This is a genomic window from Aeromonas salmonicida, from assembly GCF_028355655.1.
Taxonomy (GTDB): domain Bacteria; phylum Pseudomonadota; class Gammaproteobacteria; order Enterobacterales; family Aeromonadaceae; genus Aeromonas; species Aeromonas salmonicida.
Window position 1 is genome coordinate 3,350,098 of record NZ_CP110645.1, and the last position, 115,343, is coordinate 3,465,440.

The following is a 115,343-nucleotide window of genomic DNA, read 5'->3' on the forward strand; positions in this document are numbered from 1 at the left end:
TAAATGAGGCATCCCTTATGAGCAGTCGCGATCTGCCCTCTTTTTTGTTAATGCAAAATCCGATTCAAGGTTACGACTGGGGCAGCCATGACTCCCTCACTACACTGTTTGGCATCCCCAATCCAGCGGGCAAACCCCAGGCCGAACTGTGGATGGGCGCCCACTCCAACGGCTGCTCCGAGGTGACCCTGGCGGGCAGTGTCCAGAAGCTTTCGGCGGTGATCGACACAGCCCCGACCGCCGCACTGGGCGAGGCCACAGTCACCCGTTTCGGCAGCCTGCCATTCCTGTTCAAGGTGCTGTGCGCCGAGAAGGCCCTCTCCATCCAGGTGCACCCGAGCAAGGCCCAGGCCGAAGCTGGCTTTGCCAAAGAAGAAGCCGCTGGCATCCCCATCAAGGCGGGCAATCGCAACTACAAGGACCCCAATCACAAGCCGGAGCTGGTGTTTGCCCTCACCCCCTATCAGGCGATGAACGGCTTTCGCGCCATTCCCGCCATCCTGGTGCTGTTCGAGCGGGTCAAGCTGGCGGCCATCGCCGATCTGGTTGCGGCCTTTGCCGCCAGCCAGAACGAAGCGGGCCTGCAGCACTTCTTCCATCAGCTGCTGATTTTACAAGGGGCACGCAAGGAAGACGCCCTGGCGGGCCTGCTGACCTACGCCGCCGTACATCAGGATGAAGAAACCTTTGCGCTGATCACCAGCCTAGCCGCCCAGTACCCGGGGGATGTGGGACTCTTCTCACCGCTCTTGCTCAACGTGGTGACCCTGCAGCCGGGTCAGGCCATGTTCCTCGATGCCTGCACCCCCCACGCCTATGTGCGCGGTACCGGTCTCGAGATCATGGCCAACTCGGACAACGTGCTGCGCGCGGGTCTCACCCCCAAATACATAGACGTGGCAGAGCTGCTGGATTGCACTCGCTGCCTGCCCAAGCCAGATGACCAGATCCTGCTTGCCCCCCGCGTGGAAGGGGCAGTGCAGCACTTCGATGTACCGGTGCCGGACTTCACCTTCAGCGTCTATCCGGCGGGCGAGCATGGGCTCACCACCGCCAGCGCCGAGATCCTGTTTGCCATCGATGGTACTGTGACGCTCAAGCAGGGCGACAACACGCTGCGCCTCGAGAAGGGCCAGTCCGCCTTTGTCCCGGCCGCCACCGGCCACTACCAGCTGCTGGCCGAAGGCCGGGTCGCCCGCGCCGGCAACCGCTGCTAAGGCGTGAACCTGGCACGGGTTAAATGACTGAATAAACGCACAAGGGCCATCACTGATGGCCCTTGTTGTTTTTCTTTGGAAATCATCTTCACCCCTTGATGGCGCATACCACCTGGCGAATAAAAAACCCCACTGCCCTTGCGGGTGGCGGGGTTGTTCTTTTCTGCTTGATGACGATGACAACTGGCGTGGCTATTGGCCAGTGGCAGGATCAGGGGCTACTCTTCAACCTCTTCCTCTTCCGGTTGCCGTTCCCCTGCCCGTATCTGTTGCAGTTCATCGACTCTGACTTGCCACTTGTCGTGGGCCTGCTTGAGCTCCTGTTGCTTGAGCTCCTCACTCATGGCGTCGATCTTCTGGTCAAGTGTTTCCATCAGAATGTCTCCTTACATCATTGGGTTAGCATGACAAGGTTAAGACTGGCTGACGGCGCTATTGGCCAACCTGCTCACCTAGTCAGACACCCCGATCCCCATAACCGCCCAACGAAATAAACGATTGATTATCTATAAACCAATCTAAAAAATGGGTGATGGCTTCTTATGAAACCATGAAAACCATGCTCCCCAAGCCGGAAGCAAACCATTCTGCCCACTCAGATTGTGCTGCAATATCAAGGGGCTATGCATATACCCAAGGCGGCCAATCCCCTGCGACTGCTTATGCCTGGCCTCCTTTCCTTGCCCCGGCTTACCAGTACAGACATAGACAGCAAAAGAAGATCTCCCTCCCCGGCAGCACTTTTGCCAAACGGCTCACATTCAAGAGGCGGTTAAAGGTTTCAACACCCCGTCCCGACCTCCCCTTTTGCAAGAGAGCGGAGCCGCAACTCCTCTTGCCCATCATTCCAGATAAATAATCAAGCACTTGTTTTTAAACAGATTTAAATCCATTCAGCCCAGCGCTCACCTGACAATCAAAGTGCGAGCCTGCTCACAGGGCCGGGGCATTGACACAAAAATCCAGTAAAGGGCACATATATCCGATTTCGGTGACATGGCTTGGGCGAAACAATAGGCAGGTCAATCGTTTGCTCCATTCGTTACTCATATCACTAGGGCTCGCAGAGCCAGGAGACACCTATGCTCACCACCTTGATAGATGAAGGACTGATCTGCCTCGACATAGCGGCCAACGACAAGCAGGGATTGTTTGTCGAACTGGCCGCCCGGCTCAAAGCCTGCGGCAAGATAGGCAATCAGGATCAGTTCGTGCGCGACCTCTGGGCGCGGGAAAACCTCGACAACACGGGTTTTGAACAGGGAGTTGCCCTGCCCCACGCCAAGAGTGAGGCGGTATTGCAGCCTGCCATCGTCATCGGCATCAGCCGGCAGGGGATCGACTACGGCGCCGAAGATGGACTGCCCTCCAAACTGTTCTTCATGATTGCCTCCCCGGCGGGCGGCGCCAACCACCATATCGAGGTGCTGGCCGAGCTCTCCACCAAGCTGCTGGAGCCCGGCTTTATCCCCCGGATGCAGGCGGCCACCAGCAAGGCCGAGGTGCTGTCACTGCTGGCGGCCACGGCGCCTGTCGGCGTAGCCGGCAAGCAACCGGTGCGCGCCGAGGCAGCAGCTCAACCGAGAGCCAGTGCACCTGACCCCCAGGATCGCAGCATCAAGGCCCAGCTCAATACCCTCAAGCAGCATCTGCTGTTTGGCACCTCCCACATGATCCCCTTCATAGTGGCGGGGGGTGTGCTGCTGTCACTCTCGGTGATGATGAGCGGCAAGGGCGCCGTGCCCGAGGCGGGCGTGCTCAAGGACATGGCGGACATGGGGATAGCGGGGCTCACCCTCTTTACCGCCGTGCTCGGCGGCTACATCGCCTACTCAATGGCGGACAAGCCGGGTCTGGCGCCCGGCATGATCGGCTCCTGGATAGCGGTGCAGCAGTTCCACACCGGTTTTCTCGGCGCCATCCTGGTGGGCTTTATCGCCGGCCTCATCGTCAATCAGCTCAAACGCATAAAACTACCGGACTCCATGAGTTCGCTCGGCTCCATTTTCATCTACCCCCTCATCGGTACCTTCCTGGTGTGCGGCATAGTGATGTGGGTGATAGGGGCGCCCATCGCCGCCATGATGGAGGGGATGAACCACTGGCTCTCCAGCATGGCGGGCTCCGGCAAGGTGATGCTCGGTGCCATCTTGGGCGGCATGACCGCCTTTGACATGGGCGGCCCGGTCAACAAGGTAGCGACCCTGTTCGCCCAGACCCAGGTCAACACCCAGCCCTGGCTGATGGGCGGGGTCGGTATCGCCATCTGCGTGCCACCGCTCGGCATGGCGCTGGCGACCCTGCTCTCCCCCCGTCGCTACAAGAAAGAGGAGCGTGAAGCCGGTAAAGCCGCCGCCATCATGGGCATGATCGGCATCAGCGAGGGGGCCATTCCCTTTGCCGCCGCCGACCCGGTGCGCGTCATCCCGGCCATAGTCGCGGGCGGCATCGTCGGCAACATCACCGGCTTCATGATGCACAGCATCAACCACGCCCCCTGGGGCGGCTGGATAGTGCTGCCAGTGGTGGAAGGCAAGATGGGCTACATCCTGGGCACAGTGCTCGGCGCCCTGACCACGGCCCTTATCGTCAACCTGCTGAAAAAACCGGTGACCCAAGAAGAAGAGGCCACCACCCCGGATGGCGGCTATGAGGTCATCGAAGCGGAAGGTGAGGCAGACGTGCTCGCCATCACCGCCTGCCCCTCAGGCGTGGCCCACACCTTCCTCGCCGCCAAGAGCCTGCAGAAGGCGGCCGCCAAGGCAGGCATCAAGCTGAAAGTGGAGACACAAGGCGCCAACGGCATCATCAACCGCATCACGACAAAGGACGTGGCCAACGCCCGTTGCGTCATCCTGGCCCATGACGTGGCCATCAAGAACCGGGAGCGCTTCGCCAATATCGAGGTTATCGATGTGAAGACCAGGGAGGCCATCCACAACCCGGAAGGGCTGCTGGCCCGCACCCTAGCAAGCAGCAAGGTGGCCTGACGAGGGCGTTTAATCCGGTGTGCAACAGGAGGGGCCGAGGGCCCCTCCGTTTATTTCAACACCAGCTAAAGAGAACAGAGCCAACCTGCGAGCCGTACCGGCTACCCGGACGGGGATAGCACACTCAGCCCACGGAAGTATTAAAAACCCGCTACAAGCCTGAAAAGGCGGCCTCGAAATAACAACTGCCGCCCGAGGGCGGCGGGTCTCTATCCGGCAAGCAGCTCCTGCAGCGCCCCAATCAGGGCGTCGAGGCCTTTATCTACCTTAGATCGCGGGCAGCCGACGTTGAGGCGGATATAGCCTTTGCCTTCCGGGCCGTAGGTGTCGCCACGCATGATGGCGACCCGGTATTTCTCCACCAGCAAGGTTTGCAACTCATCCATCCGCTCGGTGGAGTCGATGCCGAGGCCGCTTAAGTCAATCCAGGCGAGATAGGTTCCCTCGGGCACCCGATAGTCGATGGCGGGGAAGGCGGCGTTGAGCCGAGCCGCCACATGGGTGAGGTTGCCGTGCAGATAGGCTCTCAGGGCATCGAGCCAGGCTCCGCCGTCCCGATAGGCGCTGATATGGGCCAGCACCCCGAGAATGGGCGGCGAAGACAGGCCATGGGCCGCCTTGAGTCGCTGCAGATAGGCGGCCCGCGCCTCGGCGTTGGCGATAAAGGCATAGGCGCCGCCAAGGGCAGGGATATTGAAGGATTTGGAGCCCGAGCTCACCAGCGCCCAGTGATCGTCCGCCGCCACCTCACTCCACGGCAGGTAGCGGGCAAAGCTCATATCCATATGGATGTCGTCCGAGATGACCTTCACCCCGTGGCGCTGGCAGATGTCGGCCATCCGACCCAATTCGTCCCGCGTCCAGACCCGGCCGGTGGGGTTGTGGGGGCTGCACAGCAGCAAAATCCGGCAATCGGTGCGGGCCGCCTGTTGCTCGAAACATTGCCAGTCTATCTGGTAACTCCCCTCTGCTTTTTTGAGTGGGCATGGCAGCAGCACCCTGTCGTTGGCGGCCAGCATATTACCGAAGGCGTCGTAGGCTGGGGTATGCACCAGCACCCCCTCCCCCGGCGCCGACCAGAGGCTCACCAGCTGGGCAATCACATAGATGACAGAGGGGCCATAAACCAGGGTTTCGGGGTCGAGCTCTGCCCCGTAGCGGCGGGCAAACCAGTCGCTCACCGCCCCCTTGAAGTCGCCGTGATTCCAGCGGCTGTAGCCAAATACCCCGTGTTCAAGCCGCGTTGCCAGGGTCTGGCGAATGCAGGGCGCTGTCGCGAAATCCATGTCGGAGATGGTAAAGGGGAGCAGGTCGGCATGGCCAAAGCGGTCGGCCACATAGTCCCACTGGGTGCAGTAGGTGCCGTGGCGGTCGATCTGGTGATCGAAATCATAAATATTGTGCATCTAGTTTCTCCCTCCATAAACAGGAGACATATTGGGAGAGGCAAAGAGGGGGGCTTGCGCCCCCCGTTCGGATCTTATTGGCCGGTTCAGGCCCCCATCAGGCTCTGCAGCTGGTTTTTCACCAGATGCACCTGCGGGCCGATCACCACCTGCAGGTTGTGCTCGTCGAGCTTGATCACCCCGATGGCGCCGTTCGCTTTCAATACCTTGTCATCGACCCGGCTCATGTCCTGCACCGACATCCGCAGGCGGGTGATGCAGTTATCCAGCGCGAGTATGTTATCGGCACCGCCCAAGGCGTTGAGGATGATTTCACCGTTGTAACCGCTGTTGCCTGCCTTCTTGCCCGCCGGTTGGGCGGTCTCGCTCGTCTCAATCTCCCGGCTCTCTTTTTCACGACCAGGCGTTTTCAGGTTGAAGCGCACTATGGCGAAGCGGAACACGCTGTAGTAGATGGCAAACCAGATGGCGGCCGCGACCGGCACCAGATACCACTTGGTGGCGGTGCCTTGCAGCACGCCGAACACCAGAAAATCGATGAGGTTGCCGTCGGTATTGCCTATGGTAACGCCGAGCAGCCCCATGGTCATAAAGCCGAGACCGGTCAGGATGGCGTGAATGACGTAGAGCACAGGTGCCACGAATAGGAACAGGAACTCGAGCGGCTCTGTGATACCGCCGATGACGCAGGCCACCACACCAGAGACCAGCAGCGCTTTGATCTTGCCGCGATTTTCCGGGCGAGCGCAGTGATACATGGCGAGCGCAGCACCCGGCAGGCCGCCGAGGAAGGCAGGCATCTTGCCCTGAGAGAGGAACGAAGTGGCAGAGACCGAGAAGCCGCTGGTATCGGCGCAAGAGAGCTCGGCGTAGAAGATATTGAGGGCGCCGCTCACCTCGTTGCCACACACAAGCGACGTGCCGCCCGCTTCGGTAAAGCGAATGAGCGCCACCAGAATGTGGTGCAGACCGAGCGGCAGCAGCAGACGCTCACCGGTACCGAACAGGAAGGGACCGAAGGGGCCGGCGTGGGAGATCAGCACACCGATACCGTTGATGCCGGCGGCAAACCAGGGCCAGGCGAAAGGCACGACCAGACCGACAACACCCAACACCAGCACTGAGATGATGGGCACGAAGCGGGCACCGCCGAAGAAGGCGAGCGCATCTGGCATCCGGTAGGTGTAAAAACGGGCGTGCAGTTTGGCGACGATCACCCCGACTATGATGGCCCCCAGAATGCCGGTGTCGATGGAGCTGATGCCGAGGATCGATTTCACCCCGTAGGCCTTCTCCGCTGCCGCGTCACCGATGACATTGGCCACGGTGAGGTAGAAGTTGATGGAGAGGTTCAGCGCCGCATAGCCGACGAAACCGGCAAAAGCGGCCACCCCTTTCTCTTCCCGCGCCAGCCCCAGCGGAATGGCGACCGCAAACATCACCGGCAGGTAGATAAAGGCCACCAGCCCCACCTTGGTCATCCAGAGGAACAGCAGTTGCAACACCATGTTGTCGAGGAAGGGCATGCTCTGCTTGACCGCATCGCTGGTAAGCGAACTGCCGACACCGAGCAGGATACCGGAGAAGGCCAGCAGGGCGACCGGCAGCATAAAGGTCTTGCCGAGGCTCTGCAGGAACTCCCATATGGTGGATTTGGCGGGGGACTTGGCCATGTGTCTGATCCTTGTGAAGTGAAGGTCACGTCTCGATGCCGATCTCCCGTACTGCACTCAGGGAGGGCTGGCAGGGAGAGAGACCGCATCAGGTTTTGTAGATGATAAAACGTTTTATCAACTCGCAAGTGCCGACAGGATCACAGAATGGCAGGCACAAATGGCGATTGGATCAAAATCTGTGAGCCAGATCGGCACAGCTGTAATGTAACGTTTCACTTGGGTATGCGAGGGGGTATGCTGTGGATCTCCGGTCTCTTTGCCCATGGCTGCAGCGCTCGCCCTATGTCGTCACAACCCATGCCATCCAAACCTATGTCGCCCAAACCGCTTGTATCGAAAAACGCCAAGATCACCGACGTGGCCCAGCTGGCGGGGGTCTCGGTCACTACCGTCTCCATGGTGCTCAACGGCAAGGGGCGTATCTCGCCGGCGACCGCCGAGCGGGTTCAGCAGGCCATCAAAGCGCTCGACTACGTGCCCAACAGCGCCGCCGCCAACCTGCGCAGCCAGCAATCCAACCTGGTGGGGCTGATCCTGCGCGACATCACGGATCCCTTCTATACCGAGGTCACGGCAGGGGTGAGCGAGGTACTGGAGCAGCAGGGCTATCTGCTGTTTCTGACCCAGTGCGGCCACAGCCCGGAGCGATTGCAGCAGAGCATCCAGTCCCTGTCACGCCAGGGGGTGGCGGGCATCATCTTCAATCCGGTGCGCGGCGCGGCGGCTAAAACCCTGGAGACCCTGCTGAGCTCACAGCTGCCGGTGGTGTGCGCCGCCCGCTCCTACTATCGGGATGACGTGGACTTTATCGGCCCCGACAACACCCATGCCGCCCAGCATGCCACCACTTATCTCATCGAGCAGGGCCACCGCCATATCGCCTACGTCGGCGGGCGGGCCGACTCCCTCACCCGCGCCGAGCGCATCGGCGGCTACTGCGCCAGCCTGCTGCAATACGGCCTCCCCTTCAAACCGGAGTGGGTACTGGAGTGCGAGCGCACCCAGCGCAGCGCCGCCGACACTATCGCCCAGCTGCTGCACCAGCACCCCAAGGTGACGGCTATTCTCTGCCACTACCCAGAGGTGGCGCTCGGCGGCATTTACGGGGTGGAGGCGAGCGGACGCACAGTGGGCAAGGACAACTACATAGGCCAACAGGTCGCCCTGCTCGGCTTTGACGACGTGGCAGAGGCCGAGCTCACTTATCCTGCCCTCACCTTCGTCAGCTCACCGGCACGGGAAATAGGCCGCCAGGCCGCCTTGCGGCTGCTGACCCGGATGCAGCAACCGGAGCTTGCCCCCAACCGCCATATCATCGCCCCCCATCTGCAGAAGCGGGCATCAGCCTGACCAGGCAGGCCTCGCCTTGTATTGTGAGTCGCCCCCCCTCCAGATGCCGGGTCGCTATCAACAAACAGGCCATTGGATGATCGGGAACCGATTATCACCACGCACTGCTGTCCCTTTCGGGTTTAGCCATTGACATGAGCAGTGAGCAATCAAGCCTCAAGGGGGTCGCATCCATGGCGCGGATGGATCACACTAGGCTGGCTAACAGGAATAAACTGACGGTGGTCAGGCTCTGTCTCTGCCTTGTGTTCACGCTGGCACATCCAGGACCTGCAGACGCAGAAAGCCGGGAAATGAGCAGCGCCACATTGTGTATCTTTACTGGAAAATGGAGTCTTCAGGATGAGAAATTGGATTCGTCTCGGTATTTTTACCCTGCTTTTGCACATAGGCGTGTCACCGGCGTTCGCTCAACAGAGCGAGCCGGTTCAGGTAACGTCAGGCATCCAATACCAGCTGATTGCACGCTGGGATCAGGATCAGCTGAACAAGATCCTGACCCGTGACACACCTGCCTTTGCCGGCATCACTGTCTCGTATACTCCCGCGCGCAATGCCGTGCGCCTCTACCGCATCAGCTACCACTCCGTCATCCCCGAGATGGGCAACAAGCCTACAGTGGCCTCTGGCCTGCTGGCTGTGCCTGACACCGGTGGCCAGGACTTTCCGACCGTCTCCTATCAGCACGGCACCGTCTATGGTCACAATGAGGTGCCCTCCTTTGCCGATCAGTCACCGGAAACCCAGTTGATGATCGCGCAGTTCGCGGGTCAGGGGTACCTGCTCATCGGTGCCGACTACTTTGGCCTCGGCACCTCGACCGAGCCGGAAGGCTATATGGTCAAGGGCAGCCATCAACAGGCCACATTTGATCTGCTGATGGCCAGCCGCGCCGTGCTCGCCCACATGCAGATCGTCAGCGACAAGCTGTTTCTGGCGGGCTGGTCACAGGGGGGCTTCGTGACCATGGCTTTCCTCGAGAAACTCGAAGCAGCCGGGGTCAAGGTCGATGGCGCCGCCACCGCCAGCGCACCGCTGGATGTCTACGCCTTGATGCAGGGCTTTCTGGTCTACCCGCGCAAGTTCGATGCCGTCTGGCTCAACAGCATCATGATCCTCTCATCCTTTGCCTACGAGCATTACTACGGCATACCCGGGCTCGCCCGCTCCTTGCTGACCGACGAGTATTACGACATTGCCAAGAAGGCCTATGACAGAGAGCCCTTCAATCCGTCCGACATCACCACGGATCTGCACAAGCTGATCCGTCCGGCCTATTTCGACCCTCACTATTTTGCCAACTCGGCGTTCGGCAAGCTGATCGGCTCAGCACACGCCTACCGCTGGGTCATACAGTCACCGGTTCGCAACTACTACGGGGAAACCGATGAGGCAATCACACCGGGAGTCGGTCGCATGGCGATGACATATGCCCAATCCATGGGATCGGGCAACCAGAACGTCGAGGCCATCTCGACCGGCCCGACCACCCATCGCGGCACCTTCGCCACCGCAGTCCCCCAGTGGAAAGCCTGGTTCGATAAGGTTGCAAAGCCAAAGTGACCTCGGCACCTGCCCCCCCGGCAAAACGCCGGGGAGTCAGGTGGCAAACACCCCCAGCCCCGGTATCTGCATGGGTATCGGGTTCTTGCTCTGCATCACAGACCTTGCTGCTCTCGTTGACCGCACCACCACAGCCCATCCCCCGATAACCGAAGCGGTTCACGTTTTTTTCATCTGAAAGGGAGTAGAGTAAGCAATCACCAAGTTGATGTTTTTATTGAAAAAGCCCCTACGGGTGATGGAATGGCCTGGTGCCCTTAACCCTCGGTGGAACGCCATGATGAAGAAAAATGCGATTGCCCTGACCCTGGCCAGCCTGTTGGCGCTGCCAGTGTTTATCCCCTCCGATGCCTGGGCGGCCCCTGTGCGCTCCCTGCAAAAGGAGCAAAATTACGATCAGTACATCAGCAAGCGCCAGGTGGTTGATCAACTGCTGGCGGATGCCTGGCAGGTCTTCAAGTCGCCGGCTCGTATCTCCACTGCCGGTTTCACCGCCAAGATGCCGAGCAACATGGAGCAGGTCACAGAGCTGCTGCTGCAGGCCTATCAGCTCGAACCCTACCGCACCGATCTGCTGATCTCGGCAGCCAACGCCCAGATTTACAACGGCAACGTGGACAAGGCCATCACGCTGTTCGAGCAGGGTCTCAGCACGGCACCAGACGATCTGGATTTGAACACCTATCTCGCCACCTGGCAGCGGTTCAAAGGCAATCAGGGCAAGGCTGATGACTATTTCAAGCGGGTGAGCGAGCTCAACAGCGGCCGCGCCGCCGACCTGAAAGGCATCTTCGATACCATAGACAGAGTCAATGCCACTCCACTCAAGGAGCGTCAGGGCCGGGAAAAGAAAAAGGGGCGGCAAGCCATCGTCACCCTGGGGTATGCCCTCAACCCGGATGGCAGCATGCACGAGATCCTGCTGGGCCGACTGGAGACCACCCGCTCCCTGGCACAGGCCAATCCGGCTGCGCTGATCATACTGACAGGTGGCGTGCCCCAGAACCGCCAGACCGAAGGCAAGCTGATGGCCGACTGGCTGGTAAAGAAAGGGGTAGATCGCTCGCGCATCATTGAGGAGAACTACGCCACCAGCACGGTGGAAAATGCCCTCTACAGCGGCTATGCCCTGGCCCGTCACCAGATCCAGTATGCGACCCTGGTGAGCTCCGCCAGCCACGTGCGCCGTGGCCAGACCCTGCTGGAGATCGCCTGCTGGCAGAGCGGTCCCACCGGGATCCAGATAGACAGCGTCAGCTACCCGGACAAGCCGCTCTCGGCACTGGCCAAGATGAGCGACAGCGAACTGCTCGGCATCTACCGCGATGCGCTGCGCACCTACGGCCTCTGGAGTTACCGCTCCGCTCCCCTGCTGGAGCGCTAATAGCCAGCACCCGGCCAGAAAATAAACATGCCCACTTCATGAGTGGGCGTTTTTATTTGGTCCGCTCTCGCCCAGGTGGCGACAGCTCACTATTATCTTATTTACCATCCACAGGAAGAGGCCGCCAGCGTGGCGAAAAGGCAACCAAAATACAGGAGCAACAGCCGCCAGCAGATAGCGGCCATCATCAAGTCGCCTATATTTAAAACTATATTGGCAACCTGGCAGACAAGGTAACGAAACCCACAAAAAACACCTAACTAATTGTTTAATTACATCTTTTAAATATCAGATGCAGGGATGAGTAAATTGAAAATAATGGCTCTGCACACAACAGTTACTATCTATCTTATTATTTAATGTCTTTCATTTATTTTTGATATAAACAACAGCAATATTTGCACACAATTAATCGCTGCGTTTCATCTTGTTCATTCGCTTACCATCCGTTTGTTCAGGCAATACGATGGAAACAAACGATGAAATACACACTGATGATTTCTCTACTGGCACCCACCCTGTTGGCGGGCTGCGAACTGGAAAAGAAAGAGGATCCCCCCTTCAAGGGACAACATATCACCGCCGCCTATGACACAGGTGTCGTCTGTCGCCAATTGCAGCAGGAGTGGCAGCAAGATGACATCGCCAGTCAGCTCAGTTGCCACTACCTGACGGTACCGCTGGATTACGACAAGGAGTGGGTCGACGTCAAACAGACCAAATGGGAGAAGCGCCCTGCACCCACCACAGCAACCTCCTTCCTCTCCGGCAACACGACTCGCTTCTCATCCCCTTCCTGGTCAGATAGCACAACCCGGTTCTCGACTCCCTCCTGGTCAAACGGCACCAACCTGGGTCAGGTCAAGCAGGAGACCCGCAAGGTCAAGGGTGACAGCATCGATCTCTTCTATGTGCACTATCGCGCCACCGGCGACTATCGCGGCACCCTCTTTTTCAACCCGGGCGGCCCCGATTCAGCAACCCCGAGGATGGGCCCCCTGCTCACCGCGCTGCGCAGTGCCGATCCTGACATTCTCAGACATTACGATATCGTCACCATGGACCCCAGAGGGGCTGGTTACAGTGCACTCGGACACGAGCTCAGAAGCTGCCTGCTAAAAGACAAAAACGGCGTCAAACCTGACATGACCCCAAGCGAGCTCGCCAGATTATTCATTGAACGGGACAAGGGCGCCCTGCCGGCGCTGAACAACAGCGGCGATCACGGCAAGGCTCTCAGCAAACTGATACAGGAGCGCTGCGACGAGCCATTTCGTCGTTATGCACCCCATCTGGGCTCCCAAGCCATAGTGCAGGACATGGATCGCCTGCGCCAACACCTGGGGCGTGACAAGATCACTCCCCTCACCTTCTCCTATGGCACCCGCCTCGCAGCTCTCTACGCCCAGCGCTACCCGAGCCACGTGGCCGATGTGATCGTCGACTCTTCCATGTCTCCGAGCGAGGATCGCTATCCAGCCATCTTCCAAGAGGATGCCGCTAATGCGGGCCGTGTCTTCAACTGGCGCTTTGGCGCCCAGGCGCTGCAACGCAGCGTGGAGGTGACCCGGCAGGTGCGCGACAAGGGCCTGTATGTCGATAACCAAGGCAATACTCTGGATCACAAGCAGTGGGAGGCGGTCATGGGAGATGCGCTCACCGGGCAAGAGGGCTACGACCAGCTGGCGTTCTGGCTGCAGGACGATGCCAGCGAACTGCTGGCTCGTCTCGCCAAAGAGCAAGAGGGGAACAATCCCTACGAGGAGATCATGGGCGGTCCCTTCTTCTCCGCCATTCACTGCACCGACAACGGCCAATCTTACCGCTGGCAGGATCTGGATCCGGAAGATGCCAGCTTCCAAGGTGCGGGGGCTTTTATGCTGGATAACAGCTTCCATGCCTGCGCAGATTGGCCCTATCCCCGCAAGCCAGTGCCCACTGTGGACGCCGGAGAGATTGCGCTCCCAGCTGGATCATTGGCACTGGTACTAGGGGCAGAGTATGACCCCATAACCCCTTTCAGCAATACGCGCCAGATGCAGGCCGCCTTTGGGCAGGCGGCCCGTCTGGTCAGAGTCGAGCAGAGCAACTTCCATGTTCAGCTGGGCAGTGTCCAATGTGCCAATCAGGCCCTCAGCACCCTGCTGCTGGGCGACAGGCAAACACTGATGCGGGAGCAAAGCTGCAAGGCTGATTGAGCACTTGCCCTGCCCCACAAAAAACCAAACAAGAAGCCCGCCGAATTGGCGGGCTTCTTTATCGATGGCACAAAGAGATCAGGCGGCGACCAACTGCTCCAGATCCTGGCGAGTGAGGCGCTTGGCATCGATTTTCACGTACACAGAGCGCTCTGCACTGGCCAGCATCACATCGCTCACCCCCTCGCAGGCGCGGATCTTCTGCTCCAGCGCCGGACTCGCCTCCACACCTTCCGGCAGCACGATGCGCAGGCTGCTCACATAGGGGGGCTCCTGCATGGTCAGGCTCACACCGAGCCAGATCAGGGCCAGCAGGGCGCAGCAACCAAACACCAGTGCACCGCCTCCCAGACTGTAAAAGAGCCCGCCCAGGCTGCCACCAAGAGCCACGCCAATAAACTGGCTGGTGGAGTAGACCCCCATGGCGGTGCCCTTGTAACCGGGGGGCGACTCCTTGCTGATGAGGGATGGCAGCAGGGCCTCCATTACGTTGAAACCGATAAAGAAGAGCTGCAACCCGGCGAGCAGGCCCCACAGCTGCAACCCGGCCTGCCACAGCACCACTTCGGCGATCAGCATCACCAGCACGCAAGCCTGGAATACCCGCTTCATCTGGCGGTGCTTCTCGGCATAGATGATGAACGGCACCACGCTCACAAAGGCGACCAGCATGGTGACCAGATAGGCCTGCCACTGACTGTCGCGGGGCAGACCGGCTTGTTCGAGCAGCGGCGGCAGCGCCACGAAGCTCGACATCAGCAGGGTATGGACGCACAAAATGCCGAGGTTGAGTTTGAGCAGGCGCGGGTTGGTAAGCACGGTGCGCATCCCTCCCCTGACCATGCTGGACTCGCGGTTGAGCAGATGACTGGTCGGGGTCGGCACCAGCCAGAGGGTGATGCCAATGCCCCCAAGGGCCAGCAAGGCTATCAGCCAGAACAGGCCGGAGAGCCCCAGCGCATGGGTAATCAGGGGGCCCGTCACCATGGCAATGGCGAAGGTGATGCCAAAGCTCACCCCGATAAAAGCCATCGCCTTGGTGCGGTTCTGCTCACGGGTGAGATCTGACAGCAGCGCCATGACGGCGGCCGAGATGGCACCGCTGCCCTGCAAGGCGCGGCCGAGGATGACGCCCCAAATGGAGTGAGTCAGTGCCGCGATCACGCTGCCCAACGCAAACATCAGCAGGCCGCCGACGATCAAGGGCTTTCTGCCGATGCGATCAGAGAGCAGGCCGAACGGGATCTGGAACAGCGCCTGGGTCATGCCATAGATGCCGATGGCCAGACCAATCAGGGCTTCGGAGGCGCCGGCCAGTGACATGCCATAGGTAGTCAGCACCGGCAGCACCATAAACATGCCGAGCATGCGCAAAGAAAAGACGGAGCCGAGCGCCCAGGTGGCGCGGCGCTCGCCCCTCGTCATGGTGAAATCATTCATGATGGCCTCGATAGGTCAAAGAGAGAGCAGAGAAAAGGGGCGGATGACAAAGCACGCCGCACCCGAAAAAGCCGACAATGCGCCCCAGAGGGCGGGCCTCATAATAACAGAGCCGGGAAGGTTCCCGGCTCTGGATTTCATGCATTTAGGGGTGCAGTTCACACTATCAGGGCAGCATGCTCACCAGCACGGGCGCGGCGTCCGGCTGGAAGTCCACCGACATCATCACGCTCAGGCAAGTGAAGATGACGACGACGATGGAGAACATGTCAGCGTCAGGATCACGGCAGCATGCTCACCAATACCGGCGTCGCGTCCGGCTGGAAGTCCACCGACATCATCACGCTCAGGCAAGTAATGGTGACGATGGAGAACATGAACAGCTTGCGGGCCCAGAGGGAGTCATCGACCGCCTGCTTGTAACCTGAAAGTGCCATGCCCAGCCACCAGACGCTGACCGCAGTGGCCACGATCAGATACTTGTAACCGGCGTAACCGCCGAGGAACAACATCAGGGTCGGCACCATGAAGGCCAGTATGTAGAGGGTGATGTGGTGTTTGGCCACGACAATCCCCTTCACCACCGGCAGTACCGGAATGTTGGCCGCCTGATAATCCTTGAAGCGGAAGATGGCAATCGCATAGGAGTGCGGCATCTGCCACAGGCTGAAGATCGCCAGCAGTATCAGGGCCCCCGAGTCGAACTGGCCGCTCACGGCGCAGTAGCCGATGACGGGTGGCGCGGCACCCGAAAGGCTGCCAACCAGGGTGCCATAGACAGAATGACGCTTCATGTAGAGGCTGTAGACCCCTACATAGACAATGAAGCCCAGCACCGCCAGCAAGGCGGCCAACGGATTGGCCGCCCAGTAGAGCAGTGCAATGCCCGCAACACCGAGCGCGCTCGCATACCAGAGCGAGACGCCGGGGGCGATAAGCCCCCTCACCAGAGCGCGGTTTTTGGTACGCTCCATGATGCAGTCGATGTCCCTGTCTATGTAGTTGTTGAACACACAACCGGAGGCCACCACCAGTGAGACACCGGCCATGGTCAGGATGAACAGGGGCACATCCAGGCTCCCCTTGGACGCCAGCAGGAATCCGCCGATAACCGAGATGAGGTTACCGAAGATGATGCCCGGCTTGGTCACTTGCAGGTATTGCTTCATCATCATTGCCAACCTGCTCAGTGAACCATCATGTTGATGTTGAGGTTGTACATGATCCACAGGGAACCCACGACCACGATGGCGATGATGAGCACGGTAAACACCAGTGCCACCAGGTTCCAGCGCTCCTCGGACGAGGTGTTCATGTGCAGGAAGTAGACCAGATGTACGAAGATCTGCACCACCGCCATGGCCACCACTGTGATCAGCATGGTCTGGTGGGTGAAGCCCCCGTCCATCACCATCCAGAACGGGATGGCGGTCAGTATGACTGACAGCACGAAGCCGATCAGATAGCTCTTGGCACTGCCGTGGCTGGCGCCATGATTGTCAACGCTATGAGTGCTCATTTACATTGCTCCCATCAGATAGACCACGGTAAACACGCAGATCCACACCACGTCCAGGAAGTGCCAGAACAGGCTCAGGCACATCAGACGGGAACGGGTGCGATCAGTCAGCCCCTTCTTGGCCACCAGCACCATCATGACGATCAGCCAGATGAGGCCGCTGGTCACGTGGATGCCGTGAGTGCCAACCAGGGTGAAGAAGGCGGAGAGGAAGGCGCTGCGATCCGGGCCATAACCCTCGGCAATCAGGTGATGGAATTCGTAGATTTCCATCGCGATGAAGCCTGCGCCCAGCACAAAGGTCACCAGCAGCCAGCCATTGACGGCAGCGGCACGGCCCTTGTTCATGGCCAGCATGGCAAAGCCGAAGGTGATGCTGCTAAACAGCAGCAGCATGGTTTCGGCAAACACGAACGGCAGTTCGAAAATATCCTTGCCGCTGGGGCCGCCGGCGGTGCCGTTGACCAGGACTGCATAGGTTGCAAACAGACATGCAAACAGGATGCAGTCACTCATCAGGTAGATCCAGAAACCGAATACCTTGTTGGCTCCGGCATCATGGTGCCCATGGTCATGGGCACCCTCGTGAGTGTGATGTAGAACGTCGGTCGCCATGGCGTCACGCCCCCTTGTTGATGTTGGCAAAATGCTGACCTTCGATGCGTTCGATCTCGTCAACCTGCACGTAGTAGTCCACATCATCGTTGAAGCTGTGGATGATCCAGGTGGCAATCATGGCGACGAAGGCGGCAATCGCCATCCACCAGATGTGCCAGATCATGGCAAAGCCGAACAGGGCACTGAAGCCTGCGATGATGACACCCGCCCCTGTGTTTTTGGGCATGTGGATCGGCGCATACTGCTTGGGCTGCTGATAGGCGGTGCCGTTTTGCTTGGCTTCCCAGAATGCATCCAGACCTGTGATGGTCGGCTCGATGGCGAAGTTGTAGAAGGGCGGTGGTGAAGAGGTCGCCCACTCCAGGGTACGGCCACCCCAGGGATCACCAGTCAGATCGCGATTCTTCTCGCGGTCACGGATACTGACCACCACCTGGATCACCTGGCACAAGACGCCAATGGCAATCAGGCCGGCGCCCACGGCGGCCACGACCAGCCAGGGGTGGAAGGCCGGATCCAGCTGCTGGCTGACCCGACGGGTCATGCCCATGAAGCCCAGTACGTAGAGCGGCATGAAGGCCACGAAGAAGCCGACAATCCAGAACCAGAAGGAGCGCTTGCCCCAGGTTTCATCCAGGGTGAAGCCGAACGCCTTGGGGAACCAGTAGGTGATACCGGCGAAGCAGCCAAACACCACGCCGCCGATGATGACGTTGTGGAAGTGGGCGATCAGGAACAGGCTGTTGTGCAGCACGAAGTTCGCAGCCGGTACCGACAGTAGTACCCCCGTCATGCCACCTATGGTGAAGGTGATGATGAACCCTATGGTCCACAGCATGGGCGAGGTGAACTCGATGCGACCACGGTACATGGTGAACAGCCAGTTGAAGATCTTCACCCCGGTCGGGATGGAGATGATCATGGTGGTGATGCCGAAGAAGGCATTCACGTTGGCGCCGGACCCCATGGTAAAGAAGTGGTGCAACCAGACCACGAAGGAGAGCACGGTAATGGCGATGGTCGCCCACACCAGCGAGGTGTAACCGAACAACTTCTTCTTGCAGAAGGTCGCCACCACTTCCGAGAAGATCCCGAACACCGGCAGTACCAGGATATACACCTCGGGATGGCCCCAGGCCCAGATGAGGTTGATGTACATCATCATGTTGCCACCCATGTCATTGGTAAAGAAATGGGTGCCGAGATAACGGTCAGCGGTGAGCAGTGCCACAGTGACGGTCAGGATCGGGAAGGAGGCAATGATCAAAATGTTGGCGCACAAGGCAGTCCAGGTGAACACCGGCAGCCGCATCATGGTCATGCCGGGGGCACGCATCTTGATGATGGTGGCAAAGAAGTTGACGCCGGTCAGCAAGGTACCCAGCCCCGAGATCTGCAGACTCCAGATCCAGTAATCCACCCCGACCCCCGGGCTGTATTCCAGACCCGAGAGTGGCGGATACGCCAGCCAGCCGGTCTGGGCAAACTCGCCGACCGCCAGGGAGACGTTGATCAACACAACGGCGGCGGCGGTGAACCAGAAGCTGATGTTGTTGAGGAAGGGGAAGGCCACATCACGGGCACCGATCTGCAGCGGCACCACTATGTTCATCAGACCTATTACCAGCGGCATGGCCACGAAGAAGATCATGATGACACCGTGAGCGGTGAAGATCTGGTCGTAGTGGTGGGGCGGCAAAATGCCATCGTCACCGGCCGAGGCCATCACCTGCTGGGTACGCATCATCACCGCATCGGCAAAGCCGCGCAGCAGCATGATCATGCCGAGGATCAGATACATGACCCCCAGACGCTTGTGGTCGACCGAGGTGAACCACTCTTTCCACAGATACTGCCACTTGCCGAAATAGGTGATCAGCCCGGCAATGCCGAGGCCACCCAGAATGATACCGGCCACAGTCACCATGATGATGGGTTCATGGTACGGAATGGCATCGAGCGTTAATTTTCCAAACATCAGTTATTCCTCGGATCCCGCTTTCACAGAGTTGTCATCCGTCGGCATCGTCATATGCCCGGCATGATCCATTTGTGCGTCATGCGCCATGGCGTCATGGTTCATTGTTTGCTGATCCATGGTGGTGTGATCCATGGTCTCGCCGTGCGCCATCCCTTTATGCTCACCGTGGCCCATGTCACCCATGAACTTGTTGATCAGGTTGACGAACAGTGCCGGATCGGCGCTGGAGAAATACTCCACCGGATGGTATTCGGTCGGCTTGGCCAGGGCATCGAACTCCGCCATTGTGGTGAGCTGCTTGGGCGACTGTTTCACCTTGGCGACCCAGGCGTCGAAACCTGCCTGATCCTGCGTGGCGATGGCCTTGAACTTCATCCCGGAGAAACCGGCACCGCTATAGCTGCTGGAGATGCCGTCATATTTCCCGGCTTCATTGGCGATGAGATGCAGCTTGGTCTGCATACCGGCCATGGCATAAATTTGCCCGCCCAGTTTGGGAATGAAGAAGGAGTTCATGACGGTGTCAGACGTCACCCGGAAATTCACCGGCGTGTTGATCGGGAAGGCCAATTCATTGACCGAGGCAATCCCCAACTCCGGGTAGACAAACAACCATTTCCAGTCGAGGGAAATAACATCAACCAGGATCGGTTTGACCTCGGAATCGAGCGGCTTGTAAGGGTCTAGCTCGTGGGATGTTTTCCAGGTGATGGTCGCCAGAATGACGACGATAATGACGGGAACGGTCCAGACAACCGCTTCAATCTTGTTGGAGTGAGACCAATCCGGGGTATATTTGGCGTCGGTATTGGATGCCCTGTATTTACGGGCAAATACCACTGCCATAATAATCACAGGGATCACCACAATTAACATCAGCCCCAAGGCGGTTAATATCAGTGATTTCTGCTCCAGACCAATCTGCCCTTTGGGGTTCATCAACGCCATGTCGCAGCCGGTCAGCAAGCTGGCCGATGCGATCAACAGCAAAGCACCCAAGCCCCTCTTTAATTCAAAAGGTCTCATGCAGTGTCCTCATCATTCGCAGGCGTAAAGGTATAAAAAAAGCGCATCATTATATTGCATTGAGAATGGATGTAAACAAGGTGGGAAATTAATCTGCAAGTTGTTTTCTGTTTGGAGGTGACCTGTGATGTATGTTAATGCCTTGACAGCCGCCATTTTCATAATGACTGTGCAATTATTCACCAGCAACATTGATTTCATTTCAATCAGAATTAGCTCGGCAAGTGAACAGTCAGTTTTAAACCCTTTATTTAATGCGGTTAAATGACTTTTCTTGTATTTACATCAGCTGCAAGCGGCCCTGTTTTCAACAATGGAAATAACCACATAAAAAGCAGATATAAAGACTCTTATAGACCCTTAATTAATCAAAATACGCTCAAGTTAATTCCATGCTCTTGGTGAGACTATCTCCTGAACATACCTGTCTCATGCATTTCATCGGGTCTGCTTCATCACAACCGTCATCATCTTGTTTAATAAGTTATTATCAAACCCATGGACTCCATCCGGATATGGCGTTAGGTTGCGCCCCTTCGTTGCCAAGCCAGTAACGAAACCGACCCTATCCCATTCCCCATTTGACTCTTCATACCACAGGGATTGCCATGAGTATCACACGCAGAGACTTTCTCAACGGCGTAGCCATCACCATAGCGGCAGGCATCGCCCCCATCAATCTGTTGCAGGCGGCAGAGGGCGGCAAGGCGCTGGCCGACAAGACGCTTGCCTATCCGCCCGCCCTCACAGGGTTGCGCGGCAACCACCCGGGCTCCTTTGAACCGGCCCACAGCATAGCCCGCGACGGCAAGCAGTATGACTTCGCCAATGTTCCCCTCGAGGGGGAGTACGATCTGGTGATCGTCGGTGCCGGGATCAGCGGTCTGGCCGCCGCCTGCTTCTATCAGCAGTTGCTCGGCGCGGATAAAAAGATCCTGCTGCTGGACAACCACGACGACTTCGGCGGCCACGCCAAGCGCAACGAGTTTACAACCCCCGATGGCCTGCGGCTGGGTTACGGCGGCAGCGAATCCCTGCAATCGCCGCGCTCCGTCTACAGCCCCATCGCACTCGGCCTACTCAAGACGCTCGAGGTGAACATCGACGAACTGGCCGCCGGCTTCCAGCAGACCTTCTATCCGGATCTGGGCCTGAGCCGCGGCGTCTACTTCGACGAGAAGCACTTTGGCGTCAACAAGGTGGTGAGCGGTGACCCTGGCCACAATGTGGCCGACGACATCCCCCGGGATCGCCTCAACGGCCGCCCCCTGGCCGAATTCATCGGTGACTTCCCGCTCGATGAGCGCGACCGTGCAGCCTTGCTGGCCCTGCACGAAGAGAAGATCGACTACCTCAGTGGCATGAGCCGGGAGGAGAAAGACCTCTGGATGACCCGCAACAGCTACACCAGCTTCCTGCGAGACAAGGTGGGCCTGAGCGAGCGTGCAATCACTTACTTCCAGCAGCGCACCAACGACTTCCAGGCAGTCGGTATCGATGCCACCGCCTGCGCCGATGCGCGCCTCTGTGCCCTGCCTGGCTTCGACGGGCTGGATCTCACTCCTCTCGATGCCGAGGAGCAGGCGGAGCTGGACGATCCCTACATCTTCCACTTCCCGGATGGCAACGCCGGCCTCACCCGCCTGATGGTACGCAAGCTGATCCCTCAGGTGGCGCCGGGCCACACCATGCAGGATGTGGTGCTGGCCAAGTTTGACTACGGCAAGCTCGATCTGCCGGAGCACAAGGTGCAACTGCGCCTTGGCAGCACGGCGCTGCAGGCGAAGAACATCCGCCGCACCGATGGCAGCACTGGGGTGGATGTCACCTACATCAAGGAGGGCAAGCTCCATAGGGTGCGGGCCAAACAGTCAGTCATGGCCGGCTACAACATGATGATCCCCTACATGGTGCCGGAGATGGCAGAGCCCCAGAAGGAGGCGCTGCGCCAGAACGCCAAGGCGCCGCTGGTCTACACCAAGGTGGTGATCAAGAACTGGCAATCCTTCGTCAAGCTGGGGGTACACGAGGTCTACTCCCCTGCGGCGCCCTACAGCCGGGTCAAGCTGGACTACCCAGTCAACCTCGGCGGCTACGAGCATCCCAAGAATCCGGATCAGCCCATGTGTCTGCACATGGTCTATGTGCCAACCCTGCCGGGCAGCGGCCTGTCGGCTCGCGAACAGTCCCGCAAGGGACGCGCCATGATCCTCGGCATGCCGTTCGAGCAACACGAACAGATGATCCGCGAACAACTGCAGGGAATGCTGGGCAGCGCCGGTTTCAACCATGAGCAGGACATCCTCGCCATCACGGTCAACCGCTGGTCCCACGGCTACTCCTACATCACCAATACCCTGTTTGATGACGAAGCGCAGTGCGAAAAATGGATTGAGCTGGGTCGTCAGCCCATCGGCAACATCACTATCGCCAACTCCGACTCAGACTGGAGCCCCTACGCCCACTCCGCCATCGATCAGGCCTGGCGCGCGGTCAACGAGCTGGTCGCCATGCAAAAAGGAGGTGCCCAATGATCCGCGCCCTGTCACTGACCGCCACCGCCCTGCTGGCAGCCATGGCGGCCCAACCTGCGCTGGCGGGCTCCGCCATGTCGGCAGGCGAGTATATTTCCAAGCTGGGGGATTGCGCCGCCTGCCACACCAGCGAGGCCAGTGCCCCGCTTGCCGGTGGCAAGGGCTTCCCGACCCCCATAGGCACAGTCTTCGCCACCAACATCACCCCTGACAAGACCCACGGCATCGGCAACTACAGCCTGCCGGAGTTCATCAAGGTGATGCGCGAAGGGGTGGCCAGGGATGGTCACCAGCTCTATCCGGCCATGCCCTACACCGCATACGCCAAGATGAGCGATAAGGATCTTGAAGATCTCTATCACTACCTGATGAAGGAGGTTCCCCCGCTGGCGGTGGCCAACAAGGAGAGCGACATCCCCTGGCCGCTCAATATGCGCTGGCCGCTGATGGGCTGGAACTGGCTCTATCACGATGACAGTCGCTTCACCCCGGTAGCGGGCAAGAGCGAGCAGTGGAATCGCGGCGCCTATCTGGTGCAGGGTGCCGGTCACTGTGGCAGCTGCCACACCCCGCGCGGGCTCGGCATGCAGGAAAAGGCCCTGACCGAGGCAGACCCCCTCTATCTGAGCGGTGCAACGCTCGATGGCTGGTATGCCCCCAACATCCGCGGTGCCCGGTACGACAAGCAGGCGATCATCGATTTGCTGAAAACCGGCCTCAGCCAGCATCAGGCCGTTTCTGGCCCCATGGCGGAAGTGATCACTCACAGCAGCCAGTACTTCAGCGACGCCGATCTGGCCAGCATCGCCACCTATCTCACCGAGCTCAGTGACGACACGCCGGTGAGCCAGGGCAACCGGGCTTACGCCAGCGCGGGCGGCGAGGCAGACTACGCCATGTACTGCTCGACCTGTCACGGGGTCAACGGTGAAGGCAATGACCACGTCATTCCTTCACTGGTGGGCAACCAGACTGTGCTGGCCGATGACCCCTCCAGCCTGCTCAACGTGCTGCTGCACGGCGCCGAGACCCCGATCACTCAGCGCCATCTCGGCTACCACATGCCAGGTTATGGATGGACCCTCAACGACGAGCAGATGGCCGCGCTGGCCAATACGCTGCGCGCCTCCTGGGGCAATGAAGGAGCCGCCATCAAACCGGCAGCCGTCAAGGCCCAGCGCGAGCTGCACGAGTAGCACGACTACTGACCTTCGCCATAAAAAACGGGCCTCCCATGGAGGCCCGTTTGCTGTGTGCCATCAGGGCGTCAGCCCTTGCGGGACTTGGGACCTTGGGTAGACACAGCTGACTGGTGGTAATCGGCGTAAGGGAAGATATTGCGAAAACGCTGGGCGACTGGCTCCGGGATCGAACGGGAGAAGACCAGCTTGACCCCGTGCCCGTCCCGCTGACCCAGGATGCGGCCCCGCACGGGATCGTGGTGCAGGATCTGCCTGGCCTGGGCCAAAAACGCGGGGGATACCTTGCCCCGCTTGACCACCACCTTGTCCGCTTGCAACCGGATTTCGAACAGGGCTCCCCGCCCCAGCGTCATCAACCACCCGATCAGGGCAATTGCCACCAACAAGGATAACCAGGCCATCTCTTCCCTCCTAACGACTCAATGTCAGCACGTCACTCCAGGCTATTTCCACCCCCGCTGACGTCTTGCTGTCAGACAGTATAAGCGGCCCCACTCGCGGAATGTTTGGCGCGGATCACAGCCGTCGACTCACCTTGCGTTCAGTCACCCTACGCAGGTCAGCAATCCTTGCCCCAGGCCACCAGGGTGTCGCGATAGAGCGCCAGCAGCGCCTGATCCCGCACCGCCACCCCCACATGCTGGGCACGATAGTCGGCCCAACCGTCATGAGGATGGGATTTGTCATCGAACTTTTGCAGGGTATGACCGATGGCGGGGCCACTGTTGATCACCCGCACAGGCCCCTTTCTCAGGGTGAACAGAGTCGGATCGATCACGTAGGCGATGGCGGAGGGATCGTGTACGTGACAACCATCCAGGCCGATGCGCTCCGAGTAGAAGCGCAGATAGAAACGGCTCACCTCCCACAGGAAGCGGCCCGGCTCGCCCGCCTCATCGCGCAGCGCATCCAGATAGCCACTGCTGAAGAAGCTCTGCTGGGTCACATCCAGCCCTATGATCACCACGGGCCAGTTGGCGGTAAACACCCGGTCGGCGGCATCGGGATCGTCGTGGATATTGGCCTCGGCATAGGGGGTCACGTTGCCGCGATGACCGTTGACGCCAAAGGCACCGCCCATCACCACCACCTGCTTTACCAACCCGGTGATCTCCGGCGCCTCCTGCAGCGCCAGCGCCAGGTTGGTGAGCGGCCCTATGGTGACCAGAGTGATCTCGCCGGGGGCGGCTTTCACCGCGTCGACTATGTATTGCCACGCCGGGCGGGCATCCGGGATGAGGCTCACCTCCCCGGCCTCGACATCGCCGAAACCACTCGGGCCGTGCACGACAGTGGTCGGCCCCACGGGATCGCGCAGCAACGGCGCGGCCGCGCCCTGGGCGACATCTGCCTTCATGCCGTACTTCTGCTTGAGCCAGAGTGCATTGCGGGTGCCATTATCGATGGTGGCGTTGCCAAAGACGGTAGTGATGGCGATGAGATCGATGGCGGGGTGCGCCTCGGCAAACAGAATTGCCATGGCGTCGTCGATACCCGGGTCGGTATCCAGAATGATTTTGTGGCTCATAGGGCCTCCAGACAACAACGGAGCTGCCAGTGTAACGACACCCTGCCCGTTTAACAGCGCTGTGATCACACCCTGACGATTGCCTTCCCCTAGACCGGGTCGAGTGGCGTCTTCTTGAGCAGAACGGGTGGCAGAGGCAGGCCGGTAACCTGACAGCCGGCCTGCGCAGCGAAAGAGTGCTGAAATAGTGGGCAACCAGACGGCCGCGGATACCTGCCGCCTTGTGAGCCGCCGTGCGGAATGGTATCACTTGGCCTCATTGACCACTTCTCTCATCCATCTGCCGAGGCGCCATTGTGATCACCCTGATTAAAGAGTCGGACCAGCTGAAGATGCCCTGGAAGAACAAGCAGGGCACCACAGCCCAGATCCTCATCTCTCCCAAGGGAGCGACTCTGGACAAACTCGACTTTGACTACCGGCTGAGCTCGGCCCCCATCAAGGAAGCCGGTGTATTCTCTCGTTTCCCCGGTTATCAGCGTATCCTGCTGCCCGTCAGCGGCGCCGGCTTCGTGCTCAACGGCCATCCTTACGCCACCCTTGAAGCGGCCCATTTCAGCGGGGATGACGAGACCCACTGCGCCTTGCTGAAAAAAGAGGTGACGGATCTGGGGCTCATCTACGATCCCTCGCGCATCAGCGCCAACGTACGGGTGCTCAATCTGCCGTTTCCCCTCACCCTGGCCCTGGAGGCCGACAAAACCTACCTCTGCCATCTGCTGAGCGGTCAGCTCACGGTTCAGGATCAGGCCTTGGCGGTCAACGACACCCTGGTGGTGACCGGTGAGGAGAGCATACGGCTGGAGTGCCAGAAGAAGACGGCAATCGCCTTCTTTACCTTACAATCAATTATTTAATAAATTTGATCTTTTGGGGCCATGCTCAAAAAACACTCCACCATATTGAATCTTATTAATGGTGGAGTAATATGGATCTCTCTATGTTTTTGTGATGAGAGATCCTATGCAATACACATTTGATGGGTTTGAAACACCACCTGAACTCACCACTGAAGAAGAAAAAAGCAATCAACAACTTCAGAAAAGAATGAGAGATATTCTAGAAGAATTTCAATACGTTGAAGATAATCATCTATCGAACCACAAAACATTCAAGTCTAGAGTGCCTTATGAAGATCTCTATGGACTTAAAGCCATAAGTGCTTTTGTAATTAACCACCCAGTTGATGGACTAACTCGAATAGAGCCTCATCAACAACAAGTTTCCGGCTCTGTTGATCGCAAATTTCCTTTCTTTTTACAAAGTGCGTATAAAGCCCCCGAACCTAATGTCATTATTTTAATCGAAGGCCAAGGCCATAAAAAAGCCGCCTTCGAATGGTTAAAATCTGAATCAGCCAAATACACCACCAAAAATATCAAATGCTACGACTTGGCAGAGTTTGCACTTTGGCTATGACCTCTTAGCTCAACGTTTGGGGGCGCGACCACCGCTGTCGAGACAGGCCTGCATGGTGTCGTAGGGAACATAGTGCTTGGTGCGACTGTAGTAGGTGCCGCCCTGAGGGTGGCAGATGCCGTTGCGGCTCTTCTTGACCGGGGGCTCAGCCGCCAGCGCCAGAGCGCACACCAGCATCAGGCAACAGCTGACAACCCATTTGACTGCTCTCATCACTCACATCCATTCAGTGTCCGGGCCAGCAGGCCTCGCTTGCGGCCTATTTTATCCCGTCCAAGGCGCGGCCACTCCTTGCCAGATCACGAAATGAATCTTTTATTCAATCGCTTGGCTCATCTACATCCGCGATCGACACAAGGTTTGCGCATCATAAAAAAAGCCGGGGCAGCCCGGCTTTTTTCTTCATGACGACCAGAACAAGCGGCTTAGCCGATCTTGAAGCTGCCCTTCATCATGGCGAAGTGGCCGGGGAAGGAGCAGAAGAAGGTAAGGTCTTTACCGGCAAGACCGTCGGTTTTGAAGGTCACGCTGGTGCTCTCGCCGCCGCCAATCATCTTGGTGTGGGCCAGCACCCGCGGATCATCCTTGGGCAAATAGTTGTTGTCGGCACCGGCGCTCATGCCGGCGGTGGCGACAGCCTGATAGTCGGCGGTGTTCGACAACGCCCAGTTGTGGCCCATGGCGGTCACCGGCATCTTGCCGGTGTGGTTGAGGGTCACTGTCACCTCTTTGCAGGTCGCCGGTACGCTCATCTCTTTGAGGTTGTACTGCATGGCATCATTGCCTTCGATGACCAACGCGCACTCATCGGCCAGGACCGGGGCCGCCAGGGTGCTCAGAAACAGCAGGGTGATCGCCTTTTTCATCATCTTCTCCTTTGATTGGCAATAGATGGCAACACAATTGCCTCAGGCTGTGATCCACAACGGGCAAAGATGCTGTCAAAATCGACCTTATTCTACTCAAGTGTTGTCAATCGGCTATGGCTTTAGTGCAAAGCTGCGGGTCAAGTCACCAGATTGAGCTTATTAACAACAGACCTTGAGCCTGAATGGATACGCATCGGCCTCGTCATAGGCCCACCTGTGTTTAATTTTGTCCGCGATTTTGTGTGCCAGACGCTCGCCACCTGAAAGCCTCTTGGCTAAGCTGGCGACCCTATGGCACAACGCCCTGTTTGAGATAGAGATATTGCTTATGTCGTTCACCTTTGTGTCGGCCCTGCGTGGCCTGCTGTTACCTATGGTGCTGATGTTGACGGCCTGCCAGCCAGCCCCTACCCAGACCCGCATTCAGGGTAAAACCATGGGCACCTACTATGTGGTGACGGTGAACGATCCCTATCCGGGCGGTGAGGCGGCGCTGCAGCGTGAACTTGATACCCTGCTGGCGCGGATGAACAAGGAGATCTCCACCTATGACAAGAGCTCCCTCATCTCCCGCTTCAACCAGGGGCCAGCCAACAAGCCCATGATGATTCCGGCCACCATGGCAACCATAGTGCAACAGGGCATTGATACGGGACACCTCACCCGGGGCAAGCTGGATGTCACAGTGGGCCCTCTAGTCAACCTCTGGGGATTCGGGCCGGACATGCGCCCGCTCAAGAAACCCAGTGACGCGCAGATCGCCAAGGCGCGTCAGAGAGTGGGCATCGACAAGCTGACCCTGACCCCGCAGGGAGACCACTTCCTGCTCAGCAAGGCAATCCCGGATCTCTACCTCGATCTCTCTACCCTGGGGGAAGGCGCCGCATCGGATGAAATAGCCGTGTTGCTAGAGAGCAAGGGCGTCCACAACTACCTCATCGAAGTGGCAGGCGCCGTGCGCAGCAAAGGCAACAACAGCAAGGGCAAGCCCTGGCGCGTCGCCATTGTCAAACCGGCGGATCAACCCGGCGCCTTCTCCGATGTTGTGACCCCCAATGGCATGGCCCTCAGCACCGCAGGCAGCTATCGCAACTACTACGAGCTTGATGGCCTGCGTTACTCCCACATTATCGACCCGGAAACAGGCGCCCCCGTGACCCACAAACTGGTCTCCGCCAGCGTGATTGCCAACACTGCGCTGGAGGCTGACGCCCTCGATACAGCGCTCATGGTGATGGGGCCCGATCAGGCAATGGCCTTCGCCAAAGAACACCAGCTGGCGGCCTATCTCATCATCAAGACGGAGCAAGGCTTTACCGCGAAATTCACTCCCCAGTTTGCCCCTTATCTGGTGCAAGAAAAGCCATAAGCCATATGGCCCCGCTGAAAAACAGCGGGGCCAGCCCATGTTCAATTGCCTGTCTGCGCGCTTTGGTGGCACACTTCTGTTATCCGCCCGTAGCGCCTTGACCCTGACAGATGCAGACACCGGAACCCGAAGCAGAGAAAAAAGCCCAGCCCAAGCCCAAACGCATCTTGCTGGTCAACGAACAGCGATCCTTTCAAGTGATGATGAAGGCCATGTTGATCAACTTGGGCATCAATCGCATCACCTATGTCAATTCGGCCGAGGAAGCCCGGCGTCGCTGTCAGAAAGAGACCTTTGACATCTATCTGCTCGACTACGAACTGGGGGGCGGCGAGAACGGGCGTCAACTGCTGGAAAGCCTGCGGGATCAGAATCTCATCCCCCCCCAGAGCGTGGTGATCATGGTGAGCGCTGACAGCTCCCGCGCCATGGTGCTGAGCGCGCTGGAGGCAGAGCCCGACGAATACCTGATGAAGCCTTTCTCCCAGGAACAGTTTTCCTTTCGCCTCAAGCGTGCCCTCGCCCGCCGTCAGGCGCTGGAGAGCGTCTTCACCGCCCTTGCCAAGGACGATCTGCCTGCTCTGCTGGCCATCTGCGCCGAGCGAGCCGATGCGGTGCCGCGCTTTGCCAACTTCTGCCGCTGCCTGCAAGCCGATACCCAGCTCAAGCTGGGGCAGGCCAAGGAGGCTCGCAGCCTGATGCGCCAACTGCTGGCCGGGCAAGAGAACAGCTGGGCCCGGCTGACGCTGGGCAAGGCGTGCCACACCCTGGGCCTGAACGAGGAGGCAGTGAGCCACCTGCAGGCAACCCTCAAGAATACCCCGCTGATGGTGGAGGCCCACCTCTGGCTGGCGGAATCCCAGCTGGCCCTTGGCAATGGCGAACTGGCCCAGCAGGAGCTCAGGCGAGCGGTGGATATCTCACCCCAGTCGGTGCAGCTCTCCCGTCGGCTGGCAGAGGTGTGTCTGCTGCGTCACGACTACGCCCAGGCCAAGGATGTATTGCTGTCCCTCATCGACCTGTCGCGCAACTCCATCCATCGCACCCCCCACTACCTGGGGGCCTATATTCAGACCCTGACCCTGTACGCCCTCAACAGCAACGACAGCTACCATATCGCCAATCTGCAAAAACAGGTGAATTCGGCCCTGTCTCGCATCCGCGATTCGTTGATGATGGCGGAGTTCAACTACCCGGTGTTCGAGCAGATCTGCCAGGCCAGGGTGCAGATCGCCCTGGGGGAGCTGCTCAAGGGCAAGAAGATGCTCTATCGCGCCAACCAGAACTGGCTCGATCAACCGGCCACCATGCCCCCCAGCCTGCTGGGCGAGACCATACTGGCGCTCTACCAGCTCGGCGAGTTCGAATACGCCGAGAGCCTGCAGGCACTGCTGGCGGAGGATGAAGACAGGCTGCTTACCACCTGCATCCAGGCCACCCGGGATGACAAGACGGTGCTGGAGCGACGCCAGCGTTACCAGCAGCTCAACGAACTGGGTATCAAGGCCTATCAGAGCGGTGAGCTGGAGCAGGCCCTCGGCCACTTTCGCGAGGCCCTGCGCCGCGCCCCTGCCAATACAGGCGCCGCCCTCAACAAGATCCAGGTGCTGCTGCAACTGATGCAGAAGAATCGCAAGAGCCCGGAGTTTGGTGCCGAGTGCAAGGAGACGCTGGAGGTGCTGGACGGCATACCGCTCAATCCCGCCCAGCAGGATCGTTTTCGCAAGCTGCGTCAGGAGTTTACCCAGCTCAGCTGACCCGGAAGCGGCTCCTCTCGCCTATGCTGATACAGACTCGGCGAGGGGAGGAGAACCGCAATGGCGATGTGTCGATATCTGGTGGCGGACGGGCGTCACTGCAGCGAGGAGGCAGGGGAGCATGAGCTGTGCCGCTGGCACGATCCCCACGCCGATCATCAGGATCCCCAGACGGCTCATGAGCTTGAGCACTACATTCATCAAGGCGGACTGTGCCACGGCCTGCAACTGGCCCGTGCCAACCTGGCCGGGCTCAATCTGGTGAAAAAGGGGGCACCGCAGGGCTTCTTGCTGGAGCAGTGCAACTTCTATCGGGCCAACCTGCAAGGTGCCCACCTCTATGGCATTCGCATCAAGGGCGGCAGCCTGATGAAGGCGGATCTCAGTGACGCCAACCTCCACTGCGCCGAACTCGACAACGTCAATCTGCTCGGCATCCGCTGGCACAACACCCGCCTCGACAACCTCAATACCGGCAAACGACTGATGCAGGAGCGGCGCGGACGCAGCGAGCGGGATCCGGCGCAAGCCCGCATCTGGTTCAAGGAGGCGGAAGAGACCTACCGGGATCTGCGCAAGGCCTCGGAGGCGCAAGGCATCTTCACCATGTCCGGCCGCTACATCCAGCGGGAGCTCACCATGCGCCGCCTGCAGTTGCCACTCTGGTCAATCCAGAGGTTCACCTCCTGGATCGTCGATCTCTTCTGCGGCTACGGCGAGGCGCCGATGCGAGTGGTGCTCTTCTCCCTGCTGCTCATCTTCATCTGCAGCATCTTCTACTTCTTCTTCGGCCTGAACTTCCAGGGGGAGTACCTCATCTACCAACCCGGCGCCCCCTTCGAACAAAACGCCATCTTCCTGCTCGAATGCCTCTACTACAGCGTGGTGACCTTCACCACCCTGGGTTATGGCGACTTCACTCCCGTCGGCCTGTCGCGGATCTTTGCCGCCTTCGAGGCCTTTACCGGCAGCTTCACGCTGGCGCTGTTTGTGGTGGTGTTCGTGAAAAAGATGACACGGTGAGTGGCGCCGCCCTCCCCGGCCAGCGTTGGCGCCGGGGCAAGCTCCCACGCAAGCGGGGCCAAGCCGGCTCCTGAACTTGCATCCGCAGCGGATTCCTAGTCCAATAGCGACTTATAAAAATGACATGAGCATCCCTGACATGAAGATCATCTCTTTTAATATCAATGGCCTGCGCGCCCGCCTTCATCAGCTGCAAGCCATCATCGACAAACACCAGCCGGATGTGATCGGCCTGCAGGAGATCAAGGTACACGACGAGGCCTTCCCGCTGGCAGACGTGGAAGCCATGGGCTATCACGTGGAATTCCACGGTCAGAAGGCCCATTACGGGGTGGCCATCATGAGCAAGCAGAAGCCGGTCGAGATACAAAAAGGCTTCCCTACCGATCCGGAAGATGCCCAGCGCCGCATGATCATGGCGACCTTCAAACGGGAGGATGGCTCCCTCATCAAGGTGATGAATGGCTATTTCCCGCAAGGGGAGAACCAGGATCACGAGACCAAGTTCCCGGCCAAGCAGAAGTTCTACGAGGACTTGCAGCACTATCTGGAAACTCACCACACCCCGAATGATCAACTCGTGCTGATCGGGGATGTGAATATCTCTCCCACGGATCTCGACATCGGCATCGGCGAGGCGAACCGCAAACGCTGGCTGCGAGAGGGCAAGTGCTCCTTCCTGCCCATCGAGCGCGAATGGATGGAACGCCTGAAAGGGTTTGGCCTGACCGACACCTTCCGCGCCGCCAACCCCACGGAGTGCGAGCGTTTCTCCTGGTTTGACTACCGTTCAAAGGGCTTTGACGAGAACCGCGGCCTGCGCATCGATCTCATCATGGCCTCCGACGCCCTCAAGGACACAGTGACCGAGACCGGCATCGACTACGAGCTGCGCGGTATCGAGAAACCCTCCGACCACGCTCCCATCTGGGCCACCTTCGCCTGATAAATTCACACAGTGGGGACGTTTGACTCCCCACTGTGACCCAGCCCCCACTTCCCCCTCCCCTTTCCTTCTTATAATTCCCGACAAACCTCCCGGATCATGAGCAATGCTCATAATGGAGTACGCCCGCACCACCGGGATAACCATTGTCGCTGGCCTGACGCTCATCTCCTCATTGGAGCTGACAATATTCAACACCGAGCAGCTTGGGTTCAATGTCTGTGCTCTATCATTTAAAAACTATTTGTAATCCAATAAGTTGAATTATTAATCATGCAGTTGATGACATCAGTTCAGAACAGGGGTGGGCACGACGATCGCTGTCCATTCAACAGGAGTGTGATGATGAAGGTGCAAAACGTCGGGGAAAGTATGTTCAAGCGTGGCTGCATTGCTCTGGCACTGGTCAGCGTGCTGGCTGGCTGTGGCGACAAACCAGCCAGTAGTGCCCAGGTACGCCCCCCTGTGCCCGTGGTAGTGGCCGAGGCCAAACTGACCGATGTGCCGCTGACAACCGAGATGGTGGGAGAGACGGCGGGTTATCGCGAAATCGAAGTTCGCTCCCGGGTAAACGGCATCCTGCTTGAACGTACTTATGTGGAAGGGCAACCCGTGACAGCAGGCCAGGAGCTGTTCCTCATCGATCCCGCCCCCTACAAGGTGGCACTGGAACAGGCCAAGGGGGCCCTGGCTCAGGAACAGGCCCGGTTCAACAAGGCTCGCGCAGATCGGGATCGCATCATACCGCTGTTCAAGCGCCAGGTCGTGAGCCGCAAGGACTATGACGACACCATCGCCAACTACGAAGCGGCCATTGCCAGCCGCCAGGCCGCACAGGCAAAAGTCAAAGAAGCAGAACTCAACCTCAGTTATACCCAGGTGACGGCACCGATTGATGGCATGGCGAGCAAGAGCTCCCAATCCGAGGGGAGCCTTATCTCAACCAATGCCAACAGCAGCCTGCTCACCACCATCACCCAGTACAACCCGCTCTACGTCAATTTCTCCTACTCGGAACAGGACCGTCTCAATTTTGAAACCTCGGTGCGAAAAGGATTGATTGAGGCCAAAGACACCACCAACTGGCGTACCCATATCCGTCTCGCTGATGGCTCCGTTTATCCCCAAGCGGGCAAGCTCAACTTCTCCGATAACCGGGTCGACCCACAGACGGGAACAATTCGGGCCCGCGCCATCTTTGACAACAAAGAGGGGGTCCTGCTGCCGGGTCAATTTGTCCGACTCACCATCGACCTGGGTATTCGTAAAAACGCCATAGTGGTGCCAGCCAGAGCGATTGTGCAATCCCAGGCCGATCGCATGGTGATGGTGGTAGACGGCGATGACAAGGTGGTGCCACGCCCAGTCAGACTCGGTCCGGCCATTGCAGAAGGTGTGCTGATCGAGAGCGGCATTGATGCAGGCGAGCGTTACATCGTAGAGGGGCTGATGAAAGCCAGACCCGGCAGCATAGTCAAACCTGTCTCGGCCCAAGAGATGCAGGCGATCAGCGACAAGATGGCCAGCAAGCCAGCGGCCAGGTAAGGAGCTCGTATGTTTTCCAAGTTCTTCATTGAGCGCCCCATCTTTTCCTGTGTGATATCGATCATTATCGTACTGGCAGGATTGGCCGCTATGCGTTCCCTGCCCGTCGAGCAGTATCCGCAGATCACGCCCCCCGTGGTATCGGTCACGGCCTTTTACCCGGGGGCAACCCCCGAAGCCATCTCCCAAACCGTTGCAGCCCCACTCGAGCAGCAGATCAACGGGGTTGAGCATATGGTGTACATGCAATCTGGCTCCGCCTCCAATGGCCAGATGAACCTCAACGTCTACTTCGAGATCGGCACCGATCCGGATCAGGCCACCATCAACGTCAACAACCGGGTCTCGGCCGCCATGGCCCAACTGCCGGAAGAGGTGAAAAAGCAGGGAGTCACGGTCAAGAAAAAATCGACCTCCATTTTGCAGGTCATCACCCTGGTGTCACCCAACCAGTCATTTGATACGACCTACCTGTCGAACTATGCCCTGCTCAACATCATAGACGAGCTCAAACGGATACCTGGCGTTGGCGACACCATGCTCTTTGGTGGCACTGACTACGCCATGCGGATCTGGCTGCGCCCGGATCGTCTTGCCCAGTTGCAGCTGACCCCGGGCGATGTGATTGGCGCCATTCGTGAGCAGAACACCCAATTTGCCGCGGGCAAAATAGGGGCTCAGCCCACCAGCACTCCCATCGACTTCACCTACACGGTGCAGACCAAGGGGCGCCTTGAGGATGTCAAAGAGTTCGAGAACATCATCATACGATCCATGCCAAATGGCGCCAAAATTCGGGTCAAGGACATTGCCCGGGTCGAGCTGGGTGGTAAAGACTACGACATAGTCGCTCGCGCCAACGGCAAACCGGCCATCGGTATCGCCACCTATCTGCAACCGGGTGCCAACTCGGTTGCCGTGGCGGATGCCGTGCACACCACCATGGCGCAACTGCAAACCCGGTTTCCGCAGGATATCGAGTATCAGATCCCCTATGACACCACCGAGTTCGTAAAACTCTCCATTGAGGAGGTAGTACATACCCTGTTTGAAGCCATGGTGCTGGTGTTCGTGGTGGTTTACCTCTTCTTGCAGAATTTCCGCGCCACCCTGATCCCCTGTATCGCTGTGCCGGTGTCCTTGATCGGCACCTTTGCCGGCATGCTGCTGCTGGGCTTCTCCATCAACCTGCTCACCCTGTTCGGTATGGTGCTGACCATAGGCATAGTGGTGGATGACGCCATAGTGGTGCTGGAGAACGTGGAGCGCAGCATGCGCGAGCGAAAGCTCTCGGCGCCGCAAGCCGCCATTCTCGCCATGCAGGAGGTATTCAGCCCCATAGTCGCCACCACCCTGGTCCTGTGCGCCGTGTTTATACCCGTGGCCTTTATGGGTGGCATGACAGGGGTGATGTACAAGCAATTTGCCATCACCATCGCCGTCTCAGTGGTCATCTCCAGCATCATTGCCCTGACCTTGTCACCGGCCTTGTGTGCTGTCTTGCTCAAGGACGGCCATCAGGAACCCGCTCGCTTCTTCGTCTGGTTCAATCACCGCTTTGACCAGCTCACCAGAGGATATGTGCGTGGGGTGGCTTTCCTGAATCGCCGGGTGGCACTGGCCTTCAGCATCATAGTGACCATGCTGCTCGCCAGTTATCTGCTGTTTATGAAAGTACCGGGGGAACTGGTACCGGATGAGGATCAAGGCTACCTCATCTCTGCCATCATGCTGCCGGACGCAGCGGCACTCACTCGCACCCAGGCGCTGGCTGACAAGTTTGACCAAATCGCCATGGCCAACCCGAACGTGAAGGATGTCGTCACCTTCTCCGGTTTCGACATTCTCTCCAGTGCTGTGATCAGCAACAGCGGCCTGAGCTTCATCACCCTCAAGGACTGGAGCGAGCGAAAAGACGCAGGACAAGACTCCTTCTCTCTGGCGAATACCTTTCAAGGCATGAGTCTGATGGGGCTGGCGGATGGCTTTGTGGCCTCCTTCAATCCACCGCCAATCCAGGGGATGTCCACCACGGGGGGACTGGAAGGGTATCTGCAAAACCGCAGCGGCAGCGATGCCAAGACCTTCTCGGCAGAGGTTGAACATTTCCTGGCCGCAGCCAGAGAACGGCCTGAGTTTGCCAGCGTCACCTCGACCTATCGCGCCAATGTCCCTCAGGTCTATCTGGATCTTGATCGGGAAAAAACCAAGGCGTTGGGGCTGCCGATCAATGCGGTGTTCGACACCATGCAGGCCACCTTTGGTCAGGTTTACGTCAACGACTTCAACCAGTTCGGTCGTACCTATCGGGTCCAGCTTCAGTCAGAAGCGGATTATCGCGCCAAGAAGGGCGACATTCGCAACATCTATGTCCGCTCCGACAAGGGCGAGATGATCCCCCTTAGCAGCCTGGTGACGGTACGCGACGCCAGCGGCCCCGAGTTGGTAGAGCGCTTCAATGTGTTCCCTGCCGCCAAGATCATGGCGCAACCTGCACCGGGATACAGTTCAGGACAAGCCATTGCCGCATTGGAAGAGATCGCGAACAGTACCCTCGGCAACGATGCCAAACTGGAGTGGACCGGATCTGCCTATCAGGAGAAAGCTTCTGCCGGCAGTGCCGGCATGGCGTTTGGCTTCGGCATAGTGATGATTTTCCTCATTCTGGCGGCCCAGTACGAACGCTGGAGTCTGCCGTTTGCGGTGATCACTGCGGTTCCCTTCGCGCTGTTCGGGGCCCTGCTCGCCACCTGGGCCGTGGGCCTCACCAACAACGTCTACTTCCAGATTGGGTTGGTCACCCTGGTGGGGCTTGCGGCCAAGAACGCCATCCTGATCGTGGAGTTTGCCGTGATGAAGCATGAGGAAGGGATGAGTATTGCCGAGTCGGCACTGGAGGCGGCGCGCCTGCGTTTTCGCCCGATTGTCATGACATCGCTGGCCTTTATTCTCGGCTGCATCCCCTTGATCACATCGAGCGGTGCCGGTGCGGCCAGCCGCCATGCCCTCGGCTGGCCGGTCATTGGCGGCATGCTGGCAGCCACCTTTATCGCCATCTTCTTTATCCCGCTCTTCTTCCGCTTGATCATGCAAGGCTCGCAAAAGAAGCGCTAATACCGTTATCAATCAATATGGTATTTGCTCAAACGCCTTCGCTCTGCGAGGGCGTTTTTATTCAAATCAACTCGGCTCAATCACCTAAACTCTGGGAGATTTGAGGGGGAGTATTTCTATGCTGGTTCAGCTTTGGCTCGCTGCGGCACTTGCCGGATCAAACATGACAGCCTGTGGTCACCATGACTATCCTCCGTGGAACTGGCATGCGGGCGGTAAAATCGTGGGTGTCTGCGCCGAAGTAGTGAGCACCCTCTTTCAACGACTGGGGCTCAACGTTAACCTTGACTACGTAGGCCCCTGGGCCCGTTGCCAGCAAAAGGTGGCCTCCGGCGAGGTAGACATCAATATTTGTGCCCTGCGCAACGGCGAGCGTGAAAGCTACTCCCGCTTCACGCAAACACCGATGGCAATCAATGACATGGCTGTGTTTGTTCGCCAGCCCAGCCCTCGTCTATTGGAGCAACGGGAGGATCTGGCCGGGCTAAGGGGAGCCATGATGATCGGGGTCAGCCTTGGCAGCGAGCTGGACACATTTCTGGAAGAGAATACCCGGATCCACAGGGTCAACTCCCTCAAGCAGGTCTTTGGGCTGCTGGCCAGCGACAGGGTCGACTTTGTGCCCTACGGTCGCTCTTCTGGTCGCCTCTTTTTACGGGAAAATTACCCGGATAGCGGTCTGGCCGATCTGCTCTGGCCCCTGCAACAAGGAGAACTCTACATCTCGGTATCCCTCAACTCCCCCCACCTCGATACTCTGGAGAAACTCGAACCCATGTTGCAGGCCCCGGGTATGGGTCAGTGGATAGATCAACTGCTGGACAAATACAGCACCCTCTATCTGGAACAGCAACGACAGACTCAGCAGATGCCTTGACCTTCTCCCGCGAGTAAGGTTTAGATTTGCCCCATCCCTTGCCAGAGTTGACACATGATGAGTTTGGTTCGATTGCCCACCCTGCTATTGGCCCGGCTGTTGCTGGCGCTGATGCTTGTCTGCAATCTGACCCTCTGTATCAGCTGGCACGGGACCGATGTCATCTCCTCTACCATGACGACCGGCAGCGACAACGCAACCATGAGTGCGACCGCAATGCAGGGGCTCGCCTGTCACACAATGGCAGCCGATGATGGAGAGCAAGGCAACGCCATGAGCCAGGGAGATTGCCAGATGCACGGCGGCCTCACCTCGCCAACCGGGGCCGGCCTGCCACTGCTGGCCGCGCTGCTGACCTTGCTCGCCCTCCCCCTTTTGCTGCTGCCCCATCTGGGGGTCGCCAGCCATCTGTTCGATCACTGGCTGCGGGATCCCTTCCTGCGTAGCCGCGGTACTCATCCCCCCTCCTGGCCCCGCCGACATCTGATGCTGTCGGTACTGCGCCACTAGAAGGATCTTCTCCCGTGCATGGGACAAGGCTGACCTTGCCCGACACTGCACGTCCTTGCCTGACCCTGTGACGGCTGGCACCGCCAGCAATAGCAGGGAGCCGTGCGTCCGCTGACTCGTCAGCAACGCCCCGTTTGCCGCCCAGCCTGTGTGATCTGCTGCGATAGATGCAGCAACCAGACGCTCGTTATGCGTCTGTCACCATCACAAGCCGGCGGCCTGACAGAAGAGAAGATGCACATGTCATCTGCCCGATTGACCGAGCCAGTTGCCGCTCACCCTTGCACCATTAGCGCCCGCCTGATGCTGGTCGGAGGTTCCCTATGAGCCATAAATCAAGTCAAAAGCTGCTTGTCTCAGCCCTGCTGCTGACCCTCGGGGCCGGTGGCGGCTACTGGGCCGCCAAACAGAGCACCGATGGCACCAGTGCCAAAGCAAAGACGCCGCTCTACTGGGTCAACCCCATGGATCCCCGCGACAAGCGAGATGCCCCGGCCAAGGACAACATGGGGATGGACTTTATCCCCGTCTATGAGGAAAAACAGGGCGGCTCACCGGGTACCGTCACCATCAGCCCCGAGATCCAGCAGAACCTGGGGGTGCGCCTCGCCAAGGTGGAGCGACTGCCTATCCACCAGCAGATCGAGACAGTGGGTTACGTCGGCTATGACGAAGATCGGCTGGAGGCAGTCAATGCCCGCATGGCGGGCTGGATCCGCACCCTCGCCATCAAGAGCGAGGGGCAGAAGGTGGCCAAAGGCTCCCTGCTCTACGAGATCTACGCGCCGGATCTGGTCAACGCCCAGCACGAGTACCTGCTGGCGCTCAATAGCAGCAATCCCCTGCTGCTGCGCGCCGCCGAGGGCAAGCTCAAATCCCTGCAGGTGCCGGCGGATCAAATCGCCGCCCTCAAGCGCAGCCGTCAGGTGCGCGAAACCATTGGCATCTACGCCCCCAGCAGCGGCTATGTGTCGGAGCTGAAGGTGCGCGAGGGGCAGTATGTGGAGCCCGCCGCCGCCCTGTTCAATATCAGCACCCTGCAGCAGGTGTGGGTCAGCGCCGAGGTGTTCGAGCGCCAGGCCGCACAGCTCAAAGTGGGGGATCCGGTCACCATGACCCTCGACTACGCCCCGGGCCGCAGCTGGCAGGGCCGGGTGGATTACCTCTACCCGACCCTGGATGCGGCCACCCGAACCCTCAAGGTGCGGCTGCGCGTTGACAACCCGGACGAGTTTTTGAAACCCAATATGTTTGCCAAGGTGGCCATTCGCACTGGCAAAGGAGAACCGCAGTTGGTGGTGCCGAGCGAAGCGGTGATCCGCACTGGCAGTCAGGACAGGCTGGTGCTGGCGCTGGGGGATGGCAACTTCAAGTCGGTCGCCGTCACCCTGGGCGCCCAGTTTGGTGACAAGGTCGCCATCAAGGCGGGGGTGGAAGCGGGTGACAGCATAGTCAGCTCGGCCCAGTTCCTGCTCGATTCGGAATCGGCCATCGACTCGGATTTTCAGCGCATGACGGCGGTGCGCCCGGCACAGGTGTGGACTCAAGGAACTTTGCAAAGCATGGATCTGGCCAGCCGCACCCTGATGGTGGCCCACCAGCCCATCCCCGAGTGGCAATGGCCCGCCATGGAGATGGAGTTCACCGTAGCCGACGGGGTTGACATCAGCAAACTGGCCGAAGGGCAAACCCTCCATCTGCAGGTGATACAAGAGGGGGATGAGTACCGCATCACCACCATCCATCAGGAGAAAACGCCAGCAACCGGCGACGCCACCAAGCCTGCGGCGGATGAGATGGAAGGCATGGACCATAGCCAGCACGATATGGGAGCCAAGCCATGATCCCTGCCATCATTTGCTACGTTGCTGACAACCAAGCTCCGCTCTCTGCGCAACATGAGCAAGGAGCCAGATCATGATCCCTTCCATCATTCGCTGGTCCGTGGGCAACCGCTTTCTGGTATTGCTGCTGACCGTCATGCTCACCGCCTGGGGGCTCTGGTCGGTCAAGCAGACCCCGGTGGACGCCCTGCCGGATCTCTCCGACGTGCAGGTGATCATCAAGACCTCCTATCCGGGCCAGGCGCCCCAGGTGGTGGAAGATCAGGTGACCTACCCGCTCACTACAGCCATGCTGGCGGTGCCGGGGGCCACTACGGTGCGCGGCTACTCCTTCTTCGGCGACTCCTTTGTCTACGTGCTGTTTGATGACAACACCGATCTCTACTGGGCCCGCTCCCGGGTGCTGGAGTATTTGAGTCAGGTTGCCCCCAATCTGCCCGCCTCCGCCCGCCCCCAGCTTGGCCCCGATGCTACCGGGGTGGGCTGGGTCTACCAGTACGCGCTGGTGGACAGAACCGGCAAACATGACTTGAGCGAGCTCACCTCCCTGCAGAACTGGTTCCTCAAGTACGAGCTGCAGACGGTGGAAGGGGTCTCCGAGGTCGCCACCGTGGGCGGCATGGTGCGCCAGTATCAGGTGCAGGTCGACCCGGACAAGCTGCGCGCCTACGGCATCCCGCTCTCCCTTATCGAAACCGCCATCAAGCAGGGCAATCAGGAGACCGGCGCTTCCGTCATCGAGATGGCGGAAGCGGAGTACATGGTCCGCTCCAACGGCTATCTGAAGAGCGTCAAAGACCTCAAGCAGATCCCCCTCGGCACCACTGTGCGCGGCGCCTCACTGCTGCTGGGGGACGTGGCGGATGTGGTCACCGGCCCCCAGAGTCGGCGCGGTCTGGCCGAGCTCAATGGCGAAGGGGAAGTGGTGGGCGGCATCATCGTCATGCGCTACGGCGAGAATGCCCAGCACACCATCGACGGGGTCAAGGCGCGGCTGGCCCAGCTGAAAAGCAGCCTGCCAGAGGGGGTAGAGGTGGTCACAGTGTACGACCGATCCGACCTTATCCAGCGCGCCATCGACAACCTCTCCGGCAAGCTGCTGGAGGAGTTTGCCGTGGTGGTACTGGTCTGCCTCGCCTTCCTGTTCCACCTGCGCTCGTCACTGGTGGTGGTCATCACCCTGCCCATTGCCATTCTGGCGGCCTTTATCGTGATGCACCTGCAGGGGATCAACGCCAACATCATGTCGCTGGGGGGCATTGCCATCGCCATCGGCGCCATGGTGGATGGCGCCATCGTGATGATCGAGAACGTCCACAAGCATATGGAGCGGGAGGCGCTCACCGACAAGAACCGCTGGCGCATCATCACCGAGGCGAGCATAGAAGTGGGGCCCGCCATCTTCTTCTCCCTGCTCATCATCACCATGAGCTTCTTGCCGGTGTTTGCACTGGAGGCGCAGGAGGGACGCATGTTCCATCCGCTCGCCTACACCAAAACCTACGCCATGGCAGCGGCTGCGGCGCTCGCCATCACGCTGGTGCCGGTGATCATGGGCTACTTTATCCGCGGCAAGGTGCTGGCTGAGCAGGCCAACCCTCTCAACCGTGGCTTGAGCCAGGCTTATATCCCGCTGCTCAAGGCCGTACTGGCGCGCCCGAAAACCACGCTGATGCTGGCGGCGGTGGTGACGGTAGCGGGCTTCTGGCCGCTCAAGTATCTGGGCTCGGAGTTCATTCCACCGCTCGATGAGGGGGACATCATGTACATGCCCACCACAGCGGCCAATATCTCGGTGGGCAAGGCGCGGGAGATATTGCAGCAGACCGACAAGCTGATCCGTACCGTGCCCGAGGTACAGAACGTGTTCGGCAAGGCGGGGCGCGCCGAGACCGCCACCGACCCCGCCGACCTGGTGATGATGGAGACCAGCATCCAGCTCAAACCCCGCGATCAGTGGCGCCCCGGCATGACGCCGGAGAAGCTGAAAGAAGAGTTGGATTCCCTTATCCGCTTTCCCGGCCTCACCAACGCCTGGGTGCCCCCCATCAAGACCCGCATCGACATGCTGGCAACCGGCATCAAGACCCCGGTTGGCATCAAGATTGCGGGGCCGGATCTCAAGGTGATCCAGCAAGTCGGCCAGCAGCTTGAGCAAGTAGTCGGCAAGGTGGCGGGGGCTGCATCCGTCTACGCCGAGCGGGTAGCGGGCGGTCGCTACGTCAAGGTGGATATAGACCGGCTGAAGGCAGCCCGCTACGGCCTCAATATCGCCGATGTGCAGGCGGTGCTTGCCACCGCGGTGGGCGGCATGGAGGTGGGCCAGACCATAGAGGGGCGCGAGCGCTACCCCATCAACCTGCGCTACCCCCAGAGCTATCGCGACTCCGTAGCCAGCCTGGAGCTGCTGCCGCTGGTCACCCCGAGCGGTGCGCGCATCGCCCTGGCGGACGTGGCCCGGGTCTACATCAGTGACGAAGCCCCCATGTTGCGCAGCGAGAACGCGCGGCTCAACGGCTGGGTCTACGTCGATATCCGCGGCCGCGATATCGGCTCTTTTGTCGCAGAGGCCAAGGCCGAGGTGAGCAAGCAACTGGTGCTGCCGGCGGGCTACGCCCTCACCTGGTCCGGGCAATACGAATACATGGAGCGGGCCAAGGCGCGCCTCGCCTACGTGGTGCCATTGACCGTCGCCATTATCGTGCTGTTGCTCTATCTGGCGTTTCGCCGCTTCCAGGAGGTGCTGCTCATTCTCACCACCTTGCCGCTCGCGGTAGTGGGCGGGATCTGGACCCTCTGGCTGCTGGATTTCAACCTCTCGGTGGCGGTGGGGGTGGGCTTTATCGCCCTGGCCGGGGTGGCGGTGGAGACAGGCGTGCTGATGCTGGTCTACCTCAACCACGCCTGGGATGAGCTCGTCGGCAGCGGCAAGCCGGACAAGGCGGGTCTGCACCGGGCAGTGATCCAGGGCGCAGCCCTGCGTCTGCGCCCCAAGATGATGACGGTAGTGACCATCATCGCGGGCCTGCTGCCCATCATGTGGAGCCAGGGCACAGGCTCTGAAGTGATGCAGCGCATCGCCGCGCCGATGATCGGCGGCATGGTGAGCGCCCTAGTGCTGACCCTGCTGGTGCTGCCCGCCGCCTATTACCTGTGGCGCAGCCAAAGCCTTGGCAAGCAGGCCGACCAACCAGCCGACTAACCCTTTTGCAATCAACGAAGTGTTTGAATCAATCACAAGGAAAAGACCATGAACTACAAGACATTTGCAATGACCCTGCTGCTCGGCCTTGCCTCTATCCAGGCCCGAGCCGAGATGACCATGAGCCACGAGGGGCACGATATGTCCCAGATGGAGGGGATGGATATGCAGGCGACGGGAGAGAACGCGATGACCAAGGGGATCATCAGCCGTATCGACGAGGCCAGCGGCAAGGTGGGGATCAAGCACGAGGCCATCGACAACCTCAAGATGCCCCCCATGACAATGGTGTTCCTGCTGGCCGATCCGGCCCTGACCAAGGGGCTAAAGGTCGGAGATACGGTACGCTTTCACGCCGAAAACCCGGCCGGCAAGCTGACGGTCACCCAGTTGCAAAAACAGTGAATTGACGGACAAGATAAACGGCGGGACTCTCCATCCCGCCGTTTATCTTGAGGTGCGTTTGGGCACCTCGTTAGTGAGCATGCTGCCTGGACAATGCGGTCAGCGCAGTGCCGCCTGCAACCAGCCAGCAAGCGCATCCAGCTCGGCTTGCCGAGCCGGGAAATCGGTCTTCAGTTGCCCGAGCAGCGCGGCGATGGCGTCGCTGCGATAGGTCACGCCCACCAGCCGCTGGGCCAATGCATCCAATGGGGCCGGATCCAGGCTGTCGCTGAAGATCTGCGCCCGACCTATGACCCCCTTCTCCACATCGAAATGCAGCTCCACCCCGCCCCAGTCGAAACGCTCGTCCAGCTGATGGGTGAACGCAGGCGCATGACCAAAATTCCACTCCCAGCTGCGCTGGCGGGCGAAAGTGTCGGCAAAGCCGGGCAAGTTCGGCAATTGGGTCGGGGAGATATGCTCGGGGGAGACGCGCGCACCGTAGTGGGCGAAGAAGGCCTCAATGAGCGCATGACTCACCTGCTGATGTTCGATCCCGGGCAGCAGCTCGCACAGGTTGGCTACCCGACTGCGTACCGAGCTGATCCCCTTGGCGGCCAGCTTCTTGGGGTCGGGATTGAGGTAATTGGCGAGGCGGCTCAAGTCTGCATCGAGCAGCAGGGTACCGTGATGGAAACCGCGATCATGGGTCTCCCGATAGGCCGAGCCAGACACCTTGCGATCCCCGTCCTGGGTGGCCACCAGCAGGTCGTTGCGTCCGGAAGCAAAGGCACTCACCCCGAGCAGCTTGAGCGCATCGAGCACTATGGCGGTGGAGATGCTCTTGTCATAGCCCGGCTTGCCCGCCATGAAGGTGAAGCAGCTGTTGCCAAGGTCGTGAAACACGGCGCCACCTCCGCTGCTGCGCCTGGCCAGAGTCACGCCATCCTCTTCCATGCGGCGGGTGTTGCACTCCTTCCACGGGTTCTGGGCACGGCCAATCACCACTGTATTGGCGTTGCGCCACAGAAACAGTACCCGCTGGTTCGGGTCCATCTGCCGGAAGATGCACTCCTCCACCGCCAGGTTGAACAGGGGATCGTGAGAGTCGGAAACTAGCAGACGCAGAGCAGTCATGGGCAGGCCTTTATCGAGTCAATAGCGGGCCGATATTACCACTTTCTTTCTCACCTGCAGTCTTCAACCAGGCCAGGTTGTGGCCATAGACCATCAAAAATTGACAAGAATGACGCCAAAAGCACCGATACGGTCACAACCGTGCAAAAATCCCCCCCTGACCGAGGGATTGACACTTGCAGCATGAGAGAAATTGCCCGACGCTAGCCATAGATACATCACCAGGCGGCCTTACTTGAGCTTACCCCCTGCATTTTTCCATTGCTCGGGCCGGCATATTGGCCCTTTGCTCATGCCGTTGCTGCTGATCATACTGGCCTGTCTGCCGGCCAGAGTCGCGGCACAGGATCCGATTGTTTTACAGTTGAAGTGGCATCATCAGTTCCAGTTTGCCGGCTACTATGCGGCCATCGCCCAGGGCTATTACCGGGATGCAGGGCTCGATGTCAGGCTCAGAGAGGCCGGCCCGGGCACGGATGTGGTCGACGAAGTTGTCTCGGGACGCGCCCATTATGGAGTCGGCAGCAGTGACTTGCTGCTGGATCGCCAGCGCGGCCAACCTGTCGTGGTCCTGGCTACCCCGTTTCAACACTCCCCTCTGGTGCTGCTGGCCCGTGCCGATATCGACAACGTGCATGATCTCGTTGGCCGCCGTCTGATGCTGGAATATCACTCCGAAGAGCTGATCGCCTACCTGCAACACGAAGGGGTTGCGCTTGGGTTGCTCCACCGCCAGCCCCATACCCTGAGTGCAGATGCGCTAATTCGGGGCGAAGTGGACGCCATGAGCGCCTACAACACGGATGAAACCTACACATTGCAGCGCAGCGGTGTGCCCTATCAGACCTTTACTCCCCGCAGCGCCGGTATCGACTTCTACGGTGACAACCTGTTTACCTCCGAGCGTGAATTGCGCGACCACGGGGCGAGAGTCAGAGCCTTTCGCGAAGCCAGCCTCAAGGGGTGGCGTTACGCCATGCTGCATCCGGAAGAGGTGGTGGCCTGGATCCTCACCCAATATCCGGCGACCAATAATCCGGCCCTGGACCGCAACAAGCTGCTGTTTGAAGCCAAGCAGATGCAGCCGCTGATCCGCGCCGATCTGGTGGAGATGGGCTACATGTATCCCGGCCGCTGGCAACACATAGCGCAAACCTATATGGACCTCGGCCTGCTCACCGCCATGCCGGATCTGGATAGTTTCCTCTACAGCCAGCAGGAAGAGAGAGCACATCAACAGCAGTTGATGATCTATCAGGGCATCGCCATCGGCCTGCTGGTCACCGCCTTCCTATTGATATTGCTTATGATCTTCCTTCGTCTCAACCGCCGTCTGCGGGAAGAGAGCAAGGCACGCCATCAGCTAAGCCAGGAGATAGCCGACAACGAGCGCCACTTCCGCTTCATCACGGAGAACAGTGCCGACGTCATCTGGACCATGGATATCCAGAGTGGTCGCTTCACCTACCTGAGCCCGTCGGTACAGCACCTGCGTGGTTTCACCGTCGAGGAGGTGCTGGCCCAGACGGGCGAGGAGCTGATGACGGCTGAATCTGCCGACCGCATCGCCCGCCAGATGAAGGAGTCGCTGGCAACTTGGGCGGCGGGGGATCACATCAATACCAAGCGAGTCACCCTGGTGGATCAGCCTCACAAGGATGGGCGCCTCATCCACACAGAAGTGGTGACCACACTGCATGCCGACAAAGATGGCAACCCCGTCTCTGTGCTCGGCGTAACCCGGGACATCAGCGATCGCAAAGCCAGCGAGGAGATGATGCGCCAGCTCGCTTTTTATGATCCCCTCACTCACCTGCCCAACCGTCGCTTGCTACAAGACAGGCTGCAACACTCACTGCAACAGGCGGACGGAAAACCGCTTGCCCTGCTGTTCATCGATCTCGATCACTTCAAGCCGGTCAATGATCAGCATGGGCACGAGGCAGGCGACTGGCTGCTGGCCACCGTCGCCAAGCGCATGCTGCACTGTGTGCGGGAGGGGGACACGGTCGCCCGGATCGGCGGGGATGAATTCATGGTGCTGCTGCCCGAGATAACGGGAGAGGCGGGGGCCATCGCCATCGCCGAGGCCATTCACCAGAGTCTCAACCAGACCTTTGCCATGACGGATGCACTCCATTTCCATATCTCCAGCTGCATCGGTGTGGCCCTCTATCCGCAGCACGGCACCACCCAGAAGCAGTTGATGAATCATGGCGATCAGGCCATGTATCAGGCCAAGGAGGCGGGGCGCAACCGCATCCAGCTGTTCACGCCCCAGATGGCGGGCGGGATCACGCGAGAGGCAGCCAACCAGATGCAGCTGGGCTGGAAACAGAGCCACGACTGCGGCCACCCGCAGATCGATGATGACCATCGCCAGCTGTTTGCCCTGGCCAACCAGTTGCTCAACGGCGTGCTGACCATGGAAGAGGATACAGACCAGTTTCATCAAAACTTCGAGGCCCTGCTGGCCTTGGCCACCCGCCACTTCAACAATGAAGAGGCCATTTTGGCCAAGCTGGAGTACGCCGAGCTGGACACTCACCGCCAGGAGCATCAAAAGTTGCTCCGTCGGGCCGACAGCCTCTATCAGGCGGCCCGCACTGGCGAGCTGACCAGCCTCACCCTGCTGGAATTTGTGTTGCAGGATCTGGTGCTGGGTCACATGGTAAAGCAGGACAGACGCTACTTCCCGCTGCTGCAGGCCAGCATGCAGGAAGAGGCCCTCCTCTCGCCCGATGGCCCTCTCACCTCTCCCCCGCCCGGTCTGGTGAAACACTGAACCTTGCTGTCTCACGCCAGCACTGGCCGCGCCCAGCTCCCGTCAAACACGACGCGCCATCAGGCTGTAGTAGAGCAGCGGTATCACCATCAGGGTAAGCAGGGTGGAGACTAGAATGCCAAAGATGAGACTGATGGCCAGTCCGTTGAAGATGGGATCATCGAGGATAAACAGGGCCCCGATCATCGCCGCCAGCGCCGTCAGCATGATGGGTTTGGCCCGCACCTGCGCGGCTTCGATCACCGCCTGCTCAAACGCTATTCCGGCTCTTCGCTGCTGCTCAATAAAGTCCACCAGCAGTATGCTGTTGCGCACTATGATCCCGGCCAACGCTATCATCCCGATCATCGAGGTGGCGGTAAACTGGGCCCCCAGCAGGGCGTGGCCCGGCATCACCCCTATGAGGGTGAGCGGAATGGGCGCCATTATGATAAGCGGTACCAGATAGGAGCGGAACTGGGCCACTACCAGCAGGTAGATCAGGATCATCCCCACCCCATAGGCAATCCCCATGTCGCGGAAGGTCTCGTAGGTAATCTTCCACTCCCCGTCCCATAACAGGGCCACCTCCCCAAATTTATCGGGCTGCTGCACGTAATACTGGGGCAGGTCGATCTCGGCACCGGCGGCAAACATGCCGTAGAGCGGGGTGTCGGTATGGCCCCCCATGTCGGCCACCACCATCACCATGGGGCGCATGTTCTTGTGCATGATATAGCTGGGGGCCAGCTCATCACGGCGACTCACCAGCTCGGATACCCGGAGGAGCTGGCCGCTCTGGCTACGCACCTTGAGGGCCAGCACGCCCGCCAGATCCCGCTTGTCACCGGGAGCCAGCTCGATGCGGATCGGCACCGGATATTTGGCGCCGTGCCCCTGCAGCCAGCTGGCATCCTGATAGCCCACGCCCCCGTTGAGGGTCGCCACCATATCTCCGAGATCGACCCCGAGCAGGGCGGCCTTGCTGCGGTCCACCACCAGCCGCCACTTGGGCTGCGGGTCGGTCAGATAGATATCCACGTCCACCAGATCCGCCGTGGCCACAAAACGGGCTTGTACAGCGCGCGCCGCCGCTTCACGGGTGGCCTGAGTCGGGCCATAGATCTCGGCGACTATGGGTGACCAGACCGGCGGGCCGGGCGGCACTTCCACCACCTTGAGGTTGCCCCCTGCCGCACTGGCGATGGTCTGCAGCGGCACCCGTACCGACTGGGCAATCTGGTGACTGCTGCGATTGCGCTCATGCTTGTCCACCAGATTGACCTGAATATCCCCCACGTTGGCGCCGCTGCGGATGAAATAGTGGCGCACCAGGCCATTGAAGTTGATGGGGGCTGCGGTACCGGCGTAGATCTGGTAATCCTTCACCTCCGGCACCTTGGCAAGCTCCCGCCCGACCGCCAGCAGGGTACGCTCGGTCTGCTCCAGGGTCGCCCCCTCCGGCATGTCGAGCACCAGCTGGAATTCCGACTTGTTGTCAAAGGGGAGCATCTTGAGCACCACCCACTGCACCACCGGCATGGCGGTAGCCGCCCCGACCAGCAGCAACACCACCAGCCAGAGCTTGCGTCTGGCGCGCTTGGCGCCATCACCGATCAGGAAAGGGGTCATCAGCCGGTGAAAGAGACCAGCCTTGGCCTCGCCGTGGGCACCATGCACCTCCCCCTTGAGCAAATGGTTCGCCAGCCAGGGGGAGAAGATAAAAGCTACCAGCAGAGAGATGAGCATCCCCATGCTGGCATTGATGGGGATGGGGCTCATGTAGGGGCCCATCAGGCCGCTGACAAAGGCCATCGGCAGCAGGGCAGCGATCACGGTCAGGGTCGCCAGTATGGTCGGCCCCCCCACCTCGTCCACCGCCCCCGGAATAAGCTCCTTGAGCGACCCCTTGCCCAAACCGCGATGGCGATGGATGTTCTCCACCACGACTATGGCATCATCCACCAGAATGCCGATGGAGAAGATCAGCGCAAACAGCGACACCCGGTTGAGGGTAAAACCCCAGGCCCAGCTGGCAAACAGGGTCAGCGCCAGGGTGATGACGATGGCCACCCCCACTACCAGCGCCTCGCGCCAGCCCATGCTCACCAGTACCAGCAGCACCACCGCCGTGGTGGCAAAAATGAGCTTGCCGATGAGGGTGTTGGATTTGGTCTCGGCGGTGACGCCGTAGTCACGGGTCACCGTCACCTCGACCCCAGCCGGGATCAGCCGGTTTTGCAAACTCTCGACCCGCGCCTCCACCCGCTTGGCCACATCGACCGCGTTCTGGCCCGGCTGCTTGCCGATGGCCAGCGTCACCGCCGGATAACTGGCCTGCCCCTGCCCCATCCAGCTGCGTTTGGTCGGGGTCTCCTGACCCAGAGAGACCCTGGCCACATCCCCCAGATAGACCGGCTTGCCGTCGTGCAGCCCCACCACCAGTTCTCTAGCCTCCTGCTCACTTTGCAGGAACTGCCCCACCTGTACCTTGATCTCCCGGTTATCTTGCTCGATGGCCTGTGTCGGGCCCACCTGATTGGCTGCGGCAAGTCGCTGGCTCAGCTCGCCCCAGCTGATGCCGTGGGCGCTGAGGGCCGCCGGATCCGGCATCACCCGCAGCACGGCGCTCTGGCTGCCCAGACTGTAGATATCGCGGGTACCGGGAATGCGCTTGAGTTCGGTCTCCAGCTCATGGGCGACCCGAGTCAGTTCGGGGGCGCCCAGCTGCTTGCTCCACTCTTTGCTCCATAAGGTGAGACTGACGATGGGGACATCATCGATCCCCCGGGGTTTCACCAGTGGCTGGCCGACTCCGATCCCCTGTGGCAACCAGTCGCGGTTGGAGTCGAGCTGGTTGTTGAGATCGACGATGGCCTGCTCGCGGCTCACACCCACCTTGAACACCACCACCAGTAGGGCCCCATCGGGCTGGGAGAAGGAGTAGAGGGTATCAATTCCCTTTATCTGGGAGACCACCTGCTCGGCAGGGGTAGTGACGAGAGAGGCCACTTCAGCCGGGCTGGCCCCCGGGAAGGGGATATAGACATCGGCGAAGGTGACATCAATCTGCGGCTCCTCCTCCTTGGGGGTCACCAGCACCGCAAACAGACCGAGCAGCAGCCCCACCAGCGCCAGCAGCGGGGTGATGGCCGAGCCCTGAAACAGCGCAGCCAGCCGACCCGCGGGTCCCAGCCTCTCCTTGTTGCCGTTCAGCTCGCTACTCATGGGCCAGCTCCTGCTGCTGCGCCCAAGCATCGGGGGCCAGCTTGTCACCGGCTTGCAGACCGGCCAGGATCTCGCACTGTCCCTCGACGCAATGGCCGACCCGCACCGGCGTCAGGGCCCAGCCAGCGGGCTGCTGCAGATAGACGCCGTTGAACTCCCCTTGCCGCAGCAGGGCGCGATCCGGCACCTGCAACACCTGACGCTCACCCTGCTTGAGCTGTACCTTGAGCCACATGCCGGGCAATACTCCGGCGGTTTGCGGCGGCAAGTCGAGGCGCAACCTGAAGGCGTGGCTCTGGCTGTCGGCATAGTTGAAGCGAGTCAGTTTGACGAGGGTAACAGGCTTGCCATCGGGCAGCAGCACCTGCACATCCGCAGGTTCACGAGCGAGCGTCAGGGCGGATTGGGGCAACTCCACCTCCACCCGCAAGGTGTCGAGGGAGAAGCCCGACAGCAGCGGGGTACCGGGGGCGACTGTCTCCCCCAGCTCCACCAGCCGTTTGGTCACCACCCCGGCGTAGGGGGCCAGAATGCGGGTATAACCGTAAGCCTCGCGGGCCTGAGTGAGGGCCGCATCGGCAGCATTGACCTCGGCGCGGGCGGCGCGATCGGAGGCCTCGGCATTATCTAGCTGGGCGCGGGTGATCACCCCCTTGGCAATCAGCGCCTGAAAACGGGCAAGCTGGCGCTCGGCTTCCACCTGCTGGGCCTGAGCCCGGGCCAGCCGCGCCTGCGCACCCGTGACGGCGGCAAACTGCTCCTTGCCGCTGATCTCGAGCAGGGGTTGCCCCGCCTGCACCTCGTCGTTCACATCCACCAGCATACGGGAGACCCGGCCGCTGGTCTGGGCCGCCACCGTCCCCTGATTGATGGCACTGACGGTGCCATCCAGCATCAGCCAGTCGGTCACCGGCTGCGGCGACAGGGTAAACGAGGTCAGGGTTTCTGCCTCCCCGGGCAGCGCCAGGGTGGATGACATGACCAGCAAGGTGGCCCCCGGCAACCGGAAATGCTTCATGATAACCTCCCTCCGTGGTGCTGCGGTTCAGTACGCCAGCGGTTCACGCCACAGGATCAGGCGATGGGAGATGGCCGCACCTTCACCCATACCCGATTCAATCCCTTATCAACCAGCAAGATCCCGGCCACCATGGTTGCCACAAACAACAATATCATGGGCTGACCGCTGTAAATGAGACTCAAGGCTGGCCCTGGGCAGATGCCAACCAGCCCCCAGCCGATACCAAACAGGGCCGATCCTGCGAGGAGGCGGCGATCCACTTGCCGGAGCTGGCCGAACTGGTATGGCTCATCGAGCAGGCTGCGGCTGCTCGGTTTGACCAACAGTTGGTAGCCTGGCATAAATACCAGCAAGGCGCCCCCCATCACGAAGGCCAGGCTGGGATCCCAGACCCCTGCCAGGTCGAGAAAACCGATGACACGGGCCGGATCCACCATGCCGGAGATGGCCAGACCGAGCCCGAACAAGAGACCTGCGAGCAGACTGATAAAAAGTTTCATCTCATTACCTCGTTACAACAGATGCAGGGTGACAAACACCGTCATGAAACCAGCCGCCATAAAGGTGAGGGTGGCAAAGAGGGAACGCACCGAGAGCCGCCCCATGCCGCAGATACCGTGACCACTGGTGCAGCCATTGCCAAGACGGGTACCCATACCCACCAGCAGACCCGCCAGCGCGACCAGTGGCCAGGTCGGCAGAGCGCTGAAGCTCGGCATCCGGGCCCAGCCCAGGCTGAACGCCAACCAGGCTCCCGCCCCCAGTCCCAACAAAAACAGCCAGCGCCAGGCATGCCTGTGCTGCAAGGCTCCCGCCAGAATGCCGCTGATCCCGGCCACACGACCATTGAACAGCATCAACATCAGGGCGGAGAGCCCCACCAGCATGCCCCCGGACAGGGCAAGCAACCATTGGGTTTCAAACATCAAGACACCTCATCCTCTTGGGAGTGACAAAAATGGGTTTGCAACACGGCCAGCACATCCGCCGCCGCCCCGTTTGCCAGCGAGTAGTAGATCTGCTGGGCAACCTTGCGCGATCGGATCAGGCCGCTACGCCTGAGCACCGCCAGTTGCTGGGAAAAGGCTGACTGCCCCAACTTGCTGTGGGCCAGCAACTCGCCGACCCCCTTCTCCCCATCAACCAGCTGACAGAGCACCATCAATCGCTCTGGATGGGCCAGCGCCTTGAGCAGGGCTGCCGCCTCGCTTGCGTGGCGGGTCATCTCATCGAAAGGGGCCATAGGCATAAATTAGTAGTTGCTTATATTTAGTTTTATTCTATAAATAAAACCTAAATTAGCAACTTCTAATTTTAAACCTTCACAACCAGCTGGATAAACAACCAAGGAGCAAGATATGACTGTTGATAACGGAGTGAGAATCGTGGCGGGAAGCATGCTGTTGCTGTCACTGGCGTTGACCCAATGGGTCCATCCGAGCTTTCTCTGGCTGAGTGTCTTTGTCGGGGTCAACCTGATCCAGAGCGCTTTCACCGGTTTCTGCCCTGCCGCCATGGTACTGCGCAGGCTGGGTTGTCGCTGATGTAGCCAACTGGCTCACATTATTGACAAACTTGTATCTAAATGTTGCTGAAGGAGGATAGGGCTTTACCTCATCGCTCTGGATGAGTACCATCTGGCCGTTCATCAACAGCGGAGACCATCAGTGGGCAATTCATCAAGTGACAGTTGTAGGCCGACCCTCATCGTCGGCACCCAGGTCGCGAGATAGCCGCAGGTCTTCCTCTGCCGCGTTCTCGCAACTCTGCGAGAAGCGGAAATCCACTCCCCTCTTCTCTGTTTTTACACTTGACGTCAGGTGACCCAAGCCCAGGCCTGGACACCTTGCCTGCATAGTTTCTGCTTCCCACAAGGAGGCTGCTATGCGTTTTATTTCAACCAAATCTGGATCCACCCAGGCTCACCCCCTGCTGAGCAAGCTGGGCCGTGGTCTGCTGCCACTCTGGCTGCGCACCAAGCCGAGTCAGCACCACTACCGGTTGCAGATCCGCTGCCAGGATCGCGCCGACATGGAGCAGGTACTCGACATGGTGAGCCACACACTGCAACCAGCAGGGCTGCATCCCATGCAGTCCCTGAGACCAGGGCGCAGTGGTGGTCGGGAGCTGGTGCTCAACCTGCACTGCACCCCGCCCCAGCGCCGGTATCTGGTGCAGTTCGTGCACCAGGTCGGGGTAGCCCACCCGGTACGCTGGGAGCTGCGCCCCCGGCGTGATGCCGAGCCAGTGCTCAACTGACATCTATCAGGTGAATCCGGGGCCAGCCATGCTGGCCCCTCTCCATTGATCCGACACCTTGCCCGTCGCCTTCCATTGAGCGCCTGAGCATCCGGGTCTGTGCGACCCGGGCGTCCGTTTTCATTTTCCATGGTGGTCTTTACCGAATGCAGCCTTGCGATTCATCAGGAGTGCCCATTGGCACGCCATCATGCATCCCGAAGGCCATCAGTTATCAGAAGGAGTACGCCATGAGAATGTGGCAGCAACTAGACATGATTTCCCTGCTCGACACCCTGGCCAGCCTGTTGCTGGCCTTCGTGCTGGGCAGCCTGGTGGGGCTGGAGCGCCAGTACCGCCAGCGTACCGCCGGCCTGCGCACCAACGTGCTGGTCGCCGTGGGGGCCGCCCTGTTCGTCAGCCTGGCCCAGCGCATCTATGACTTGCACGGTGGCAACTACAACGTGGTCCATGTGGTGGCTTACATCGTCTCCGGCATCGGTTTTCTCGGCGCCGGTGTCATCATGCGCGAGTCGGGCAATATCCGCGGCATCAACACGGCAGCTACCCTGTGGGGCGTAGCCGCCGTGGGGGCAGCCAGTGGGGCCGGGCTCGCCATGGAGGCGGTGCTCGGCGCTCTCTTCGTGCTGGCCGCCAACACCCTGCTGCGCCCCCTGGTCAACCAGATCAACCGCCGCCCGGTGGACAATACCGATACCGAGGTGACCTACAGAGTCACGGCTCTCGCCCAGCGCGAGTATCAGAAGGAGGTGTTGCACTGGCTGGAAGAGATGATGGAGCAGGCCAACTACCCCTTGAGCGAGCTGGACATAGAGCCGTTCGGTGAGCAGGATCTGGAGATCTCCGCCGTGCTGCTGGCCACCTCCATCGACGGCGACGAGCTGGATGCCCTTATGGTCAAGCTGGCCATTCATCCCCATATCAAGCAGGTGTTCTGGCGCGCCAGCACCACGGATTGAACGCACGGGGAATATCTTTGCGTCCTCTCCCGATAAACAAAAAGCCCCGCCAACATTGGCGGGGCTTTTTGATGGGAGCGCGACTAGCGGCGACTGCGCCAGCGCACTCTGGGGGCTATGACCTGAGCGGTCTGGCCGGGAACATTCCCTGCAATCAGCTGCTGCATCAGCTCGAAGGCGGCGCGGGCCAGCGCCGGACAATCTTGCGCCACAGAGTCGATGCGCATGGGAATGCAGTCGAGCAGGTCGTGATCATCGAAGGTACACAGGCGCATCCCCGTCTCCATCAACCCCGCCTCATTGAGGTAGCGCAGCACCCCTTCCAGCAGGGTAAAGGAAGCGGTAAAGAGCCCCCTTGGGGGCGCCCCCAGCTCGGCGACCAGCTCAGCCATCAGCTGATAGCCGGAGCTCGGCTGATAATCGCGATGGCGCACCCGGGCAGGCTGGGCCTCAAGCCCGGCTCGATGCAGACCCAGCTCATAACCCGCCAGCCGGTGGCGACTGGGGGAGAGATCCAGCAGGCCGCCGAAGTAGTAGATCTCCGCCCCGCACTCGCCAGCCATGTCCCGCACCAGCTCGGCGGTGGCCTTGCAGGCATCGGAGATCACCATGGGCAGGCGCGACTCGCCGATGTGGCGATCCAGCTGCACCACGGGCAGGCGGTCGTGAATACGGGCATAGGTGTCATCGCTGTGGCCGCTGGAGGCGACGATAATGCCATCCACCTGACGACTGATGAGGTTGTCCACCACCTTCTGCTCCAGGGTGGGATCATCTTCGGAGCAGGCAATCAGCAGCTGGATCCCGGCCTCGCGACAGTGGGCCTCAAGGGCCCGGGCGATACTGGCAAAACCGAAGTTGGTGAGATCGGGGATCACCAGCCCCCAGGTGTAACTGCGGGTCTCGCGCAGGGCACGGGCATGAAAGCTCGGCTGGTAGTGGCACTCGTCCGCCACCGCCTGGATCCGCTTGCGGGTCTGGTCGGCAATCCGGTACTCCGCACTCTTGCCGTTGAGCACCAGACTGGCGGTCGCCTTGGACACCCCTGCCAATTCGGCTATCTGGGCAATCGTGATCCGTTTCTTCTTCTCCACCTGGCCTCCCGGCTGACTAGAACCGGGCTATTGTACTAGGCACGCCGACAGCGGCCAGTGATTGAGGCAAATTTTGCCGCCCTCGCCTGCATCCCCTGCCGATAGTTGCGGCTTTTCACCGGGGAAGTAACGGGCTGACAGCGTCTGACGACCATCATCCACGAAACACTCGAGGCTGGACCGATCGCACAAGAGTGTCAGCGGGCCACCCAGCCAGGGAGCTGACCTCTCTTCCCACTCCCCGCTCTGCCAGTTCTGGCGACGCAATCCAATGCGCCCTTTCTGCCACACCAGCTCGGCCACGGTGCCGAGCCAGAGACTGCCCGCGCCGGTCAGCGTCAGATCCAGCCAGGCCGAGTCGATGGTCATCCCCGGAAACTCGCTGACGACCCCCTCGAAACGGGTCAGCTCCCCCTTGAGGGCGGCAAGTTCAGCCACCGGCCGCTGGCAGAGCCACTCATGCTGCCAGAACAGCTCCCGTGGACAGCTCATCTGGTGGATCCAGCCATAGGGAATGGTCGGCTGGCTCATCTCGTTCTCCTCCGGCAACCCCAGCCAGCCAAACAGCAGGCGACGGCCCTGGCTATCCAGGGTGGTCTGCGGTGCATAGAACTCGAAGCCGCGGTCCAGCTCGTGAAAAGCCTCGTGCTCGAAGTGCTCGCCATCGAACTGCCCCGCCAGCCAACCACACTGGTAGAGGTTGCGATAATCCTCCCCTTGCGGGGCAATACCCTGCGGGCAACTTATCAGCACATGGCGATCGGCCAGCGGGAAAAGATCGGGGCACTCCCACATATAGCCAAACTCACCGAGGCCGCCACGCCCACTGCCGGCGATGGGGCCAACCAGCTGCCACTTGTCCAGCGTCTGGCCGCGATAGAGCAGCACCTCCCCCTTGTCGTCCTGGGTGCGGGCTCCCAGCACCATCAGCCACTGCTGGCCGTCGTGCCACACCTTGGGGTCGCGCACATGGCCGCTGTAGCCTTCAGGTAAATCGAGCACAGGCCCCAGCTTGCCAAAACCACCCTCACCGTCGGCGCGAGCCAGACACTGGAAGGCGGTGCGGCTGCCATCCGGGTATTTGACATTGCCTGTGTAGATGAGGGTCAGGCGCCCCTGCTCGTCGCTCACCGCCGAGCCAGAATAACAGCCGTGGCTCTCATACGCTTCTGTAGGAAGCAGGGCGATGGGCTCGTGCTGCCAGTGCAGCAGATCGCTGGAGCTGACATGACCCCACCCCTTGTTGCTGTGCGTGCAGCCCAGCGGGTTCCACTGGTAAAAAAGGTGATACCGGCCGCCGTGCTCGATAAAGCCGTTGGGGTCATTGAGCAGCCCCACCGGGGCTGCCAGATGCCAGCGGGGCCGATGGGGATCGGCCGCCGCCTTGAGCTGGCCGGTCAACAAGGACCGGACTATCTGTTTGAAAAAATCGACTTCCTTCATCACTCCACCTTGTATTTGAGCAGCCAGGAGGCAGCGAAGGCGGCGCCAAAAGCGATGACCAGGCCGATGACATAGTGGCTCAGATTCATGGGCTGGACGATGGCCATGCCCGGAATACCGGTCAGGCCCACCGCCGTCATCCCCACCTTGGCCGCCACCACGTAGGCGCCACCCAGGGCACCGCCGAGCAGGCCGGCCAGGAAGGGCTTGATGTAACGCAGGTTGACCCCGAAGATCGCCGCTTCCGTGATGCCGAGCAGGCAGGACATGGCCGCCGGCACTGTAATGGCCTTGATTTTCGGATCCTGGGTCTTGAAGTAGACCGCCAGACAGGCACCGCCCTGCGCCACGTTGGCCATGGCCCAGATGGGCAGCAGGAAGTTGACACCTATGGCCGGATTGGTGAGCAACCCCGCCTCTATGGCATGGAAGCTATGATGGATACCGGTGATGACGATGAGGGAATAAGTCCCGCCAAACACCAGCCCCGCCAGCCAGCCTGCCTGCTCATAGAGGGCGCTCAGGCCGAAGGAGATGCCATCTCCCAGCACCCGTCCGGCCGGACCGATAAACAGCAGGGCCACGAAGCCGGTGATGATGACGGTGAGAAACGGCGTGAGGATCAGATCCAGCGCGTCCGGAATGCGCTTGCGCAGCTGCTTCTCCAGATGGGACATGAACCAGACCGCCAGCAGCACAGGGAAGACGGTGCCCTGATAGCCGATCATGGCGACATCGAGACCGAAGAAATCCATGGTCTTGAAGCCACCGGCCACACCCCAGGCGTTGGTCAGCGCCGGGTGGGTAAGGATCCCCCCCATGGTGGCACCCAGATAGGGGTTGCCGCCAAATTCCCGCGCGGCCGTGAACCCGATCAGAATGGGCAGTATGATAAAGGCCGCCGAGCTGAACATGTCCAGCATGACGAAGAGGGCACTGTCGGCGTTGACCCAGCCATAGGTGCGCACCATGCCGAGCAGCCCCATCAGCAGACCGGACGCGACTATGGCCGGAATGATGGGCACGAATATGTTGGAGAGCGTCCGCGCCAGACGCTGGGCCACGTTGAGCTTGGCCGTCGCCATGTCGGTCAGCTCCGCCTTGCTGGCCGTCCCTGTCCCGGTAATAGCCACGAACTCCGCATAGACCTTGTTGACCAGACCGGTGCCGAAGATCACCTGGATCTGGCCTGCGTTGCTGAAGCACCCCTTGACCCCCTCCAGCTTGTCGATGGCGGCCTTGTTCACCTTGCTGTCATCGGCCAGCACCAGCCGCAATCGGGTGGCGCAGTGGGCAGCGCTGACGATGTTCTCCTTGCCCCCGAGCAGGGGCACCAAATCCTTGGCTATCGCACTGATATTCATATTATTCCTCTTATGACCCGCCACGCTGGCGGGCCCTTGTCACATGAGAGTAGGGGCTGTTGACCCGGGCTTCTAGCCGCAGCTCAACAGCCGCTTGAGGCTGATCGCAAAAAGGCATCCAGTTCTGTGCGGGTCGGCAGTGCCGTCATGGCCCCCTTGGCGGTGGTGGCGAGCGCCCCGCAGCCGTGAGCCTGAGCCAGGATGGCGGCCAGCTCGGCCAGCGTGGGCAACCGCTCGCCCTGTGCCAGCGCCGCCAGGAGACCGGCGACGAAGGCATCCCCCGCCCCCGTGGTGTCGAGCGGGGTCACTTTCGGCCCCACCCACTCCAGCAGCTCGCCCTCGAGGCGGGCCACCACTCCGGCCGCCCCCCGGGTCACCAGCACCAGCGCCGGGCCTGATATGGTGGCGAGCCCCGCGACCAGCTCATCCTCGCCGCTCAGCAGCTGCAGCTCGTCAATCGAGAGCTTGACCACATCCGCCAGCGCTATGGTATGGCGCACCACTGGCAGCATCTCGGCGGGGTTTCCCCACACCTCGGGCCTCAGGTTGGGGTCGAAACAGACCCGTCCCCCCGCGTCCTTGATGGCGGCCATGGCCTGCAGGCAACTGCCGCGTACCGGTTCGTTGGCGAGCGCGATGGAGCAGGTCAGCAACCACTGACTGGCCTGGAAGCCGGGCAACTCATCCGGGGTCAGGAACTGATCGGCACTGGGGCGCACCATGAAGGTGAAGCTGCGCTCCCCCTCTTCATCGAGCTCCACCAACACTGTGGAGGTTCGATGAGCGGGATCCGCCCGCAGACAAGCGGTATCCACCCCTTCCCTTGCCAGGGTATCGGCCATAAAGCGACCGAAGGGATCGGCGCCGACCCGGCCGATAAAGGCTGACTCGCCGCCGAGTCGCGCCACCCCGACCGCCACATTGGCGGGTGCGCCGCCCGGGCACTTGAGGTAGTGCAGCTCCCCTTCCGGGATCAAGTCCACCACCGCATCCCCCATTACCCACACACGATTCGTCACCTTGCTACTCCACTGCTGCACAGGATTCACTGACGGGGCCGGGCCCTCATCTCTTGGCTTCCATTATCAGCTAAACCGATTTAGCCAACCAACAGATCTCGGTACCGGCTGCCATTTTTGTGATCGGGATAACGAACTAGAACCAGGTTTCCATCTGCACGCCAAAGTTCCACTCGCCACCGGCGGTGAAGTTGCTCTGGCCCATGGCATCGTCGCTGGCGTAGCTGTCGAGCTCGGATGACCAGTCCATCCAGGTGGCGAACACCCGCAGCTCCGGACGCTCGAAGAAACCGGCGGTCTGCGCCTTGAAGGTAGGAGCGAAGGTGAGTTTGGTGAAGTTACCGTTCACCGCCTGACGACCCTTGTAGCCCTTGGGATCCAGATCCATGTACTGCCATGCCGCCTCATAGACCAGCTCGACGTTCTGGCTCAGCACCTGGGCCACCCGGGTATTGAGGGTCAGCCACTGATACTCGTCCCCCTTCACGTAGCGATCCTGGCTCTGCTCCGCCAGCAGAGCCGGCGCGAAACGCCAGCGCGGGTTGAGGTCGGTAGCACCGAACACGGCGACCCGTACCGCATCGGCATCGGGCAGCAGTTCGCTGTCGGAACCCAAGCCCTTGAGCTCGGCACCCAGACCATGGCCGTAGAGGATCGCCGCCTTGGAGAAGCCGGGGTTGATGCCAAAGAAGCTGTCGGCGTGATAAGCCACCAGGGTATGGGCCCCCTTGTCCGCCGCCTCGCTTCCCTTGCCACCGTCGTTGATGCGCTGTTCGTTGTCATTGGCCGAGAGGCCGTTCACCATCCACTGCCAGTTGCCGAAGCGGTTGTTCATGGTGAGGATGTAGCTCTCTATGTCCGACAGACCGCTGGCACTGATGTCGCCATAGTCGCGGCCATAGAGGGAGAAGTTCGCCTTCCAGCTGTCGGCCAGTTGCACGTCATAGACACCGCCACCGGTACCGGCCAGGAAGACCACGTCCGAGTCGAGCCAGTGGATGTCGAAGTTGTCCCGATCAAAGCGCTTGCCCGCCCACAGCACCGCATGCTTGAAAGCGCCATCGAAGCTCGCCAGATTGCCTATTTCGGCAAACACCTGGCGGGTATTGAGGCTCGAGTCGCTGGCGGTCCAGTCGTTGCTGGTCTCCACGCCATCTGCCAGCATCAGCTTGTAGCGTGCCCAGCTGCCGTCATCAAACGTCTGGGTCTTGAGCAGATTCGCTTCCATGTAGGTGTCGTCTTCGTTGCCAAGCCGGCCCACTGCGCCCCCCACAGATCCTGCCGGCGTGATGTAGGGACCGCCCCGCCCACCGTGGCCATTGCCGTTGACCAGGAGGCCAGAGCGGGCATAGCCGTGAAACTCGAAACCCTGTGCCCCCGCCGTCTTCTCATCCACCTTCTGGCTGCGGGTGTTGGCGACCTGGGCCTGCTCGCTGGCCGCACTCGCCTTTATCTCGGCCTGACTGGCACGACTCTCCGCTGCCTCGGCTCTTGCTTCAGCCGCCTGTACCCGCGCCTCCAGCGCCGCCAGCCTGGCTTCGATACCGCCCTCCGCCGCCCACAGCGGGCTGCTCATCCCCAATCCCAGCGCCACTGCCAACGCCAATTTGCTCTTGAACATGGTCATCTTCCTCACCTGTCGTGTGTTGCCCGGTCGGGCTCTGTTTTTATCGGCGAAGAGAGCATAGCTAAACCGCTTTAGCTAACTCAAGATGGCAGCTAAACCGTTTCAGCCACTCTGTGAGCGGGATAACATTTGTACAGAATGAATTGGCGGGAGTTGTGAGGTGGATCCCTCATCAGGATCCACTCAATAACGAAGAGACGGGCCGAATGGCAGACAAAAAGAAAGCCGGCACAGAGGCCGGCTTTGCTGGGATGCGCTGAGATCAGCGGGTCAGGTCGTCGAAGAAGCGTTTCACCCCTTCGAAGAAACCTTCCGATCTCGGCTTGTGGGTCTTGGCGGCGGCACCGCTGAACGATTCGTCCAGCTGGCGCAACAGTTCTTTCTGGGACTCGGTCAGCTTGACCGGAGTCTCGATCACCACCTTGCACATCAGATCCCCCACCTGGCCGGAGCGCACTGACTTGACGCCCTTGCCCCGCATGCGGAACATCTTGCCGGTCTGGGTCTCGGGAGTGACCTTGAGCTTGACGCGGCCATCCAGGGTCGGCACTTCGATCTCGCCACCGAGCGCAGCAGCGGTGAAGCTGATGGGCACTTCGCAGTAGAGGTTGTTGCCGTCACGCACGAAGATCTCGTGCTCCTTGACGTGCACCTGTACATAGAGATCCCCGGCCGGAGCGCCCGCTTCCCCCGCTTCCCCTTCGCCGGAGAGACGGATACGGTCGCCGGTATCGACGCCCGCCGGGATCTTGACCGACAGCGTCTTGGTCTTCTGGTAACGACCTTCGCCATGGCACTTGCGGCACGGATCCTTGATGATCTTGCCGCGACCGTGACAGTGCGGACAGGCCTGCTGCACCGCGAAGAAGCCCTGACGCATCTGCACCTGACCGGCACCGTGGCAGGTCGGGCAAGTCTGGGCTGTGCTGCCGGTGTGGGCACCGGAGCCGTTGCAGACCTCGCAGTGGACCAGGGACGGCACCTTGATCTCTTTGGAGACACCGCGCACCGCCTCTTCCAGGGTCAGCTCCATGGTGTAGCGCAGGTCTGAACCCCGGGCCGGACCACGACGACCGCCGCCGCTGCGGCCACCGAAGATGTCGCCAAATATATCGCCGAACGCATCACCGAAATCGGCACCGCCGCCAAAGCCACCGTGGCCACCGCCACCCTGGCTCTGATCCACGCCGGCATGACCATACTGGTCATAGCGAGCCCGCAGATTCTCGTCGGTCAGGATCTCATAGGCTTCCTTGACCTCTTTGAACTTCTCTTCGGATGCGGCATCACCCTGATTGCGGTCCGGGTGAAACTTCATCGCCAGACGCTTGTACGCCTTCTTGATCTCGCGCTCATCGGCACCTTTCGATACCCCGAGCACTTCATAGAAATCGCGCTTTGACATACTGATCCTGTTGCTACGTAAACAGTTATGCAGACGGGCGTTGGTCACCCAACGCCCGTAAATTCATCGATCAAGCCGATGGGTAGAGCGAGCTCTACCCATCTGGGTGTGGCTTATTTCTTGTCGTCTTTCACTTCTTCGAACTCGGCATCGACCACGTCGTCGTCAGCCTTGGAAGAAGAAGAGGACTGGTTGGCATCGGCACCAGCACCCTGAGCCTGGGATTGCTGCTGGGCAATCTCCATCAGCTTCTGGGACGCTTCCAGCAGAGCCTGCTGTTTGGCTTCGATGACAGCCTTGTCGTCACCCTTGATGACGGCTTCCAGCTCGCTCAATGCAGTCTCGATCTTGGTCTTGTCGTCAGCAGGCAGGGCATCACCGGCTTCGGTGATCTGCTTGCGTACAGAGTGGACCAGACCGTCAGCCTGGTTGCGAGTCTGCACCAGCTCTTCAAACTTCTTGTCTTCGGCCGCGTTGGCTTCTGCCTCGCGTACCATGCGTTCGATCTCTTCATCAGACAGACCGGAGGAAGCCTGGATGGTGATCTTCTGCTCCTTGTTGGTCTCCTTGTCTTTGGCAGATACGTGCAGGATACCGTTGGCATCGATGTCGAAGGTCACTTCGATCTGCGGCAGGCCGCGCTGAGCCGGACGAATGCCTTCCAGGTTGAACTGGCCCAGAGACTTGTTGTCGCTGGCGCGCTTGCGCTCACCCTGCAGCACGTGAATGGTCACGGCAGACTGGTTGTCTTCGGCAGTGGAGAACACCTGGGACTTCTTGGTCGGGATAGTGGTGTTCTTCTCGATCAGCGCAGTCATGACGCTGCCCATGGTTTCGATACCCAGAGAGAGCGGGGTCACGTCCAGCAGCAGTACGTCGGTCTTCTCACCGGACAGTACGGCACCCTGGATGGCAGCACCCATGGCCACGGCTTCGTCCGGGTTGACGTCTTTACGCGGCTCTTTGCCAAAGAACTCGGCAACGGTCTTCTGCACCATAGGCATACGGGTCTGACCACCCACCAGGATGACGTCGTCGATCTCGCCGACTGCCAGGCCTGAGTCTTTCAGGGCAGTGCGAACCGGTTCGAGCGAGTCTTTCACCATGTCTTCCACCAGGGATTCCAGCTTGGCGCGGGTCACCTTGATGTTCATGTGCTTGGGACCTGTGGCATCTGCAGTGATGTACGGCAGGTTCACGTCGGTCTGCTGGGCAGAAGAGAGCTCAATTTTGGCTTTCTCGGCGGCATCTTTCAGGCGCTGCAGGGCCAGCTGGTCATTGCGCAGGTCAATGCCCTGCTCACGCTTGAACTCATCTACCAGATAGTTGATGACACGGTTGTCGAAGTCTTCACCACCCAGGTGAGTGTTACCGTTGGTCGCCAGTACTTCGAAGGTGGTTTCCCCTTCGACTTCGTCGATCTCGATGATAGAGATATCGAAAGTACCGCCACCCAGGTCATACACGGCAACCTTGCGCTCACCCTTGACCTTGTTCACGCCGTAGGCAAATGCCGCTGCGGTCGGTTCGTTGATGATGCGTTTTACATCCAGACCGGCGATGCGACCGGCATCCTTGGTAGCCTGACGCTGGGCGTCGTTGAAGTAGGCCGGCACTGTGATAACGGCTTCGGTCACCGGCTCACCCAGATAATCTTCGGCGGTCTTCTTCATCTTCTTCAGCACTTCGGCAGAGATCTGCGGCGGTGCCATTTTCTTGCCCTTCACTTCCACCCAGGCATCACCGTTGTCAGCCTTGGCGATGGCGTACGGCATGATCTTCAGGTCACGCTGCACTTCTTCATCTTCGAAACGGCGACCTATCAGACGCTTGATGGCGAACAGTGTGTTCTTCGGGTTGGTGATGGCCTGACGCTTGGCCGGCTGACCAACCAGGATCTCGCCATCATCGGCATAGGCAATGATGGACGGAGTAGTACGATCGCCTTCTGCGTTCTCGATCACGCGAGCAGTGTCGCCATCCAGAATAGCGACGCAGGAGTTGGTAGTACCCAGGTCAATACCGATGATTTTACCCATTTGACGAATCTCCAAATACTTTGAATAAACTGGCGAGGAACTCGCCTTAATGCGTTAACGGCTAGGTGGGGGCTGCCAGTGTGGCTTTCAAGCTCCCGGCATCAAATTTTTTGTGCCGCCGTGGCCTTGGAACCTATATGGGGTCTCAAGTTGACGCTTCAAGCCCTGCCCTCAAAAAACCGCACATTCTTGCCTTGTTTACGGAAGAATGCTTGCCAAATGACGCCAAAAATAAGCAGTTGGCGCCGCAACCAATAAAAAGCCCGCCGAGCGGCGGGCTCAGCACAGCGATGGCAATCAGGCTGGCGCCTTGGAGACCATCACCATGGCCGGACGGATCACCCGACCGTTGAGCTCGTAGCCCTTCTGCATCACAGCGATGACAGTGTTCGGTGCCAGCTCGCCATTTTCGATCATGCTCATCGCCTGATGGGCATTGGGATCAAACGGCTGATTGAGCGGATCAAGCGGATTCAGACCAAACTTGGCCACGCCGCTTTGCATCGATTTCAGGGTCAGCTCGACCCCTTCGATCATCGGCTTGAGCTCTTCGCTCTCCTTGTCGGCCAGCTCGATGGCGCGCTCCAGGTTGTCCAGTACCGGCAACAGTTCGGCGGCGAATTTCTCCAGCGCAAACTTGTGGGCCTTCTCCACATCCTGGGCGGCTCGGCGACGCAGGTTTTCCATTTCGGCGACGGCACGAATGGCACGCTCACGCTCTTCATTGGACGCCAGCTGGGCGGCTTCCAGTTGGGCCTCCAGCTCGGCAATGCGGGCCTGCTCGGCTGTCACTTCACTGTCTACATCGGTCGGCTCGACTGGCTGGGCTTCCACTTGCTCCATCGTTTCAACCTTTTGTTCTTCGTGGTTCATGACATCTCCAATTTCAGGGTTGCTTATGAGGGTCTGCTGACGTTCGGGTGCGAGACAAGTCGGCAACAGACCCTGTAATGGCGCTATTATGGGGACGCAGCCTCGGCTTTCAAGGGGAAAAAGGCGCTATCGTCGCCAATGAGCCGCACCGACAGGCAAATTGCCACTTTTCCCGGTGCGATGAGCGAGCAGAGCGCTGGCAGCAGACAAATCCCCCACAAAGCGGGGTATACTCCCCCCAATACTCATCCCAAACCCGACAGACTATGGATTCTCCGTTCAAAACCATTGCCCTGATTGGCAAACCCCACCACGAAGGGGCCAACCAGACCCTGACCGGCTTGCATCAGTATCTCACTACCCGTGGTTTCAAGGTGCTGGTCGAAAGCCGGGTCGCCCACACCCTCGGCATCATGGATGAAAACGTGATGGATCTGGTCCAGCTTGGTGAGCAGGCGGACTTGGCCATCGTCGTCGGCGGGGACGGCAACATGCTGGGGGCGGCCCGGGTGCTGTCACGGTTCGATGTGGCGGTGATCGGGGTCAACCGGGGCAATCTCGGCTTTTTGACTGACCTGTCGCCGCAGGATTACCTGCTGCCGCTGGAACAGGTGCTTTCCGGCCACTACAAGAGTGAACACCGCTTCTTGCTGGAAGCTGCCGTCTATCGTCACGGGGAGCGCAAATCGAGCAACCTGGCGGTGAACGAAGCCGTGCTGCACCCGGGCAAGATAGCTCACATGATCGAGTTCGAGGTCTATATCGATGGCAGCTTTATGTATAGCCAGCGCTCGGACGGCATCATAGTCGCCACCCCGACCGGCTCCACCGCCTATTCGCTATCGGCGGGCGGCGCCATCCTCACTCCCAAGCTCAACGCCATCACGCTGGTGCCCATGTTCCCGCACACCCTGAGCAGCCGCCCCATAGTGCTGGATGCGGACAGCGAGGTGCGGCTGCTGGTCTCACCGGACAATCAGGATGACGCCATGCAGGTGAGCTGCGACGGTCAGGTGACACTGGCGGTACACCCGGGGGACGAGATCCTCATCAAAAAGAGCAAGCACAAGCTGCACCTGGTGCATCCGCTCGATTACAGCTACTTCCATGTGCTTCGCAACAAGCTCGGCTGGGGCAGCAAGCTGTTTTAAGGCGCTTTTCAATGCTCTTGTCCATCCTGTTGCGGGCCGACTCTTTACTGTATGTAAAACCAGTATATACTGGATGCATACACAGTAATGTTGGCCCATACAGGATGAGACCATGCTGACCCAGCTGACCGTCAACAACTTCGCCATCGTCAAGTTTCTCGAACTCGATCTGCAACCCGGCATGACCTGCATCACGGGTGAGACGGGTGCCGGTAAATCCATCGCCATAGACGCACTCGGCCTCTGTCTGGGTGAGCGGGCAGAGGCCAGCATGGTGCGCCCCGATAGCGACAAGACAGAGGTCAGCGCCCGTTTCCTGCTGGACGGCAACCCCGCCGCCCGCGCCTGGCTCGCCGCCAACGAGCTGGAAAACGAAGGTGAATGCATAGTGCGGCGGGTGCTCTCTGCCGAAGGACGATCGCGCAGCTACATCAACGGCGTGCCCGTCCCCCTGACCCAGCTTAAAAATCTCGGTCAACTGCTGGTCAACGTCCACGGCCAGCACGCCCACCAGCTCCTGCTCAAACCCGACTACCAGCTCAGCTTGCTGGATGGCTATGCCGGCCATCACCTGCTGCTGGAAGAAGTGCGCCAGCACTATCAGCTCTGGCGTCAGCTGCAAAACGAGCTCAATCGCCTCAAGGCCGAACAGCAACAGCGGGAAGCCCGCCGCCAGCTCATCGAATATCAGGTGCAGGAGCTGGACGAATTTGCCTTGCAACCGGGGGAATTCGAGACCATTGAAGAGGAGCATCAGCGGCTCGCCAACGGCACCGAACTGATGCAGGAGTGCGGCGCCTGTCTCGATCTGCTCTATGACAACGAAGAGACCACCATCGCCGGCCTGTTGCAGGTCGCCGTCGACAAAGCCGAGAGTCTGGTGGGCATGGACAGCCGCCTCAGCCCTGTGCTGGAGATGCTTAACGAGGCGATGATAGGTGTGCAGGAGAGCCACAGCGAGCTGCGCAGCTATCTGGATCGGCTTGAGCTGGACCCGGAGCGCTTCACCGAGCTGGAGGCGCGCCTCTCCAAAGCCATCAATCTGGCCCGCAAACACCATGTCAAACCGGCCGAGCTGGCCTTGCACCATCAGGATCTTACCAGTGATCTCGCCCGCCTCAACTCGGACGAAGAGCGCCTGGAAGGCATGGAAGATGAACTGGCCGAAGCCCGCCTTGCCTTCGTACAGGCCGCAGAGGCACTGAGCCAGAGCCGTCAGCGTTACGCCGAGGAGCTCGGCACCAAGGTGACCGCCAGCATGCACGAGCTGGCAATGCCGGACGGCCGCTTCGCCATCGAGGTGCGACCGGATGCCCAGAGCAGCCTGTCGCCGCTCGGCATTGATCGGGTGGAATTTATGGTCACCACCAACCCGGGGCAACCAATCCAGCCGCTGGGCAAGGTGGCCTCGGGCGGTGAACTGTCGCGGATCAGCCTCGCCATCGTCGTGATCAGTGCCCGCAAGGTTTCGACCCCGACCCTGATTTTCGATGAGGTGGACGTGGGGATCAGCGGCCCCACCGCCGCCGTGGTGGGGCGTTTGCTGCGCCAGCTCGGTGAATCCACTCAGGTCATGGTGGTCACTCACCTGCCCCAGGTAGCAGGCAAGGGCCACCAGCACATGGTGGTGAGCAAGCACACAGACGGCAAGACAACGGAAACCCAGATGCAGGCACTGGATCAGGGCGCTCGCCTCAAGGAGCTGGCTCGTCTGCTGGGCGGTGACCATATCACCGACAATACCCTGGCCAACGCCCGCGAACTGCTTGCCTCCTGAGAAGGGACGCCCAACACGGCCAGTAACAGGGTAGCCTCACACCTGCGAGTGTGAGGCTACCCTTCTTTATATGGCTATCTGACGTTGAGATCGCCCGATCCTCTCTATTTTCTCCCCCACAAACCAGCCGCTTGGTTAGCCGACATCCAGGGGACTCTCTGGCCAGGATCGAGTGTGGGAGCCAGACCAGAGTATGAGAGCTAAACCTGGCTCAACCTCATAGCGCCGCACAGCAACAAGACTCGGCTCCGAGTGCCGGGTCTGGCTCTGTAACAAGGTGCTCGGGCAAGCCGACGCAACCAGCTAGGTGACGGTGTGACCATCAAGGACGGTGCGACTCATCCTGGTTGCCATGGCCAGCACCGACGCATAGAGTGAGACCAGGTCGGGAGCAAAAACCCGTGCGCCTTTACCTGTTTTATCTGCCCCCTTGTCCGGCCAGCGTCCTTGCGCGGTCGACCAGGAGCCTCCAACTTCAGGAATGCCTTCATGCTCCACGTGTTTGGTCACAAGAACCCCGATAGCGACAGCATCTGCACCGCTCTGGTCACCGCCGACTGGCTCAATGGCCAGGGCAGACCGGCCCAGGCCTATGCACTGGGTGATCCCATCGCCGAGACCCGCTTCATTCTGGAAACCGCCGGGGTCGATGCCCCGCCCCTGCTGCAGGGGAGCGTGGCCAACAAATCTGTGTTTCTGGTCGATTTCAGCGAGCTGGAGCAGGGGCCCGAGGGGCTGGCCGAGGCCGACGTGCAGGGGCTGATCGATCACCACAGGATAGGCACACTCATCACCCGAGGCCCGCTCGATGCCTGGATCCGGGCCGTAGGGTGCAGCGCCACCGTGCTGCTGGAGCTGATGGGCTATGACACCCTCTCCCGCACCCAGGCTCGCCTGCTGCTGGGGGCCATCATCAGCGACACCTTCAGCCTCACCTCGCCGACCACCACGGCCCGTGATCGCGCCGCCGTCAATGCACTGCTGCCACTGGCCGAGCTGGCGCTGGAACCCTTCGCCCAGACCCTGCTGGAGCGGCGTACCCAGCTCGGTGACGCCCCTATGACAGAACTGCTCGTCGCCGATGAGAAGGCGTACCAGATCGCCGGTTACAAACTCTATGTCAGCCAGATCTGCGTGATGGATCCGGCGCAGATCCACACCCGCCAGGCCGAGTTGGTGCAGGCCATGCAAGACCGGCTGGAGCAAGATGAGCTGGATGCCTATGTGCTGATGCTGACCGATCTGGCCAAGGGCGGCAGCCTGCTCTACTTCGCCAGTAACGGCATACTGCCCGAGCAGCCGACCCATCTGGCTGGCGCCGTCAGCCGCAAGAAAGAGGGGCTGCCCTGGCTGACCCAGTATCTCTCCTCAGACCCGGCTTGAGTTCAGATGAGAGGGAGCCAGTCAAAACCGGCTCCCTCTTCGTCGCCCAGTCCTGCCAGCGCCCCCCAAACCGCTCCCGCACCTAATCTCATCGATGCAAAACCACAGGATCCTGGTTTTTGGCGCCCATCCGCAGCGCAAACATCCTGCCCTGTCATGATTTTCACTGCCAACAGACCAATGAACCGTCAAAAAGCGAGGTTCCCTTCATTTTCCATTCAACTCAGTCTGTTATGATGATGTAAACGAACATGGCTTTGCGATGCATCACCGACAAAGAGTGACGCCAGAATGCGCAAAACCGGTTCGTTCTATGCGACACATAGCGGGAACACAGTGGTAGGGGACAGACAATTTGTCCCCGGTGCCCCGCGCCATGCCAAGGAGAACTGCTTATGACCTCAACCCATATTGTGCTGTTGCTGGAAGGCAAGGATTACGAGCAGGAGACGCTGGCCAAAGCAAGCCGGTTGGCACAGGGCATGGGCACTGAGCTGACCCTGCTGCACCTGACTCATAGCAGCAAGGTGCGCCGCGAAAGCCTGTCGCTGTCCGAAGAAGAGCGCAGTGCCCAGGGCACATTGGATGCCAAGGCCATCATCAGTGAACTCATCACCACCTTGCAGCATCCAGTGGATTATCAGTGCCTGGTGGTCGATGACGTTGTGTCGGACCTGAAGCACTGGCTGGCTTCACACCCGACGGATCTGCTGCTGGTGGGCAGCCGCCATCACTGGATGGAAGGATCCCTGGCCCGTCTGCTTATCTACAAGCTGCCGATCGATATCCAGATCTGCCACGAACCCTACGTAGAGCAGCTCAAAGCCGTCAGCTAACCTGACAGGCGCCCACTCAAGTGGTGGGCGCCTCATCTCCCCCTATCCCCTCTTGTTGCCGTCAACACCCGCACTTTTCCCGTTCGCCACGCGACTTGCTCATTGCCGCCACCTCTGCCAAGCCCGCTGGCAGCCTCACTATTGACAAGCCTGCCTACATGTTTCCTTACATATTCATCGCTGTTTTTTAAGCCTCGTTTGCTGCAGGATATTGCCCTTGCATGCCTTCGCACGTTTCATTCAGGTGATAAATGAACATAACTCCCAAGCAGAGAAAATTTGCCCTGCTCGCACTCATCCCCCTGGCAGCCATCACCTGGCTGGCCTGGCCGAATACGACCCCGGACCCGGTGCTGAGCGCGCCAGTGACCCGCCAGGATGTGGAGCAGACAGTGCTGGCCAGCGGCGTCCTGCAGGCCATAGAGCAGGTGGATGTGGGTGCCCAGGTCTCGGGTCAGGTGACCTATCTGGCCGTCGAGGCGGGACAGAGCGTCAAGCAGGGTGACCTGCTGGCCGAGATAGATCCCCTGATCGCCCAGAACAACCTCAAGACCGCCGAGGCGGATCTCGCCAGTCGCCGTGCCCAGCTCAAGATCAAGCAGGCACAGCTCAAGCAAAACGAGCTGGCCTGGCGCCGTCAGCAGCAGATGTTCAAGCAGGAAGCCAGCTCCCGCGCAGATCTGGAGAGCGCCGAAGCCCAGTTGGCGGTCACCCGGGCCGAGCTGCAGAGCGCCCAGGCCGAGATCGAAAATGCGCTGATCAAGGTGGATCGCACCAAGACGGAGCTAGGCTATAACCGCATTCTGGCCCCCATGGATGGCACAGTCGTCAGCATAGTGACACGCCAGGGCCAGACCCTGGCCGCCAGCCAGACGGTGCCCACCCTGCTCAAGCTCGCCAATCTGGAGACAATGACGGTCAAGGCACAGATCTCTGAGGCGGATGTCACCCGGGTAAAGGCAGGCATGCCGGTCTATTTCACCCTGATGGGCGATGCGGATACCCGTTATCACGGCACCCTGCGCACGGTCGAGCTGGCCCCCACCAACATCAACGAGCAGGCCACCAGCACCACGGCCACCAGCAATGCCGCCGTCTATTACTACGCCCTGTTCGACGTACCCAACCCGGATCACACCCTGCGGGTCGCCATGACCACGCAAGTCACCATAGTGCTCGGCGAGCGCAAGCAGGTGCTGACCATTCCGCAGACTGCACTTGGCAAGAAGCTGGGGGAGAACGAGTACGAAGTCACCCTGATCAAGGATGACGATCAGAAAGAGACACGCCGCATCAAGACCGGCATGAAAGATGACATCAAGGTCGAGGTAGTCAGCGGCCTCACCGAGCAGGATAAGGTCAAGCTCGGTCAAAGTGCTCCCGTCAACGGCCCCGATGTGGAGATGATGTTGTGAGTGAGCCACTGATCCAGCTCAAAGGGATAGAGCGACGCTACCAGAGCGGAGAGCAGGAGGTCACCGTCCTGCATCCGCTGGATCTGACCATTGAAGCGGGTGAGATGATCGCCATCGTCGGCGCCTCCGGCTCCGGCAAATCCACCCTGATGAACCTGCTCGGCTGCCTGGATCGCCCAAGCGCGGGCCAGTATCTGTTTCGGGGGCAGGACACCGCAACTCTGGATGCCCTCTCCCTGGCCCGGTTGCGCTGTCACCACTTTGGCTTCATCTTTCAACGCTACCATCTGCTGCCACATCTCAACGCCGCCGCCAACGTGGAGATCCCGGCCGTCTATGCCGGCACCTCCCGCCCCGATCGGCAGGCGCGATCCAACGCATTGCTGACACGGCTGGGCTTGAGTGATCGCAGCCATCACACCCCGGGTCAGCTCTCCGGCGGTCAACAGCAGAGGGTCAGCATCGCCCGGGCGCTGGCCAATGGCGGCGAAGTGATCCTGGCGGACGAGCCCACGGGTGCCCTCGACAGCCAGAGCGGCAAGGAAGTGATGGCCATTCTCAAGGAGCTGCACGCCCAGGGCCACACCATTATTCTGGTGACCCACGACATGGCAGTGGCCAGCCACGCGGATCGCATCATCACGCTGCGCGATGGCAGGGTGCTGGAAGACAGCGGCAAACCGGCCACGACCACTGCCCGCCTCCCGGCCGCCTCCCCCGCCGCCAGGGCGAGCGGCAACGACTGGGATCGCTATCGCGAGGCGGGACGCATGGCGCTGCACGCCATGCTGGCACACCGGATGCGCACCTTCCTCACCATGCTCGGCATCATCATAGGCATAGCCGCCGTGGTGAGCGTGGTCGCGCTCGGTCAGGGGGCCCGTGCCAAGGTGGTCGACCAGATCAACGCCATGGGCACCAACACCATCGACATCTTCCCGGGCAAGGATTGGGGAGACGAGAAGGCTGCCAGCATCCAGACCCTCAACAAGCGGGATCTCGATGCGCTGCTCGGCCAGCCTTATCTGGAAGGGGCCAGCCCCCAGATTGCCTCGTCGGGTCAGCTGCGTTATCGCAACAAAACCAGCAGTGGCAGCATAGTGGGCGTCGGCAGCGACTTCTTCCGGGTCAAGGGGATGAAGCTCACTAGTGGCCGCCTGTTTGACGAGCGCGATATCCAGAACCGGGCCGCGGTGGCAGTGGTGGATGGCAAAACAATAGAGAGCCTGCTTGGCAAGGAAGATCCGGTCGGTCAGGTGGTACTGGTCGGCACCCTGCCGGTGCGCATCATTGGTGTGGTGGAAGAGGAGACGGGGTTTGGCCGCAGCAGCCAATCAGTGAACGTCTGGCTGCCCTACAGCGCCGTGATGAGCCGCCTCATCTCCCAGAACCACTTCAGCCAGCTCACCATTCGGGTCAAGGACGGGGTGCAACCCGCCCTTGCCGAACAGGCTGCCATCGAACTGCTGACCCAGCGCCACGGGGTGAAGGACTTCTTCACCTTCAGCAGCGACAGCATCATAAAATCGGTGGAGAAAACCACAGCCACCATGACGCTGCTGGTCTCCGCCATCGCGGTGATCTCCCTCATCGTCGGCGGGGTCGGGGTGATGAACATCATGCTGGTCTCGGTGGTGGAGCGCACCCGCGAGATAGGGATCCGCATCGCGGTCGGCGCCCGCCAGTCCGACATTTTGCAGCAGTTTCTGATCGAGGCGGTGATGGTCAGCCTGCTCGGGGGCATGCTCGGAGTCGGCGTCTCCCTGTTCATTGGTCTGCTCTTCTCCCTGTTCGTGGAGAGCATTCAGATGCAGTTCTCGCTCTTTTCCATCCTGATGGCGTTTGGTTGCTCCTCGCTCATCGGGATCCTGTTTGGTTACCTGCCCGCCCGCAATGCCGCCCGGCTCGATCCGGTCGAGGCGCTGGCGAGGGAATGACGATGCACAACTTATCCAAACTGGCGCTCTGCCTGGCCCTTGCTGCTGGCGTGAGCGCCTGCAGCCAGCAGAGCACCTATCACAGACAAGATCTGGTACTGGCTCCGAGCTGGCAACAGCCGGATGACGGCCTCACCCATCAACAGGCCGGCCTCTGGTGGCAAGGGTTCCATGATCCGGCGCTGGATCAACTGGTGGAAGCCGTGCTGGCCGCCAACCCGGACATGCAGGTCGCCGGGTTGAGGCTCAGGAGCGCACTGCTGGGCGCAGATTTTGCCGATACCAACCAGGCCCCCTCGGTCAGTGCCAGCCTGGGGGCCAACGGCACCAAAAATCTGAAAGATGGCAGTGCCAGCAGCAGCATGGGTCCCACCCTGACCCTCAGCTACGAGGTGGATCTCTGGGGTCGGCTCGCCTCGGCGCGGGATCAGGCGAGCTGGGAAGCCCAGGCTTCCGCCCAGGATCTGGCGGCCACCCGCCTGATGCTGATCGGCAAGGCGCTGGAGCAGTACTGGCAACTGGCCTATCTCGGCTCGGCCATCACACTGGGCGAGCGGCAACTGGCAAACTACACCCGCGCCGAACAGCTGACCCAAGCCAAGTACCAGGCCGGCGCCATTACCCGGCTCGATCTGGTGCAGGCAAGCCAGCAGAAGGCCAACAAACAAGCTGAGCTCACTTCGCTCTTGATGCAGCAGGAACAGGCCCGCAACGGGCTGCGCCTCTTGCTTGGGCGCAGCAGCGGACCGCTGGAATTTGCCCCGACCGCACTGACGACGAGCCCGGTGCCATCACTGGCGGTCGGCATTCCAGCAGATGTACTGGCGCGGCGCCCCGACGTGCGCGCCGCCGAGTTGCGCCTGCGCAAGACACTGGCAAAAGGGGATGAGATTCGCACCGGTTTCTATCCCTCATTGAGTCTAACCGGAGGTGCCAGCAGCACCTCGGACACCCTGACCCAGGTATTGCAAAATCCGGTGGGCACTCTGGGTGCCAGCCTGGCGCTGCCTTTCCTCGAATACAACAAGACCCGGATCTCCATTGCGAGCTCAGAGCTTGATTACCAGATTGCCGAAACCGAATTTCGCAAGCAGCTTTATACCGCCCTGGTCGAGGTGGAAGACGGCCTGGCCGCCCGCCATCACGGCGAGCAGCGCCTGAACTATCTGGCCGAGCAGCTGACGTTTGCCAAAGAGGCAGAACGGCTTGCCCGGGCTCGCTTCCAGGCCGGTGCCACCGGGGTACAACCCTGGCTGGATGAGCAGAACCGCCTGTGGGAGGCCGAGCTTTCCTTGCTCAACCAGCAAAAGGAGCAGCTCAACACCATGGCCAGGATCTACAAGGCGCTGGGGGGCAGTGATCACAGCTAAGCCAGCGCGCTCGACACCGCCTCTCATGCCATGAGAGGCGGTGCTTTTTCCCCCTCTTTATGTCCCCTTCCTGATTGACTGTCACACAAAGCAATTGATAATAGTTTTCATTTAATGAAAAATGGGCGTCATTGTCAGTCAGGAGTATTCATATGTCTCAGCCCACCCCGGTCAATCGCCCTCGTCTGCTCACGGTCAAACACGTCCGGGATGTGAGCCCGCACCTGCGCCGAGTCTGCCTGACCAGCCCGGAACTCGCTGACTACCCCTTCACCTGCGGCGGCGCCCATATCAAGATCATGCTGCCACAGCCGGGCCAGACCCACGCCGTACTGCCCACGCCCACCCCGCAAGGGCCGCGCTGGGAAGACCCGAGCCAGCGCCCCATCATGCGCACCTTCACCATACGGGCATTTCGTCGCGAGGCACTGGAGCTGGACATCGACTTCGCGCTGCACGGCGATGCCGGCCCTGCCAGCCGCTTTGCCATGCAGGTCAAACCCGGCGATCTGCTTGCCATCTCGGGCCCGGGTGGCCCGGATCCCATGCTGCAGCCTGCCCGGCACTACTACATGGTGGGTGACCTCACCTCCCTGCCCGCCATCAGTGCCATGGCCGAGGTAATGCCCGCCGACGCCCAGGGCCACATCGCCCTGCTGGTACCTTATCAGGAAGATGTGCAGGATCTGTCGCTACCCGCTGGCGTGACCTTGCGCTGGTTTATCGGCCCCCCCGAGCAGACTGAGCCACTGGTGGCGTATTTCACCGCCCTGCCGATGCAGGAGCAGGCGAGCTACTTCTGGTTCGGCGGTGAAGAGGGGCTGGTGGTGCCATTGCGCCGTCACGTCAGGCGCACCCTGGAGGTGGATCGCACTCGGGTCTACGCAGTCCCCTACTGGCGCCACGGCAAGGATGAAGAGGCCTATCACCACGCCCGTCATGATGTGATGGACAGCTGAACTGCCCATTTTTTTCCTTGGAATATCAAGCTCATGGCCTGCAGGTCATGGGCTTGATTGCTATGTGCACTCCCCTGATTTGCTCCTTGCCCCCCATTGTGGTGATCCGAGCGGTTGTGCTTGATTTGATGCAAACAACCAGATAATGATAATCACTCTCAACAATAAACAGTGATGACGCCCCATTGCAGCCTATCTCCATGCCCCGGGTTTGGATGTGGAGCGCACGTCATTCACTCCCGTTTGCACAGCAAGGTAATCCAGATGGCAGTTTTGAACTCAGTAATGCGCGCCTTCGCGGTGGAGGCTCTTCCCACTCCTGCCGACCTGTTGGCACTTCATCCCTGTCCCAGCGAGGTTGCAGCGCAGATCGATCACCATCGCCAGCAGGTTCGCCAGATCCTGACAGGAGAAGACGATCGCCTGCTGGTGGTGATAGGTCCCTGCTCCATCCACGATCCCCTCGCCGCCCTCGATTACGCACAGCGACTGGTGCGGTTGGCCGACGCCTATCAAGACAGGTTGCAGATAGTGATGCGCACCTATTTCGAGAAGCCACGCACCACAGTGGGCTGGAAGGGGCTGGTATTCGACCCTCATCTGGATGGCAGTAACGACATAGGTCACGGCCTGCGGCTGGCGCGTCAGCTGCTGCTCGACATCAACCGTCTGGGATTGGCCACCGCCACCGAGTTTCTCGATACCACCAGCTTCCTCTATCTTGCCGACCTCATCAGCTGGGGAGCCATCGGCGCCCGCACCACCGAATCCCAGGTGCACCGTCAGCTGGCCTCGGCGCTGCCCTGTCCTGTCGGCTTCAAGAATGGCACGGACGGCAATATCCGGGTCGCCATCGACGCCATCCAGGCCAGTGAAGCCTCTCATCTGTTCACCGCGCCGGGCAGTCAGGGCGGCATTGTGGTGATCAAGAGCGAAGGCAATCCCGCAGGCCACATCATATTGCGTGGCGGCACCCGCCCCAATTATCACCAGAGCGACGTGGAGGATGCCGCCGAACGCCTGACGCGGCAGGGGCTCAGCCACCGCCTGATGGTGGATTGCAGCCACGGCAACAGCCAGAAACTGCACAAAAATCAGATCCGGGTGGCAGGTGAGCTCTGCCGTCAGCTGGGGGAAGGCAGCGACGCCATCGCCGCCGTCATGGTCGAGAGCTTCTTGCAAGGGGGCAGCCAGAAGCCTGCGCCATTGAACGAACTCGCCTATGGCCAGTCGGTCACCGACGCCTGCCTGTGCTGGGACGATACCCAGACCCTGCTCGCCATGCTGGCCGAGGCTGTCGAGATACGTCGCCAGAGCAGGACCCGACGCCAGCCCGGAACGGTACACTGGGATGCCCAATTGGCCAGCTGAACAAGAGAAGGCTCCCCCAGCGGGAGCCTTATTATCTGCAAGTCCCGTCATTACCATTTAGTCAGCAAGGTCGCCAAATAAAATGACCCATACTTATCCGTTCAGGATAAAGACCATAGGGTGCGGGCTTTGGATGGGATAAAGAAAATATCCGTGCTACCTCTCTTCTTTCTTCACTCGATGACCAGCAACCGGCATACAGGCTCCCCTTTACGCCATGTCAGATAAAACTGAAAATCATGCCAGTTAATGGAAAAAGCCCCTCCGATGAGTAAAAAGAATCGTAGCTTCCTTGCGGGCAGCTTAATGCCCCCTAATTTTCTGGGGAATGGTGGAGGAGAATATACAATGGGCTATATGAGTCCAGTGACTCGTCTCTCATTGGTCGTCGGTGAACTGCTGGCAATACAAGATGGGGAAACCACAAGCCGATGCACACATGACAATTAATCGGCCAATAAGGGAGGCAAGCATCACGGCAGACAGTATGCTGTCGCACTGCGACAAACAGGGACAGTACAAAATGAGGAGGGAATTGACAGGAGAATACTTCGGTGAATACAAATAATAATGCCGCCTCGCGGGCGGCATCATTCATGATCGATCCGGTGGATCAGATCAGGAAATCATTCAGATCCTTGCCCAGCGCAACTTGCTCGGCAATGGCTTTCGGCATACGGCCCTGGCCGGTCCAGGTCTTCTCCTGGCCATCTTCCTGATACTTGTACTTGGCAGGACGTGGTGCGCGCTTGCTCTTGGCGGCGCCAGCAGTGGCGGCTGGGGCAGCGGCACTGTTGATCAGCTCACGGGGATCAATACCGGCTTGCTGCAGCATTTCGGTGAACTCGCTCAGCTTGCGCTGACGCTCTTCCTGCTCGGCACGCTCTTGCTCAACAGACTCGGCGCGCTCGTTATATACCAGCTCAAACTTTTCTTTCGCTTCTTGCAGCTGTTCAAACGGCAATTCACGGATGGCAGCACGCAGGCTGCGAATGTTCAGCAGAACTTTCAGAAATTCGTTCATTACTTCCTCACAAAATTATTTTTGTTTGTCACAGGGATAACACAGCTTGAGAATAGCATGCCTGTTTGATAACAACATACTGTTTTTATAGTTCCTGTCACTTTCTTAACAAAAACGATTGGCTGAATATGCCAGCGACTTTATTCACTCGTTGCTCATTGTCGTAACCGCCGTGATCGCTCACCACACAATTCTCGCCGGCGTGCCTGACAAATAGACAGACACACCCTGGCATATTTCTCATCACACTTATGTCAGCTATTTTCACAATTGGCCATTGTGGTTAAAACCTGTACCACTCAGACGAGGCTCAAGGTAGACGAATGGCGCTATATATTACTGCCCCATAGCGCCCCATACCTGCCATCCCTATATTCTCGCCCTCGCGCTTCACATCATGTTATTTGAGGATCAAGCGACGCCAGGGGCCTGTGATCTCGCAGTGACCCGTTTCCTCCGTATTCTGCCAGCCGAGGCGATGATAGAAGGCCAGAGCAGAGGTATTGTGGGTCGCCACCTTGAGTGAGGCTGGCTTTCGACAAGCCGCCAACCCCTGGCTCAGCAGTGCCCGCCCCAGCCCCTGACCGTGCCAGTCGGCCGACACGTAGAGATGGTGCACGAAGCTCTCATCCCCCCAGATGGAAACAAACCCGCAAGGGGTGCCACCCTGTTCAGCCACCCAGAGCTGCTCGCCCCGGGTATGCTCGTCGAAATCCTCAAGCCGAAAGTGGGAAGGGTCGACCCAGTGAAAGGTCTGACGCCGCCCCTTCAGGTACAGCTGCGCCAATTGGTGAATATCCGTCTCTCGCATGACTCTGATCATCAGGCCTTCCTTCGTCACTATTATCACTTGGCAACACTGTCGGATGGATCGCCACACAGTGTCAAATATCATGGTCAGAATAACGACCGACCCATGGCACGGGTGTGACACACCTCTGTCCATTTTATCGCCCATGGGGCTATACTGCCTGAGTCCCATGTATGGATGGTTTGAGGCTCGCTGATTTATGGATAACAAGCAGATAGAAGGTAACATCTTTGTTCCGGCCCATATCGACGATGTCTGGCGTGCCTGGACAACCGAGAGCGGCCTGCGCAGCTTCCTGGCGCCGGAATGCCTGATGGTGCCCGAACCGAATGGTCCCTTCGAGATCTATTTCAGGCCCGATGCCCCGCTGGGTGAACGTGGTAGCGAAGGCTGTCGGGTGATGGCCGTCATGCCCCACGACCTGCTCAGCTTCAGCTGGAACTTTCCGCCCTCCCTGCCCCATATTCGGCTGCAAAAAACTCAGGTCAGCCTGCGTTTTGTGCCTGAAGGTCAGGGTACTCGCCTCTACTTCCTGCAAAGCGGCTGGGCAAACGATCCTGACTGGGATCAAGGCTATGCCTATTTTCGGGAAGAGTGGCTGGAAACCAGCCTGCCCCGCCTGCAGTATCGCTTCACCCACGGCCCCATCGACTGGAATAACCCGCCGGACAAGCAGCAACTGAAATCACTGGCTCAATAAGCCTCCATATCAAAACACCGCCAGCTGGCGGTGTTTTTTATATTCAATTAGCGGCAGTTCAACGCGGGTTTGTCATCCAGCAGCCAGGAAATCCAGCGCAGTTTTGAATTTAGAACAAACCCTTCATCTGCCTCAATGCCTTTTACTATGTAGCCATCTGCTGACAACTGTTCTGCCACCCCGGCAAAGTGCCATTCGTTACTATTAATACGCTCGCCCTTGAGCAAGGCATCACTTAGCTGTTGATTCATCACAATGATCGACAGTCCCGTCACTGAGTCTATCCCCAGCCCGGTATTTGCTACCCGCCCAACCACAACCGGTACCTTGACTGTACAGTGGCGGCCTTCGCTATCAGCTGCGGTATAGCTCCCTTCACCAACTCGCCCCTGCATCCATAAAAGACTCCCCTGAGTCAAACGTTCTACCGACAATATACCCAGCGCCCCCTTGGGGAAATCATGAATATCAACAGTCTCGGCGAGCAGGACCGGACACGCCAGCATGAACAGCCATAGATAATGTTTCATTATGTCTTCCTCGCTGATTGAGCGTATGAATCGCCTTGCTGCGAGAGAAAATAGATCAACACAAAGGGGCCGATGACAGGGACAAAAAAGACACAGCCCCACCATCCCGAACGATCTATATCGTGCAGACGGCGGACGACAAGTGCAACCACGGGAATGGCACTTGCCACGCCATAGCCCATATCCAGCCAGGTCATATCATCCAGACGTACATCCAGTGCGATACACATAAGAGTGACCAACAAATGCACCCACATGAACATCCAGAACTCCTTTCTGGAAGAGAAACCGGAAAAATCAAAGTAACGGCGCCACGCAAGTAAATAAAAAGATAACATTCAGGATATCTCCAGCGTTATTTGGTCACCCATCTTGGTGGCGAACGCGGCGTGAGACGTCCTGAAACCGGTTTTAGGACGTGCTAAAACCTGTCTTTGTCCGTGACATTCTTCTTTACCTGGATGCGAACCGTTATGCTGGCATGACGTTATCTTTTCACTACCATGGCTGGGATCAGGATCAGTTATGCTCGCAATTCCCGTACCCTTCGTTGTCTCTCTAATGCTGGCCTTGCTGGTGGTGACCCTGTATGTGCGATTGGCCGAACAAGCAAAAACGGCTTGCCTGTTTTTGGCGCTCTGTGCGGCTACCACCGGACTTGTAGGGCTTCGCTGGACTTTCGATATTGCTCTCTTCAGTTTTGCCCAGCCAATACTTGCATCACTCATCCCGGTCACGGCCTGGCACATCTTTACCCGTGCCAGCACCGACACAGGCAGAATTGCTTATAAACATGCCATCGGGCCTATATTGGTGGCGATCAGCCTCTTTACTCACTCCTTTTTTGCGCTACCTCTGGATGAGATCCTCACTGCAATTTATCTGTTTTATGGTATTGCTCTGGTACGTTATTCCGCGAAGGAGCCGCTCCTCATCCATGTCTCGTTAAGTCATTGGGAAGGAGTGAAAAGGGCCGAAAACGCAGCGGGTTGGATGTTATTATTCTCTGCGGTGATTGATACCGCCATATCCATCGACTTTGCAGTTAATCAGGGCAAGTTTTCCCTTTATATTCTAACGCTAGGTCACTTGATACTGCTGCCAGCACTGGCACTTGCCGTGATCATGGTGGGTGTCAATACGCCATCATTTGATGACGTTGGTAAACCAGAGAAACCGCATATATCCAAGGTGCCAAGCGCGGAACCATTGCTGACAGAAGAGCGTGCCAACGAGATTACCGTCATGCTGGATAAGCTGATGCAAGAAAAAGCAAGCTATCTCGATCCGGATCTGACATTGGCAATGCTGTCGCGCAAGCTGGGCATTCCCGCCAAACAGATCTCGACGGCGGTCAATCAGGTACACAAAAAAAGCATATCCAGAGTGATCAATGAATATCGTATCGAGCATGCAAAAAAAGCGCTACTGACGACAAATGAAACCGTCACCCAGATATTGATGAATGCGGGCTTCCAGACCAAATCCAACTTTAATCGCGAATTTTCTCGCCTAACGGGCCTGACACCCAGTGCATTCAGAAAACAAAGCGAAACGCAGTCCCGTTAATATGTTGCGCACCGTCATGTCAAACGGTCAGCCAAGCCCGACACTGACCGAAAAAGCCAATAAACATCCTGAACACCAACGAGCAATAACGAGGCCCCAAAAATGGGTGGCGGGTGCTGCTTATGGGCTTTATGACCACCTTGAATGCCATGACGGCATTCTCTACAATGACGCACTTTTTACCCATTTCAGGTCATATTGATGAGCGATACCAACACCAAACCGGCACTGCCGGATCACCTTGCGGGCAACCCGCGCAGCCCGCACCATGTCGCAGCCTGTTTCGAACACCCGATCGGTATTCGACTCAATGGTAAAGAGCGCACCGATGTCGAGGAGTATTGCATCAGTGAAGGCTGGGTGAAGATCCCCTCCCCCAAGGCGCTGGATCGTCGCGGTCAGCCGATCCTGATCACCCTGAAAGGCACCGTTGAGGCCTACTATATCGAGTCCGTTTAACTGCTGCGGCCTGCCTCTTCGGCTTACCGAGCCAGCGGGTCTGTCACTGCAGTCAACAACAAGGCCACCATAACGGTGGCCTTGTTGTTTCTGGCATCTGCCAAGGTGAACGACTTGCGGGCTGAATCGGCGGCGCTTACACCCCCAAGCGGTCGCGCAGGGTGTACCAGGCGGCGCCGGCGGCGGTAAAGGGGATACGAAACAGGCGGCCGCCGGGGAAGGGATAGTGCGGCAGCTTGGCGAAGGCATCGAAGCGCTCTGCCTGACCACTCAATACCTCGGAGAGCAGCTTGCCCGCCAGATGGGTACAGGTGACACCGTGGCCGCTGTAACCCTGCATGTAATAGATGTTGGGGCCGATACGGCCAAACTGTGGCAGGCGCGACAGAGTCAGCAGGAAGTTGCCGGTCCAGGTGTATTCCACCTTGACGCCTGCCAGCTGCGGGAAGGTCTTGAGCATCTTGGGGATGATCAGCCGTTCGATATCTGCCGGATCTCGCGCGCCATACACAACGCCACCGCCGTAGAGCAGACGGTGATCGCCGGAGGTGCGGTAGTAGTCGAGCAGGTAGTTGCAATCTTCCAGGCAGTAATTTTGCGGCAAGAGGGAGCGGGCGCGCTCCTCCCCCAGCACCTCGGTGGCGATCACCTGGGTACCGCAGGGCATGCTCTTGCCAGCGAGCTCGGGCACCAGGTTGCCAAGATAGGCGTTGCCGGCCACTACCACGAAGCGCGCCTTCACCGCCCCCTTGGCGGTCTTCACCAGTGCCGGTTGGCCCGGGGTAATGCTGGTGACGGCGGATTGCTCAAAAATCCGCCCCCCCTGCATGCGGATGGCTTCGGCCTCCCCCAGCGCCAGGTTGAGGGGGTGAATATGGCCGCCGCTCTTGTCGAGCAGGCCGCCGACGTAGCGATCACTCGCTACCACCTCGCGGATCCCGTCCCCGTCGAGCAGCTCCAGCTTGTCGTTGCCCCACTTCTGCCAACGGGCCTGCTGAGCCTTGAGCTCATGGAGCTGGCGCTCCGTCTCGGCGGCAAAGACGCCCCCCTCCTGCAGGTCGCACTGAATGTTGTAGCGTTTGATCCGCTCGCGGATGATCTGCCCCCCTTCAAACAACATGGAACCGAGCAGCCTTGCCTGATCCGGCGGGCAGTTCGCTTCTATGGTGTCGATATCGCGGCTGTAGGAGTTGACGATCTGGCCGCCGTTGCGACCGCTGGCGCCAAAGCCTACCCGGGCCGCCTCCAGCACCACCACCGAATAGCCCTTTTCCACCAGATGCAGCGCACTGGAAAGGCCGGTGTAACCTGCCCCTATGATGCAGACATCGCACTCAAGCTGCTCGGTCAATGTCGGATAAGGTGCGTGTTGATTGGCACTGGCTGCGTAGTAACTGTTTACATGCTCGGTCATGATCCCTGTTTCCTTACCGGTTCTTTTCCCAAACGAGACATAGTCTCGACACTAGAAGTTGGCCGGGGTATGGGCGCTGACGATGCGACAAGTCTGCCCCGACGGATTGCTGAAACTGTGGGGCTCGCCTGTGTCGATCACATAGCTGTCCCCGGCGCTGAGTGGATAGGTCTGCCCGGCCACCGTCAGGATCACAGACCCTTCCAGCACTGTACCGACCTCCTCCCCCAGATGCTTGACCTGGCCGCCAGTGTCGGTGCCGGGTGCATAGGTCTCCAGCATGAAGCCAAGCTGGCGACGATTATTGCCGTTGTGCACCAGCTTCATGGAAACCCCCTGACTGCCCAGTTCGATCAACTGCTCGGCCTTGATCACCACGCTTGGCGCACGCCCCTCCTCCTCGGCAAAGAAGCGCGACAGCGGCAGCTCATAGACGTTAAGCAGCTTCTGCAAGGAGGCCACCGACGGGCTCACCTTGTCCTGCTCTATCATGCAGATGGCGCCGTGGGTCAGCCCGCTCAGCTCGGCGACCCGTCGCTGGGAGAGCCCGAGACGGCGGCGAGTGGCAGCGAGGCGCTCCCCCATACTCTTGTCCATCAGCGGGTTAGCCGTCATGGTCTGCCGCTTTGCCTCTGCTTGTGGTTGCTGCATCGCCCACCTCCTTGTGTGCCTGCCGACTTGCGTATTTATCTGCTTGTGTGCCTGTCGAGTGTGCTTGCGGATCGGTTCGAGGGCGCAACCGGTTAAAATAGCGAGTCACATTACCGGACCTGTTCGTTATCCTGCACGGCACGTGCTGTTCATTATTTTGCACACCCAATCCCACAAAAACCGGTAAAATCGCCCTAACAGCTCCATTTCTAGCATGCAGCGCCCCGTTTACTCAAATATATTTAACACTTGAAAAACATTTCAGCTCAATTTATGGTCTTTCTGTGCTTATTATTCTATACGGTGGCAGCACAGGATCCCTTGGCCACCCTGACCCACAATCGAGGCTTCCTTCTATGTCAGCATCACAACCCGCTCTCTCCTTGATCAAGTCCCTTGCCTATATAGATGGTCGCTGGTGCGAGGCGCATAACGGACGCCACTTCGAGGTACTCAATCCGGCCAATGGCCAGATCATCACCCAGGTACCCGACATGGACGAGGTGGACACCCGCCGCGCCATCGAGGCCGCCAGTGCGGCGCAAGCGCCCTGGGCCGCCCTCACGGCCAAGGAGCGCAGCAACAAACTCTACGCCTGGTTTGAACTCATCATGGCCAATCAGGACGAGTTGGCTCGCATCATGACCTGCGAGCAGGGCAAGCCGCTGGCCGAGGCCAAGGGGGAAGTGGCTTACGGCGCCAGCTTTATCCAGTGGTTCGCAGAAGAGGGCAAGCGCGCCTATGGCCGCACCATTCCGGGTTTTTCCAGCGACAGGCGTCTGGCCACCATCAAGCAGCCGGTGGGGGTGGTCGCCGCCATCACGCCATGGAACTTCCCCATCGCCATGATCACCCGCAAGGCAGGCCCGGCGTTGGCAGCCGGTTGCACCATCGTCATCAAACCTGCCGCCGAGACTCCGCTGTGCGCGCTGGCGCTGGCGGCGCTGGCGGAAGCGGCCGGCATTCCGGCTGGCGTTATCAATATCGTTACCACCCATCACTCGTCAGCGGTGGGCAATGAGCTGTGCAACAACAAGGCTGTGCGAAAGCTCTCCTTCACCGGCTCGACCCGCATCGGCAAGCTGCTGATGCGCCAGTGCGCCGACACCATGAAGAAGCTGTCGCTGGAGCTGGGTGGCAACGCCCCCTTCATCGTGTTTGACGATGCCGATCTCGACGCCGCCATCGCCGGGGCGCTCGCTTCCAAGTACCGCAACGCGGGCCAGACTTGCGTCTGCGCCAACCGTATCCTGGTGCAGGCCGGTGTCTACGATGCCTTCGCCGAGAAGCTGACCGCTGCCGTGCAGGGCTTCAAGGTGGGGGATGGCATGAGCGAGGGCACCCAGATAGGCCCGCTGATCAACCCCGCCGCGGCCAGCAAGGTGGCCGCGCTGGTCAAGCAGGCCGAAGCCGCCGGCGCCAAGGTGCTGGTAGGCGGCGAGCCGCATCCCGCCGGCCCGCTGTTCTACCAGCCCACCATTTTGGGCAATGTCGATAAAACCAACCCCATTTTGCAGGAGGAGATCTTCGGCCCGGTCGCTCCGCTGGTACGTTTTGACACCGAAGCCGAGGCCATCGCCATCGCCAACGACACCCCCTACGGGCTGGCCGCCTACTTCTATGGCCGCGACATAGCCCGGGTGTGGCGGGTAGCCGAACAGCTCGAATACGGCATGGTGGGCATCAACGAGGGGATCATCTCCACCGAGCTGGCCCCCTTTGGCGGCATCAAGGAGTCGGGTCTGGGCCGCGAAGGGGCGGCCGAGGGGCTGGAAGAGTATCTGGAAACCAAATATCTCTGCTTTGGGGGCATTCGCTAGGAGCGGATTTATACCAGACCCCGGCTTCTCCCTTCTTAAGAAGGAGGAGCAAACTGCCCCACCTGGCAGGGAGGGGCGGGATGGGGTCCGGCTATCAAGCTGCAGCGTGCCTTTGCAGGCATACCGTCATGAAAAGGACCAAGTGAGCGCTCCCGGTTGGGAGGCTCGCCACATTGAGACAGGGGCCAAGGCCTCTCAGGGAGGAAAGATGAGTCATTCAGATAGCCATGCAGACAACAACCAGGCCTGGCAGGCCCGCCGTGAAGCGGCCGTGGTCAACGGCGTCGGCACCCTGCTGCCGGTGTTTATCGACAAGGCTCTCAACGCCGAGCTATGGGACGTGGAGGGCAACCGCTACATCGACTTTGCCTCCGGCATCGCCGTGCTCAACACGGGCCACAACCACCCCAAAGTGGTGGCGGCAGTGCGTGAACAGCTCGAAAAATTCAGCCACACCTGCTTTCAGGTCACCCCCTACCCCGGCTATATCGAGCTTGCCGAGAAGCTCAACGCCCTGGTGCCCGGCCCTACGCCAAAACGCACCCTGTTTCTCTCCACCGGCGCCGAGGCGGTGGAGAACGCCATCAAGATAGCCCGCGCCCACACGGGCCGCAGCGGCACCATCGCCTTCAAGGGGGGCTTCCACGGTCGCACCATGATGGGGATGGCGCTCACCGGCAAGGTAGTGCCCTACAAAACGGGTTTCGGCCCCTTCCCGGGAGAGGTCTATCACCTGCCCTTCCCGAGCGATTACCTGGGGGTGAGCGAGGCCGATGCCCTTGCCGCGCTGGATCTCTGCTTCAGCTCGGATATAGAACCGGCCCGGGTGGCAGCCATCATTCTCGAACCCGTGCAGGGTGAAGGGGGTTTCTACTCCGCCTCTCCCAGCTTTATGCAGAGCCTGCGCAAGCTGTGCGATCAGCACGGCATAGTGCTCATCTGTGACGAGATCCAGAGCGGTTTCTGTCGCACCGGCAAAACCTTTGCCACTGAATACAGCGGCATAGAACCAGACATCATGACGCTCGCCAAGAGTCTGGCCGGTGGCTTCCCTCTCTCGGCCGTGGTGGGCAAGGCGGCCATCATGAACGCTGCCAAGCCGGGCGGTCTGGGGGGCACTTATGCCGGTTCCCCCATCGCCTGCGCCGCCGCCCTGGCGGTGCTGGAGGTGATCGAAGAGGAGCAACTCAACCAGAAAGCCCTGGCTCAGGGGGCGCAGATCAAGGCTCGCCTGCATCAGTTGGCCGAGGGTTTTGACTGCATCGGCGACATTCGCGGCCCCGGCGCCATGGTGGCCATGGAACTGGTCAAGGGTCGGGATGCCAGCCAGCCTGACCCGGACCTCACCAAACGGCTGGTGGCCGAGGCTGGAAAACGTGGGCTTGTGCTGCTCTCCTGCGGCGTACGGGCCAACGTCATCCGCTTCCTGGCACCCCTTACCGCCACTCCGGCCTTGATCGAGGAAGGGCTGGCTCTGCTGGAACAGGCGCTCACCGCCGCCAGTCAGGGCTAGATCCACCCGGTTTCATCGGTCATGGCGAAAAATACCGTGAGATAACCGCAGGCCGCCCATCGCGGACGGCCTGCTCATACGGTATCATCCCCGCCCCAAAAAATGATGGCAGGCGCGCTGGGCTCCCTCCAAGGCCAGCCACACTGTCACGCGTCCTTCGCCTGCCTGCGGCGCGGGACATACGCCCCAAATTCGAGGAGAGAGGCCAATGGCTCAACGCCCGGCTCGATTGAAGCAAACCCTGACCCTGTGGCAAGTGGTGGTGATGGGATTGGCCTATATGACCCCCATGGTGGTGTTCGATACCTTTGGCATCGTCACCGACATCACTCAGGGCCATGTAACTACCGCCTACCTGCTGGCCCTGGTGGGCGTGTTGTTCACCGCCACCAGCTATAGCCAGATGGTGCGCCACTATCCGGTTGCCGGCTCCGCCTATACCTATGCCCAGAAGGAGTTCTCCCCCGTGGTGGGCTTCATGGTGGGCTGGTCATCCCTGCTCGACTACATGTTCCTGCCGATGATCAACATGCTGCTGGCCAAGATCTACCTGACCGCCCTGTTTCCCGGCATCGAACCCTGGATCTTCATCTGCGCCATGACGGCGCTGATGACCCTCATCAACCTGCGCGGCATCGATCTGGTGGCCAACCTCAACGGCGTCATCATCTTGATCCAGATCGCCATCATGGTGGTGTTTCTGGCCCTGATCGGATACGGCATCGCCCAAGGCGAAGGGCTCGGCACCGTCAGCCTGCAGCCCATCTACAGCACCAACGCAGAGGTGTTGCCACTGCTGACCGGCGCCACCATCCTCTGTTTCTCCTTTCTGGGATTTGACAGCCTGAGCGCCCTCAGTGAAGAGACCCCCAACGCCGGCAAGGTGATCCCCAAGGCCATCTTCCTGACTGCGCTGCTGGGCGGCCTTATCTTCGTGGTGGTGGCCTATGCCCTGCAGCTCTACTTCCCGGATGCCTCCCGCTTCAAGGAGCCGGATGCCGTGCTGCCCGAGATTGCCCTCTATGTGGGCGGCAAGCTGTTCCAGAGCGTGGTGCTGGTCTGTGCCTGCGTGGCCGTGCTGGCGTCGGGGCTCTCCTCCCACGCCGGTGTCTCCCGCATCCTCTACGTGATGGGGCGGGACAGGGTGCTGCCCCAGCGCACCTTCGGCTATATCCACCCCAAGTGGCAGACACCCGTGTTCAATATCCTGCTGGTGGGCATACTGGCGCTGTCGGCCATCAGCTTCGATCTGGAAATCGCCCTGGCCCTGATCAACTTCGGTGCCCTGGTGGCCTTTACCGTGGTCAATCTGTCAGTGATCGCCTGCTATTACGTGCGTCAGGGGCGCAACAAAACCCTTAAGGATCACCTGCAATATCTGGTGCTGCCCCTGTGCGGGGCAGGGACTGTCGCGATTCTCTGGCTCAATCTCGAACTAACCTCTCTTATCCTCGGCATTATCTGGGCTGCCATAGGGGGAATTTATCTGTTTTTGCGTACCACCTTCTGGCGCGTATCCTTGCCGACCTATTGAGCTGCAAGCCTTGCCAACACTGGGCTGGCGCCGCTCTCCCCCGAACGGGTGACGGCGCCATTTATTGATATAAAACAGGTCATTGATAATTCTCTTGCCCGGAATGCCTTTAGTGGCTTGTCTTCCCCCCCTATCTGGGGCAAAATCCCGCCGCTTTCATAACCGATGTGATCCCACATCGGTTATTTTTCATTTTGAAAAATTTTATTACCACTCGAGGCCGGACAACTTCCGGAAATGATATCAAGGTTCAGATGAACCTAATGCCGCAATGAGGAAAAACATGGGGCTCTTGTTTGCTTTGTCTCCGGTCGCCACCGGAACCTGCTTTGGTCGCCACGCGACCAACGTCTGTGGTTTGCATACCGATGTTGTGAGTACGCGAGAACCCGGTCCCATGGCCTCAAGCCATTCCACTTCCTGCCGCCCGTGCAAGGAGGAAGCCTGAATGAGCCAGCAACCCGTTCGTCTGAAAAAAACCCTCAGCATGTGGCAGGTGGTGGTGATGGGCCTCGCCTATCTGACCCCCATGGCCGTGTTCGATACCTTCGCCATCGTCGGTGACATCACGGAGGGGCGGGTCGCCACCGCCTATCTGCTGGCGCTGGGCGGCATACTGCTGACCGCGTTCAGCTACGGTCATCTCGTGCGCAAGTTCCCCTCTGCGGGCTCTGCCTATACCTATGCCCAGAAGGTGTTCAACCCCTACATCGGTTTCATGGTGGGCTGGTCTTCCCTGCTCGACTACATGTTCATGCCGATGATCAATATCCTGCTGGCCAAGATCTACCTGACCGCCATGTTCCCCGGAGTTGATCCCTGGATTTTCATCTTCGGTCTGGTGACTGTGATGACCTTCCTCAACCTGCGCGGTATCAACCTGGTAGCCAACTTCAATGGCCTGATAGTAGTGATCCAGCTGGCCATCATCACCCTTTTCATCGGTCTGATGGGCTGGGGCATCTACCAGGGTGAGGGCGCAGCGACCCTGATGAGCAGCCGGCCGTTCCACTTCGAATCCGCCAGCGTGGTGCCGCTGTTTACCGGTGCGACCATCCTCTGCTTCTCCTTCCTCGGCTTCGACGGCCTGAGCTCGCTCAGTGAAGAGACCCCGAACGCCGGCAAGGTGATACCCCGTGCCATCGTGCTGACCGCCCTCATCGGCGGCGTCATCTTCGTGGTGGTCTCCTACTGCCTGCAGCTCTATTTCCCGGATCTGGCCCGCTTCAAGGAGCCCGATGCCGTGCTGCCCGAGATTGCCCTCTACGTCGGCGGCGCCTTCTTCCAGAGCGTGGTACTGGTGTGTACCACAGTGGCGGTACTGGCCTCCGGCATGGCGGCGCACGCAGGCGTGTCCCGCATCCTCTACGTCATGGGGCGCGATCGCATGATCCCGGAGCGGGTATTTGGTTACATCCATCCGAAATACCGGACGCCGGCCATCAACGTGCTGATGGTGGGCTGTCTCGCCCTCTCCGCCGTGTCGTTTGATCTCGACACAGCGCTGGCGCTGGTGAACTTCGGTGCCCTGGTGGCCTTCACCTTTGTCAACCTGTCGGTCATAGGCCAGTTCTGGGTACGCGAGAAGCGCAACAAGAGCATCAAGGATCACCTGCTCTACCTGCTGCTGCCGCTGCTCGGCGCCGCCACTATCGGTGCGCTCTGGATCAACCTGGAACAGAGTTCCCTGGAGCTGGGCCTGATCTGGGCGGGTCTCGGGGTCACCTATCTGTTCCTGCGTCTGGCGGTGTTCCGCATTCCCTTCCGTCAGTACGAAGAGACTGCCGACTCCCAATAAGGGAGCGCGCCACACAGCAAAAAAGCAGAAGGGGAGCCATGGCTCCCCTTCTTGCTATCCGGCCCTCTGCGCAGCCTTGTCATCAAACCATCATAAAAGTGTCACTTTGTAATATTTCTGTCATAGAGCCTTGATTAAATGCGCGGGTCTACTTCAACCCCGAACGGTATCACCGTCCTCAAGAGGCTACATGCAACAGACGCAATCCTTGCCACAACAGCGAGCATCCCACTTCAGATCGCTGTTCAACTGGGTCACGGTTATCGCACTGGTCTACATCATTCTGGTTGCCGTTGGCGCCGTTTCCCACGGCTTCAAGGGCTTCTCCGGCGGTGCCGAGGGCGCAGCCCAGATCTTCGCCTTCGCAAACAATCCCTTTGTCGCCCTGCTGCTCGGCATACTGGCGACGGCCCTGGTGCAATCCTCCAGCACTGTCACCTCGGTGATCGTCGGTCTGGTGGCGGGCGGCCTGCCCATCGGCATGGCTATCCCCATGGTGATGGGTGCCAACCTCGGCACCACCATCACCAACACCATAGTCTCCATGGGTCATATCCGGGACAGGGCCGAGTTTCGCCGTGCCTTTGCCGCCGCGACCGTACACGACTTCTTCAACCTGCTGGCTGTGTTTATCTTCATGCCACTGGAGCTGATGTTTGGTCTGCTGCAAAAGAGCGCCGAGTGGCTGGCCACGCTGCTGGTAGGCTCCGCTGACATGTCGATGCAGGGGATGGACTTTATGAAACCCCTTATCTCCCCTGCGCTCAACCTTATCGACAGCGCGGTCGCCTTCTTGCCGGGCAAGGGCGCCGCCATCGCCACCATCGTCATCGGCATCTTGCTGATCCTCGGCTGCGTCACCTGGCTCGGCAAGGTACTGCAACGAGTGCTGGTAGGGCGCGCCAGGGATCTGCTGCACAAGGCGCTGGGTCGTGGTCCGCTGACCGGCATTGCCTCCGGTACCCTGGTCACCGTCATGGTGCAGTCCTCCTCCACCACCACCAGCCTGATGATACCCCTGGCCGGCAGCGGCCTGTTCACCACTCGTCAGCTCTACCCCTTCACCCTGGGGGCAAATATCGGCACCACCATCACGGCCCTGCTGGCGGCCACCGCCATCAGCGGTGTCGGTGCCAAGCTGGCGCTGACCATAGCCCTGGTGCATGTGCTGTTCAACTTGTTTGCCGTGGCGCTCATCTATGGCGTGCCCTTCCTGCGGGAATTGCCCATCAAGGCCGCCGAGGGGCTGGCCCGGGTCGGTAGCGAGAACAAACTGCTGGCTCTGGGCTATGTGGCCGGGCTCTTCTTCGCCCTGCCCGCCCTCATGATGGTGGCGGCGAAGTAATCCGCCCTGATGAGGCGAGGGGGCTGGATCCTGGCCCCCTCGTCGTCTGTCTGCCCCGTCACATCCTCCTGCGTCCCGGCTCGCCCTCCCTCCCCGACTGGGATAAGATGCCGCCTTCATTGCCTTTAAGGAAAAACTGATGAAATTCATTCTGATCGCGCTGCTGATTGCCGGTGTCGCCTACTACTTCTACTCCAGCAGCAACAACAAAAAACAAGCGGTGGAAAATGTGCGCAAGGGCGCCGAGTTCCTCGCCAGCAACAAAGACAAACCTCTGGTGACCACCACGGCCTCCGGTCTGCAATACGAGGTACTGACCCCGGGCACTGGCACGGTTCACCCCACAGCTACCAGCAAAGTGAAGGTGCACTACGAGGGCAAGCTGCTGGACGGCACCGTCTTCGACAGCTCGGTCGCCCGTGGCGAGCCCATCGAATTTGGCCTCAATCAGGTGATAGCTGGCTGGACCGAAGGGGTACAGCTGATGGTGGAAGGTGAGAAGACCCGCTTCTACATCCCCGCCAATCTGGCTTATGGCGACCGTGCTGCTGGCAAGATACCGCCGGGATCCGTGCTGATCTTTGACGTTGAGCTGCTGGGTATCCAATAAGCAGGCTTATGCCAATCGCGCCGCTGGCAAGATCCCACTGAACGCCCGTGCAGACCTTCGACGTTGAGCTGCTGGGTATTCAATAAGCAGGCTTATACCAATCGCGCCGCTGGCAAGATCCCACTGAGCGCCCGTGCTGATCTTCAACGTTGAGCTGCTGGGTATTCAATAAGCAGGCTTATGCCAATCGCGCCGCTGGCAAGATCCCACTGAGCGCCCGTGCTGATCTTCAACGTTGAGTTGCTGGGCATCCAGTAAGTCCGTCCCTCGACAGCGCCTTATGACAAGGCCAGCGCACTGCGCTGGCCTTGTTGTTTCTGCTTGTCTGCGGCCCAGCCTTGTCACGCCAACCACTGTTACTATCAACCAATGGTGAACAGTGCTTATACATAGCGCTAGATTGTTAACCTTGCATCCCAGGCAGATAATGACCCCATCGTCAGTGGCCCGACGCCCTGACCCCGGTTTCGGGTACGCAATGCGTACCGACACAGCTTATATGGAGTCTTGTCATGTCTATCGCCCCCGTCTGGTTTATCTCTCACGGCGCTCCGGATCTGGTTCTGCGCGACCAGCCGGCCACCCACTTCCTGAAAACATTGCGCCTTGGCGATATCAAGGGACTGGTGGTGATCTCGGCACACTGGTTCAGCCGCACCGACCTGCAGATCAACGTCGAGCCCAATCCGGCGCTCATGTATGACTTCTACGGTTTTCCGGAGCCGCTCTACCATATTCGCTGGCCGGCAACGAGTCCGCTGTGGTTGCAGGAGGCGGTAGGCGATCAGCTGATGCTGGCGGGCTTGCCGGCTACACAGGTGCGCCGCGAGCTGGATCACGGCGTCTGGTCGCCGCTCTCCCTGATGGATCCGGCAAGCGAGATCCCCCTGGTGCAGATCTCCATTCCGGCCAGTTTCAGCCCAGCCCAGCTATGGCAACTGGGGGAAGCACTGCAGAGCCTGCGCGAACAGGGGATAGGCATACTGGCCTCCGGCGCTATTACCCACAACCTGCGGGCTCTCGGGCCGGACAACTCGCCCGTCCCCGGCTGGGCCAGCGATTTTGTGAACTGGCTGGAGCAGACAATGAGCGAGGGTGACAGGCCCGCGCTGGAAGAGTACAGAACGCGAGCCCCGGGAGCGCTGGAAGCACACCCCCATGACGATCACCTGCGCCCGCTGTTTGTGGCGCTGGGGGCCGCCGGCAAGGACAAGCCCCACAAGCTGCACGACAGCTGGGATGGCGGCAGCCTCTACATGGGATCCTACCGGTTTGCATGACCGGATGCTGGCAGCTTCTCAGCAACCTTGGCTCTGAGCGGAAGGATCAGATACAAACACTGGCGATTGGTATTAAATTATTTTGAAACCCATCTGATACCATCTTCTAACCAGACACGGGCACCACTCTCCGCACCCTTGTCTCTAAATGCTGGATATTAAGTTTTACTTCCAATGAGTTAACGTTACTCTGGCTGACAAGGCCGAGCGCACATGTCTGGTGCGTTCCAGTGAAGCAGGGAGGCTTCCACGTGAGCAATCACCACCCCTTTTTTATCCTGAACAGGAGTGCGATCCTGATCTTATGCCTCGGCCTTCTACTCTCCCTGCTTGGCGCAATTCTCCTCCAATACAACAATGACAAGCAGGCTCAGGTGGCCATCGCCGCTACCACGGAAGACATCGCTGACACCATAAAGACCCGGATAGAGCTTTATCAATATGGGCTGAGGGGTGTACGTGGTGCGATTTTAACCGCTGGCGAACATGACTTCAGTCATCAGGACTTCGTTCGCTATAGCCTGACCCGAGACGTGAACAAAGAGTTTCCCGGCGCTCGCGGCTTCGGGTTTATCAGACGGGTCAGCAATGCCGGCCTCGATAACTTCATCAACTACGTCCAGAAGGATGGGCGGCCAGGTTTCACCATTCAACAGCTGTCGGCCTATCACGGTGAGCATTTCATCATCCAATACATAGAGCCGGAATCCCGTAATCAGGCGGCAATCGGACTGGATATTGCCTCCGAAACGTCACGTCGCGAGGCCGCACTCTCTGCCATTCGCAGTGGTGAAGTCAGACTGACCGCCCCTATTACCTTGATTCAAGCCACGGGCAAGCCATTGCAGTCCTTTCTGATCATGATGCCTATCTATCGCACCGTGACCACACCCGCCACCAGCAATGAGCGGGAAAAAGCAGGGTTTGGCTGGAGTTACGCCCCTCTACTGACAGAGGAGGTGCTGGGCGCCTTGCATCTGGAAAGCGACACCTTTCACATCAGCCTCAGTGATATCACTGCAACGCAACAGGCAAAGCCCTTCTACACCAGCGCCCTCACCCATGAGTCCAACAATCCTCATCATATCGTCATGACACACACCACCGAGCGGAACATTTATGGCCGCCTCTGGCTGATTTCCCTCAAGGCTCACCCCCTCTATCTGACCCGACTTCAGCAAACCTCACCGTTAATCATATTGTTCACCGGCGGCATCATCACCCTGCTGACCATGCTGGTCTTCCGCATGCGGGCTATTGGTCAGCAACAGCGTCTCAGGGTCATTGAAAACCAGGCCACGTTGGCAGCCATTGTTGCCAGCGCCAGCGATGGCATCATCGCCAAGACACTGAATGGCATCCTGGTGAGCTGGAACAAGGGAGCAGAAGATCTGTTTGGTTACTCGGCCGAGGAGGCCCTAGAGCACAGCAGTGCTGAACTGTTCGGTACCAGTGATGATGACGCCAACGAGAAAGCCCTTCTGGCAAGCGTTGGGCAGGGGCAAAAGATCCCCAGCTTCCACACCCGCCGTCAGCACAAAGACGGACACATGCTGGAGCTGTCCATCTCCATCTCCCCCATTTATGACAACCGGGGCAAGATAGTCGGTATCTCGGAAACTATCAGGGACATCACGGCGCAGAAGAAGGCAGAGGAGCAAATACTGGTGCTCAATGCCAATCTGGAAAATCAGGTCGCGGAGCGTACGGCAGAACTGAGCAAGATCAATGTGTTATTGAGTAATGTGCTGCGTTCAGCCTCTGCCATCTCCATCATAGCGACCGACCTTGAGGGCACTATCACACTATTCAATGAAGGGGCAGAAAGACTCCTTGGCTACCGTGCCGACGAGGTCGTCGGTACGCAGACACCGGGCATTTTTCACGTTCGTGATGAGGTGATGGCACGCGGTACCGAACTGAGCAGTGAATATGGCCAGCAAATCGGCGGCTTCCAGGTGTTCATCTATAAACCTGAGCGGGATGGGGCCGAGAGCCGGGAGTGGACCTATGTGCGCAAGAATGGCACACGTTTCCCCGTAACCCTGGTGATCACGGCCATCCGCGATGCACAGGGCGAAAGCCGTGGCTATCTGGGCATAGGGCTGGATATAACCCAGAGCAAGGCGGCCGAGAAAAAGCTGGCAGAGAGCCTTGAAATCACTAGAGCCATCCTGGATACGGCGGTCAACCCCATCATGACCATAGATCAAGAGGGCATCATTCAGTCCCTCAACCCAGCCGGACAGAGCACCTTCGGCTATCAGTCACAAGAAGCCCAGGGCAAGCGGATTGAAGACTTGTTGAAAGCAACGGATAACGCCGAGACAGATGTCCCATTTTTTCATTCATTCACTCAGATCAATCTGGCCAGCATCATGAGCAAGGAGTTTATTGGTCTGCGGCATGATGGTTCCGAGTTCCCCCTGCAAATGTCAATTGGGATGATGCAAGCTGCGGGTTCCACCATGTTCGTCTGCATCATCACCGACATGACCCAGCAGTTGGCACAACGCAAGGAGATCCTGTCGACCCGTGATCAGTTGCAAATGGCTGCAGAAGTGGCCGAACTGGGGATCTGGTCCTGGGATCTTGAGACCAACGCCCTGATCTGGAGCGACCGCATGTTCGAGATCTATGACCTGCCGTTGGCACTCAGAAATGAGGGGCTCGATTATCAGCACTGGGCGAGCCGGGTACATCCGGACGATGTGGCGGCCACTACCGACAGCCTGCAACGGGCCGTGGCCGGGACCGGGGTTTATGACCCCGTGTTCAGGGTAACATTATCCAGTGGTGAACAGCGTGTGATACAAGCTGGCGCAAAGGTGGAGAGAGACAGCACGGGCAAGGTCCTTCGCGTCATAGGTTTCAACCGAGATATTACGGCCCAGACCGAGCTGGAGTCACGCCTGCTCTATGCCAAGGAGCAGGCCGATGCGGCCAGTCAGACCAAGTCTTCTTTCCTGGCCAACATGAGCCATGAGATACGCACTCCGCTCAATGCCGTGCTGGGTATGTTGCAACTGATCCAATACACAGACCTGACCTCTCGCCAACTTGATTATGTGGTCAAGGCACACTCGGCAGCCAAATCCCTGCTGGGCCTACTTAACGACATTCTCGACTACTCGAAGATCGAGGCCAGCAAGTTGCAGCTCGATTTGCATGCCTTTGACATCGAAAGCCTGATGCGTGATCTGGCCATAGTGTTGGATGGCAACCAAAGTCAGAAGCAGATCGACGTCATGTTTGATATCGACCCCCGCCTGCCCAATCACCTCATTGGTGACAGCATGCGGTTGCAACAGGTCCTGACCAACCTGGCGGGCAATGCCCTCAAGTTCACCCTCAAGGGGCATGTGATCATCAAAGTAGCGCTGCTGGCCCATCATGAGCAGGCTGTGACCCTGCGCATGGCAGTGACCGACAGTGGCATCGGGATCAGCCCCCACCAGCTGGAACGCATCTTTGAAAGCTTCACCCAGGCCGAGACATCTACCAGCCGCCGTTTTGGCGGATCCGGACTGGGGCTGGTTATCTGCAAGCGCCTCATCACCCTGATGGGGGGGGAGCTGCGGGTCGAAAGCGAGCCGGGGCGGGGCAGTCACTTCTGGTTTGACATCACACTGACACAGGCCGAATCCCAGTCAATCAAAGAGACCTGCCACGGTCTGGACCCCTCGTTGAAGATCCTGGTTGCCGATGACAGTGAGATGGCAACAGAGCTGCTGCAACGCACTCTGTCGTTATTGGGGTGGCAGGCAGAGTGTGTTCACTCCGGTGAAGATGCGATACGGCGGGTCAGCGAGGCTCACGATCAGGGACATCCCTTTGACATTGTCCTGATGGATTGGCGCATGCCGGACATGGATGGACTGAGCGCCGCCGCACGGATCCAACAGCAGGCAGCGTTGCATCCTGCGCCCAAGATCATCATGATCACCGCCTATGGCCACGAGATACTTACCGAGTCTCACCAGTCAGGTGCTACCCCCTTCACCAGCCTGCTGACCAAACCGGTGACGCCAAAACAGCTGGCAGACACCATTTATCAGGCGATCCATGGGCGCGACACCACCCCAAGCGGGCCAATGCAGCATACCCGGCGGCTGAGCGGCCTTCACTTGCTGGTGGTGGAAGACAATATTCTCAATCGCCAGGTTGCCTTCGAGCTGCTTGGCTGCGAGGGTGCCCGGGTACAACTTGCCGAGTGCGGGCGGGATGGCGTGACCATGGTATTGCAGCAAAAACCTGCTTTTGACGCCGTGCTGATCGATATGCAAATGCCGGATATCGACGGACTGGAAGCGACACGTCAGATCCGTGCCCATCCACAGTTTGCCAATCTGCCCATCATCGCCATGACCGCCAATGTATCGGAAACGGATCGCCAACTCTGCCTGGCCGCCGGCATGAATGAACACGTGGGTAAACCCATCGCCCTGGAACCGCTGGTCTCGACCTTGCTGGTACAAACCGGCAGGGTAGCGACCGCCACACAGGCCCCGACCTTGGTAGAGACACCCGATACGGGTGAGGCCCTGTTAGAGGCCGAGTCCATCATACGCCAGCGCTTCGATGACGATATCGAATTGCTGCACCGGATCCTGAGCCTGTTCGGTCCGGACCTGGCGGAACAGCTGGTCGCCTTGAACCAGGCCATTACGACCGGACAAGTCAAAGAGGTTTGCGCCACACTGCATGCCATCAAGGGCAGCGCCAGTACCATGGGGGCCAGCAGACTGGCTGCCCAGGCCAGAGAACGGGAGCAAACCCTGCTGCACGCAGACGAGCAGCAGGCCAGGCAGATCTTGAACGACGAAAGCTGGTTCATTCAGTTGCAAGAGACCGCCTGGCTCAGCACCGAACGGCTGAATCGGACCTTCACCTCCCCGCTGATGCGCCCCCTCCAGACACAGGCTGATGCCCTGCCACTCGCCGAGTGGCAGGCTGCCATGCAGGAGATCATGGGCTTGCTGGAGAGTGGCAATCTGGAGGCTGTCGAGTTGGCTGACGCGCTCGGGCGCAAGACGCCACCGCATCTGGGCACCACATTCAGTCAATTCGCCACCCTGATCGACAATCTGGACTTCACCGCCGCCCTCACCCTAGGGCACACACTGTTGAATCTTCAGCCACGGAGCCCGCACTGATGCCCTGGAACCTGCCCATCACCCGCCGCCCCAAGTTGCTGATTGTTGATGATCAGGCGATCAACATACGGTTACTGCACCAACTCTTTCGCGAGGAGTGCGACGTCTTCATGGCAACCAGCGGGGAACAGGCCATCGCGCTTTGTCACAACCTGATGCCAGACCTCATACTGCTGGATGTCATCATGGCAGGTCTGAACGGTCACGAAGTCTGCCTGCGACTCAAGGAGGATCCCGATACCCAGAGCATTCCCATTATTTTCATCACGGCCCAGCAGGAAGAGACCGATGAGGAGTATGGTCTGGCACTCGGTGCAGTTGATTTCATCAGCAAGCCCATCAGCCCCAACATCGTCAGGGCCAGAGTCAAGGCCCACCTGACCCTGAAAATGCAGGGGGACTTGCTACGCAATCTCGCCATGCTGGACGGCCTCACCGGTATACCAAACCGGCGCCGGTTCGATGATGGTCTAGCGCTGCTGTGGCGCCAGGGTTGTCGTGACCGCACGCCACTCTCCCTCATCATGCTCGATGTCGATTATTTCAAACGCTACAACGACCACTATGGCCATCAGGCCGGAGATCAATGTCTGCAAGCTATCGCATCAGTACTGGCCGAACGGGTGGGCAGACCACACGATCTGGTGGCTCGCTACGGCGGCGAGGAGTTTGCCTGCATACTGCCCAACACCCCCTTGACCAGTGCAGTCCATATCGCCGAAAGCATGTGCGCCGCCGTGCGCGAGCTGGCCATCGAGCACCTCGCCTCGGACGTAGCCAAGGTGGTCACCATCTCCCTTGGCGTCGTCACCCGCATACCCACTCTGGCAAGTTCGCCACAGCAGTTGCTTGAGGCCGCAGATCGCCAGCTCTACCAGGCCAAGGAGGCGGGACGCGCCAGAGTCGTCGTCGACAACAGCAGTGAATAGGCTTATCTCGTTGAGCAGGGGCCGGGTCTGTTTGGCAGCGCTGGAATCGGGCCTGGCTAACGTGCTGTAATAGCTGCTTGTTTTCAGCAGGCGCGCGCACTTCATGCAACTCAAACCCCTTCTCAAGGGCCGCTTTCAGCCCCACTGGCAGGCCAGCCACGATCTGATCAAACAGGTGGTTGAATCCTGCATCACGGAGCGGCGCCTTATTTCCGAGGGAGAGCCCCTGATGCGTCAGGGGGAGCCGTTGCGGGATCTGGTGCTGGTGCCGAGCGGCCGCATTGCCATGGGCCACACCGCCATGAACGGCCGCCGCTTTCAGCTCGGCACCCTGGAGTGCGACAACCAGCTGTTTGGCGAGATGGAGTTCTTCACCGGCTATCGCTGCCAGCTCGACATCATGGCCGAGGAGCCCCTCGAAGTAGCTCGCATCGACGGCGAACGGCTTGAGCAGGCGCTGGTCGCCCACCCCAAGGTGGCGCTCTTCTTTGCCACGGCCATTGCCATCGACTATCAGGACACAGTGGATATCTTCACCTGCCGCATGCTCTACCCCATCAGCTACAACATCGCTCTCGATCTCTATCACAGCCACTGTCATGACAATCCGGTGAGCGGTTTCAGCAAGGGGTATCAGGAAGCGGAGCGTTTCGGTACAACTGACCGCGTCTACCGACGGGCGGTAAAGGAGCTGATGGACAAGGGATTGGTGGAACGCGGCGAGCAAGGGTTGCAGATCCGAGATCTGGCGGGGCTCAAGGGGTTTCTCGAACAGCCATAACCACCCAGCCCAACACAAAATAAAAAAGGGCGGTCGATACCGCCCCTCTTGTTATTCACTCTCCCACTCAGGCCAGACAGGGTTGGGGCCGGGCGATGCGCAGCGAGGCCACCAGCATGGCGAGGATCAGGCCGTAGATCATCGGGATGGCGTACATCACCGCCTGCAAGCCGATCACCTGCTCCAGCAGGGCGCTGATGGCCGGGCTGAACATGGCCCCCGCGCTGCCACTGATAAGGATATAGGAGACGTTCTTGCTCGATGCCTGGCGCACAAACGACACCCCGTAGGCGATAAAGGCGTTGTAGAGCGCGGCGCAGACAAAGCCGTAACCATAGGTGAGGTAAGGCAGCTGGCTCAGGTTGTCGGTGGTAACGATCAAGGTCGTCATCCCCATCGCCAGGGCGATGATCACCAAGAGAAAGGTGCGGATCGGAATGCGGGTGACTATGGCGGTCGAGACCAGGGCGCCGAGCAGGGCAGCCGTCCAGTACTGGGTAATGATGTTGCCCGCCTCCTCGAAGGGGATGCCGAACTTGTTCTTCACGAACATGGGCGCCCAGGTGAGGAAGGTGTAGAGCGCCAGCATGGCGAGAAAGAGCCCCAAGCCGCCGCTGATGATGCCAAGGTTCCACTCCGAGTGCTCGTTACCGGCGCTCTCGCCGCCCGCCTCGCAGGCCCTGAAGTTCGTCAGCACAGCCACCAGCATGGTGGCCAGCGCCACCACGCCCACCGCCAGATAGCTCCAGCTCCACGCCATGGCGTGGGTCAGGGTGTAAGTGGTGATGAGCGGGAAAACCACCCCGGCCACGTTGAAGGTGGCATCCTGCACCACCAGCATGGTGCTCTGCATCCGCTCCTTCCAGACGCTCACCACCAGGGTTCCCGCAATGCAGAGCCCCACCCCGCCACACAGACCAATCACCGTCATGGCCGCCATCACCACATAGAGCGAGCCGGTCAGATGGAGCGATGCCGCCGCCAGCGCGATCAGGCCATAGCAGAGCAGCGTCATCCGCTTGAGACCCACCTTCTCGATGAGGAAGAAGGCCGCGATAGTGCCCGCCAGCGCCCCGCCGTTAAGCAGGGAGAAGATGGAGGCCACCTGATTGACGTCGGCGCCAAACTTGGCGGCGATGGGTTCGATCAGCATGCCGAACTGGGTCGCAAAACCGGCCATCACGAAGTTGGCCAGGAAGCTGATGGCAGTGAGGGAGAGCTTATTGTTCATATTGGATCTCTCATAGGGGTCAGGGTGCGTGCAGGGTTGGTCGGGGCCGCGGCGCTTACAGCGCTGTGTGCAGCGCCAGCTCGATCATCTGGTTGAAGGAGAGTTGCCGCTCCTCTGCGGTAGTCTCTTCACCGGTCAGGCAGTGGTCGGAGACGGTCAGGATGGCGAGCGCCTCGATCCCCTGCTGATGGGCAAGCCCGTAGAGACCGGCCACCTCCATGTCGATGCCGAGCACGCCGAACTTCTCCAGCGCAGGAATGAGGTTTTCGTCCGGATCGTAATAGAGGTCACCAGTGAAGATATTGCCCACCTTGACCGGAATGGCCTTCTCCTGCGCCTTGGTAAACGCCTTGTGCAGCAGGGCGAAGTCGGCCGAGGTAGCCATCTGGTAACCGGCGCTGCGCTTGGCATTGGTGGGGGAATCTGTGCCTGCCGCCTGCGCCAGGATCACATCACGCATCTGCACGTGACGCTGGGTCGCCCCCAGACTGCCGATGCGGATGATGCGCTTGACCCCGAAGTCGTTCACCAGCTCGTGGGCGTAGAGCACCATGGAGGGGATCCCCATGCCGTGGCCCATCACAGAGATGCGCTGACCGTTGTAGTAGCCGGTGTAGCCCAGCATGTTACGCACATTGGTCACCTCGCGCGCATCGGTCAGAAAGGTCTCGGCGATATAGCGGGCCCGCAGCGGATCCCCCGGCATGATGACGGTCTCGGCGAAATCGCCTGGGTTGGCATTGATATGAGCGGTCATTGTTGTTGTGCTCCAGTTTGACTCGTGTGGATGAGCGCATCCTAGCCCCCGCCCGGCCTCCCCTTGCAGGACAAAAGTCCTGTTGCCCCGATCGAGATCCCAGTTCCGGCAACTTGTTGTCTGCTGCGTTGCGTGCCGCATGCTTTTCGACGTTGCTTGCTACGGCTTGCCCATCACAGTCACCCGCAATTCCTGACGCGCCGGACAACTGGCATAAAAAAGCGGGAGGGCGACTGCCCTCCCGCTCGATAGACCCTGCCACTGGCGCAACGGGTCAATGACATTGTTGGTTCTGCCGGTTGACGCTTTCACTGCGCCAACAAACGCTGGCCTAGCTCAGGTCATGCAGCGCCTTGCCCAGAGGCGGCGTGAGGCGCAAGTCAGAGAAGCGCACCGCCAGCCCCTGCCGCTCCGGGGTGCAGCACATCACCCCGATAAAGCAGCGCTCGCTTGGCGGGAACGGCGCGAGGCGCAGCAGCGGCCACACCTTGCCATCGGTGGAGTATTGCAGGCGCAGGCAATCGGCCAGCCGGGTCAGCCGCAGCCAGAAGCGGCGCGGATTGCCGGTGAAAATACCGGTGGCCCAGTCCGAGCGTGGATTGGTCAGCACGCTGCCGATCATCGGCTGGGCATCGTTGTACTCGATCCCCGCCTTGAGCCAGTGCGCGCCGTCTTGCAGCAGCATCAGCCCCGCCTGATCGTAGAGGGTGGTGAACTCCCCCTCGACACAGACCTGAAAGGTAAACTCCCCCGCCACCTCGCAGCCATAGAGATGCCCGCTGTGGCGCTCGAAGCCATACCAGGTGCTGCGCCAAAAATCGGTCTGCTGGTCTGTCACCACCTGCAAACCGTCGTCTGTCTGGTGCCACTCGGCCGGTTCATTGAGCCAGCGCCACGCCGTACCTTCCATCATCCTGCTCTGCTCCCTTTTATCCCGCGTAATCCCGCAAAAATGCGGCTCGCCAACGCCTCGTCCGGTAACGACAGGTCATGGCTGCGCCTCTGCGGAACCCATAAAAGGAGTCAATAGTGTCGCTATTGCACCCCCGATACAAGCCTGGTGCCCCGCGCCATCCGTCCCCCTAAAAAGCACGGGGGCCTGATGGCCCCCGCTAGCATGCACTGTCAACCTGTCGGCTTATGCCGATTTGACGCACTTCTGGACAAAGCTGTTCTTGGCCGCACCCGCCAGCTTCTTGTCAGCGGCCGCTTTCTCGCACTGGGCGGCCTTGTCGGTGGCCGCGTCGGTTTTTACGCACTTCTGGATAAAGCTGTTTTTGGCCGCGCCAGCCAGTTTCTTGTCGGCGGCCGCCTTTTCGCACTGGGCTGCCTTACCGTTGGCCGAGGCATCCTTGACGCACTTGCCGATAAAGCTGGTCTTGGCAGCGCCGTTCAGCTTCTTGGCCGCGGCCTGCGCCTCACACTCTTGCTGCGCCGCCGGGGTGGCGCTGTGGGCGACCCCCATACCGAACAAAAACATCGTCATCAGGATGGCAATGGATTTCATCTGACAAGCCCTCATCATTGATTTGATTGTGGTTCTGGCACCGAGGGAACAAGGCTCACCCGCCTCCCCCTTCCGATTGCACTATAGTCCCCCCGCCGGATAGGCACCAAAGTGACCACCACCATGCAAATTCCATTTGCCCCGCCTAATCGGCTTATTCAGACCGTCAATCGCACCCATTGACACTCAGTCACTACGTCCCAACTCTGTAGATTCCTGTGGTTAGCCGAAATCCATATGATCCCCATTCACAAAGAAGTGAGCTGGCGCAAAAAACGCATACTTTCCAGATGTTTGCATCACTTTCTGACTGGTTTATCGGTAAAGGGCAAGACTATGATGGCTATCGGTACCTATAGAACCATCCGAGGCCCCGCCCCGTTGGTCAATGGAGCATTTTGGAAGCTGTAATCCAGGGGCGGTAGCGTGGAGTTTGTCCGCCATTCTCAGGGTGCTTTGGGCGTAGGTTGGCACTGAACGAAGTTAAGCCCAACATACGATATAAATTTTGTTAATAAGGATCGTTGCTAGATGTCTACAGAACTTATCAAAGAACAAATTAAACGATTTCTATCTATGGATAAACCTGAAGTTCTAGCGATTAAAGGAGAATGGGGTGTTGGTAAGACCTATAGTTGGAAGCAATACATTGAAGAGTTTAAAAATCAATGCGCTTTAAAACATTACTCATATGTTTCTTTATTTGGGGTTGATTCGATTGATGACATTAAAAAATTAGTTCTCTTAAACTCAATCGATACCCACAAAATTGGACAACCACTAAATTTAAAATCTCGTAGTAAATCATTTGTAGACGCAATGCAGGCTATCAAGATCTCTGGTGTGAGTGTTGGCGATGTTCTTGGGTCTATTTCTCAGCTTGCAATGACAAAGACGATTATATGCTTTGATGACTTAGAGCGTCATAGCAAGGGGATCACAATTAAAGACTTCATGGGAATGGTTTCTTATTTTAAAGAGGAGAAGGATTGCAAAGTCATATTGCTCCTCAATGAGGAGGCTGGAGATAAAACTTTCGAAGATTACCGAAAGTACAAGGAAAAAATAGTAGACAAAGAGCTTCACTTTGAACCAACAGCAGATGAATGCTTTGACATAATGTATGCAGATGATTTCGAGTTTAGAGATTATGTCCGTGATTGTTGCATTGGTTTAAACATTAAAAATAAGAGAGTCATAACTAAAATTGTAGAGAGCGTTACAGAGTTCATAATGTTAGTAAAAGAATTTGGTGCCGAAATTAAAAAGCAGGTCATTCACACCACGGTTGTTCTTAGTTGGTGTTACTACTGCCACGGTTCAGATGAAGAAAACATCCCAGAATTCAGATTTGTTAAGCGTTTAGGTGTTAGAAAACAAGATGAAGGCAAAGGCTGGACTAAAGAAAAAACTACTCTCTGGAATCGAAATTTAAATACATACAACTATCTATTTACAGATGAAATAGATCTAGCTGTTGCTCGTGGCATTGAACAAGGCTTTCTTGATACTCGGACTCTAATACCTCTTTGCGATGCAAAGCAAAAAGAACTAGATATCAATAAAAAGAATGCGAAGTGGGACTATGCTTGGAAACTTTTTCATGGTTCGTTTAACAATAATGAAGATGAAATAGCAGAAGCATTTATTGATGGTATGAAAGATATTTCCGAAAGTGCTTCAGCTTCTCAATTCAGTTCGGGTTTAAAACTGCTACGCATTCTTGGAAAAGAAAAAGAAGCAGATGAATTGATAGATTTTTTTATTAAAGCAAAAAATGAAAATGTAGAGTATTTTAATGTAGATAGTATTTTTACATTTACAATTAATGATGATAAATTTAAAGAGACATTACGCGCTAAATATTTAGATATAAAGCCAGAACAAACCGTTCATGATATCTTGGAATTAAGACGCGGAGCAAACTCATACAATTCAAATGAATCTGCAATTTTAGCAAAGCTCACAGAAGACGAGATTTATACCCTCTTTATGAATTTTAGTGGAGAAGAACTTACGGGCAACATCAACGTTTTCAAGTTACTTTCAGGAAGTAGCCAAGACCTTGCTAAAAAAGTTAACAATGTTTTAGATAGAATTGAACACACTAGCGAACTAAATAAATACAGAATAGGTAAATTCAGAAGTGAATGAATGATTCTCCCTTCCATGCTCAACTTTCCCCACTCAGTACAGACTCTCACTTCATCCCACCCGTCTACAGGATTGAGACGCTACCAAGGCAAACAATGATGAATTGTCCCCTTACAGAGGTCAGCCATAAAAAAGGAGTCCGTGGACACTATAAATGACTGTGACAGCCGTGACCTCTGACAAGGGGAGTGCATCAGCAGGTTGTGATGGTCCACCATTCGGGGGAGTTGTATCGAGGCCAGCTCTGTGGTGCTGATTTATAACCAGGGCCACCCCGCCGACAGCCGGTCGAGCGGTAACTGATAGCTCAGACGCAGGCGGTAGGCACCTACACCTCCAGCAATGTCGTCCCATAAGAGTTATCTATCGTGCAGCGCCACTCCCCACAAGGATCCTTGCGAAACACATAGGTGGCGCGGCGGTTCTCGTCGATATGGCCGCCTTGCCCATCGGGATAGCGCAGTCGGGTCTCCATGATCACTAGGGCGTTATCGGCTCCCTCGATGACCTCCATGGCGCCCTGGGTGACCTCGAGCCGGCCCTGAAAATAGTCCGAGATGGCCCCGAAGGCGCGGCGGATGGCGGGGATGCCACGCACCACCATGCCGGGCTTGACCACCAGGGCGGCGTCCTCGGCGTAGAAGGCCATAAGGGCGTCGAAATCGCGCCGGGAGATGGTGGCGTCGCAGGTCTCGATGAGGGTACGAAGGGGGTGCTGACTCATCTTAACTCCTTATATGGGGCGGCTTGCCCGCCCTGTCACGGATAGAAAACAACAGATAGAAAAATCCCCCGAAGTCGGGGGATTGGCAGTCAACTTAACCGAGCAGGAAGGCCCTTAGGCGAGCAAACTCCGCTGGCAGGTTGTGGGACAAGAGCGGCAGTTCGGCGTGCTTAGCCAGCGGGCCGGGCAGCGGCACATCAAGACTCAGGATCTCGTCCACCGACTCCTTGAACTTGGCGGGATGGGCGGTGCAGAGGAAGACCCCAACTTCGTCCTCGGCCAGCTGTTCTCCCAGCAGATCCCAGGCAATGGCGCCGTGAGGCTCGCACAGGTAATCGAGCTGGTGCAGGCGTTTAAGGGCATCGCGGGTTTCGGCATCGCTGCGCATGCCAGAGCCCAAGGTCTCCAGCGCCCAGCCTTCGCGGCGGCAAAGCTCCTCTACTCTAGGCCAGTTGTTGGGGCGACTGACGTCCATGGCATTCGATAGAGTTGCCACTGTCTGGTGCGGCTCCCACTGACCGGTTTTGAGGTAGCGCGGCACTGTATCGTTGGCATTGGTGGCGGCGATAAAGCGCTTCACCGGCAGCCCCAGCGCCTTGGCAATCAGCCCCGCGGTCAGGTTGCCAAAGTTGCCGGACGGCACGCTGATGACCGCTTTGGCGCGGTCGGCTTTGGGCAACTGAGCCACTGCTTCGAAGTAGTAGCAAACCTGCGCCAGCAGACGGCTGATATTGATGGAGTTGGCGGAGTTGAGGCCAATCGCCTTTTTCAGCGCCGCGTCGTCGAAGGCATCTTTCACCAGCGCCTGACAGGCATCGAAGTCGCCATCGATGGCGATGGTGCGGATATTGCCGCCCAGGGTGCAGAAGAGTTTCTCCTGCAGCGGGCTGATCTTGCCCTTGGGGTAGAGAATGACCACCTCGATCCCTTCCAGCCCGTAGAAGGCGTGGGCCACGGCGGCGCCGGTGTCGCCGGAGGTGGCGGTCAATATGGTGATCTTGTCATTTGTTCTGAACGCGGCGAGGCACTGGGCCATAAAGCGGCCGCCAAAATCCTTGAATGCCAGGGTCGGGCCGTGGAACAGCTCAAGGGCATAAGTGCCATCTTTCAATTTGACCAGCGGCGCCGGGAAGGTGAAGGCGGCGTTGATCAGTTCGCTCACCTTGGCAGCGGGCACTTCATCCCCCAGCAGGTGGCTGATGATGCGGGCAGAGCGTTCGGCCAGCGGCAGATCCAGCAGGGCATCCACATCGGCCAGGGGCGCGATAGTTTCGGGGAAGAAGAGCCCCTGATCGCGACCCAGCCCCTGACGCACCGCCTGCGCGAAGCTCACCTGTTCACTCTTGTCCTTGATATTGTAAAGATTCATAGCTCGCTTCCTGTTACCCGTGCCCCGGCCATGTCCAGTTTGCAGACCCGGGCAAATCCATCTTCGTTCTGCACAAAATGTGCGTCCATCCAATCCTTCATCCGCTCGGCCTGGGCCAGATCCTTCATCACTACGAAGACGCTGGGGCCCGAGCCGGAGATGCCGGTGGCCAGCGCCCCGTTCTGGGCCGCCTGGGCCCGCACCTCGTTAAAGCCTTCAATGAGCGCCGCGCGGTAGGGCTCGGCAATCACATCTTTCAGCACGCTCGCGGCCAATCCCTCCTGCCCTGTGTAGCTGGCATGAACAAAGGCAGCCAAGCGACGACCGTAGGTGAGGCAATCCTGACGGCGATATTGGGCGGGCAGGATGGCGCGGGCGGCGGCGGTGGAGACCACTGTGCCCGGGTAGCAGACCACCCAGTACCACTGCTCGAACACCGGAATGCCCTGACTGATGACGCCGTGCTCTTCCAGCACCAGCTGCATGCCGCCCAGATAACAGGGAGCCACGTTGTCGTAGTGCACCGAGCCGGAGATGCGCCCTTCCATCTCCCCCATCAGCAGCAGCATGTCGTGCTCATTAAGCGGCTCTCCGTGGAAGGCGTTGAGCCCCTCCAGCGCGGCCACCACGCTACAGGCGCTGGAACCCAGACCCGAGCCCACCGGCAGGTTCTTCTCCAGCACCATTTCGAGCGGCTGCATGGTAAGACCACGCTTCTCCAGCGCCTCGCCATAGGCCACCCAGCAGTCGTAGAGGATGTTCTTTTTCGGATCGTCCGGCAACTTGTGGGCATAACGGCCCACGGAAGAGAGGGCAAACGCTACGTCAGCCGCTTTCACCTGCACTCGATCGCCGAGCAGAGATCCATCCACGGGGGCGAGCGCCGCCCCCAGTACATCGAATCCCACGCTCAGGTTGGCGCTGGAGGCGGGCGCGTAGGCAACCACGCTACCGCCTGCTGCCATATAGGGGTTCATCTCTGAACTCATGGTTATAACTCCTGCTTCCAGTTCTGGGTGCGCAGCACGTCGGCAAAGACGCCAGCGGCAGTCACTTCGGTACCGGCGCCATAGCCACGCAGCACCAGCGGGATCGGCTGGTAGTAGGTGGAGAAGAAGGCGAGCGCGTTCTCCCCGTCTTTCACCTTGAACAGGGGCTCGTCGGCACCGACCGCCTTGATGGCGACCTTGCACTTGCCACCTTCAATCGACCCCACATAGCGCAGCACCTTGCCCTCACGCTGGGCCGCGGCGAACTGGTCGCGGAACCAGCCATCGGCTTCGGGCAGGCGGGCCATAAAGGCTTCCACATCGCCGCTGACGTCAAAGCCAGGCGGCAGTGCCTGCTCCACTTCCACATCGGAGAGCTCCAGCGCCATGCCGGCCTCGCGGGCCAGAATGAGCAGCTTGCGCGCCACATCCATGCCGTTGAGATCGTCGCGGGGATCCGGCTCGGTAAAGCCGTTTCCGCGAGCGATTTTGGTCGCCTCGGAGAAAGCCATGCCCTCATCCAGCTTGCCGAAGATGAAGGAGAGCGACCCGGACAGAACGCCATCAAAGGCGCGCAGCTTGTCACCGGCCTTGATCAGGTTCTGCAGGTTCTCGATGACCGGCAGACCAGCGCCGACGTTGGTTTCGTACAGGAACTTGCGGCGAGTCTGGCGAGCGGTGCGGCGCAGCGCCTTGTAGTAATCGAGCGACCCTGTGTTGGCCTTCTTGTTCGGGGTGACCACATGGAAACCGGCGGCCAGGAAGTCGGCGTACTGGACGGCGACCGCCTCGCTCGAGGTGCAATCGACGATCACCGGGTTGATGAGGTGGCTCTCTTCCACCAGCTTTTGCACCGCTTCCAGGCTGAAGCTGTCACGGGCTTCCACCAGCTGTTCACGCCAGTTGACCAGCGTCAGGCCATCCTTGTTGACCGCCATCTGGCGGCTGTTGGCAATGCCGACCACCCGCAGACCAGTACCCTGCTCGGCCAATACCGGTTGCTGGCGGGCAATCTGATCCACCAGGGCTGCGCCAACGCCGCCGACACCGACCACGAAGAGGTCGATGAACTGCTGGCTGCCGAAGAAGTTCTGATGGCAGGCCTTGATGGCTTCCGCAACCTTGCGATCCCGCACCACGGCGGAGATGGAGCGCTCGCTCGACCCTTGCGCGATGGCGACGATATTAATGGAGGCTTGCGCCAGGGAGGTGAAGAAGCGCGCCGCCATCCCCTTGCTGGTACGCATGCCGTCACCGATGAGGGAGATGATCGCCAGATCGCTGATGATATCCAGTGGCTCCAGCAGCTGGTTCTTGAATTCAAGCTCGAACTCGCGCTCCAGCACTTTGCGGGTCTTCTCCTGGTCATAGCTGTGGATACAGAAGCTGACGCTGTACTCGGAGGATGACTGGGTGATGAGGACGATACTGACCCCGGCGCGGGAGACGGCGGAGAAGATGCGGCCGGCCATGCCCACCATGCCCTTCATGCCGGGGCCGGAGACGTTGAACATGCACATGCCGGAGAGATCCGAGATGGCTTTTACCTTCAGGTCATCATCCCCCTGCTCGACGCCGATCAAGGTGCCCGGCCCCTGCGGGTTGAAGCTGTTCTTGATGAGGCAGGGAATGTGGAACTGGGCCACGGGGGCGATGGTTTTCGGGTGCAGTACCTTGGCACCGAAGTAGGAGAGCTCCATCGCCTCCTTGTAGGAGAGGGTTTTCAGCAGATAGGCATCCGGCACCAGACGTGGATCGCAGTTGTAGCAGCCCTCGACATCGGTCCAGATCTCGCAGCATTCGGCATCGACGCAGGCGGCCAGCACGGCGGCGGAGTAATCCGACCCGTTACGGCCGAGCAGCACGGTTTCGCCCTTGTCGCTGCCACCGGTGAAGCCCGGCATCAGGTAGAGGCATGACGCTTTTCCAGCGGGGCTCTGCCCCTCTACCGCTGGACGCAGCCCCTTGGCGGCGAAGCGCAGGCGGGAGGCTTCGATGTCGACGTGAGCCTCCAGATAACCGCCGTCGGTCACCAGCAGTTGCTCCGGCACTATGATATCCAGCTCGAGGCCGCGTACCCGCAGCAGCTCGTGCATGAAGGCGATGGAGAGGTTCTCGCCCCGGCTCAGGATGCGGGCCTGCACGTTGTCCGGGCAGAGGCCCAGCAGCCGTATGCCCTGCATCAGTCGCTCGACCTGATCCAGCTCGGCAGTGAGACGGGCCAGCAGCGCCTTGTCATCCAGCGCCGGATAGGCTGCCTTCAATCCGGCCAGCAGGTGGGAGAAGATGCCGTTGATTTCAAACAGGGTGGAACTGGCATCCATGCCGCGACTGGTCTGCTCCACCAGGGCGACCAGGTGATTGGTCACCTTGGCCGGTGCCGACAACACCAGGGCAACCTGGGATTGGCCGTGGGTATTGACCGCGATATCCGCTACCCGTAAAAAACGCTCTGCATCGGCCAGTGACGACCCGCCAAACTTCAACACTCTCATCGCTTTCTCTCCCTGTAAATCTATGAAATTCAATCTAAAAACCAATCCAACAAAAAGGCCCGTACTGGGTGGGTACGGGCCTTTTCTGATTTCTGTGCTTGTTCGTCAGCGCATCAACCGGCCCCAGTGCCACCTGTGGTGGTACCGGTAATAATGGTGGTGGTGATGACGTTGGTGAATAACTGCATGACGAACACTCTTGAACGAAGCTGGCTTTTAGCAATACCGCGGCTGGCCTTGGGCTGTCAACTTAAACCTCTTTGCCAAATCGGCGAGCAAGGTCTTTGCAGAGCAGATGCAGCATGTTCAAATCCCGCTGCGGCAGCATGGGCACTCGGTCCATCACCCATTGATGCAGTTTTTCATCCTGTGAAACTCCGAGTTCACCAAGTATTTCTGCTGTTTTGTGTTTCAGTACGCGAACCTGTCCGACGCTATCAAAATTTTCTGCTACGGCTTGCGGCTCATCCAGCAACTGGCTCATCTCGTAGGCATACAGCATGATCGCCTGCCCCAGATTCAGGGACGGGTAGCTCACCTTGAGGGGCAGGTAGCTCAGCAAATCCGCATGGGCCAGCTGCTCATTGGAAAGGCCGGACTCTTCACAACCAAACACGATGGCGACTTTGTTGAGAGACGGCTTGGCACGGATTTGATCGCGAATTTCCCCCGGGGTGAGGTAGTGCTGATAGCGGCCGCGCTGACGGGCCGTAGTGGCGATCACCAGATCCATGTCGGCCAGCGCCTCTGGCAAGGTGTCGAACGCCTCGGCCTGGGTCAAAATCTCCTGCGCCCCATGGGCCACCCAACTCGCCTCCTCCTCTTCGTGTACCCGGCTCGCCACCAGTCGCATGGCATCGAAGCCCATGGTTTTCATGGCGCGGGCAGCGGCCCCGACATTGGGTGCCCGGGCAGGTGCCACCAGTACAAAATAGAGCTTCATTGGGTTTCCTCTTGGGCTGGGCCGACATCTGAAACAGGCTGCAAACCGTCGGCAAAACAGGGGCGCAATCTACCGTTTATCCCCAAAAATTGCCACTTGAACAGATGTTTGAATGTTGCCATAGTGGCCAGACGTGTGAACAAACTGCCAGCCATTCTCGGCATGAATGCCGTGAGTGATTGAGCGCTTGCAGGGCAAGGACAGGACGACAGACCAGCCCCGGACTCAGCCGCCATACCGGCCGACACATCACAAGGAAGAGAGAGATGCAGCAGCCATTGGAACAGGCCGTCGCCGAGACGATCTTGCAACGCTTCGAGTCGTTTTA

General features: G+C 59.3%; 91 protein-coding genes and 1 pseudogene (1 of these 92 running past the window's edge). 49 read left to right on the forward strand and 43 right to left on the reverse strand.

The annotated features are described in order from the left end of the window. Positions 1–17: 17 nt before the first annotated feature. On the forward strand, positions 18–1,217 hold the full coding sequence (gene manA, locus ONZ54_RS15660) for a mannose-6-phosphate isomerase, class I (RefSeq protein WP_271786617.1): 1,200 nt from the start codon (positions 18–20) through the stop codon (positions 1,215–1,217). Between the two features lie 218 nt (positions 1,218–1,435). On the opposite strand, the gene ONZ54_RS15665 is transcribed toward manA, so the two are convergent. After that, complete coding sequence (locus ONZ54_RS15665; protein WP_005312738.1) at positions 1,436–1,591, reverse strand: hypothetical protein; 156 nt, start codon at positions 1,589–1,591, stop codon at positions 1,436–1,438. A gap of 708 nt (positions 1,592–2,299) precedes the next feature. Here ONZ54_RS15665 and ONZ54_RS15670 point away from each other — a divergent pair. Then, positions 2,300–4,207: a PTS fructose transporter subunit EIIC gene (locus ONZ54_RS15670; RefSeq protein WP_271786618.1), complete on the forward strand. Its 1,908-nt coding sequence runs from the start codon at positions 2,300–2,302 to the stop codon at positions 4,205–4,207. Positions 4,208–4,416: 209 nt separating this feature from the next. On the opposite strand, the gene ONZ54_RS15675 is transcribed toward ONZ54_RS15670, so the two are convergent. Together ONZ54_RS15675 and malX are read right to left on the reverse strand one after the other, a co-directional pair. After that, positions 4,417–5,613 carry a MalY/PatB family protein gene (locus tag ONZ54_RS15675; RefSeq protein WP_271786619.1) on the reverse strand — a complete coding sequence of 399 codons (1,197 nt, stop codon included), beginning with the start codon at positions 5,611–5,613 and terminating at the stop codon, positions 4,417–4,419. A gap of 86 nt (positions 5,614–5,699) precedes the next feature. Beyond that, positions 5,700–7,286 carry a maltose/glucose-specific PTS transporter subunit IIBC gene (gene malX, locus ONZ54_RS15680; protein ID WP_271786620.1) on the reverse strand — a complete coding sequence of 529 codons (1,587 nt, stop codon included), beginning with the start codon at positions 7,284–7,286 and terminating at the stop codon, positions 5,700–5,702. A gap of 315 nt (positions 7,287–7,601) precedes the next feature. On the opposite strand from malX, the gene ONZ54_RS15685 reads away from it, so the two are divergent. From ONZ54_RS15685 to ONZ54_RS15700, 4 genes are all read left to right on the forward strand, one after another. Next, positions 7,602–8,639, forward strand: a complete 1,038-nt coding sequence (locus ONZ54_RS15685) for a Mal regulon transcriptional regulator MalI (RefSeq protein ID WP_271788293.1) — start codon at positions 7,602–7,604, stop codon at positions 8,637–8,639. Between the two features lie 342 nt (positions 8,640–8,981). Next, positions 8,982–10,202, forward strand: coding sequence for an alpha/beta hydrolase family protein (locus tag ONZ54_RS15690; protein WP_087756147.1), 1,221 nt, complete (start codon positions 8,982–8,984; stop codon positions 10,200–10,202). A gap of 280 nt (positions 10,203–10,482) precedes the next feature. Then, complete coding sequence (locus ONZ54_RS15695; RefSeq protein ID WP_271788294.1) at positions 10,483–11,586, forward strand: YdcF family protein; 1,104 nt, start codon at positions 10,483–10,485, stop codon at positions 11,584–11,586. 479 nt (positions 11,587–12,065) lie between these two features. Continuing rightward, the gene (locus tag ONZ54_RS15700; protein ID WP_271786621.1) at positions 12,066–13,784 is read left to right on the forward strand and encodes an alpha/beta fold hydrolase; all 1,719 of its coding nucleotides are present in this window, start codon (positions 12,066–12,068) and stop codon (positions 13,782–13,784) included. Positions 13,785–13,862: 78 nt separating this feature from the next. On the opposite strand, the gene ONZ54_RS15705 is transcribed toward ONZ54_RS15700, so the two are convergent. From ONZ54_RS15705 to cyoA, 7 genes and pseudogenes are all read right to left on the reverse strand, one after another. After that, complete coding sequence (locus tag ONZ54_RS15705) at positions 13,863–15,224, reverse strand: MFS transporter (RefSeq protein ID WP_271786622.1); 1,362 nt, start codon at positions 15,222–15,224, stop codon at positions 13,863–13,865. Between the two features lie 166 nt (positions 15,225–15,390). Continuing rightward, positions 15,391–15,492, reverse strand: a pseudogene (locus ONZ54_RS23350) (heme o synthase); the annotation flags it as partial. Between the two features lie 13 nt (positions 15,493–15,505). Next, positions 15,506–16,399: a heme o synthase gene (gene cyoE / locus ONZ54_RS15715; RefSeq protein WP_005312708.1), complete on the reverse strand. Its 894-nt coding sequence runs from the start codon at positions 16,397–16,399 to the stop codon at positions 15,506–15,508. Positions 16,400–16,410: 11 nt separating this feature from the next. Further along, on the reverse strand, positions 16,411–16,743 hold the full coding sequence (locus tag ONZ54_RS15720; protein WP_005312705.1) for a cytochrome o ubiquinol oxidase subunit IV: 333 nt from the start codon (positions 16,741–16,743) through the stop codon (positions 16,411–16,413). Further along, a complete protein-coding gene (locus ONZ54_RS15725; protein WP_005312702.1) occupies positions 16,744–17,358 on the reverse strand; it encodes a cytochrome o ubiquinol oxidase subunit III in 615 nt (204 codons plus the stop codon). A gap of 4 nt (positions 17,359–17,362) precedes the next feature. Further along, positions 17,363–19,339, reverse strand: coding sequence for a cytochrome o ubiquinol oxidase subunit I (cyoB, locus tag ONZ54_RS15730; RefSeq protein WP_271786623.1), 1,977 nt, complete (start codon positions 19,337–19,339; stop codon positions 17,363–17,365). A 3-nt stretch (positions 19,340–19,342) separates the two neighbouring features. Then, positions 19,343–20,368: a cytochrome o ubiquinol oxidase subunit II gene (gene cyoA, locus ONZ54_RS15735; protein WP_212539126.1), complete on the reverse strand. Its 1,026-nt coding sequence runs from the start codon at positions 20,366–20,368 to the stop codon at positions 19,343–19,345. Positions 20,369–20,976: 608 nt separating this feature from the next. Here cyoA and ONZ54_RS15740 point away from each other — a divergent pair. Next, complete coding sequence (locus ONZ54_RS15740; RefSeq protein WP_005312693.1) at positions 20,977–22,902, forward strand: NAD(P)-binding protein; 1,926 nt, start codon at positions 20,977–20,979, stop codon at positions 22,900–22,902. Continuing rightward, positions 22,899–24,098, forward strand: coding sequence for a c-type cytochrome (locus ONZ54_RS15745; RefSeq protein ID WP_271786624.1), 1,200 nt, complete (start codon positions 22,899–22,901; stop codon positions 24,096–24,098). Before ONZ54_RS15740 ends, ONZ54_RS15745 begins: the two co-directional genes overlap by 4 nt. A 71-nt stretch (positions 24,099–24,169) precedes the next feature. On the opposite strand, the gene ONZ54_RS15750 is transcribed toward ONZ54_RS15745, so the two are convergent. Together ONZ54_RS15750 and ONZ54_RS15755 are read right to left on the reverse strand one after the other, a co-directional pair. Continuing rightward, complete coding sequence (locus ONZ54_RS15750; protein ID WP_058394273.1) at positions 24,170–24,505, reverse strand: DUF3634 family protein; 336 nt, start codon at positions 24,503–24,505, stop codon at positions 24,170–24,172. Between the two features lie 158 nt (positions 24,506–24,663). After that, positions 24,664–25,632, reverse strand: coding sequence for a nucleoside hydrolase (locus tag ONZ54_RS15755; RefSeq protein ID WP_111588091.1), 969 nt, complete (start codon positions 25,630–25,632; stop codon positions 24,664–24,666). A 296-nt stretch (positions 25,633–25,928) separates the two neighbouring features. Here ONZ54_RS15755 and ONZ54_RS15760 point away from each other — a divergent pair, with 296 nt between their 5' ends. After that, positions 25,929–26,489: a HutD family protein gene (locus ONZ54_RS15760; RefSeq protein WP_271786625.1), complete on the forward strand. Its 561-nt coding sequence runs from the start codon at positions 25,929–25,931 to the stop codon at positions 26,487–26,489. A gap of 106 nt (positions 26,490–26,595) precedes the next feature. Further along, positions 26,596–27,051 carry a PD-(D/E)XK nuclease superfamily protein gene (locus tag ONZ54_RS15765; protein ID WP_155602566.1) on the forward strand — a complete coding sequence of 152 codons (456 nt, stop codon included), beginning with the start codon at positions 26,596–26,598 and terminating at the stop codon, positions 27,049–27,051. 9 nt (positions 27,052–27,060) lie between these two features. Here the strand turns inward: ONZ54_RS15765 and ONZ54_RS15770 are convergent, their stop codons facing one another. Further along, positions 27,061–27,264: a hypothetical protein gene (locus ONZ54_RS15770; RefSeq protein ID WP_005312679.1), complete on the reverse strand. Its 204-nt coding sequence runs from the start codon at positions 27,262–27,264 to the stop codon at positions 27,061–27,063. Positions 27,265–27,476: 212 nt separating this feature from the next. Then, positions 27,477–27,917, reverse strand: coding sequence for an azurin (gene azu / locus ONZ54_RS15775; RefSeq protein WP_005312677.1), 441 nt, complete (start codon positions 27,915–27,917; stop codon positions 27,477–27,479). 331 nt (positions 27,918–28,248) lie between these two features. Between azu and ONZ54_RS15780 the strand changes: the two genes are divergently transcribed. The 11 genes from ONZ54_RS15780 (at position 28,249) to ONZ54_RS15830 (ending at position 44,512) form a co-directional block, all read left to right on the forward strand. Further along, positions 28,249–29,289 (forward strand): FAD:protein FMN transferase, encoded by a 1,041-nt coding sequence (locus ONZ54_RS15780; protein WP_271786626.1) that lies wholly within the window; start codon positions 28,249–28,251, stop codon positions 29,287–29,289. A 110-nt stretch (positions 29,290–29,399) separates the two neighbouring features. Continuing rightward, entirely contained in the window at positions 29,400–31,046 is a 1,647-nt protein-coding gene (locus tag ONZ54_RS15785; RefSeq protein WP_059168651.1) for a tetratricopeptide repeat-containing response regulator, read from the forward strand. Positions 31,047–31,106: 60 nt separating this feature from the next. Next, positions 31,107–32,069 (forward strand): ion channel, encoded by a 963-nt coding sequence (locus ONZ54_RS15790; protein WP_087756156.1) that lies wholly within the window; start codon positions 31,107–31,109, stop codon positions 32,067–32,069. 139 nt (positions 32,070–32,208) lie between these two features. Further along, positions 32,209–33,015 (forward strand): exodeoxyribonuclease III, encoded by an 807-nt coding sequence (gene xthA, locus ONZ54_RS15795; protein ID WP_271786627.1) that lies wholly within the window; start codon positions 32,209–32,211, stop codon positions 33,013–33,015. Between the two features lie 345 nt (positions 33,016–33,360). Beyond that, on the forward strand, positions 33,361–34,560 hold the full coding sequence (locus ONZ54_RS15800; protein ID WP_271788295.1) for an efflux RND transporter periplasmic adaptor subunit: 1,200 nt from the start codon (positions 33,361–33,363) through the stop codon (positions 34,558–34,560). 9 nt (positions 34,561–34,569) lie between these two features. Further along, the gene (locus ONZ54_RS15805; protein ID WP_271786628.1) at positions 34,570–37,674 is read left to right on the forward strand and encodes an efflux RND transporter permease subunit; all 3,105 of its coding nucleotides are present in this window, start codon (positions 34,570–34,572) and stop codon (positions 37,672–37,674) included. 118 nt (positions 37,675–37,792) lie between these two features. After that, the gene (locus ONZ54_RS15810) at positions 37,793–38,551 is read left to right on the forward strand and encodes a substrate-binding periplasmic protein (protein ID WP_059113034.1); all 759 of its coding nucleotides are present in this window, start codon (positions 37,793–37,795) and stop codon (positions 38,549–38,551) included. A gap of 54 nt (positions 38,552–38,605) precedes the next feature. Beyond that, complete coding sequence (locus tag ONZ54_RS15815; protein ID WP_011898950.1) at positions 38,606–39,061, forward strand: hypothetical protein; 456 nt, start codon at positions 38,606–38,608, stop codon at positions 39,059–39,061. Between the two features lie 323 nt (positions 39,062–39,384). Beyond that, positions 39,385–40,905, forward strand: coding sequence for an efflux RND transporter periplasmic adaptor subunit (locus ONZ54_RS15820; RefSeq protein ID WP_271786629.1), 1,521 nt, complete (start codon positions 39,385–39,387; stop codon positions 40,903–40,905). A 73-nt stretch (positions 40,906–40,978) separates the two neighbouring features. Next, the gene (locus ONZ54_RS15825) at positions 40,979–44,107 is read left to right on the forward strand and encodes an efflux RND transporter permease subunit (RefSeq protein ID WP_271786630.1); all 3,129 of its coding nucleotides are present in this window, start codon (positions 40,979–40,981) and stop codon (positions 44,105–44,107) included. A 48-nt stretch (positions 44,108–44,155) separates the two neighbouring features. Then, on the forward strand, positions 44,156–44,512 hold the full coding sequence (locus tag ONZ54_RS15830) for a copper-binding protein (protein ID WP_271786631.1): 357 nt from the start codon (positions 44,156–44,158) through the stop codon (positions 44,510–44,512). Between the two features lie 99 nt (positions 44,513–44,611). On the opposite strand, the gene ONZ54_RS15835 is transcribed toward ONZ54_RS15830, so the two are convergent. Then, a complete protein-coding gene (locus ONZ54_RS15835; protein ID WP_155602559.1) occupies positions 44,612–45,628 on the reverse strand; it encodes a lipoate--protein ligase A in 1,017 nt (338 codons plus the stop codon). A 292-nt stretch (positions 45,629–45,920) separates the two neighbouring features. Here ONZ54_RS15835 and ONZ54_RS15840 point away from each other — a divergent pair, with 292 nt between their 5' ends. Further along, on the forward strand, positions 45,921–48,413 hold the full coding sequence (locus ONZ54_RS15840) for a diguanylate cyclase domain-containing protein (RefSeq protein ID WP_271786632.1): 2,493 nt from the start codon (positions 45,921–45,923) through the stop codon (positions 48,411–48,413). Between the two features lie 42 nt (positions 48,414–48,455). Here the strand turns inward: ONZ54_RS15840 and ONZ54_RS15845 are convergent, their stop codons facing one another. Genes ONZ54_RS15845 through ONZ54_RS15865 form a run of 5 tightly spaced genes read right to left on the reverse strand, consistent with a single transcriptional unit; the run spans position 48,456 to position 53,884 of the window. Continuing rightward, positions 48,456–51,620 carry an efflux RND transporter permease subunit gene (locus ONZ54_RS15845; RefSeq protein ID WP_271786633.1) on the reverse strand — a complete coding sequence of 1,055 codons (3,165 nt, stop codon included), beginning with the start codon at positions 51,618–51,620 and terminating at the stop codon, positions 48,456–48,458. Continuing rightward, positions 51,613–52,638 carry an efflux RND transporter periplasmic adaptor subunit gene (locus ONZ54_RS15850; protein WP_271786634.1) on the reverse strand — a complete coding sequence of 342 codons (1,026 nt, stop codon included), beginning with the start codon at positions 52,636–52,638 and terminating at the stop codon, positions 51,613–51,615. The genes ONZ54_RS15845 and ONZ54_RS15850 overlap by 8 nt, the downstream gene beginning before the upstream one ends. A 56-nt stretch (positions 52,639–52,694) precedes the next feature. Next, positions 52,695–53,141 carry a YeeE/YedE family protein gene (locus ONZ54_RS15855; protein ID WP_271786635.1) on the reverse strand — a complete coding sequence of 149 codons (447 nt, stop codon included), beginning with the start codon at positions 53,139–53,141 and terminating at the stop codon, positions 52,695–52,697. Positions 53,142–53,153: 12 nt separating this feature from the next. Continuing rightward, positions 53,154–53,567, reverse strand: a complete 414-nt coding sequence (locus ONZ54_RS15860; protein WP_021138047.1) for a YeeE/YedE family protein — start codon at positions 53,565–53,567, stop codon at positions 53,154–53,156. After that, positions 53,567–53,884 carry an ArsR/SmtB family transcription factor gene (locus tag ONZ54_RS15865; protein ID WP_096118782.1) on the reverse strand — a complete coding sequence of 106 codons (318 nt, stop codon included), beginning with the start codon at positions 53,882–53,884 and terminating at the stop codon, positions 53,567–53,569. Before ONZ54_RS15865 ends, ONZ54_RS15860 begins: the two co-directional genes overlap by 1 nt. A 115-nt stretch (positions 53,885–53,999) precedes the next feature. On the opposite strand from ONZ54_RS15865, the gene ONZ54_RS15870 reads away from it, so the two are divergent. From ONZ54_RS15870 to ONZ54_RS15880, 3 genes are all read left to right on the forward strand, one after another. After that, positions 54,000–54,185: a YgaP family membrane protein gene (locus tag ONZ54_RS15870; RefSeq protein WP_271786636.1), complete on the forward strand. Its 186-nt coding sequence runs from the start codon at positions 54,000–54,002 to the stop codon at positions 54,183–54,185. Between the two features lie 340 nt (positions 54,186–54,525). Further along, positions 54,526–54,900 (forward strand): hypothetical protein, encoded by a 375-nt coding sequence (locus ONZ54_RS15875; protein ID WP_005312618.1) that lies wholly within the window; start codon positions 54,526–54,528, stop codon positions 54,898–54,900. Between the two features lie 230 nt (positions 54,901–55,130). Next, on the forward strand, positions 55,131–55,859 hold the full coding sequence (locus ONZ54_RS15880) for an MgtC/SapB family protein (protein WP_011898955.1): 729 nt from the start codon (positions 55,131–55,133) through the stop codon (positions 55,857–55,859). 83 nt (positions 55,860–55,942) lie between these two features. Here ONZ54_RS15880 and ONZ54_RS15885 read toward each other — a convergent pair whose 3' ends face one another. The 8 genes from ONZ54_RS15885 to grpE form a co-directional block, all read right to left on the reverse strand. Beyond that, the gene (locus ONZ54_RS15885) at positions 55,943–56,953 is read right to left on the reverse strand and encodes a substrate-binding domain-containing protein (RefSeq protein WP_058394293.1); all 1,011 of its coding nucleotides are present in this window, start codon (positions 56,951–56,953) and stop codon (positions 55,943–55,945) included. Positions 56,954–56,980: 27 nt separating this feature from the next. After that, the gene (locus ONZ54_RS15890) at positions 56,981–58,396 is read right to left on the reverse strand and encodes a glycoside hydrolase family 32 protein (protein ID WP_271786637.1); all 1,416 of its coding nucleotides are present in this window, start codon (positions 58,394–58,396) and stop codon (positions 56,981–56,983) included. Beyond that, on the reverse strand, positions 58,396–59,760 hold the full coding sequence (locus tag ONZ54_RS15895; RefSeq protein WP_271786638.1) for a sucrose-specific PTS transporter subunit IIBC: 1,365 nt from the start codon (positions 59,758–59,760) through the stop codon (positions 58,396–58,398). Before ONZ54_RS15895 ends, ONZ54_RS15890 begins: the two co-directional genes overlap by 1 nt. Before the next feature lie 83 nt (positions 59,761–59,843). Then, the gene (locus tag ONZ54_RS15900; protein WP_271786639.1) at positions 59,844–60,800 is read right to left on the reverse strand and encodes an aminoimidazole riboside kinase; all 957 of its coding nucleotides are present in this window, start codon (positions 60,798–60,800) and stop codon (positions 59,844–59,846) included. Positions 60,801–60,915: 115 nt separating this feature from the next. Further along, on the reverse strand, positions 60,916–62,406 hold the full coding sequence (locus tag ONZ54_RS15905; RefSeq protein ID WP_271786640.1) for a carbohydrate porin: 1,491 nt from the start codon (positions 62,404–62,406) through the stop codon (positions 60,916–60,918). A 262-nt stretch (positions 62,407–62,668) separates the two neighbouring features. Beyond that, a complete protein-coding gene (gene dnaJ, locus ONZ54_RS15910; protein ID WP_021138057.1) occupies positions 62,669–63,811 on the reverse strand; it encodes a molecular chaperone DnaJ in 1,143 nt (380 codons plus the stop codon). Positions 63,812–63,924: 113 nt separating this feature from the next. Continuing rightward, positions 63,925–65,850 carry a molecular chaperone DnaK gene (dnaK, locus tag ONZ54_RS15915; protein WP_005312589.1) on the reverse strand — a complete coding sequence of 642 codons (1,926 nt, stop codon included), beginning with the start codon at positions 65,848–65,850 and terminating at the stop codon, positions 63,925–63,927. 297 nt (positions 65,851–66,147) lie between these two features. Further along, a complete protein-coding gene (gene grpE / locus ONZ54_RS15920; RefSeq protein WP_005312586.1) occupies positions 66,148–66,723 on the reverse strand; it encodes a nucleotide exchange factor GrpE in 576 nt (191 codons plus the stop codon). Positions 66,724–66,989: 266 nt separating this feature from the next. Between grpE and nadK the strand changes: the two genes are divergently transcribed. From nadK to ONZ54_RS15965, 9 genes are all read left to right on the forward strand, one after another. After that, a complete protein-coding gene (nadK, locus tag ONZ54_RS15925; RefSeq protein WP_005312583.1) occupies positions 66,990–67,874 on the forward strand; it encodes an NAD(+) kinase in 885 nt (294 codons plus the stop codon). Between the two features lie 112 nt (positions 67,875–67,986). Then, entirely contained in the window at positions 67,987–69,651 is a 1,665-nt protein-coding gene (gene recN, locus ONZ54_RS15930; protein WP_271786641.1) for a DNA repair protein RecN, read from the forward strand. A gap of 489 nt (positions 69,652–70,140) precedes the next feature. Further along, entirely contained in the window at positions 70,141–71,034 is an 894-nt protein-coding gene (locus ONZ54_RS15935; RefSeq protein ID WP_271786642.1) for a DHHA2 domain-containing protein, read from the forward strand. Between the two features lie 395 nt (positions 71,035–71,429). Beyond that, positions 71,430–71,870 (forward strand): universal stress protein, encoded by a 441-nt coding sequence (locus ONZ54_RS15940; protein ID WP_005312572.1) that lies wholly within the window; start codon positions 71,430–71,432, stop codon positions 71,868–71,870. Positions 71,871–72,121: 251 nt separating this feature from the next. Then, complete coding sequence (locus ONZ54_RS15945) at positions 72,122–73,285, forward strand: efflux RND transporter periplasmic adaptor subunit (RefSeq protein ID WP_011898958.1); 1,164 nt, start codon at positions 72,122–72,124, stop codon at positions 73,283–73,285. After that, positions 73,282–75,222: a MacB family efflux pump subunit gene (locus ONZ54_RS15950; RefSeq protein WP_059169057.1), complete on the forward strand. Its 1,941-nt coding sequence runs from the start codon at positions 73,282–73,284 to the stop codon at positions 75,220–75,222. The genes ONZ54_RS15945 and ONZ54_RS15950 overlap by 4 nt, the downstream gene beginning before the upstream one ends. Further along, positions 75,219–76,592, forward strand: coding sequence for an efflux transporter outer membrane subunit (locus ONZ54_RS15955; RefSeq protein WP_271786643.1), 1,374 nt, complete (start codon positions 75,219–75,221; stop codon positions 76,590–76,592). The genes ONZ54_RS15950 and ONZ54_RS15955 overlap by 4 nt, the downstream gene beginning before the upstream one ends. 152 nt (positions 76,593–76,744) lie before the next feature. After that, positions 76,745–77,551 carry a siderophore-interacting protein gene (locus tag ONZ54_RS15960; protein WP_271786644.1) on the forward strand — a complete coding sequence of 269 codons (807 nt, stop codon included), beginning with the start codon at positions 76,745–76,747 and terminating at the stop codon, positions 77,549–77,551. 264 nt (positions 77,552–77,815) lie between these two features. Next, positions 77,816–78,922, forward strand: coding sequence for a 3-deoxy-7-phosphoheptulonate synthase (locus tag ONZ54_RS15965; RefSeq protein WP_271786645.1), 1,107 nt, complete (start codon positions 77,816–77,818; stop codon positions 78,920–78,922). Between the two features lie 613 nt (positions 78,923–79,535). Here the strand turns inward: ONZ54_RS15965 and ONZ54_RS15970 are convergent. Both ONZ54_RS15970 and ONZ54_RS15975 read right to left on the reverse strand, forming a co-directional pair. Next, positions 79,536–79,946 carry an H-NS family histone-like protein gene (locus tag ONZ54_RS15970; RefSeq protein ID WP_005312526.1) on the reverse strand — a complete coding sequence of 137 codons (411 nt, stop codon included), beginning with the start codon at positions 79,944–79,946 and terminating at the stop codon, positions 79,536–79,538. A 400-nt stretch (positions 79,947–80,346) separates the two neighbouring features. Then, positions 80,347–80,769, reverse strand: coding sequence for a GNAT family N-acetyltransferase (locus ONZ54_RS15975; protein WP_265421284.1), 423 nt, complete (start codon positions 80,767–80,769; stop codon positions 80,347–80,349). A gap of 187 nt (positions 80,770–80,956) precedes the next feature. Between ONZ54_RS15975 and ONZ54_RS15980 the strand changes: the two genes are divergently transcribed. Then, positions 80,957–81,457, forward strand: a complete 501-nt coding sequence (locus ONZ54_RS15980) for an SRPBCC family protein (protein WP_021138069.1) — start codon at positions 80,957–80,959, stop codon at positions 81,455–81,457. 47 nt (positions 81,458–81,504) lie between these two features. Here ONZ54_RS15980 and ONZ54_RS15985 read toward each other — a convergent pair whose 3' ends face one another. Both ONZ54_RS15985 and ONZ54_RS15990 read right to left on the reverse strand, forming a co-directional pair. Continuing rightward, positions 81,505–81,987, reverse strand: a complete 483-nt coding sequence (locus ONZ54_RS15985; protein ID WP_271786646.1) for a hypothetical protein — start codon at positions 81,985–81,987, stop codon at positions 81,505–81,507. Next, entirely contained in the window at positions 81,987–82,325 is a 339-nt protein-coding gene (locus tag ONZ54_RS15990; RefSeq protein ID WP_271786647.1) for a DUF805 domain-containing protein, read from the reverse strand. The genes ONZ54_RS15985 and ONZ54_RS15990 overlap by 1 nt, the downstream gene beginning before the upstream one ends. 187 nt (positions 82,326–82,512) lie before the next feature. On the opposite strand from ONZ54_RS15990, the gene ONZ54_RS15995 reads away from it, so the two are divergent. Both ONZ54_RS15995 and ONZ54_RS16000 read left to right on the forward strand, forming a co-directional pair. After that, positions 82,513–83,556, forward strand: coding sequence for a helix-turn-helix domain-containing protein (locus tag ONZ54_RS15995; protein WP_271786648.1), 1,044 nt, complete (start codon positions 82,513–82,515; stop codon positions 83,554–83,556). A 201-nt stretch (positions 83,557–83,757) separates the two neighbouring features. Next, positions 83,758–84,015 carry a DUF3297 family protein gene (locus ONZ54_RS16000; protein ID WP_005312504.1) on the forward strand — a complete coding sequence of 86 codons (258 nt, stop codon included), beginning with the start codon at positions 83,758–83,760 and terminating at the stop codon, positions 84,013–84,015. 136 nt (positions 84,016–84,151) lie between these two features. Here the strand turns inward: ONZ54_RS16000 and ONZ54_RS16005 are convergent, their stop codons facing one another. Both ONZ54_RS16005 and puuR read right to left on the reverse strand, forming a co-directional pair. Continuing rightward, positions 84,152–85,429, reverse strand: a complete 1,278-nt coding sequence (locus ONZ54_RS16005) for an NAD(P)/FAD-dependent oxidoreductase (protein ID WP_099992205.1) — start codon at positions 85,427–85,429, stop codon at positions 84,152–84,154. A gap of 51 nt (positions 85,430–85,480) precedes the next feature. Further along, complete coding sequence (gene puuR, locus ONZ54_RS16010; protein WP_005312499.1) at positions 85,481–86,080, reverse strand: HTH-type transcriptional regulator PuuR; 600 nt, start codon at positions 86,078–86,080, stop codon at positions 85,481–85,483. A 356-nt stretch (positions 86,081–86,436) separates the two neighbouring features. Here puuR and ONZ54_RS16015 point away from each other — a divergent pair, with 356 nt between their 5' ends. From ONZ54_RS16015 to ONZ54_RS16060, 10 genes are all read left to right on the forward strand, one after another. Then, positions 86,437–87,900, forward strand: coding sequence for an NAD-dependent succinate-semialdehyde dehydrogenase (locus ONZ54_RS16015; protein WP_271786649.1), 1,464 nt, complete (start codon positions 86,437–86,439; stop codon positions 87,898–87,900). Positions 87,901–88,108: 208 nt separating this feature from the next. Next, entirely contained in the window at positions 88,109–89,413 is a 1,305-nt protein-coding gene (gabT, locus tag ONZ54_RS16020) for a 4-aminobutyrate--2-oxoglutarate transaminase (RefSeq protein ID WP_265421288.1), read from the forward strand. A 208-nt stretch (positions 89,414–89,621) separates the two neighbouring features. Beyond that, on the forward strand, positions 89,622–90,947 hold the full coding sequence (locus tag ONZ54_RS16025; protein ID WP_271786650.1) for an APC family permease: 1,326 nt from the start codon (positions 89,622–89,624) through the stop codon (positions 90,945–90,947). A gap of 448 nt (positions 90,948–91,395) precedes the next feature. Then, on the forward strand, positions 91,396–92,745 hold the full coding sequence (locus ONZ54_RS16030) for an APC family permease (RefSeq protein WP_005312486.1): 1,350 nt from the start codon (positions 91,396–91,398) through the stop codon (positions 92,743–92,745). A 190-nt stretch (positions 92,746–92,935) separates the two neighbouring features. Continuing rightward, a complete protein-coding gene (locus ONZ54_RS16035; protein ID WP_058394311.1) occupies positions 92,936–94,090 on the forward strand; it encodes a sodium:phosphate symporter in 1,155 nt (384 codons plus the stop codon). Positions 94,091–94,229: 139 nt separating this feature from the next. Then, positions 94,230–94,700: an FKBP-type peptidyl-prolyl cis-trans isomerase gene (locus tag ONZ54_RS16040; RefSeq protein WP_021138077.1), complete on the forward strand. Its 471-nt coding sequence runs from the start codon at positions 94,230–94,232 to the stop codon at positions 94,698–94,700. A 512-nt stretch (positions 94,701–95,212) separates the two neighbouring features. Next, a complete protein-coding gene (locus tag ONZ54_RS16045; protein WP_271786651.1) occupies positions 95,213–95,980 on the forward strand; it encodes a DODA-type extradiol aromatic ring-opening family dioxygenase in 768 nt (255 codons plus the stop codon). Positions 95,981–96,231: 251 nt separating this feature from the next. Continuing rightward, positions 96,232–101,136: a PAS domain S-box protein gene (locus ONZ54_RS16050; protein WP_416995591.1), complete on the forward strand. Its 4,905-nt coding sequence runs from the start codon at positions 96,232–96,234 to the stop codon at positions 101,134–101,136. Beyond that, complete coding sequence (locus ONZ54_RS16055) at positions 101,133–102,065, forward strand: diguanylate cyclase (protein ID WP_334312738.1); 933 nt, start codon at positions 101,133–101,135, stop codon at positions 102,063–102,065. The genes ONZ54_RS16050 and ONZ54_RS16055 overlap by 4 nt, the downstream gene beginning before the upstream one ends. A 103-nt stretch (positions 102,066–102,168) precedes the next feature. Then, positions 102,169–102,846 carry a Crp/Fnr family transcriptional regulator gene (locus ONZ54_RS16060; RefSeq protein WP_005312475.1) on the forward strand — a complete coding sequence of 226 codons (678 nt, stop codon included), beginning with the start codon at positions 102,169–102,171 and terminating at the stop codon, positions 102,844–102,846. Between the two features lie 67 nt (positions 102,847–102,913). On the opposite strand, the gene tsgA is transcribed toward ONZ54_RS16060, so the two are convergent. From tsgA to ONZ54_RS16080, 4 genes are all read right to left on the reverse strand, one after another. Continuing rightward, positions 102,914–104,077, reverse strand: a complete 1,164-nt coding sequence (tsgA, locus tag ONZ54_RS16065; RefSeq protein WP_271786654.1) for an MFS transporter TsgA — start codon at positions 104,075–104,077, stop codon at positions 102,914–102,916. Positions 104,078–104,132: 55 nt separating this feature from the next. Next, positions 104,133–104,834 carry a purine-nucleoside phosphorylase gene (gene deoD, locus ONZ54_RS16070; RefSeq protein ID WP_005303072.1) on the reverse strand — a complete coding sequence of 234 codons (702 nt, stop codon included), beginning with the start codon at positions 104,832–104,834 and terminating at the stop codon, positions 104,133–104,135. A gap of 331 nt (positions 104,835–105,165) precedes the next feature. Continuing rightward, positions 105,166–105,747 (reverse strand): DUF1349 domain-containing protein, encoded by a 582-nt coding sequence (locus tag ONZ54_RS16075; protein ID WP_271786655.1) that lies wholly within the window; start codon positions 105,745–105,747, stop codon positions 105,166–105,168. Between the two features lie 225 nt (positions 105,748–105,972). Next, positions 105,973–106,341, reverse strand: a complete 369-nt coding sequence (locus tag ONZ54_RS16080) for a hypothetical protein (RefSeq protein ID WP_416995592.1) — start codon at positions 106,339–106,341, stop codon at positions 105,973–105,975. A 531-nt stretch (positions 106,342–106,872) separates the two neighbouring features. Between ONZ54_RS16080 and ONZ54_RS16085 the strand changes: the two genes are divergently transcribed. Continuing rightward, entirely contained in the window at positions 106,873–108,495 is a 1,623-nt protein-coding gene (locus ONZ54_RS16085) for a P-loop NTPase family protein (RefSeq protein ID WP_271786656.1), read from the forward strand. A gap of 328 nt (positions 108,496–108,823) precedes the next feature. Here the strand turns inward: ONZ54_RS16085 and ONZ54_RS16090 are convergent, their stop codons facing one another. From ONZ54_RS16090 to ONZ54_RS16110, 5 genes are all read right to left on the reverse strand, one after another. After that, entirely contained in the window at positions 108,824–109,219 is a 396-nt protein-coding gene (locus ONZ54_RS16090) for a YybH family protein (protein ID WP_271786657.1), read from the reverse strand. A gap of 94 nt (positions 109,220–109,313) precedes the next feature. Continuing rightward, positions 109,314–110,588, reverse strand: coding sequence for a threonine synthase (gene thrC, locus ONZ54_RS16095; RefSeq protein ID WP_271786658.1), 1,275 nt, complete (start codon positions 110,586–110,588; stop codon positions 109,314–109,316). Then, positions 110,585–111,577, reverse strand: a complete 993-nt coding sequence (gene thrB, locus ONZ54_RS16100) for a homoserine kinase (RefSeq protein WP_271786659.1) — start codon at positions 111,575–111,577, stop codon at positions 110,585–110,587. The genes thrC and thrB overlap by 4 nt, the downstream gene beginning before the upstream one ends. Before the next feature lie 2 nt (positions 111,578–111,579). Continuing rightward, positions 111,580–114,072 (reverse strand): bifunctional aspartate kinase/homoserine dehydrogenase I, encoded by a 2,493-nt coding sequence (thrA, locus tag ONZ54_RS16105; protein WP_271786660.1) that lies wholly within the window; start codon positions 114,070–114,072, stop codon positions 111,580–111,582. A gap of 250 nt (positions 114,073–114,322) precedes the next feature. Continuing rightward, positions 114,323–115,015 carry a tRNA/rRNA methyltransferase gene (locus tag ONZ54_RS16110; RefSeq protein WP_005312418.1) on the reverse strand — a complete coding sequence of 231 codons (693 nt, stop codon included), beginning with the start codon at positions 115,013–115,015 and terminating at the stop codon, positions 114,323–114,325. A gap of 266 nt (positions 115,016–115,281) precedes the next feature. Between ONZ54_RS16110 and aceK the strand changes: the two genes are divergently transcribed. Continuing rightward, on the forward strand, positions 115,282–115,343 hold the 5' portion of the coding sequence (aceK, locus tag ONZ54_RS16115; protein ID WP_271786661.1) for a bifunctional isocitrate dehydrogenase kinase/phosphatase. The gene runs 1,666 nt beyond the window's last position; the window shows 62 of its 1,728 coding nt (coding positions 1–62); it begins with the start codon at positions 115,282–115,284; its stop codon lies off the right edge, out of view.

Coding starts and splice junctions, on each gene's coding strand:
- ONZ54_RS15945 (WP_011898958.1), top strand. CDS start 72,122: ATGAACATAACTCCCAAGCAGAGAAAATTTGCCCTGCTCGCACTCATC.
- gabT (WP_265421288.1), top strand. CDS start 88,109: ATGAGTCATTCAGATAGCCATGCAGACAACAACCAGGCCTGGCAGGCC.
- ONZ54_RS15785 (WP_059168651.1), top strand. CDS start 29,400: ATGCAGACACCGGAACCCGAAGCAGAGAAAAAAGCCCAGCCCAAGCCC.
- cyoB (WP_271786623.1), bottom strand. CDS start 19,339: ATGTTTGGAAAATTAACGCTCGATGCCATTCCGTACCATGAACCCATC.
- ONZ54_RS15880 (WP_011898955.1), top strand. CDS start 55,131: ATGAGAATGTGGCAGCAACTAGACATGATTTCCCTGCTCGACACCCTG.
- ONZ54_RS16005 (WP_099992205.1), bottom strand. CDS start 85,429: ATGACCGAGCATGTAAACAGTTACTACGCAGCCAGTGCCAATCAACAC.
- ONZ54_RS15690 (WP_087756147.1), top strand. CDS start 8,982: ATGAGAAATTGGATTCGTCTCGGTATTTTTACCCTGCTTTTGCACATA.
- recN (WP_271786641.1), top strand. CDS start 67,987: ATGCTGACCCAGCTGACCGTCAACAACTTCGCCATCGTCAAGTTTCTC.
- ONZ54_RS15850 (WP_271786634.1), bottom strand. CDS start 52,638: ATGAAGCATTTCCGGTTGCCGGGGGCCACCTTGCTGGTCATGTCATCC.
- ONZ54_RS15960 (WP_271786644.1), top strand. CDS start 76,745: ATGTCTCAGCCCACCCCGGTCAATCGCCCTCGTCTGCTCACGGTCAAA.
- cyoA (WP_212539126.1), bottom strand. CDS start 20,368: ATGAGACCTTTTGAATTAAAGAGGGGCTTGGGTGCTTTGCTGTTGATC.
- ONZ54_RS15965 (WP_271786645.1), top strand. CDS start 77,816: ATGGCAGTTTTGAACTCAGTAATGCGCGCCTTCGCGGTGGAGGCTCTT.
- thrA (WP_271786660.1), bottom strand. CDS start 114,072: ATGAGAGTGTTGAAGTTTGGCGGGTCGTCACTGGCCGATGCAGAGCGT.
- ONZ54_RS16015 (WP_271786649.1), top strand. CDS start 86,437: ATGTCAGCATCACAACCCGCTCTCTCCTTGATCAAGTCCCTTGCCTAT.
- cyoE (WP_005312708.1), bottom strand. CDS start 16,399: ATGATGATGAAGCAATACCTGCAAGTGACCAAGCCGGGCATCATCTTC.
- puuR (WP_005312499.1), bottom strand. CDS start 86,080: ATGCAGCAACCACAAGCAGAGGCAAAGCGGCAGACCATGACGGCTAAC.
- ONZ54_RS15725 (WP_005312702.1), bottom strand. CDS start 17,358: ATGGCGACCGACGTTCTACATCACACTCACGAGGGTGCCCATGACCAT.
- ONZ54_RS15970 (WP_005312526.1), bottom strand. CDS start 79,946: ATGAACGAATTTCTGAAAGTTCTGCTGAACATTCGCAGCCTGCGTGCT.
- ONZ54_RS15805 (WP_271786628.1), top strand. CDS start 34,570: ATGTTTTCCAAGTTCTTCATTGAGCGCCCCATCTTTTCCTGTGTGATA.
- ONZ54_RS15830 (WP_271786631.1), top strand. CDS start 44,156: ATGAACTACAAGACATTTGCAATGACCCTGCTGCTCGGCCTTGCCTCT.
- ONZ54_RS15765 (WP_155602566.1), top strand. CDS start 26,596: ATGCAATACACATTTGATGGGTTTGAAACACCACCTGAACTCACCACT.
- ONZ54_RS15700 (WP_271786621.1), top strand. CDS start 12,066: ATGAAATACACACTGATGATTTCTCTACTGGCACCCACCCTGTTGGCG.
- ONZ54_RS15685 (WP_271788293.1), top strand. CDS start 7,602: ATGTCGCCCAAACCGCTTGTATCGAAAAACGCCAAGATCACCGACGTG.
- ONZ54_RS15985 (WP_271786646.1), bottom strand. CDS start 81,987: ATGAAACATTATCTATGGCTGTTCATGCTGGCGTGTCCGGTCCTGCTC.
- ONZ54_RS16080 (WP_416995592.1), bottom strand. CDS start 106,341: ATGAAATCCATTGCCATCCTGATGACGATGTTTTTGTTCGGTATGGGG.
- ONZ54_RS15770 (WP_005312679.1), bottom strand. CDS start 27,264: ATGAGAGCAGTCAAATGGGTTGTCAGCTGTTGCCTGATGCTGGTGTGC.
- ONZ54_RS16075 (WP_271786655.1), bottom strand. CDS start 105,747: ATGATGGAAGGTACGGCGTGGCGCTGGCTCAATGAACCGGCCGAGTGG.
- ONZ54_RS15815 (WP_011898950.1), top strand. CDS start 38,606: ATGATGAGTTTGGTTCGATTGCCCACCCTGCTATTGGCCCGGCTGTTG.
- thrC (WP_271786658.1), bottom strand. CDS start 110,588: ATGAATCTTTACAATATCAAGGACAAGAGTGAACAGGTGAGCTTCGCG.
- ONZ54_RS15940 (WP_005312572.1), top strand. CDS start 71,430: ATGACCTCAACCCATATTGTGCTGTTGCTGGAAGGCAAGGATTACGAG.
- ONZ54_RS15820 (WP_271786629.1), top strand. CDS start 39,385: ATGAGCCATAAATCAAGTCAAAAGCTGCTTGTCTCAGCCCTGCTGCTG.
- grpE (WP_005312586.1), bottom strand. CDS start 66,723: ATGAACCACGAAGAACAAAAGGTTGAAACGATGGAGCAAGTGGAAGCC.
- ONZ54_RS15975 (WP_265421284.1), bottom strand. CDS start 80,769: ATGATCAGAGTCATGCGAGAGACGGATATTCACCAATTGGCGCAGCTG.
- ONZ54_RS15955 (WP_271786643.1), top strand. CDS start 75,219: ATGACGATGCACAACTTATCCAAACTGGCGCTCTGCCTGGCCCTTGCT.
- ONZ54_RS16085 (WP_271786656.1), top strand. CDS start 106,873: ATGTCTACAGAACTTATCAAAGAACAAATTAAACGATTTCTATCTATG.
- thrB (WP_271786659.1), bottom strand. CDS start 111,577: ATGAGTTCAGAGATGAACCCCTATATGGCAGCAGGCGGTAGCGTGGTT.
- ONZ54_RS15675 (WP_271786619.1), bottom strand. CDS start 5,613: ATGCACAATATTTATGATTTCGATCACCAGATCGACCGCCACGGCACC.
- ONZ54_RS15935 (WP_271786642.1), top strand. CDS start 70,141: ATGCTCCACGTGTTTGGTCACAAGAACCCCGATAGCGACAGCATCTGC.
- ONZ54_RS15745 (WP_271786624.1), top strand. CDS start 22,899: ATGATCCGCGCCCTGTCACTGACCGCCACCGCCCTGCTGGCAGCCATG.
- ONZ54_RS15835 (WP_155602559.1), bottom strand. CDS start 45,628: ATGACTGCTCTGCGTCTGCTAGTTTCCGACTCTCACGATCCCCTGTTC.
- ONZ54_RS15905 (WP_271786640.1), bottom strand. CDS start 62,406: ATGACCATGTTCAAGAGCAAATTGGCGTTGGCAGTGGCGCTGGGATTG.
- ONZ54_RS15695 (WP_271788294.1), top strand. CDS start 10,483: ATGAAGAAAAATGCGATTGCCCTGACCCTGGCCAGCCTGTTGGCGCTG.
- ONZ54_RS16035 (WP_058394311.1), top strand. CDS start 92,936: ATGCAACAGACGCAATCCTTGCCACAACAGCGAGCATCCCACTTCAGA.
- ONZ54_RS16060 (WP_005312475.1), top strand. CDS start 102,169: ATGCAACTCAAACCCCTTCTCAAGGGCCGCTTTCAGCCCCACTGGCAG.
- ONZ54_RS16045 (WP_271786651.1), top strand. CDS start 95,213: ATGTCTATCGCCCCCGTCTGGTTTATCTCTCACGGCGCTCCGGATCTG.
- manA (WP_271786617.1), top strand. CDS start 18: ATGAGCAGTCGCGATCTGCCCTCTTTTTTGTTAATGCAAAATCCGATT.
- ONZ54_RS15665 (WP_005312738.1), bottom strand. CDS start 1,591: ATGGAAACACTTGACCAGAAGATCGACGCCATGAGTGAGGAGCTCAAG.
- ONZ54_RS15750 (WP_058394273.1), bottom strand. CDS start 24,505: ATGGCCTGGTTATCCTTGTTGGTGGCAATTGCCCTGATCGGGTGGTTG.
- ONZ54_RS15840 (WP_271786632.1), top strand. CDS start 45,921: ATGCCGTTGCTGCTGATCATACTGGCCTGTCTGCCGGCCAGAGTCGCG.
- ONZ54_RS15670 (WP_271786618.1), top strand. CDS start 2,300: ATGCTCACCACCTTGATAGATGAAGGACTGATCTGCCTCGACATAGCG.
- ONZ54_RS15825 (WP_271786630.1), top strand. CDS start 40,979: ATGATCCCTTCCATCATTCGCTGGTCCGTGGGCAACCGCTTTCTGGTA.
- ONZ54_RS16025 (WP_271786650.1), top strand. CDS start 89,622: ATGGCTCAACGCCCGGCTCGATTGAAGCAAACCCTGACCCTGTGGCAA.
- ONZ54_RS15990 (WP_271786647.1), bottom strand. CDS start 82,325: ATGTTATCTTTTTATTTACTTGCGTGGCGCCGTTACTTTGATTTTTCC.
- nadK (WP_005312583.1), top strand. CDS start 66,990: ATGGATTCTCCGTTCAAAACCATTGCCCTGATTGGCAAACCCCACCAC.
- ONZ54_RS15810 (WP_059113034.1), top strand. CDS start 37,793: ATGCTGGTTCAGCTTTGGCTCGCTGCGGCACTTGCCGGATCAAACATG.
- deoD (WP_005303072.1), bottom strand. CDS start 104,834: ATGACCGCTCATATCAATGCCAACCCAGGCGATTTCGCCGAGACCGTC.
- ONZ54_RS16030 (WP_005312486.1), top strand. CDS start 91,396: ATGAGCCAGCAACCCGTTCGTCTGAAAAAAACCCTCAGCATGTGGCAG.
- ONZ54_RS16000 (WP_005312504.1), top strand. CDS start 83,758: ATGAGCGATACCAACACCAAACCGGCACTGCCGGATCACCTTGCGGGC.
- ONZ54_RS15875 (WP_005312618.1), top strand. CDS start 54,526: ATGCGTTTTATTTCAACCAAATCTGGATCCACCCAGGCTCACCCCCTG.
- dnaJ (WP_021138057.1), bottom strand. CDS start 63,811: ATGTCAAAGCGCGATTTCTATGAAGTGCTCGGGGTATCGAAAGGTGCC.
- ONZ54_RS15865 (WP_096118782.1), bottom strand. CDS start 53,884: ATGGCCCCTTTCGATGAGATGACCCGCCACGCAAGCGAGGCGGCAGCC.
- azu (WP_005312677.1), bottom strand. CDS start 27,917: ATGAAAAAGGCGATCACCCTGCTGTTTCTGAGCACCCTGGCGGCCCCG.
- ONZ54_RS15995 (WP_271786648.1), top strand. CDS start 82,513: ATGCTCGCAATTCCCGTACCCTTCGTTGTCTCTCTAATGCTGGCCTTG.
- ONZ54_RS15890 (WP_271786637.1), bottom strand. CDS start 58,396: ATGAAGGAAGTCGATTTTTTCAAACAGATAGTCCGGTCCTTGTTGACC.
- ONZ54_RS15870 (WP_271786636.1), top strand. CDS start 54,000: ATGACTGTTGATAACGGAGTGAGAATCGTGGCGGGAAGCATGCTGTTG.
- ONZ54_RS15980 (WP_021138069.1), top strand. CDS start 80,957: ATGGATAACAAGCAGATAGAAGGTAACATCTTTGTTCCGGCCCATATC.
- ONZ54_RS15860 (WP_021138047.1), bottom strand. CDS start 53,567: ATGTTTGAAACCCAATGGTTGCTTGCCCTGTCCGGGGGCATGCTGGTG.
- ONZ54_RS16090 (WP_271786657.1), bottom strand. CDS start 109,219: ATGAGTCAGCACCCCCTTCGTACCCTCATCGAGACCTGCGACGCCACC.
- tsgA (WP_271786654.1), bottom strand. CDS start 104,077: ATGAACAATAAGCTCTCCCTCACTGCCATCAGCTTCCTGGCCAACTTC.
- ONZ54_RS15740 (WP_005312693.1), top strand. CDS start 20,977: ATGAGTATCACACGCAGAGACTTTCTCAACGGCGTAGCCATCACCATA.
- xthA (WP_271786627.1), top strand. CDS start 32,209: ATGAAGATCATCTCTTTTAATATCAATGGCCTGCGCGCCCGCCTTCAT.
- ONZ54_RS15855 (WP_271786635.1), bottom strand. CDS start 53,141: ATGAAACTTTTTATCAGTCTGCTCGCAGGTCTCTTGTTCGGGCTCGGT.
- malX (WP_271786620.1), bottom strand. CDS start 7,286: ATGGCCAAGTCCCCCGCCAAATCCACCATATGGGAGTTCCTGCAGAGC.
- ONZ54_RS15800 (WP_271788295.1), top strand. CDS start 33,361: ATGAAGGTGCAAAACGTCGGGGAAAGTATGTTCAAGCGTGGCTGCATT.
- ONZ54_RS15720 (WP_005312705.1), bottom strand. CDS start 16,743: ATGAGCACTCATAGCGTTGACAATCATGGCGCCAGCCACGGCAGTGCC.
- ONZ54_RS15845 (WP_271786633.1), bottom strand. CDS start 51,620: ATGAGTAGCGAGCTGAACGGCAACAAGGAGAGGCTGGGACCCGCGGGT.
- ONZ54_RS15705 (WP_271786622.1), bottom strand. CDS start 15,224: ATGAATGATTTCACCATGACGAGGGGCGAGCGCCGCGCCACCTGGGCG.
- ONZ54_RS15895 (WP_271786638.1), bottom strand. CDS start 59,760: ATGAATATCAGTGCGATAGCCAAGGATTTGGTGCCCCTGCTCGGGGGC.
- dnaK (WP_005312589.1), bottom strand. CDS start 65,850: ATGGGTAAAATCATCGGTATTGACCTGGGTACTACCAACTCCTGCGTC.
- ONZ54_RS15790 (WP_087756156.1), top strand. CDS start 31,107: ATGGCGATGTGTCGATATCTGGTGGCGGACGGGCGTCACTGCAGCGAG.
- ONZ54_RS16110 (WP_005312418.1), bottom strand. CDS start 115,015: ATGAAGCTCTATTTTGTACTGGTGGCACCTGCCCGGGCACCCAATGTC.
- ONZ54_RS16040 (WP_021138077.1), top strand. CDS start 94,230: ATGAAATTCATTCTGATCGCGCTGCTGATTGCCGGTGTCGCCTACTAC.
- ONZ54_RS15755 (WP_111588091.1), bottom strand. CDS start 25,632: ATGAGCCACAAAATCATTCTGGATACCGACCCGGGTATCGACGACGCC.
- ONZ54_RS15780 (WP_271786626.1), top strand. CDS start 28,249: ATGTCGTTCACCTTTGTGTCGGCCCTGCGTGGCCTGCTGTTACCTATG.